The sequence below is a fragment of the Sinorhizobium chiapasense genome, from assembly GCF_036488675.1.
In the GTDB taxonomy this organism is placed as follows: domain Bacteria; phylum Pseudomonadota; class Alphaproteobacteria; order Rhizobiales; family Rhizobiaceae; genus Sinorhizobium; species Sinorhizobium chiapasense.
Genome location: NZ_CP133152.1, coordinates 571627 through 686969, shown reverse-complemented (window position 1 = coordinate 686969; position 115343 = coordinate 571627). Strand labels below are relative to the sequence as shown.

Here is a 115343-nt window from a genome sequence, read left to right as displayed (position 1 = left end):
GTTCACCTATGGTCCGCGGGCGCTGATCCGAGGCGCTCGCGTGAGAATACATGACCGTTTCGCCTTGTCGCCGCCGCAAGCCTGACATTCCATATTTGAGGATTTAGGTCCTCCGATCTCTCCGACGTCCCCGCACGCAAGTCACCTTGCCTCCTGTGCGCAAGGCTCCTCCTCGGGCATTGAAGATTCCGGACGCGCCCTTGCCTCGCACAATGGCTCCCGAAGCCGGATGGGGTGTCCGCCGGGGCAGATCAAACAGGTGATCGCACGGGGCGGTTTGCCCCGGGCGATCGCCGGATCGTCAGTGATTGTGCCGCGGCGGCGTCCTGGAGATCTGGCGGAACGCGTCCGCCTCCCTGATCGTCGCGCCGTCGGCGAGCTGGGTTACGGTCTGGCGGTAGATCATCTGCCAGGGAGTGGCGTCACGCGGTACCTTGGGAATACCCTCCGCCTTGCGGCGCTCGATCTCGGCATCGTCCACCAACATGTCGCAGAGGCCGTCGTTGAAGTCGATGCGGATGGTGTCGCCGGTGCGTACCCAGGCAAGGCCGCCACCGGCCGCGCTTTCGGGCGAGGCGTTCAGGATCGACGGGCTGTCGGCCGTGCCGGACTGGCGGCCGTCGCCGATCGTCGGAAGGCTCATGATGCCGCGCTTCAGCAGGTGATCCGGCGGCTGCATGTTGACCACTTCGGCCGAGCCAGGCCAGCCCTTGGGACCGGCGCCGCGAATCACCAGGATGCAGTTCTCGTCGATGTCGAGCGAGGGGTCGTTGATCCGCTTGTGGTAGTCCTCGGACCCGTCGAACACGATGGCGCGACCCTCGAACACGCCCTCACGCCCCGGCTCCTGCAGGTAGCGCTGGCGGAAGCTGTCGGAAACGACGCTCATCTTCATGATGGCGAAATCGAAGAGATTACCCTTGAGGACGAGGAAGCCGGCGCGCTCGCGCAGCGGCTCGGCAAAAGGCCTGATCACGTCGCGGTCGCCGGATTCGCGGCCTTCGAGGTTTTCTGCCACGGTCTTGCCGGTCACCGTCGGACAGCCGCCGTCGATCTTGCCGGCCATGAGCAGTTCCCACATGATGGCGGGCACACCGCCGGCACGGTGGAAACGTTCGCCGAGATAGGCACCTGCCGGCTGGACATTGGCGAGCAGGGGTATGTCGTAGCCATGAACCTGCCAATCGTCCGGGTTGAGCGTCACTCCCGCGTGCTTGGCCATTGCCATCAGGTGCGGCTGGGCATTGGTCGAGCCGCCGATGGCCGAGTTGACCTTGATCGCGTTCAGGAATGCCTCGCGCGTCAGGATGTCGGACGGCTTGATGTCTTCCAGTACGAGCTCAACGGCGCGGCGACCGGTCCGATAGGCCATCTGGCCGCGTTCGCGGTAGGCTGCCGGGATGGCCGCACAGCCGGTCAGCGACATGCCGAGCGCTTCGGCCATAGCGTTCATCGTCGACGCCGTGCCCATGGTGTTGCAATGGCCGACCGAGGGAGCCGAATCGAGGGCCGCTTCGAGGAACTGCTCGCGGGTGATTTCGCCGGCGGCATACTTGCGGCGCGAACGCCAGATCACCGTGCCGGAGCCGACGAGATCGCCGTCGTTCCAGCCGTCGAGCATCGGTCCGCCGGAGAAGACGATCGCCGGAATGTCGACAGTCGAGGCGGCCATCAGCGCCGACGGGGTGGTCTTGTCGCAGCCGGTGGTCAGGATCACGCCGTCGAGCGGATAGCCGTAAAGGATTTCGACCAGTCCGAGATAGGCGAGGTTGCGGTCGAGCGCCGCCGTCGGCCTCTTGCAGTTCTCGAACAGCGGATGGGTCGGGAACTCGATCGGGATGCCGCCCGCATCGCGGATGCCGTCGCGCAGGCGCTTTGCCAGCTCCAGATGGTGGCGGTTGCAGGGGTTGAGGTCGCTGCCCGACTGGGCGATTCCGATGATCGGCTTGCCGGACCGCAGCTCTTCCGGTGTGGTGCCGTAGTTCATGAAGCGCTCCAGGTAGAGCGCGGTCAGGTCCAGGTGCTCGGGGTTATCGAACCAGTCCTGCGAGCGCAGCCGCCGGGTGGCCTTCTTGTCGTCGGTCATTGATCTTCCTTCCGTTCGCTCCCATTGAGCTTCTCCAGATGCAACAGAAGCGCGCTGTGATCCTTTTCGCCACCGCCATCGGTGACGAAGTCGCGAAATTCGCTCCGAACCATGGCCGTCAACGGCAATTCCAGTCCCAGGAGATCGGCCATGGCGGCGACCGCATCCAGGTCCTTCAGTTGCAGCCGAGAGGGACCGCCGGGGACGAAGGTGCGATTCACCATGCGGGCGCCGTGCAGGTCAAGAATCCGGCTCTCGGCGAAGCCGCCGCGAATGGCGTCGCGGAACCTGCCGCGATCCGCACCGCCGGCTTCCACAAGGATCATCGCCTCGGCAACCGCTCCGATCGTGATGGCCACGATCTGCTGGTTGGCCAGCTTGCAGATCTGGCCGGCGCCGGCGGGGCCGACGTGCGTGACGCGGCCAAGCGCGGCAAAGACGTCCGTAAGGTCGGCGATAACCTCGGCCTCGCCGCCGGCCATGATGGCGAGTGTCCCGGCTTCGGCGCCGACGACGCCGCCGGAGACCGGGGCGTCGACGTGGGCGACGTCGAGCTCAGCGAGGCGGGCGGCGTGATCGCGGGCGATCGGCGCGGCGATCGACGAGGAATCGACGACGATCGCGCCGACCTTCAGGACTTCGGCGACGCCGGCTTCGAACAGGACCTGGCCGACCGCGTTTCCGTCGCTCAGCATGGTGAAGACGATGTCCGCATCACGTGCAGCGTCGGCGGCCGTCGCTGCGAGGCTTGCACCGGCGGTCGCCAGTGCTTCGGCTTTGGAGGCGTCACGGTTCCAGACGGTGACGGGAAAACCTGCCTTCAGCAGGCGGCGCGCCATCGGCGCGCCCATGAGCCCGGTGCCGAGAAAGGCAATGCGCCGGGACGCATTCGCTTTGTCCGCGGTCATCAGAGCCTGCCACCCAGTTCGTCCTCGATATGGACCTTGATAATCTCGTCGAAGGATTTTTCGGCGGTGAAGCCGAGTTCGATGGCGCGTTTGGCTTCGAAACCGGGCGCCCAGCCGGCGCACATACGCATGATCATCTCGTCGGGCTCGCGACGGATGAGCGACACGGCCTTCTCGCCGGCGACGCGGCGCAGAGCCGCGATCTGTTCGCCGACGGTGGCGCTGAGGCCCGGCATGGAAAGGTTGCGGCGCGGGCCGACCTTTTCGACGCCGATGGTCGCGCCGTGGATCAGGAAGCCGACGGCCGAGCGCGGCGAGGCATGCCAGTGGCGGATGTCCTCGGAGACCGGAAGCACGGCTTCCTGGCCGACTAGCGGCTCGCGCAGGATATTGGAGAAGAAGCCGGAGGCAGCCTTGTTCGGCTTGCCCGGACGGATGCAGATGGTCGGAAGGCGGATGCCGATGCCGTCGAAGAAGCCGCGGCGCGAATAGTCCGACAGCAGGAGTTCGCAGATGGCCTTCTGGGTGCCGTAGCTGGTCAGCGGCGTGGTGTGGAACTCGTCCGGGATCGGATAGGGCAGGGGGGCGCCGAAAACGGCGATCGACGAGGTGAAGACGACGCGCGGCTTGTAGCCGTCCTGGCCGTGGGCGATGCGGATCGCGTCGAACAGGTAACGGGTGCCGTCGAGGTTGATTCGGTAGCCCTTGTCGAAGTCGAGTTCGGCTTCGCCCGATACGATGGCGGCGAGATGGAAGATCACGTCCGGCCGGCCGGCGACCAGGCGCTCGGCTTCGCCGGCAGACGAAAGGTCGGCGGTTTCAAGGACGGTTTTCCCGGTGAAATCCGCCGGCGCTTCCGGGGTGACGACGTCGACCAGGGTCATCGCGTCGATGGCGCGACCGTCGAGGTTTCCGTCCTTTGCAAGACGTGCCGCGAGCTTGCGACCCACCATGCCGGCGGCGCCGATGATCAGAATGTGCATGTGATTACCTCCTCCATGCTTTCGTTCCCACCTTTCGACGAAGATGCGAACCGTTCAGCCGAAAAAAGACATTGTAAGGTTGTCTGATAACCTTATATGATGCGTTTGGAAACAGAATAGTTGGCATCCCGCACAGGTCGTCACGGTTTCGGCTGGGGCCCTGGAACGCCGCGGGGAGGGACACGTGAGCGTGAGCATCCAGTCATATCAGCAGAAATTCGTGGACGCCCTCGGGGCAGACCTGGTTCTCCTCGGGGAAGAGGTGGAGCGCTATTGTCGTGACTGGCACGGTGATTTGACCACCGGAGCGATCGCGGTCCTTCGTCCGCGCACCACCGATGACGTCTCGAAGGCGGTGCGCGTTTGCGCCGAACTCGGCGTTGCGATCGTGCCGCAGGGCGGCAACACCGGCCTGGTGCTGGGTGCCACGCCGGATGCGCCGGAAAGCCAGGTGGTGCTCAGCCTCGAGCGCATGAATGCCATCCGCCGGATTGACGCCGACGATTTTTCGGCCGTCGTCGAGGCGGGCGCTATCCTGTCCGAATTCAAGGACAAGGTCGAGGAAGCTGGAATGTTCTTCCCGCTCGCGCTCGGTGCGCAGGGATCCTGCCGAATCGGCGGCAATGTCTCCACCAATGCCGGCGGTATCAATGTCCTGCGCTACGGGATGACGCGCGAACTGGTGCTGGGGCTGGAAGTCGTTCTGCCCGACGGTTCGATTTTCGACGGGTTGTCGACGCTGCGCAAGGACAATCGCGGCATTGATCTGAAGCAGTTGTTCATCGGGGCCGAAGGTACGCTCGGGATCATCACGGCCGTCGCGGTGAAGCTTATGCCGATGCCGGATCAGGTGGCCACCGCCCTTCTGGGATTGAATGCGCTCGACGACGTGATTGCGCTCTACCGCCGCGCCCGTCGCGACTGCTGCGACCTTCTGTCGGCCTTCGAGTTCATGCCGCCGCTCGCCTTCACACTGGCGCGCGAGGCGATGCCGGACCTCGCCATGCCGATGTCGGGCGACTACCCGGCCTATGCGCTGCTCGAAATCTCGGGCTCGGGGCTGGTCGACGTGTCGGATCTGATGGAACGTTTCCTTGAAGGTGTCATGGGCGACGGTCTCGTGGTCGACGGGGTGGTCGCCACGTCCAAGGCGCAGTCGCGCAATCTCTGGCTTTTCCGCGAGGGCATGAACGAGGGGCAGGCCAAGCGCGGTCCGCACTTGCGCACCGACGTTTCCGTTCCGCTGTCGCGGCTGGCCGATTTCGTGCGCGATGCGCAGAAGGCCGTCTACGACGCGCTTCCGGAATGCGTCTGCGTCTCCTACGGCCATGTCGGCGACGGCAACGTGCACCTGAACGTGCTGCCGCCGGGTGACCTGCCGCGTAGTGAGATCGATGCGCGGATCTACAAGGCCAAGAAGGTCATCAACGAAGTGCTCGACGGCTATCACGGCTCGATCAGTGCCGAGCATGGCATCGGTCGCTTGAAGAAGTCCGACTTCGACACGCGTCTGTCCGAGGTTCGGCGCAAGCTGCTGACCGCGACGAAGACGGCGATCGATCCGGATCTTCGGATGAATCCCGGTTGCCAATTGAGTTTCGCGAGGGATTGAGAGACAACCCTCACGTGACGCGGAGGAGGCGGGCGTAAAGACGATGGAATTCGGACATATCAGGCGAAGCGAACATCTGCCGGCGCGCATCGCCGGTCAGATTGCGCGCGACATCACCGAAGGACGGATGCGTCCCGGCGAAAAGCTCCCGACCGAGCACTTTCTGGCCAAGGCGCTGGGCGTGAGCCGGTCCGTGGTGCGCGAGGCGATTGCGCAGCTGCGCAACGAAGGACTGGTCGAGACGCGCCAGGGTGTCGGTGCCTTCGTCACCGAGCCTCACGCCCGGCCGATTCGCATCGAACAGGATGACCTAGCCGACCGCCAAAGTTTCCGCGATCTCTTTCAGTTGCGTGTGCCGCTGGAAATCGAGGCTGCGGGCCTGGCCGCGCTGCACCATACGGCCGACGATCTTGCGCGTATCGACGAGACGCTCGCCAGCATGAGCGGCGCGGAAAAGTGGACGGCGGAAGGCATCGTCGCCGACCTTGCGTTTCACCGCGCGGTCGCTGCCGCCACCGGAAACGAATACTTCTCGGTCTTCATCGGGTTCATCGCGGAGCGCATCAGCCTGGCGATCAATGTGGCGCGCGCGGCCGCGGTTCTCGAGGAGATCGTCGAAGTGACGATCGAGGAGCACGTCGCCTTGCGCGACGCCATTGCCAGCCGGGATCCGAAGCGGGCGAGGGAGGCGATGAAGATGCACCTGTTGGGGGCGGCGAAGCGGCTCGACCTGACGCTCGATCCTATTTGAGGTCGCGTTTGATTAAACTCGAGGCCGGGATCGTCGAGGGTCCGCGGATGGTGGTGAGAACCACAATCATGTTGGCTTTTTGAACAAGCCCTCATTTGCACGCTGGACAGTGCGATGGAGTCCGACTAAAACGATACAGAAGTGTTGTCAGACATCCTGACAATAAGGCAAGGCGGCGGGAGGTCGCTGCCTGGGAGACATTCGAAAAGGGGGGATGCACTTGGTTTCCAAGCATTCACTTTCCGCGGCCGCAGTTTTGCCGGAAGACGCAGCGCAGGCCGTTCTGGTTGGGCGTGTGTGGTCGACGGCTGTCGATGGCCCTTGCCCGGTACTGGTGCGCGATGGACGCGTGCTCGACCTGACGACCATCGCCACCACCGTTTCCTTCCTGTTCGAGCAGGATGGGCTGGTCGACAGGCTGAAATCCGCGACCGCTCTTGCCGATCTCGGCTCTCTCGACGATTTCCTCTCCGGGAAGGCCGGCGAACTTCTGGCGCCGATCGACCTTCAGTCGATCAAGGCGGCCGGCGTCACCTTCGCCGACAGCATGCTCGAACGCGTGATCGAGGAGCAGGCCAAGGGCGATTCCTCCCGGGCACTCGAAATCCGCGAACGGCTGGCGCCAGTGCTCGGCGACAGCTTGCGCGGTCTCGTGGCCGGTTCGGAGCAGGCGGCGAAGGTCAAGGCGCTGTTGCAGGACATGAACCTCTGGTCGCAGTACCTCGAAGTCGGAATCGGCCCCGACGCCGAGATCTTCACCAAGTCGCAGCCCATGTCATCCGTCGGCTGTGGCGACACGGTCGGCATTCATCCGATCTCGCAGTGGAACAATCCCGAGCCGGAAGTTGTGCTCGCAGTTCGTTCTGACGGTACGATCCTCGGCGCTACACTCGGCAACGACGTAAACCTTCGTGACGTCGAAGGCCGTTCTGCCCTGCTGCTCGGCAAGGCGAAGGACAACAATGCGTCCTGCTCGATCGGCCCGTTCATTCGCCTGTTCGACGAGCGCTTCACGATCGACGACCTGCGCAAGGTTCGCGTCTCGCTGCTGGTCAAGGGCGAGGACGGTTTCGAGATGACCGGCGAAAGCCCGATGGAAGCGATCAGCCGCAGCCCGGAAAACCTCGTGTCGCAACTGCGCAACCGCAATCACCAGTATCCGGACGGCGCGGTGCTGTTCCTCGGCACCATGTTCGCACCGGTGAAGGATCGCCGTGGCGTCGGACAGGGCTTCACGCACGAAGTGGGCGACCGGGTGGAAATATCGACGCCGAGGCTCGGGCGTCTGGTGAACTGGGTTGATCGCTGCAATGCCTGCCCGGAATGGACCTTCGGGGTCGGCGCCCTCATGCGAAACCTCGCCAAGCGCGGCCTCTTGTAATTTTCGCACGGGGAGGACCGAGTGCAGAAGGCAATTGATCTATTTTACAGGGTTCTCGAGATCCTGCTGATCGTCCTTATGTCAGGAATGGCGATCATGGTTTTCGTGAACGTTGTCATGCGTTACGCGATGAATTCCGGCCTTACGGTGTCGGACGAGCTTGCGCGTTATTTCTTCGTCTGGGTAACCTTCATCGGCGCCGTCGTGACGTTCCGCGAACACGGGCACCTGGGCGTCGAAACGCTGGTCGCGGTTCTCGGCCGCAAGGGGCGTATCGTCTGCATGATCCTGAGCAACCTGGTGATCATCGGCTGTTCGGCAATCTTCTTCTGGGGCACCTGGAAGCAGTTGCCGATCAACTGGAGCATGAAGGCGCCCGTGACTGGTCTGTCGATGGGCTTCGTCTACGGCATCGGCTTCTTTACCGGCGCCGGCTGTGTGGTCATTGCGCTTGAACGTCTTGTTCGTCTCCTTACCGGTCGCGTGACCCAGGAAGAAATCGAGGCTTTCGCCGGCGAAAACCTCACGCTCGAACAGATGGCGGAGCGTAGCTGATGACCCTTTTCGTTTTTGTTGGTTCCCTGCTGGGAGCCATGGCGATCGGGGTGCCGGTTGCATTTTCGCTGATGTTCTGCGGCGTCGTGCTCATGTGGTACATGGGTATGTTCAACACCCAGATCATCGCCCAGAACATGATCGCGGGGGCTGACACCTTCACCTTGCTCGCCATTCCCTTCTTCATTCTGGCGGGCGAGTTGATGAACGCCGGCGGCCTTTCACGTCGTATCATCGATTTCGCCATCGCCTGCGTGGGCCACATTCGTGGCGGTCTCGGCATCGTGGCGATCGTCGCCGCGCTGATCATGGCCAGCATTTCCGGCTCCGCGGCCGCGGACACCGCCGCGCTCGCCGCCATCCTTATCCCGATGATGGCCAAGGCGGGCTACAATGTCCCGCGTTCGGCCGGCCTCATCGCCGCCGGCGGCATCATCGCCCCGGTCATTCCGCCGTCCATGGCCTTCATCGTCTTCGGCGTCGCCGCCAACGTTTCGATTACGCAGCTCTTCATGGCAGGCATCGTTCCCGGCCTCATGATGGGCTTTGCATTGATCGCCACCTGGCTGATGGTGGTGCGCAAGGACAAGGTCGAGGCGCTTCCGCGCGCGTCGATGAAGGAACGCGTCCGGATAACCGGGCGGGCACTCTGGGCGCTCGGGATGCCGGTCATCATTCTCGGCGGCATCAAGGCGGGTATGGTCACCCCCACGGAAGCGGCCGTCGTCGCCGCGGCTTACGCTCTCTTCGTCGGCCTGTTCATTTACCGTGAGCTGACGTGGAAAGAGCTTCCGCGCGTGATCCTGCAGGCGGCGAAGACGACGTCCGTGATCATGTTCCTGGTGTGCGCCGCGCTGGTTTCCGCGTGGTTGATCACCGCCGCGAACATTCCGGCCGAGATCACCGGCTTCATCGAACCGCTGATCGACCGTCCGATCCTGCTGATGTTCGTTATCATGATCCTGGTCCTGATCGTCGGTACCGCCCTGGATCTGACGCCGACGATCCTGATCCTGACGCCGGTACTCATGCCGATTATCAAGCAGGCGGGCATCGACCCGGTCTACTTCGGCGTCCTGTTCATCATGAACAACTGCATCGGTCTTCTGACCCCGCCGGTCGGCGTCGTTCTCAACGTCGTCAGCGGCGTCGGCCGTATCCCGCTCGGAAAGGTCACGGCGGGTGTGTGGCCGTTCCTTGTTGCGCAGGCGATCGTGCTCTTTCTCCTGGTCCTGTTCCCGGACTTGGTCATCGTCCCGGCGCGCTGGCTGCACTGACAGCCCGCACGTCCAACCTTCTCACTCAGCAATCCATTGGGAGGATAATATGAGAAAACTGCTTCTGACCACCACGGCCATCGCATTGGCTTGCACCATGTCGGCACCGGCATTCGCCGAATTCAACGACCGCAACATCCGCGTGTCTAACGGCATCAACGCCGACCACCCGGTCGGCAACGGTATCGAGGCCATGCAGAAGTGCCTGGACGAAAAGTCCGGCGGCAAACTCAAACTGACCGCCTTCTGGGGCGGCGCGCTCGGCGGCGACCTGCAGGCAACCCAGGCGCTCCGTTCGGGCGTTCAGGAGGCCGTCGTCACCTCGTCGTCTCCGCTCGTCGGCATCGAGCCGGCTCTCGGCGTCTTCGACCTGCCGTTCCTCTTCTCCAACGCCGAGGAAGCCTACAAGGTTCTCGACGGCGACTTCGGCGAGAGGATGAACAAGAAGCTCGAAGCCGTTGGCCTCGTTAACCTCGCTTACTGGGAAAACGGATTCCGTAACCTGTCCAACTCGGTGCGTCCGGTCACCAAGTGGGAAGACTTCGAGGGCATGAAGGTTCGCGTCATGCAGAACAACGTCTTCCTCGACACCTTCCAGAACCTCGGCGCCAACGCTACTCCGATGGCCTTCGGCGAAGTCTTCTCGGCTCTGGAAACCAAGACGATCGACGCCCAGGAAAACCCCTATGTGACGATCGACACCTCGAAGTTCTTCGAAGTGCAGAAATACGTCACCGAGACCAACCACGCCTACACGCCGTTCCTCTTCCTCTTCTCCAAGGCGATCTTCGACACCTACACGCCCGATGAACAGGCGGCTCTGCGCGAGTGCGCTACCGTCGGTCGTGATGTCGAGCGCCAGGTTATCGGCGACCTGAACAAGAAGTCGCTCGAGAAGATCAAGGCGGCTGGCCTGGAAGTGAACGCCCTCTCTCCGGAAGAGCAGGCTCGCATCCGCGAGAAGTCGATGGTTGTTTACCAAAAGCACATGGACGAGATCGGTGCTGACGTCGTGGACGCAGTCCTTGCCGAACTCGCCGAGATCCGCAAGTAGTCTCCCTACTGCACGTTTCCTTAAATCGTAGCCGATTTAAGGATTTGAAACATGCGGCAATTCAAAGTGCTACAGCGTCCTTTGCGCGTCTGATAAGACGCGCGGCGCTGTAGTGGCAGTCCTTAGTGACCGCGCCATAAAATAAGCCCGCAGCGGTCTCCGCTGCGGGCTTATTTTATGTTGCGCGTATCGAGAAGGCTGTCCCGCATGAAGGCCGGCGCCGAGGAGGCTTGGCGCCGGCTTTGGCGTGCCCAAGGGCCGGCGCCGTCGTCCTTTTTTCTCCCTAGGCCGTCACGTCAATCAGATCGCTGAGGCGTCGGACATGCGGCGGCTGACCGTGAATGTCCTCTCGATGTCGGGATGAAGCTCCATGCCAAGCCCCGGGCCCGGGGGGACCGTGATCATCCCGTTCTTCACCTCCGGCAGCGCGGTCACAAGGTCGCGATACCAGGTGTTGTAGAAGGCGCGCACGCTTTCCTGGACCAGCGCATTGGGTGCATTGAGCGACAGATGGGTCGAGGCGCAGAGCACCACCGGGCCGGTGCAATCATGGGGGGCGACGGGCAGGTGCCAGGCTTCGGCCATCGACGCGATCTTGCGGGCTTCCGAGAGCCCGCCGCACCAGGATATGTCGAGCATGACGATGCCGGCCGCGCCGCTTTCGAGGTAGTCGCGGAAACCCCACCGGGTAGCGAGCGTTTCGGAGGCCGAGATCGGGGCCGGGGAGACTTCGGCATAGCGCTTCAGGCTCGAAAGGCTGTCCATCTTGATCGGATCTTCATGCCAGAAGGTGTTGAAGGGAGCGAGCGCCTTGGCCATCTGCATGGCCGGCAGCAACTGCCACGTGGAGTGAAACTCGACCATGATGTCCATCCTGTCGCCAACGGCAGCGCGGATCTTTTCGAAGGGAACGAGCGCCTGCTTTAGGTCGGGAACCGAGATATACTGGCCGCGCGTCTTTTCGGCGGCCGCGTCGAACGGCCAAATCTTCATGGCGGTGATGCCGTCTTCGAGCAGCGAGAGCGCCAGTTCGTCGGCGCGGTGCAGGAAACCGTTCAGGTCGTCATAGTCCTTGCCAGTCGAAAGGCCATAGTTGGAGGTCGTCTGGCCGGTCGCCTTCTTGATGTATTCGGTGCCGGCGCACGTGTTATAGGTACGGATCTCGCGGCGCGTGAACCCGCCGAGGAGCTGGGCGATCGGCTGCCCCGTCGCCTTCCCGAAAATGTCCCAGAGCGCGATGTCGAAGGCGGAGTTGCCGCGCACTTCTGCGCCGGAGGAACGGAAACCGACATAGCCGACGAGGTCGGCCGCGAGGCGGTCGATCTCCAGCGGATCACGGCCGATGACCCGCGGCGCGATGTATTCGTGGATGTAGGCTTCGACGGTCTCCGCGCCGAAGAAGGTTTCCCCGAGGCCGGTTATGCCTTCGTCGGTGTGCACGAGCAGCCAGAGGAGATTGGCGCGCTCAGCGACGCGCACGGTTTCGAGACCTGTGATTTTCATGGGAACTCCAGTTTCGTGGTTCAGGTCAGGCCGGCACGGGCGAGAGCCTTGAGGCTCTCGTCGAAATGCCGGTCCATGATGGTCGAGGCCGCCTGAGGATCGGAGGCGGCTATCGCCTCGGCGAGGGCGAGGTGCAGGCGGTTCATGACTTCGCGTTCGTCGTCGGTAGCGCGGGCCTTCCAGCCGATCGGCCAGCTCTCGACGATCACGCCCTGAAAGGCGCCGATCATGAGGGCGAAGATGGGGTTCCTCGAGGTGCGCGCGATCGCCAGATGAAGGGCGAGGTCGTTTTCCATGACGACCGCCGGTTGATCGAGGCGGTTCTGCATGGCGCGGGCGAAGCCGAGCATCTCGTCCGCCTCCTTCTCGGTGCGCAGCAGGGCGGCGAGCGTTGCCGTACGCCCCTCGATGGTGCGGCGCGCGTCATAGATCTGGCGGATGTCGATCTGGTCGGTGAACAGGCCGTGCCGGAAGGTCATGGCGATGGAACTGTCGTCGAGTTCGGCGACGGTGGGCCGCTTGCCGGCGCCGAGGTCGATCAGTCGCATCGCGGCGAGCGAACGCAGGGCCTCGCGAACCACGGTGCGGGACACGCTGAGACTTTCCGTCAGGGCGGCTTCGGAGGGCAGGCGATCCCCCGGCTTCAGCTGGCTTCCGCGGATGAGCGCGGATATCTGCGAGACCGCGCCCGCCACGAGGTCGCCGGACGATGGAGTGGGCGGTAACGTTTCGCTCATTCTTTATCCTATGACTTTTGAAAACCTGTATTATAGGTTTTCGCAAAAAAGCCAAGGGCGAAAGAATAAGCAAGCGTAAAAGGGGCGGCGAAGCGCCACCCCTTCCTCCGAAGTCTCATCTCGATCAGACGTCGGCTTACTTGTGGCGCGCCCCTTGATGGAAGGGTCAAGCCTCAGGTTCGTGGCAAACCGCTTCGATGTTGTGCCCGTCCGGACCAATGACGAAAGCTGCATAGTAGTTCGTGTGGTAGTGCGGGCGCAGACCAGGCGCACCATTGTCTTTGCCACCCGCCTCCAGAGCCGCGCGATAGAAAGCTTCTACTTGCTGGCGATTCTCGGCCGTGAACGCCAAGTGAAGATGCGCCGGCTTCTCCTCGGTTTGGTACAGGCACAATGAGGCCTTACCCTTCGGGCTAAGCTCGACACCGTACGAAGGCGGTCCCTCCGAGACAATAGCTACGCCGAGCGGTTCGAGTGCCTTGAGGAAGAACGCTTTGCTCGCTGCATAGTCGCTGACTCCGAATTTGACGTGGTCAAACATGAGTTCTCCTGAAGTGTGTGGGCCTGCGTGCGTCGCAGGGCGCTCAGATGTGGCCTGTCGAGTTCGACGGCGATTGGACGCAATCGACGCTGCTTTCTCGGTGTCTTCGGTTAAAATCTCTTCAAGGCGAGGGATGAACCATGACCTCGGGCAGTCGATTTGCCCTGCATGAGTGTGGCAAACGGTCCCTTGCCGGAGGAGTCTATCATGGCTTTTGAGCCCGATGTCCACACGCGCATCAGGCCGCCTCGAGCCGGCTGAACCGAACCGGAATGAGTTGCCGCGCCTCGAGTTGCCCCGCCGAATCCTTGTCGATGACGGTTAGCACCTGTTCTTCAGATCCCACGGGAAGAACCAGACGGCCCATTGGCTTGAGCTGCTCGATCAAAGCCGGCGGCGCCTCCTCAGCCGCTGCCGTGACCAGGATCTTGTCGAATGGGGCGTGCTCAGGCCAGCCGCGAGACCCGTCGCCGATACGAATGCCGACATTTGAAATGCCGAGCCCCAGTAGGAGAGCCTCGGCATGGCTTGCGAATTCTTCGATGATTTCGACGCTCCAAACTTGCCCGGCGAGTTCCGCGAGAATTGCGGTTTGGTAGCCCAGGCCGGTGCCGATCTCGAGCACTGCCTCATGCGGTTGGGGGGCGAGGAGATCGGTCATGAGAGCGACCATGAAGGGCTGCGACACGGTTTTATCGAAGCCGATAGGCAATGGCATGTCCTGGTAGGCGAAGGGCGCAGCCGCGGCGGGCACGAAGAGATGCCGGGGCACCCGCAACATCGCTGCCATAACCCGCTCATCGAGCGCCGCCTTGCCTAGTTCTTCGCTCTCAAGGTCGGCATAGATTGCAATCACCTCGACCATGTGCCTGCGTAGGACCGCCAGGTGCTTTTCATTCATTGGCTTCATGAGGGCTGATCCTCCTCAGCCAGTTGGGCGCCGCCAAGCCTCTCAACATTAAAGGGCCATGGATATACGATGGCAAGATCAAAGACGAACATTTGCCCCAGCGACCCGGCGGCTTGCAGGCAAGCCTCAGAAGGGTGGACTGCTGGGCATTCGTTGCCACCGTGGTGAAGGCGACATCGCAGCAGCAAACGGACCTGGGTCTCCCGCAATTGCCGTTTGGGCCGTTTGTTTCGAGTGCCGGTCCGCCACTGCGACCGCGCGGCATCCGCAAAGCGCATAGTAGCCATTCCTTGCATTAGCCGTGCCGAGTTCCGATCTGTGAGGTGGGAAGAGGCTCCGGAGCTCTCGGACGCCAATAGTCAACCAATCAAGGCGGTAGACGTCCGCCCCGGCTGACTGGCCGCCGACCACAGAGAGATAGCCATGCGGGAATCTGCCAAGACACTGGACGCAATGACGCTCCGCGAGCGCTCGGATTTGATGACGTCGGTCGCCGATGCGCTTGAGGCGACGGCCGAGAAGGCGCAGGAAATCGGCAACGAGAGGTTTGCGGCGAACTCGATCAGTCTGGCTAGGATCATAAGCGGCTGCGCTGGCGACGTCGTGACAAACAACCTGCCTGCCGCTGAGCTTCTCTTGCGGCACGGCATCGCGCTGCTTGCGCTGTTTCCAGGTGGAACGCCGCGGTCCACGGTGCACTAGAAGCGCCGTGCGTTCAAGCGAACGCACAAAGGACGCTCTAGCACTTTGATTCTAGAGCATCTTATCCGCTTTCAGTGATTCCACTTGAAAGCGGGAGGCTCTGGGCCTCGCTCTGCTCCATCGCCAGCTCTGCCTCGAGGCTTTCCGTATCGCGGAAGATCGTCGCAACCGCCAGAACGCGTCCGCCGCGCTTGAAGCGCAGGACACAGTCCCTTGCGGCGACGTCGCCCTCGACCTCGATCGCGTCCCATCCCTCGGCGTGGCCGACATAGTTGATCGGAATGTCGTAGTGTTGGCTCCAGAAGAACGGCACATCCGTGAACTTCTTCCGGCGTCCGAGCATGTTGAGGGCAGCGGCAGCACCCTGCCGCTGCGCCACCACCCAGTGCTCCACCCGGATGTTCTCGCCGCTGTGGGGGTCGGGCCACCGTGCGATGTCGCCAGCCGCATATATCCCCGGCACGCTGGTCTCGAGATAGCCATCGACCAAAACGCCCCGATCGGTGGCGAGACCGGCTCTTTCGGCGAGATCGACGCGCGGTCGCACGCCAATGCCGGCAACGACCATGTCGGCGGCGAGCGCACTGCCGCTGCTCAGCAGGACTTCGCTCGCGCCGATGCTCGCCGCGGTATCCTCAAGGTAGAAAACGACCCCATTTTCCTCATGCAGGGCGCGGATGAAGTCGCCCATCTGGGGGCCCAGCACCCGTTCCATCGGCCGTTTCTCGGGCGCCACCACATGCACGTCGACACCGCGGGTCCGAAGAGCGGCGGCAACCTCGAGGCCGATGAAGCTGGCGCCGAGCACGACAGCGTGCCGCGCCGCGCTGGTCTGCGCGATGATCCTGCGGCTATCGGCCAGCGAGCGCAGCGTGTGGACATGCGGCTGGTCGGCGCCGGGTATGGTCAGGCGCACCGGTTCGGCGCCGGTCGCCAGCAGCAATTTGTCGAAGGCGACCCGTGCCCCGTCGGCGATCACGACCTCGCTGGCACGGACATCGATGCCGGCAACCTTGGTTCCGAGGCGCAGGTCGATGCCGTTCCTGGCATAAAAGCCTTCCTTGCGCAGCGGGATCCAGTCTTCGGGAGCCTTGCCCGCCAGATAGTCCTTCGACAGGTTGGGGCGGTCGACGGGCAGCGCCTCGTCGTCGCTGATCATGACGATGTCGCCCTGATATTGTTCACGCCGCAGTCTCTCGGCGGCGGCAAAACCGGCCGCGCCACCGCCGACGATGACGATCCTTTCCGGAGACACCTCGGCATCGCTTTCACGCGGGGCCGGCGACGGTTTCTTGCGCTTCTCGCCAACGAAAATCCTTTCGTCGCGCTGCTCGACCGGCCAGCAAGCGAGCGGCGACAGGGCAGGCGCGCGCAGGGCCTCCCCGGTGCGCAGGTCGAAGCAGGCGTGGTGCCAGGGACAGCGGACGCTGTCGTCGGCGACGAGACCGTCGACCAGCGGCCCACCATAGTGCGAACAGGCGGCAGAAACGGCGAATATCTCTTCTCCGCGGCGCACCAGTAGCACGGGCTCGCCGTCGCGATGGCCGACCAGCTTGCCGCCGTCGGGGAGATCGGCGAGCGCAATGCCGAGGGCAAGATCGGGTCCGCTAGGGTCTGAATGGTTTCCGGCCATTTTCTCCTCCCTCAAAGGGCAGCTGCCGGTATCGTCCATTGCGACGCTCGGTTAGCAGGCAGCCTCGCTTGAGTTTTCCGCTATTCCGGCTTTCAGGCAAATGATTTTGGCCTGAGGTTGAGTGGAATTCTCGTGATGAAGTCAGGTGCGCTCGTAGCTCGAATGGACGGCATCGATTTCTGGTCCGAGGGGAGCTGACACCGGAGCATGTCCTGAAAAGTTGCCGACTTTGGTGCTCAGGGCGGCCGCTCGCCAGCGAGCGATCCTCGACAAAAATCTCGATCCGCTGCAGATCGCGCTCGCTCATCGCAATCAGTCCCATCCGCAATCTCCCACGTCATCAAAACGCGGGGAGAGTGACATTCTTACTTTGCAGGATCAGGACATTCTAACTTTGCGGCTAGAGACAATTATCGCATAAGATATCTTATGGAACTTTTGGATGTCGACCGACCCTCGGCCGCCAGGCGCCTTCATCAACCCGGTCTGTCCCGAAGCAGTCGACGCACGGTCATCTCCACGGAAGGCTGCCAGGCAGGCATGGCCCGGCCGAATGTCGCTGCGAACCTGGCGCAAGACAAAGACGAATTGGCGGGACGACGCGCGGGCGCCGGGAAATCTGCCGTAGTGACGTTTCGCACGCGCGCCGACGGTCCGCCGTGAGCACCGCTCAGGGAGAGAACATGGCGGGCAAGATCGGCGCGGCTTGCGATGCCGGCCCCTGACAAGTGGTAAATGCCGGAAACGTGATCACGGTTGCGTTGGATCGTCAGACCGGCTGCGACAAGGATCGCGTCCGCCAGATCCAGCGCCGAAGATGGGTTGCCCCATTGGTCGGCGACAACTGCAATTTCCTCATGATCCTCGGCGAGCCGCAACATTGTTTTCACGAAATTCTTGCCAAAGGGGCTATAGACCCAACCGGTCCGCAGGACGACATGGAAGGGATTCGCCGCGATCACGGCTCTCTCGCCTGCCAGTTTCGAGGCGCCGTAGACGCAGAGCGGGACAGATGCATCGTCTTCAGTGTAACTGCCTTCCTTTGTACCATCGAAGGCATAGTCGGTGGAAAGGTGGATGACCGGCACACCGAGGGAGGCTGCCGCTTCGGCAACCGCCCCGGCTCCGAGAGCGTTGATTGCGAAGGCCTTTTCCACCTCGCGCTCGGCCTGGTCCACGGCGGTGTAGGCTGCAGCCGAAACGACCAAATCAGGCCGGCAGCGTTCGATCGCGGGGAGGATCGTTTCCATGCGGTCCAAATCAAGAACCGGCCTCCCGACCGTGACAACCTCTATATCCGGCCGTCCACGCGCCCGTTCTACCAGGCTCTGTACCAGTTGCCCCTTGCAACCTGTCACGACAATTCTCACGCAACGCTCCTATGGCGTCCCCCAAGACGTGCTCCGGCGTAGCGCTCGCGCCGGATCGGTTCCCACCACCAACCGTTAGCGAGATACCAATCGATCGTGTCGCTCAGACCCGCCTCGAAACCCTGCTTTGGCCTCCAGCCGAGCTCGCGCTCGATCTTGGAGGGGTCGATCGCATAGCGCCGGTCGTGGCCGGGCCGGTCGGCGACAAGCGTGATGAGGTCCCGATAACTTTTTCCGCCCTTGCGCGGCAGGCGGATGTCGAGCAGGTCGCAGATGCTCTCCACCACCGATAGATTGTTGCGCGCGGCCCGGGCGCCGATGTTGTAGCTCTCGCCCGGCCTTCCCTCCCTCATCACAAGCTCCAGCGCGCGTGCATGGTCGTCGACGTGGAGCCAGTCGCGGACGTTCGCACCCGATCCATAGAGCGGTAGCGGCTTCTCCTCGATCGCATTGATGATCGTCAGGGGGATTAGTTTCTCGGGAAAATGAAACGGTCCGTAATTGTTGGACGAGTTCGAGAGCACGACCGGCAGCCCGTAAGTCTGGTACCACGCACGAACGAAATGATCCGCTGCCGCCTTGGAGGCCGCATAAGGCGACGAAGGCGCGTAGCGCGTCTCTTCGGCGAAAACACCACCGGAGAAAGGGAGATCCCCGAACACCTCGTCGGTGGAGACATGGTGAAAGCGAAACCGATCGCGCGCTGTCGGGCCGAGCTCTGACCAATAGGCCAGGGCCGCGCAAAGTAGACGGACCGTGCCGAGCACGTTCGTTTCCGCAAATGCGCCAGGCCCGTCGATCGATCGATCGACATGGCTCTCGGCCGCGAGATGCATGACAGCGTCGACGCGCTCGAGGCGCATGATATCCAGGAGCGATTGCTCGTTGCGGATATCCGCCCGGTAGAAAGCATAGTTCGGGTGCTTTTCCACTGCGCGCAAGGACTGAAGATTGCCGGCATAGGTCAGCTTGTCGACATTGACGACGCGCTCGGCGCCATTCGCAACCAGATGTCGGCAGACCGCAGAGCCGATGAAGCCGGCGCCACCCGTGACGAGAACACGCATTGTTGCCCCCCTCACCGGTCAAAATCTGAAAGGCTGGCATTGGCCAGCAGCGGCGCGTCGCGATCCTTCGCGGACAGGCACAAACGATCAGGGGCCACGGGCCACCTTATCCCGATTTGGGGATCATCGAATCGGATCGCGCGGTCGTGTTCTGCGGAATAATGCTCGCTCACCTTGTAAAGGACCTCCGTCTCCGGTTCGAGTGTGACCAGGCCGTGGGCGAATCCCACAGGCACCAGGATCTGGTTCCATTTTTCGGCCGAGAGTTCGACCCCAACCCATTGCGCGAATGTCGACGAGCCCCTGCGGATATCGACGACCACGTCGAACGCCCTCCCCCGGACGACCCGTACGAGCTTGGCCTGGGCGCGCGGTGGAAGCTGGTAGTGCAGGCCGCGCACCGTGCCCGCCATTGCGGAATAGGAGTGGTTGTCCTGGACGAAGGTCAACGCGATGCCATGCGCCAATAAAGTCTCGGCATTGTAGGTCTCCGAAAAGAAGCCCCGCTCGTCGCTGAACTTGCGCGGCACGATTTCCAGGACGCCGTCGAGGCCCAGGGCTCTTATCTCAAGCATCCGCAAGCTCCCTGATGCGTCGCTGGAGGTAGGTCGCGTACTCGTTCTTGCCGAGCAGGGCGGCGCGCTCGAGCACCTGGTCGGCAGAGACGTAGCCGAGCTCGAAGGCGATCTCTTCCGGGCACATGATCTTCACGCCCTGGCGATGCTCGATGGTACGTACAAAGGAGGCGGCATCGTGCAGGCTGTCGTGAGTGCCGGTGTCGAGCCAGGCGTAGCCGCGGCCGAGCCGGCAGACATGAAGGTCCCCACGATCAAGATAGGCGCGGTTGACGTCGGTGATTTCCAGTTCGCCGCGAGCGGACGGTCTGATCGTGGCTGCGACGTCGAGTACGCTGTTCTCGTAGAAATAGAGGCCCGTTACGGCCCAGCTCGAGTTCGGCCGTCGCGGCTTTTCCTCGATGATCTCGGCGCGACCGTTGCGGCTGTTGAAGCTCACGACACCGTAACGCTCGGGATCGTCCACTCGATAGGCGAAGATCGTGGCTCCACTTTTGCGAGCCGCGGCCTCGCGGCAGAGTTCAGGAAGGCCCGCGCCGTAGAAGATATTGTCTCCAAGGATCAGCGCGACCGGACTGTTCCCGACAAATTCGCGGCCAATGATGAAAGCTTCCGCGAGGCCGTTCGGCTCGGACTGCTCGGCATAGGAGATCGAGAGGCCGAGTTGACTTCCGTCGCCAAGCAGCTCTTCGAAAAGCGGCCTGTCCCTCGGCATGGTGATTACCAGAATGTCGCGAATTCCCGCCAGCATGAGCGCGCCGAGCGGGTAATAGATCATCGGCTTGTCGTGGACCGGGAGCAATTGCTTCGAGACCGAGATCGTCACCGGATAGAGCCTGGTCCCTTTCCCGCCTGCAAGAATGATTCCCTTCATGCGGTGTCTCCCGGCGCAGTCAATCGCCGCTCGCGGCTGGTGGCCCTCGCCCTCATCTCGCCCGCGCCCCTTCGATTTCGGCCGGTCGGATCGCTGCAGCACCGGCGGGGCTCAACTTGCCGCAGCGCCAGAGGCTGTAGGCCGGTTCAGTGTCCCAATCGTAGTAATACGCTGCCGCCAGTCGCCCTCCCGCCATCAGTTCGCCGAGGGTTGTGCGCATGGCACGCACCGCCCCCTCTCGCGCCCGATCGTCGATGGGGCAGGAACGTGCGGTATTGGCAATGCCCCATTCCGTCACCCAGCACGGCTTGCCCTGATCGGCAGGTCGGCAGAAGTCGAGAAGGGTCTTTACATGGGCAGCCAATACTGCCGGCGTCTTGCGCCCAGGATAGAGGTGGACGCCATAGGCATCGACGAGACTGTCGACACCATGCTGGCGAAGAGCCGCGACGAACACGCGCGGATCGAGCCGTTCCATTCCGCGTTTGTCGGCCTCCTCGGCGCTCATGTCGGAAAGGCCGGCGGAAATAATGGCTGCGTTGTGGCTGTGCAAGGTGGCGCGCACTTCGTCGCGGCTGATCTCGAGGACACGGACGTATTTGTCCAGACCCCGCTCGAACGCCAGCCGGTCCTTAACATCGGCGATACCGCGCGCCGTCGGGGGTCCCTTCCTCCGGTAGACGGCAAGGTCCCCGTTGTAGCCGGCATAATTGATCTCGTTTCCGGGTTCGATCGCTTCGAGGCGAATGCCGAGCGCGTCGATGCGTTGAAGTGCCTCGCGCAAGCCCTTGCGATACCGATCGAGGTCGAGATCGGAGAGCCGATGGATGTCCCATATGCGGCCGAAGCCTGTGCGCGGGGAGACGCTCTCGGGATAGTAGCTCTTGTTCGCAAGCTGGATTTCGAGAAGGATCCCGAGCCCGAGCCGACTTGCGATCGCCAGCGCCTCGATGCTCTTGTCTACCGGTCGCGACAGAGAGAGGCGTACGTCGGTCGCTCCGCTCGCAGCGATATCCTTGAGTATCCTTTCCTGCTCGCCATGGGACTGCCATCCGAGGTTTACTCGGTTTATCCCGATGCGCGCAGCCGGAGCCTCATCGGGATAGGCGGGCCGTACGAGCGCAAGCCACCCGCTCAAGGCGACGGTCACCGCTCCTGCCCACAGCCTAGAGGCCGACATGGGCCAGAGCGGTGCGGAAGTTGGCTTCACAAGCCGAGTACCGGTCAATGACGGCCTGCGAGTCGATCTTGGAAAGGAAATTCGCGAGATAGGTCTTCCTGTCCGCCTCGCGGTTCCAGATCGCGGCCTCCATATAGGGGAAGCCGATGAACTCCAGCATCTCCCGCATGCGATCATCGACCGCGATCATGAGCGAGGGCACCCCTGCCTGCATGCCGATGATGCAGCCGTGGAACCGGCGGCCGAAGCAGAGATCGCGGGAGCTGACCCAGCTTCGCCAATGGTTCGTGTCGAAGAAGACCAGCAGCTCGTGCTTCCTCTGCCACTTCTCGGAATGCTTATATTCGGTCTGCCCGGTGATGCGTCCACTTGCCCGGTCGTAGACAGGCGCATCGTCCTCGCCGGGCAGGGAGAGGTTATAGGCAACCACTTCGTCCTGGACGACGTAGCTTGCCAAGCTGTCGGGTTTCAGGAGCGCGTGCGCATCGACGATCGTATCGGCGACGCTGCCGAGATAGCCACCGAAGGCGATTTTCTGGGCCGCGGCCAACTCCGGATTGGCAAGAGCGGTGAGTGAGCGCTTCATCTCGTTCGGGGCAAAGAAAAGCGACGGGCAGCCCGTCGGCCTTACGGACTTCATGCCTTGTTCCCTGAGGAATTCGGCGGTGAAATAACCGCGTGTCAGGAAGAAGCTCTCTTTCTTTTTAAGCACTTCCAGGAATCTGAGGGTGCCGGCCGGCAGTTTTTCCTTGAGCCCCTCTCGGCGCTGTATGCCGATACCCATCACCACCACGGGCATCTTCAGCTTTTCGAACACCTCCGCTTCGAGATCCGCGGAGTAACCGGGCCGCAGCAGATTGGCCGAGGCGAAGACACAGATGTCGAACTCCTCGTTGAAGTGCTCGTAGACATCGTCCGAGTTGCGGCTGTTGGCGAGATGCCAGAACGGCACATAGGTGACGTCATGTCCACGCAGGGCGTGGGCGGCACCTTCTCCGATCAGATAGTTGCCCGTATTGGCGATCTTGCGCACCTGGTCGATGAGGTCTTTCTTTGTCCTGACCTCATCGAAATAGGGCTTATGACGGACCTCCGACCCGGATACGCCCGCTACGGTACGCTGCAGATATGAAGGGATTCCTGTAAGCAAGACACGCATCGAAACACCTGATTTCTGAAGTACGGGACCGCGCCCGCGAAGGATTATTGCCCGATGCCGATTTCGCGTAGCGCCGAGCGGAAGGTGCGCTCGCGATCGGAATATCTGTCGGTGAGTTCGGATGCGTTGAGCCCGGCCAGGTGATCGGCAACGAACTCGGCCCGGTTTTCCGCCTTGTCCACATCAGTGGCATCCACGGCGGGTAGGCCGGTATAGCCGAGCATTTCGCGCATCCGATCGTCCACCGCCACCATCAGGCTTGGCACGCCCGCCTGCATGGCGATGATCGAGCCGTGGAAGCGCCGCCCGAAATTGAAGTCCATGGACGAAGCCCAGGCACGCCACTGGTTCGTATCGAAGAAGGTACGGATGTCGAAGGCCGTCTTCAGCCGGTCCGTGCCCGGATAGCTGAGCTCGCCGAGCATCGAACCCGAAGCGGAATCATAGACGCGCCCGTCGCCATTCGCCTCCACCTTCATGTCGAAGTGCAGGAACTCGTCCTGGATCACGTATTGGGGGCGCGAGCTCTCGGGCGCCAGAGCTTGGGCATCGACGATCGTGTCATGATTGGCGCCGAGATAGCCGGAGAAGATCGTCCGCGCCTTGCCGACGTTCACATGCGGCAGCTTCTTCAGCGACGCACGCATGTTGTGTGGCATGAAGTAGACGGACGGGCAACCCGTCGGCTGGACGTAGGAAAACCCCTGGTCCTTCAGGAAGCCTGCGGTCTCGAACCCGCGCGTGAGGAAATAGTGCTCCCGCTCCTTGAGGACGTCCAGGAGCCGCTTCGTACCCTCAGGCAGGCTGTTCTCGAGATCCCGGCGGTTCTGAAGACCTATCCCGAGCATGACGATCGGCATCTTCAGTTTGCTCAACACTTCGGCTTCCGCGTCGGCGGAGAGGCCCTTGCGCAGGAGGTTCGCGCAAGTGAACACGCAGATGTCGAAATTGGCGTTGAACTCTTCCAAACCAAGACCATTCTTGCTGCAGTTGTAAAGATGCCAGAACGGCACCTGCTTCGCATGCGGCGCGATCGCGCGGAGCGCCCCTTCGCCGATCAGGTAGTTACCGGTGTTGCTGATATTGCGAAGCTCCTGAAGAAACTCCTCTTTCGTCTCCGGCTGTTTCTGCCGCTCCGAATAGGACACCGACAGGCCGTGAGCGCCGTTGGCAAGGCGCGTGTAGTGACCAGGAATTCCCGTCACGAGGATTCTTGGACGCATGCAATAGACCCTTCTTCTTGAAACCGGCGCGAGCTGATCAGCCCGCCGCCGCAAACCCGGGATTGGACGTCTCGCGCCCGCGAATGACCGTCGCGCGCGAGAGGGATGAATTGTTCACGGAGCGGTCGCACCAACCGAGGAACTCGGAAAATGAGGATGCCCACGAGCGACGTGCAGCGGTTCTCAGGCACCCCTCCATGAGAGGCGCGAGTTTCTCGCGATTGTGAGCCACCTCGGCAATGACTTTCGCCATGTCCCGCACCACCTGTGGATCGGCGGCCGCATCGATCAGGATGCCGTCCTCCCCATCCGTTATGAGCTCGTCGACGGCGCCGACGGCGGTAGCGATCGGAACACAGCCGAGCTGCTGCGCCTCGGCGATCATCAATGGTGCCCCTTCCCAACGCGATGGCATCAGGAGGACATCCGCCCAACCCAGTGCCTTGATGAGATCCTTGCTCGCAAAGACCGGCGGGCGCACGTCAACACTAAGGTCCTTCAGCCGATCCGTCCACGATACGGTCGCGTCCGCGAGGATCTCGCCACCAATCGCCCGGGCGTCGAAAGGCACACGCGAGGCCCTGAGCTCCGCGATCGCGGCAGCCAGGCGGTCGATGCCCTTCTGCTGGTCGAGCCGGCCCATGTAGAGGACCCGGAGCCGGTCGTCCTTGCGCTCTATCCGCCTGACCGACAGGACCTCGGCCAATATTTTGGGCGGTACGGAGAAGCTCGCGCCGTTAGGCACCGCAAAGGTCTTTTCGTGCGGGACGCCGAAGCTATGCAGATAGATTTTGAGCTGTTCCGAGCAGGTCAGGAACGCGTCATAGCAATGTTCATGGGCGATTGCGGCGAACGGTTGTCCAGCAGGCCTTTTGAACCCCGTATTGTCGACGACGTGAAGATAGCATGCCGTACGGGTTCCTTCGGATCGCAGGCGCGCGATGAGCGGGTGCACCGCCATCACATGATTGTTGATTATGAGGTCGAAACCGGAAAGCTGACCTTTTAGCGCCGCCCAATCGACATCATGGCCCTCGGCTATGAAGTCCTGCCCCAGGAACGAACCGGAACCGCCCCAGGCGGGAATGCCCTGGTCCCAGAAGTGTATGTAGTCGAAGCTCGCGTCGAACTCGTCGATCACGTCCATCCTGGAGGTGCCAAGCACGAACAGGTGGGTCTCGTAGCCGTTTGCCTTCAATTCACGCGCCGCCGCATAGACGACTTTCTCGGCGCCGCCGAACGATGCGTTCGGAACGAGCAGCGCCGCCGTACGCTTGCCTCCCTCGCTATGCCCGAGCGGCAGGACGGGCGAGCCGCCGAGCTCGTGGCGAAGCGCCTTGTGGAGTTCCGCATAGGGCACGAGCCGCGCCGGGCGCCAGGTCCAGCGGCGGCCGGCCGTGCGGCGCAGCGGGCTGGTCGCGATGGCGTTGACGCAGTTGATCATCACCTGCTGGGGCGTGATCAGCGAACGGCGCGGCAAGGTTCTCGGGAAGGGAAAGCGTACCTTCAGGACCGCCGATGTGGGCCATACCTGCTGGTGGCCGATCGAGGCGAACCAGTCGAGCGCATTGTTCTGGATCACGTCCCGGACGAGCGAGGTCGGCAGGAAAATGAGATCGGCGTGCCCTACATGCGCCCCAGCCTCATGGAAGACCGGCTCGATCTTGCGTTGCGCGGCATCGTTGCCGAGTTGGACGAAGACCACATTGGCCCTCTCGCTCAAGCGCTCCAGATGCGCAAGCACGTTCGGCAGCATGCGCGAGCGCAGCAGGAGGTCGAGGGTGGCGCCGCTTCCGGCGATCAGGAACGGCGGGAAATGAACGTTATCCGGCTCCCCGACGCTCGCCCAGAAGGCCGGGATGATATCGTCGAGACGAAGCTTGTGAGGTGTCTTTGTCGGATCGGTGAAGAAGGAGATCGCGGCATCTTCCGTCCGCGCGAAGAGATAGCGCGGGCATTCCTCATGTTCGAAATCAACGAGCATCGGACGCTGGAACAGTGCCCTATGGCGTTTTCTCAGGAAGCTCACCGAGGCGGCACGGTCGCGGTTGGCTTCCTTGAAGCGGCTTTCCGCGCGCAGCCGGTATTCGAACGTTGTGTCGTGGCACGGCGTTCCGACAAATCCATGCTCGATGCAGGACAGCCAGAACTCCCAGTCTTCGAAACCGTTCTGCCTGTCGTCGTTGAAGCGGACACCAGCACGGAATACGTCGATCGAGATCATCGAGCCCGTGTCGCAGATATTGTCGGTAATGCAGTGGACAAGCCGCGAGTAGCGGTTGCCGTAGTGGGCCCGCCAGCTCACCGAGAACGTGTCGATATTGGTGTAGACCCAGCCACAGCCGCTCGAGGCGAGCTCACGGTAGAGGGTTTCGATCGTGCCCGGCAGGACGCGGTTATCGGCATCGAGGAAGTAGACGGCTCGTGCCTCCGGCAGGTTTTCGAGCACATAGTCGATCGCGCGGTTGCGCGCTCCGCCCGGCCCGGCATTCGCTCCGAATAGGACATGAACCGCCGGATGCGCCGCAGCATAGAGGAGCAACTGGTCGAAGGTCTCCTGCCGAGGATCGCCGTCGACCGACACGACCACCGCAATCCTGCATTCGGAAACCGTCGATGCGAGCACCGATTCGATCGCCTCCAGGACGAGCGCCGCGTGGCCGTAGAGCGGCATGGCGACTGCGATGAGGTCCGAAACGTCCCTACTGCCGGACATGTGACGCCCCTGCGGACTGCTTGACCAACCGGAAGCCGGACACCTTGAGCCACGAAAAATCGACCGTGTCCGTTACCGCGCGACTGAGGATCATGAGATCCATGGGCTCGCGCACCGGTTTATCCAGCTGAAAGTTGATGTTGATCGCCTGCTGGGCGGTAACTTCACGCCAACCGCTGAAGAATGCCGAAGGCTTGGCGGCCCCCTTGCGCGCCAGCTCCGCCACCTCCGATCGCGCATTCGAATTGGTCGGCGCGAGCAGAAAGCTCACGGCCGCGGGTGCGCCCTGCGGGTGGTCGATGACGGCGCTCGCGGAGAAGGAAATCGTGCCAGGCTCGACGGCGCGACCGATGGTGCCGGCCGAAATCCCGCTCGGCAGCGGATGACACACCACGGCATGCTCGTGTTCGAGGAAGCGGACGGTCTGAAACTCCGGAACGACCGGCGTAACGGACACATCGACAATCTGGCTCAGGAGCTCGACCGCCAGACGATAGTCTTCGATGAAATGCCCTTCGAGCAAGGCGGTCGGAGCGATCATGTTGGGCATGCGCGCCGGCCTGACGCCGGCCAGCCCCGTAAACACCCGGAATGCAAGGGGCCTGAGGTCGAGATCGGCGTGCGCGGCGTCGGAGCGGGCGGTATAGCGCTCGCTCGCGATCGGATAGCCGAGCGAGAGCCCTACCATTTCCGTACCCGTTGTGGAGACCCTGAGCCGCAGCGTCCTTGCCCCGCCTCCGCAGGCCCGCGGCAGCGCGAAGAAATTCCAGCCTGCGGCGACCTGTGCGTAAGGCACTGTCCATTCGGCCACGCCCTCCCCGCTCTCGACATAGCCGAGCATCACGACCAGTTCACCGCCATCCTTTGGGACAGAGTGGAGGTGCAGCGCGACGCCCGCCACGCCATGGCTGGAGACCGGCAGGAGTTGCTCGACATGCCCGGTTGCAAGCAGCTGCCCGATGCCCTCGTCCTTCGGATCGACGTAAGGATCGTGCGCGAAGATCTCGGTCACCGGTTCCCAGTTGCGAGCCTGGAATGCGTCCTCGAGCGCGCGGTAGTTCTCAAGCAGCGCTTCGCGCTCCCGCCTGAGAATGGCGAGCTCGGACGTTACCGAGGCCGCGAAGCGGGCAAGCCGCCCCACTCCGCCTTCCACCAGCGCACGAACGAGCGCCAGGCTCTCCTCCCTGCTCGTCGCATCAACTCGTTGAAGAGGTATTTCAGGAATCGTTCCCAGGGTGCGGAGCGCCGCAAGTCCTTCACTCAGCTCGGCTTCCCCCTCATTCGAGAAGGCGAGCGCAATCAGCGGGAATGCGTTTTGCAGAGGAGATTGGGATTGCGTACCCGTCTCCAGGAAATGGACCAGGTGCTCGATGTCGCTGCCTTCAACATCCGCCCGGTCCCGATTGGATGCCACAACCAACCTGTGCTTAGCCGGCGTTTGCCTCACGCCAGCAGACATCAACTCTTGCACGCAGCGACCCCAGAAGAAATTGAATTATTCGGATGATGATTCTCAAGGAGAATAACTATTCTCCTCACGAAAACTCATCGCAAAAACCATATCTTTGATTTTTGCGGTGCACAACAATGAAATTTTGGGGTTTTGATCTTTAATTATACTTCAAAACTTGAAGCAACATTTACACTTGTCGCCTTAGACGAAGAAATCGTCCGCTGCGTGGTCACGTTTCCGATCAATGTCATTTGCCGCGCAAGACAATCGTCTAGCCGGAACCTCTGTTCGACCGTTCTACGCGCGGCGGCACGCATTACCCGGAAATTGTCCGGGCGCTCCAGCACGTCGAGAATGACATCGGCAAGTGCACCGGTATCGAAGAAGGGTACGAGAAGACCGTTGCGACCCGAGCGCATGACCTCTTGCACGGGGGGTGTGTCCGATCCGATGATGAGCGCGCCGCAAGCCATTGCCTCGAGGACCGACCAAGACAGGACGAAGGGATAGGTCAGGTAGAGGTGAGCTGCTGAGACCTGGAAAAGCTGGCGAAGCGTGGAATGCGCCACGACGCCCGGGAAAATAAACCTGTCGCGTGGGACATCCAGTGACGCGAAAAGGTGATCCTTCCACGATCCTCCGCCGGGAGGTGGCGCTCCATAACTCACGCCATCGCCGCCGACAAAGACGAACAGCGCGTCCGGATGCCGCCGGACGACTGTCGCGGCCGCCTCGAGCGCCTGTGGAAAACCCCGATAAGGCTCAAGATCGCGGGCGACAAAGGTGATGACCGGGTCACCGGCTTTCAGCACGCGCCCGTCAGGAAGCCTCAGCGAAGCTGCAGGATCGGGACGAAAGCGTCGCGTGTCTATCCCCTCGTGACAGACCGTAATGCGTTGCTGTGCGTCGGGCGGATAAAGGCTTCTCTGCCAATTGGTCGGGCTGATGCCGCCCTCGATCGCCTCCAGCGACAGGAGCTGCGCGATGTTACGCAGACGCAATCGCTTGCGGGTCTCCGAATCGGGCTCGTTATCCGGCGCAAAGCCGACATCCGCCCCTTCGGCACGATAAAAGAACTCGCAATATCCAAGTGCGGGTACACGTGGCAGCACATCCTTCACGAACATCATACTGCCCCAGCCTGTGTGGCCCAGAATAACGTCGGGGATCTGGCCGAGGCGTGCCATCGCGTCGAAGGTCTCCGCGACCCGATGGCCGATCCGCACATGGTGGTCGGGCGCGCTGAGGTGCCGCGCCATTTGCGGATATGCCCGCGGACCCGGTTCCGCGCGATGCCGGACCACCCGGACCGAAGGGATCCGTTGATCCACAGTTTCGGTCACGAGGGTCACTTCGCTCCCCGCCTGCACGAGATGGTGAGCGAGGGCCGCGAACTGGCCAAAGCCGCGCCGGTGCACAAATGCTACATGCATGTTCTCAAGCCAACCGCAAAACAGGGACCACTCTTCTACAGCGCCGCGCGTCTTATGAGACGCGCAAAGGACGCTGTACCACTTTGAATTGCTGCATGTTTTTATCCTTAAATCGGCGATTTAAGGAAACATGCAGTAAGGCGCATCAAATGCCGTAACGGGCGGCATTGCCCCAGACCAATTCGAGACGGTGCAGGGTTTGGAAAGCCGTCTCGAGGTTCCGCCGGTCCTGTTCGCCATGGGTAAGGGCGCGTTCATAGGATTTCGCTGCTTCGCGCAGGCCGGCGCAGAGCTTTCTGCCTTTTTCCGAAAGCCGGATGCGGGCCGACCGCTTGTCGCGCTGCGAAGCGATTCGGTCGATGTAATCGCCATCGCCGAGCTGCTTCAGATAATAGGAGATGTTGGAGCCCATATAGTAGCCGCGGTCCAGGAGTTCCCCCACCGAGAGCTCCGCCTCTCCGATGGCCAGAAGTACCATCGCCTGCGCGGGCCCGATGTCGTCGACACCGATCTTGGAGAGTTCCGTGCGCAACAGGCCGGAAAACCGTCGGCTGGCTCGCTCCATGACCCGAGCCAGCTCAAAATAGGTGATCAGAGGACCGTCTGCGTCGCGGTCACTCTCAGGGTTGTCGGGCGTCTTCCTCATCGTGTCACTGGCGGGCAGGACTGCCACTGTGTCTGCGAAGTTTGCAAACGGATAGTGAATCTTATGATTCATCCCTCTCTCCATTGGGGAATTTACTTCAAAATTCGGAAATTTACTTCAAAACTTGAAGCAAATTTCGTGACGCCCCCGCCCCCGAATTCCTGATCTTGAGCAATCGATCTTTATTGTGCCACACTGATCACAGCAATACTGTGATTTGAGTGAATCTGACCCAGATCGCGACCTCGCATACACCTCCTAGCCGGAAAATCGCCAATGCGTAATACTGTTCCGAATCAAATGATTAGCAAGGGCCAAATCAGTGCAAATCCGGTGCAAAACGGAACAATCAACCCAAGGCTGCTAGTCTTGCGAGCTCGTCGCGTTTTCGTTGTGACACTTCTTTATGCAGCTTTGCTAAGCGCCTGTATCAACCTCCTGCAACTAACGATGCCGCTCTACATGATGCAGGTACATGACAGGGTGTTGAATAGCCAGAGCATGGACTCGCTGGTGATGCTGACGATCCTGGCACTCGGCGCGCTTGTCGTTCTCGGCGTGCTCGATTTCATCCGCGCCCTCACCTTTCAGGCCATGGGCAGTGCCGTGGTGCGCTGGCTCAACCTGCCGGTTCTCACCGCCGCGGTGCAAGCCTCTGCCGATCAAGGGCTTGCGCGCGCCACGCAGTCGCTCAGGGACCTGACCGAGCTGCGCGGTTTTCTGACCTCGTCGGCGGTCAGCGCTCCCCTGGACGCTGCCTGGTCACCCATTTTTCTGGGCGTTCTTTTTCTGCTCCACCCGATCTTCGGGATGATTGGCGCGATCTCCGTGACAGTGCTTGTCTGCTGCGGTCTCCTGAACGACCTCTTGACCCGGCAGCTCATGAAAGAGGCAAGTCAGGCTAATATTGAGGCAGTCTCGAAGATAGGTGCGACATTACGCCACGCCGAGGCCATAGAGGCCATGGGGATGCTGCCCGCACTCGCGAAAAAGTGGCGCGCCGCACAGCTGCACGCCCTCAGTGTGCTGGAAGCCAGTGGAATCAGAAGCAGGGCGATGGCCTCGATTACCCGTAGCCTGCGCTTTGCCATTCAGATGATATCGCTCGCCGCGGGCGCCCTGCTCGTGATGAAGCAGGAGATTTCCCCCGGCGCGATGATGGCGACGACCATTCTTGTCGGGCGCCTTCTCCTGCCCTTCGATTCCGTCATCGAGAACTGGCGCCAATGGGTATTGGCCATCGCCGGCTGGCGCCGGATCGAGGCTGCGCTCAACGAAAACCTCGCGATCCGCCAGACCATGCCGACGCCGCGCTCCGAAGGCGACCTCGTCGTGGACAAGCTGGTCTACGCCGCTCCCGGCATCGACGTGCCGATCATCAAGGGCATCTCCTTCTCGCTCTCACCCGGGGAGGTTTTGGGGATCGTCGGCCCCTCCGCCGCCGGCAAGTCCACTTTGGCGCGGCTGCTCGTCGGCATCCTGAAGCCCACGGCGGGTGGCGTCTTCCTGGACGGCAACAATGTTTATCTCTGGGAGCGCAGTTCATTCGGAAAGGTGGCGGGCTATCTTCCCCAGTCCGTTTCCCTCCTCGAGGGGACGATCCGCGAAAACATCGCCCGCATGGAAGAAAGCGATCCTTACAAGGTGCTGGAGGCGTCGCGGCTCGCCGACGTCCACGACATGATCGGGCGCCTGCCGCTCGGCTATGATACGCCGGTGGGCGAAGGGCAATTGACCCTTTCCGGAGGACAAAGACAGCGCATCGCGCTCGCCCGCTGCCTTTACGGCCGCCCGCGCCTCATCGTCCTCGATGAGCCCAATGCCAATCTTGATGCGATCGGCGAACGGGCCCTCATCCGCGCGGTCGAAGACGCGCGCCGCGACGGCGCCATCGTCATCCTCATCGCCCACAGGCCGGCCATCATGCAGGTCGCCGACAAATTGCTCGTGCTGGAAGGCGGCCGGATCAGCCAGTTCGGCCCGCGCACCGACGTTGTCGCCTCCATGATGCCGGGCGAAACACGACGCGAAGGTACTGCCTGATGATGAAAGAACCGACCCTTCCAGTTCGTCTGGATGCGCAGCCCCCCGTCAAGACCGACAATCCGGAACGCCGCCTGCCGGTCCGCGCAGGCGCTCCGTTTTCCGCGGCCGCGACGGAAGTCGACCTCTCGGAGGACCACCCCCGTTCGCCCATTCGGCGCCTCGTCATTGCGGGACTGACGACGATCCTGGTTGCGTTCGGCGGATTTTTCGGCTGGGCGTTCTCGACGGAGCTCAGCAGTGCCTCGGTGAGCAGCGGCACGATCGTCGTCGACTCCAAGCGCAAGACGATCAGCCATTTTGAAGGCGGCGTCCTCAGCCGTGTCCTGGTTCAGGAGGGCGATCACGTTGCCGCCGGGCAACCGGTCATCAAGCTCGAGGACACGCGTGCCCGCTCCGACCTCCAGGCACTGCAAAGCCGCCGCGTCGGCCTGATAGCAAAGCTCGCGCGTCTCCGGTCCGAGCAGGCGGGGGCAGCGGAGATCGACTTCCCCGTCGAACTCGCCGGCACAGGCGACACGGCCGCCGGGGATGCGGTCATGGCGGAAACAGCCTTCTTCGAGAAGCGCCACGAAGCCAAGAAGGGGAAAATTGAGATCCAGCGCAAGACCATCGAGGAATATTCCGAGAAGGCCAAGTCGCTCGCCGGGCAACTTCAGGCGACCGAGCGCCAGATCGAGCTCATGAACGAGCAGCGCACGGCAATCGCAACCCTGGTCGACAAGGCATTTGCCCAGCGCTCGAAGCTCATCGAGATCGACGCCAGGCTCAGCGAGCTTGCCGCAACGCGCGGCGAAGTTGCCGGTGACAAGGCCCAGGCGGAAAAAGCGATGGCCGGCGCCGAGCTCGCGCTGACCGGAATAGAAAGCGACTTCCAGTCGGAGATCGCTGGAGAGATCACCACGGCGCGGCTCGAACTCGCGGACGTCGAGGAGCGAATGATCGCAGCGCGGGACGTCCTGCGCCGCCTCGAGATCCGCTCTCCCCAGGCAGGCGTCATTGCCAACATCCAGCTGCGGACGCCCGGCAGCGCGGTCACCCCCGGCCAGCCGCTGCTCGACATCGTCCCCGAGGACGAGCCGCTGCTTGTGGAAATGCATGTCAGTACGCGCGACATCGACAGCATAACGATCGGCTCCAAGACGCAGATCCGCCTGACGGCCTATAGCCAGCGCACCCATCTGCCGCTCGACGGCAAGATCACCTATATCGCTGCCGACCAATCGGTGGATGAGAAGTCCAACGTTTCCTATTTCGTGGCGCGCGCCGAGCTCGCGCCGGAGTCCCTCGCCGCCAATCCCGATATCCGCCTCTATCCGGGCATGCCAGCCGAGGTGCTGATCGTGCACAAGCCCCGTTCGGCAATCGACTATCTCGTTTCCCCGGTCACCGACAGCTTCAACCGGGCATTCCGGGAAGATTGATGAAAAACTTCATCAACGAGGATTGCATCGCACAATTTACTTTGAATTTTGAAGCGATTTACGGATATTGCGTGAATAATAACTCCTAAAAATATATTGTGCCAATATTGGCACATACTCCGACTCTTATTCGAAATACGAAAATAATGTCGAAACCACACGGACTTATTCGTGTTCTGGATGTTGCGTTCCCGTTTTTTGCGTTGCACACTCCGCCACGCAATCTCGGCTTCCTGCCGATGATGCATGCATCAAACGACTCAGAGGAGAAGCAGATGGCCACTTTGGAAGGCGGCGCATACGACGACGCCCTGTTTGGCTCTCGCTTTGACGATTTCATTCGCGCCCACGGGGGTGATGATTTCGTCAACGGAGGCAAGGGGCACGACATCATCTTCGGTGACGGAGGTGACGACTTGCTGTTCGGCGGAGACGGGAATGACACCGTGTTCGGCGGCGAAGGCACAGACATTCTCTATGGTGAGAAGGGCAACGACACCCTGGTCGGCGGATCGGGCGACGACCTGCTCGACGGCGACAAGGGTAACGACATCCTTCTTGGCGGCGAAGGCAACGACTTCCTCGTCGGCGGCAAGGGCAGTGACCTGCTCTACGGTGGCGCCGGCAACGACATCATCAATGGCGGCGAAGGCAACGATCTCCTGGTCGGCGGCCAGGGCAGCGATGTATTCGTTTTCGATGGCGGTGGCGGCAACGACGTCATCCTCGACTTCACCCCCGGCGAGGACGTGCTGCAGATCGCCAAGGGCATCAACGGCCTGGACATCGCCGCGCCCGAGGACCTGGCTTCGCGCATCACCCAGGTTGGCGGCAATGTCGTGATCGACCTCGGTCATGGCGACACCCTGACGCTGGTGGACGCGGACGCCGAAGACATTCAGGCCCATCCCGAAAACTATTTCACAGTCCACTGAGTTTGAACGGGCGCGCCCTGCATCCTCCCGCGGGGCGCGCCTTCCCTTGCAAACCGTCCAGAGGAGTGACGTGTGACGTTCGACGACCGTACGAGGGGCGCCAGCGGCGTTTGCGACGACGCGAAGGCCTTTCGGCTCGGCTCCGAGGTAGCCGTATTGATCTTTGATGTTCCCGCCAGACTGCCGTCTGCGGGCAAGTGCACACTCGTCATGCCCGAGCAACCGGTCCCGCTTGTCAGCACCACGCTTTCGCTCGCCACCGGCAGACATCGCATCCTCTGGGCCATGCGCCCCGGCATGCAACCGGCCCCCGTGCAGATCTCGACCGAAGGCGGCAGCCTTCAAACGGTTACCCTGAGGCCCATCGGCGAACTGCCCCCCTTCGATGTCGAGGCCCTGTTTGCCGACCTTGCGCCGGAGGGTTGCATCAAGTTCCTGAGCAATCTTCTGACTGCCTGGCGAAGCGCGTTCCGACTTTCCAGGGACCCGCTTTTCGTCGGCGTGGTCGAGGACGCGCTTCACGCGCTCACCTCACGGCCGAGGCTCGCCAAGGTCGCCTGCCCCGTCGCTGAGGGGCGATACCTTGTCGAGACCGGAATCAGTCCTGATTTCGGCGAGATCAGCGCGGTCTACGGCTTGAGCGCGAACGCCGTGCTGCCAATGACCTCACAGTTTCTTGTCGGCGGCCAAGGGGAGAAAAATCTGCGGCCGTGCCATTTGATCGTCGAATGTGCGAGGCTTCCCCACTCCTTGGTATTGCAGGGCAAGAGGGGCATTGCGGTCCGGGAAGTGGCACGCGACAATCCCCGCTATCCGAGCCTCCAAGCCTGGTGGAGCGAACGGGGCCGCGCGCCCGATCTGCGAGAGTTTGTCGTGCGGTCACTGTCGGACGTGCCCGAAGGTGGTGCGGCGATGGCAGTCGACCTGCAGCTTCGCGCCCCGTTGCCTGCGCGACAGGTCGGCAAATCGCCAATGCATCCCGCCGCGGAAGTCGATCTTGCTCTGGCCCTCTCAGGCGGCCTGCTCGCCGGCGGATGGTCGCGAGACCCGACAGGCGTTCTTGCCGGAATCGACTACCTGAAAGAGGACGGCACGGTGATCCCGCTCGACGGCAATTGGCATGAGTTTCCAGCCTGGGCACGTGGAATCGACGAGAACTCGAGAACCGACGTGACCGGTTTTGTTGCCTGGCTGCCGCTGATCGAGCCGTTGGGTGCACTCCTCCAGCCGCGCTTTCAGATGCGGCTCGCGTCCGGCGCGGTGAAGCCCCTCGTACCGAAGCCGCAGCCCTTCGAGCCCACGGCGCAGCGCAATCGCATCCTGCGTGCAGTGCCGCCGCAGCACGCCATCGACCAAGCCTTCCGCACAATACTTGCGCCCGCTCTGCAGGATGTGGAACGGAGATTGGGCGGGACAATAGAAGTCGACTACACGAAGGACTACGGCCTGTCGCAGAAGACGCCGATCGTCTCGATCGTCGTGCCGCTTTACCGGGTACTAGATTTCCTGCGCTTCCAGCTCTCCGGCATGGCGACCGATCCGTGGCTCGCGCGCAACGCGGAGATCATCTACGTGCTGGATTCCCCGGAGATCCAGGCCGAGACGGAACATCTGCTTGGTGGCTTCCATCTCCTCCACGGTCTGCCGATGAAGCTCGTGGTCATGAACTGCAATGGCGGCTACGCACGGGCCTGCAACGCCGGTGCGCGCTTCGCGCGGGGCACGGTGCTCGTGATGCTCAATTCCGACGTCGTACCCACGGCAACCGGTTGGTTGCAGGCGCTCATACGGCCGCTCATGGAACAGAAGAGGCTCGGCGCCGTCGGTCCGAAGCTCATCTTCGAGGACGGTTCGCTGCAGCATGCCGGGCTGTACTTTGCGCGCGACAGGCACGGCGTGTGGCTCAACCACCACTTTCACAAGGGCATGCCGGGCGACTATGCGCCGGCGCAGGTCCCCCGCTGCGTTCCCGGCGTTACCGGTGCATGCCTGGTCACGCGGCGGGATATCTACGAACGCGTTGGCGGGTACACGGAGGACTATGTCATCGGCGATTATGAAGACAGCGATCTGTGCCTCAAGATCCGTCGGTGCGGTTACGACGTCGGCTATGAGCCCTCGGCGTGCCTTTATCATTTCGAACGCCGGTCGATCCGCCGCAGCCAGGATTACATGCGCGGCGTCGCCAGCCAATACAATTCATGGCTGCATACCGAGCGCTGGAACGACGACATCGCCGACCTGATGGCCGCCGGCAGCGGCAATGAGACAATCGCGTCGCTCCGCGGCGAAGCAGAAGCAAGGAGTGCGGCATGAGCGAGATCGCGCTGCGTCAAGAGAGCGTGCCGGCGACGGTGCTTCCCGCCAGTGAGGATCGAGTTCAGTGGTTACTGAGCAGCGTCCTGCGCAACCGCTTTCTGCCGCAACCGGCCCCCGACAGCGTTTTCGTCGGCGATGGAGACTTCAAGGCGGTGGGTGCCGAATTCCTCGGCCATTTCATACGGATGGGCGGGTTGCAGCACGAAAGCCGTGTGCTCGACATCGGTTGCGGTATCGGTCGGATGGCGGTTCCGCTCACCCAGTATCTGGACTTCGAGAAGGGACGCTACAGCGGCATCGACCCCGTCGAAGGCGGCATCGCCTGGTGCAGGCGTTTCATCACTCCCGCCTATCCGAACTTCGCGTTCCAGCGGGTCGACATCGCGCACGACCTTTACAATCCGCAAGGCAAGATCAGCGGCAAGGCATTGAAACTCCCCTATGCCGATCGTCACTTCGATTTCGTCATCATGACATCGATCGTCACTCACTTGCCGCCCGACGAGGTCCTCGTCTATCTGAGCGAAATCGGCAGGCTCCTGCGGCCGGGCGGACGCCTGTTCATGACCGCCTTCGTTGTCGACCCGGTTGCCGCAGCGAATGAGACAGGCAGGCGCGATCCGCGCCTGGCGTTTGAGCGCGATGGCGACGGGCCCTGCTGGTTCGTCCCCGACCTGCCCCGGCTTGCCGCGGTGGGTTTCGACGACGGCTTCCTGGATGGCGCCCTCGGCCGGGCGGGCCTCACAGCCGTCGTGAAGTCGCTCGGCTCCTGGCGCGGGCAGGCGGCTGATCATTATCAGGACGTTTTCGTCGCCGAGCACCGGGGGAGCGGCGCTTGAGCATGCGTATTCTCGTTGCCGCCCATAACCATCCGGCGCTCCATCCCGGGGGCACCGAGATCTTCGCGCACGACCTGTTCCGCGCCTATAGGCGGGCAGGCTGCGAAACGCTTTTTCTCGGCGCCACGAACCAGATCCACCGCCAGGCGCGGCCGGGGACGAGCTTTCAGGGGATCGGCTCTGCAGGCGATGAAGTGTTGTTGTGGTCCGGTCACTTCGACCGGTTCTTCATGAGCCAGATCGATCTCTACGGTGTCGTTCCGGACCTCGCGGAACTGTTGCGCGAGTTCCGGCCAGACGTGGTGCACATCCACCACCTGCTCCTGCTCGGCGCGGAGTTCCCGCATATCGTCCGCCGCACGCTGCCTGAGTGCCGGATCGTCATGACGCTGCACGACTACTATCCCATCTGTCATCACGACGGCCTGATGGTGCGTACGACCGGCAAGGAACTCTGCCACAAAGCAACTCCCGACCGCTGCCACGCCTGCTTCAAGGACATTGCTCTCGACCGGTTCGTGTTGCGCGAAAGTCATCTGAAAGCCCTGCTGCGCGAAGTGGACCGTTTCGTTGCACCGAGCCGCTTCCTCCGGCAGCGCTTCATCGAGTGGGGGCTTGAAGAGGATGCGATCAGCGTCATTCCGAATGGATTGCCACGTCGAGATGTAGGCGCAGAAACGCCTCGCATTAGCGGAGATCGGCCCGTGTTCGGCTACTTCGGCAATCTCAATCCATGGAAGGGCGTGCCGGTGCTACTTGAGGCGGCGAGACAACTCATTGCCGAGGGCGTACCGTTCGAGCTGCGCGTTCACGGCGGCGCCCCCTTCCAGAGCGAAAGTTTCAAGGAAGAGATTGGTCGGCTGTTCGGCGAAACGGCACCGGTGGTGCAACAGCGCGGCCCCTATCGCCGCGAAGATGTCGCCGATCTCATCGCTGCGGTCGACTGCACGATCGTTCCTTCGATCTGGTGGGAGAACGCCCCATTGGTCATCCAGGAGGCGCAGGCTCTCGGTCGGCCGGTCATCGTCAGTAATATCGGCGGCATGGCCGAAATGATCGAGGGCGGCGTCAACGGCCTCACTGTCGCACCCAACGATCCGCGCGCGCTGGCATCCGCCATTCGACGTTTCGTGGAAGACCCGGCTTTGGGACGGCGCCTTTCCGCAAACGCCCGCGAGCCTGACGACATCGATACGACTGCACGACGCTATCTCGAACTGATCGACGCGATCGGGCCGGTGCATATCGAAGCGGCATAGAGGAGAATCGATGTCTGTTGTTGCCGAAAAATCAAGTGCCGCCCCGGAACAGGACAATGCGCGGCCTATGAATGGCCGCGTGGACGCGATCGATCAGGGCCGCATCTTCGGCTGGGCATTCGATCCGGCGACGCCCAGCAAGCGGCTCACCATCCGCGTGATCCTCGATGGCAGCGTGATCGCCGAGGCCGTCGCCGACCGCAATCGTCCCGACCTCAAGCGCAACGGCATCGGCGACGGCAGCCACGCCTTCGAGATCGCGCTGCCGGAGACGGCTGCCGCGCGTACGGCCGACCTCGTCGTGACGGCCCTGGATGGGCGAGGCGCGGAGCAGAAGCTGCGTGTTCCCCGCCCCGACGAGCAGGCTGCCGAGGCTCTCATTGCCGCGCCGCTGACGAAGGTTCTCGACAAGCTCGACGTCCTGATGGCAGCGCAGCGACAATTGCAGGTGTCACAGCGCTCTCTCCTGCGCACGCAGAACGATGAGAGCGGCGAGATCGAGGCACAGGGATTGACCGCCATCGGCGACGCCGTAGCAAACCTCCGCTCCGAGGTCGCGCAGAGGCTGGACGACCTCGATGTCCACCTCATGCGCCTCGACGGCGTCGTGGCGGCAATGGAGAAGAACCTTGGCGGCTTGCAGAAGCGTTCGAACGCTGAGTTGAAACCTTTGCTGCTCTTGCTTTTCGTTCTCGTGGGGTTTGCCACCGGCGCTGCCCTCGCGCTTTTCACCGGCGCGTAAAGGGCTCGACATGGTCGCTGTAGAACAGGCACTTCCTTTGGCTTCGCAGCTTGCTACCAGGATCATGAAGGGTGGACGAGTCCTCGCCTGCCCGGTCGACGAAGGATTTCTGCTCGTCATCGGTACGGGCGAACCAATGGCCGGAACACTGTTGGCGGAGATCAACGACGACGTCGCCACCCGAGTGACGGCCTCCGTCATTGGCTGGCGCTTGGCCTTGCCTTCGAGATCGGCCACGCATGGGTTCGCTGCGTTGCTGCAAATGAAAGACACCGATCGTCCGCTCACCACGCTCCGCCTCGGGGAGGAGGAGGAGGCCGGCAAGCGATACATCTTCACCCCGCGACTAGTCCCAGTGAGCGATGCCGCTGCGATCCTGGCGGAGCTTGCCGGGGAGCAACTCCGCGACACGCTGGATTCGCTGGCCGATGCGCTGATGCAAGGAACTATCGGGCCGCGAAGGCTTGCCGCGACAATCGCTCTGTTGCAGTTCCCAAAGGGGAGCGACGGTTTCGTAGAACTCCTCGGCGAAACACAGGACGGAGTGATCTTCGTCAAAGGGTGGGGCCGCAGTATCGAACCCGGTAGCTGCCGCGTGGTGGTGAATAGCGGCAAGCCCGTCCCTTGCGACTGTGGGATTGCCACTTTTCTCCGTCAGGACGTTCCGGCGGGAGGCTCGGGCTTCGTCGGACTGCTTTCGACGAAAGAGCCGCTCCGGTGCCGTGACATCGAGGGGCTCGTCTATCGCGGGCGTGGAGGCTGGCGGTATACGCCGGTTCATGAGCACCGACAGGTCGCCAGCCCTTCGGACACACCGGGGCATATTCGCTCCGTGCTGCTTCAGACCCGCAGTTCACCGCAGGTTCTCCTGGAACTGCGCTCGGCCGCAAACAGCTTCGAGGGCCGCGAGACGGTCTCCACGCTCCCTGTCCCGGTTCGGATGGGAATAGACAGCGCCTTTCAAGCGAGCGGAGGCGCATTGCTGATCTCGGGCTGGCTGCTTGACCCCGAAGCGCACGTGCAAAGCGTGAAGCTCTGTGGCGAACGGGCAGCAGCGCGGCTGGACGATCACTGGAGTCGGCTGGAGCGCTCCGACGTGACGGACGCGTTCACCGATGAGCCGGCGTTCCGGAGCGCATTCGGCCATCGAGGCCATCCCCACGGCTTCATCGCCTTTGCGAGCAGCCCCGGTTGGGATTCGGGGCCCCCCCTCCATCTGGAGCTGACGCTGAAGGATTCCCGTCGCGCCTTCATGCCACTCACACCGGTCCGCGTTCCGCCGCGCTTGGCCGTCCTTCGCCAGTTCAGTTCCATCGATCCGGAACGCTGGGGGATCGCAGAAATCGTCGATCGCCAGATTGTTCCCTTCCTGTGCGCATCAGAGAGGACTTCTCCATGGATTGGTGCCACCGTCGACGCGGGTCCGTTCGAGCAGGCAGGAGGTCCGCCGATCATCATAGCCGCCGAGGACTCTGAAGACGGAGACATTGCGCCCATCCTCGGACTCCTGGCGCTCGATCCCGAAACCCGCCTTGCGCCTATCGCACTCGTCCTGCCAGCAGAACGCTTTCGGCGGCAGGCCAGCCGCATCAAAGAAATCGCGCAATTCTACCGGCTGTCGCTAAAGCTTATGGCGGCTGAGGAGAGCGGCGATCTCTACGACCTCCTGGAAGCGGGGGTCCGGGCACTGTCGCATGAGGCGGTGGTGCTGCTTGCCGGCTCGCTGCTGCCGGTCCGAGCCGGCTGGTACGGCAAGCTCGTCGCCGCCCGTGATGCGCAGGGAGGCGTCATATCCCCCACGCTTGCCTACGAGGACCATTCAGTCCGCTGGGCCGGAAGCTGGCCGGCCGGGCAATCCGAATATCCGGCGTCGAGCCGCTATGCCGGCTACCCTCTGAGCGCCGTAACCGGCCTCAACTTGACCCAGGTCGCGGCAGCATCTTTCGAGTGCTGCATCATGCCGCGCGAGGCCTTCCTCGCTGCGGGAGGCTTTTCCGGCGGCTATCTCGGCTCTCAGCAAAAGGGACTAGAGCTTGGCCTGAGGCTCGGCCGTTCCGGAATATCCTCGTACTGGCTGCCAGCGGTGCAGATGCTAGGCGCTGATGAGTCGTCCGGCGCAACGACGGCGGCACTCGCTCCCCTCGTGGAGCGGATCGATCGAAAAATATTTGCTTCCCGCTGGGCTCCGGCTCGCGAAGACAATTGGTTCGAGGAGGTCTCCGTATGAGCGATCGGCTCCGTGTTCTCGTTGTTTCACATGGCCATCCGGTGATGTCGCTTGGCGGGGCGGAGACGGCGTCCCATAGCCTTCACAAGGGCCTGAACACGTTGCCGGGAGTTGAATCGATCTATCTGGCCCGCGTCGGCCATCCCGTCCCGCGCCACGGTGCGTCGGCGCTCATGAGCCACCGCCTCGCGCCGGATGAAGTCCTCTTCCACGCCGACGACTACGACCACTTCTTCCTCTCCAACGGCGATACCGAAGCAATCCGTCGCGACCTCCTGCGCTTTGTCGGCGATCTCACCCCCCATGTGGTTCACTTCCATCACCTGATCGGCATGGGAGTGGAGGCCCTCTACGCCCTTCGCGAGGCATTGCCTGAATCGATCATCGTGGTGACCTTCCACGAATATCTTTCGATCTGCCACAATCACGGGCAAATGGTGAAGCGGCCTTCAGGCCAACTCTGCAGCAGGGCTTCTCCCATCGGCTGCCACGGATGCTTTCCCGAAATCCCGGTGTCCCGTTTCCTGAAGCGCGAACAGTTCCTGTGCGGGATGCTCGGCCTTGCCGACGCCTTCGTCTCCCCAAGCATGTTCCTCGCCACGCGGTATGTCGAATGGGGAATCGACGCGGAGAAACTCTCCGTAATCGACAATGGGATAGTGCCCGGCGAGGTCGCGCCCGTGCGAGACCTGCCGGCTCAGACCGCCCGGCGAAACCGCTTCGCCTATTTCGGGCAGATGACGCCCTTCAAGGGCATCGATGTGCTCATCGATGCCGTTTCACGCGTGCCGCAGGAGATTTGGGGCGAGGATTCCTGCCTGATGATCTTCGGCGGCAACCTCGAACGCCAGCCCACCGAATTCCAGGACCGGGTCAAGAAGCTCATGGACGAGGCGGGCCGCAGGGTGCGCTTCTATGGTGCCTATCAAAACGGGGACATGCCGCGGCTGATGCGCTCCGTCGACTGGGTGGTCCTGCCGTCCACCTGGTGGGAGAACTCGCCGATGGTTATCCAGGAAGCGTTGCACCACCGTCGGCCGATCATCTGCTCCGACATCGGCGGCATGGCCGAAAAAGTTCGGGACGGGAGGGACGGGCTGCACTTCCGCGCCGGCAGCGCGCAGGACCTGGCCGATCGACTCATCGAAGTCGTGCGCGAGCCACAGGCTTGGGATCGACTGCGTGCAAGCCTGCGCCCGCCGACCAGCCATGTCGACGCCGCTCGCGCCCACGCAGACCTCTATCGCCGGCTCCTCAGAAAAAAACGGAGCGCGATGAATGGCGGGCGCTACGATCCGGTCTCGCTGACCGCCTGAGACCTCTTGGGAAGAAGCGCGTCATGTTTCCCGAAGGGTGAAGCGACAACAAGTTCGCGGTGCGGCCAAATTTGTCCCGGAGTCTTCATATGATCATCTATTCCGACGAAAACCTCGAGGTGATACATCGCCCCGGATCGTCGGAGTATCTTCTCGTCACCTTCAATGAAATGGAAATGCAGGCGAACGGCAGTCGCTTCTGGGGTCAGCGGTTTTGCGAAAAGGCAGACATTGCTGCGCTCGGCTTTATCAGCAGGCGGCCGAACTGGTTCCCGGCGGCAAGCGTCGTGAAGGCGGTGAGCGCGGCGGCACCGATACTTCGCACAGCGTCGGAGCGCATCCTCTACGGCCATTCGCAGGGCGGCTATGCGGCGCTACGCTACCGACGGCGCTTCGACGCCACGGTCGTGATCGCCTTTTGTCCGCAACTCTCGATAGATCCCAAGTCTGTGCCTTTCGACGGCCGGTTCACTCGCCATTACGTGCCCGACCTCCACGCCAACATGTCGATTGCAACCGACCACACTGCCGGTCGGGCCTATATTTTTTACGACCCCTTCCATGTCGTCGATCGCCGCCACGCTGAGCGGATTGCGACGCTGCAAGCGGATACACGCCTCGTTCCCGTGCACATGACGGGTCATGGCACTGTCCGGGCATTCACCGGAACGACGCGCGCCCTTTCGCTTATCGAGGCCTGCCGTGCCGACGACACCCCCAACCTGCGCACCATCGCTCGCTCGGCCCGAGTCGATGCCCCCATGCGTCCCTATCAGATCGCAGTCACGGCGATCGCCCGCCATCCCGTCTGGGCCGATCGCGTTCATCGGCGCTTCGGCGGCGGCTTTTCGCCGGTCGAACGGGTCAACTTCCTCTATCATCGCGCCAACCGCCATATCCGCGATGGCGAACTCGCGGTTGCGCGCGACAAGCTGGCGGAGGTCGTAGCGCTGCGACCGGGTGATGCGGGCTTCGCGTGGCGGCTACAGGAGCTTGACAGCCGCATGGCTCGCGCGCTCTAGATCCGGGCTGTCAAATCACCTTGGCCGCTGCAGCTTTAGGCGGCATAAAAGAACCTCAGGTTCTGCGGACCGCGTACCCTTCCATCATCCGACGTCCTTCGAACAGCTCGCGCTCGCGGGCCAGGCCCTCGCCAACAAGATCGAAGAAGGCGCGCACGCGGGCTGCGCCTTTGATATCGTCGTGTGTGACGATCCAAAGTTCACCCGACAGGTCCGACAACGGCTCCGGCAGCGCATGTACGAGACCACGTTCGTCGTCGCCGAGATAGCAGGGCAGAAGTGCGAGACCGATGCCGGACTTGGCGGCAACGAGCTGGTTGACCAGGCTGTTCGTGCGATACACGAAGGCTTCGGGCGGCGCTGCCCGCCCAAGCCAATCGGCCGCTTCTATTCCCGCCGTCGCCTCCTCCCAGCCGATGATGGCGTGGCGGCCGAGCTCGCCCGGCCCGGCGATGGGGCCGCCATGAGCTTCGAAATAGGACGGCGCGCCATAGAGCGCCCATGCCACATCGGCAAGCTTGCGTCCCCAGAGATCGCCCTCCTTTGGCCGGATCGGCCTGAGCGCGATGTCGGCTTCGCGCCGCGACAGGCTGAGCACGCGGTTGTCGATGACCAGCTCGACGACGATGCCAGGATGAGCCTGTCGGAACACGGCGATGTGGCGCGTCAGCGCGCGATAGGCGAGCGTTTCGGATGACGTTACGCGCAAGAGGCCGGCAAGCCGGTGATCGCGGCCCGTGATGTCGCGGTCAAGCGCGAGTGCCTCATCCTCCATGCGCTCCGCAGCAGCTGCCATTCGCTCGCCGGCCGTCGTCGGCCGATAGGCCCCGCCGGGCAGCCGCTCGAAAAGCCGCACGCCGATGTTCGCCTCCAGCGCGTTGAGGCGCCGGAACGCCGTCGAATGATCGATGCCGAGCCTTTTCGCAACCGCCGTCAGGCTGCCTTCTCGCTGCAGCGCCAGCACCAGCCTGAGTGCATTCCAGTCGTCCATATTCATTTTGTAGCACTGGCGGCACTTGCGGTCACGCAAGCGCGTTACGCGAAATCACAGGTCGGCTGTCGCTGCTGCCTTCGAAACGACCCACCAACGAGCTCGAAGTCGCCCTGTCCGCCTTAACACGCGGCCGTGGATCCCGGAGGAACTGAGTCCCATCGCGCTCTTGCAATCCCGCAAGCAAGACTTGTGAAGTGCCAACGGGCCTTGCACGCCTGTTGCCACTATCCTCTCTGTCGAGCAACAACTGAATTCGAACGAAAGGAGGCTTTCATGGGCGCTCCCTCCCCTGAACTCTGCAATCTTTGGCTCGCTCGCGCCTTCAACGCGCAGGATGTCGAAGCTGCGGCAGCAATGTATCATCCGGATGCCTCGATCGTGCAGGTCGATGCGGTCCACGGCGGGACCAAGGTTGCTCGCGGGGCCGACGGCATCCGCAAGACAATGGCGGCCTATATAGGCCTCAAGCCACACATGGATGTGGTTACCCACCATACGACGGTGGCAGGCGACTTCGCCATGACCCGTTCTCAGTGGCTGATCAAGGGGGTCGACAAGCACGGCCAACCGACCGAAGTGCATCACCACGGCATGGAGGTTCACCGCCGACTACCCGATGGGACCTGGGTGTTTTTCATGGATCATCCATTCGGAGCCGATCCGAGCTGGGCGGTCGCAGCGCCCCCGCATACCGAGTAACGATGCCGGTTGGGCCGGTGCCGTAGCGGATCCATGGCGCGGCGCGGGCGACCTCGACCTCCTAGGCAGGTGAACCATGATCCAGACCAACGGGCATGAGGCCCGAGATCGCTTCGCCGATCCTGAGCGACCGCCGATGGATCCTCCGAGCGGCCTCCGTCGCATCAAGCTGCGTCCGCACGAAATGGGAGACGCTCGAACCGCCACCGACGATCTCTTCGTCCTCGCCCACCTGGGCGTCCCCCGCGTCGACGCCCGGAAATGGTCGCTCCGCATCGACGGGCTCGTGGGCGAGCCTACATCCTGAACCTGGATGATTTGAAAGCGCGCCCGAAGAAAACGATCGAAACGGTGCACCAATGCTGCGGCAGTCCGCTGGAGCCGACAGTTCCGACCCGCCGCGTCGCCAACGTCTGTTGGGGTGGTGTCGACCTCGCCGAACTCCTCAATGAGATTGGCGTAGATGCCAATGCGCGCTTCCTTTGGTCCTACGGCCTCGACGGCGGCGAATTCGCCGGAACTTCCTGCGACTGGTATCTCAAGGACCTGCCGCTCGAGCGGCTCAGCGCCGGCGGCGTCCTCATCGCCTACGAGCTGAATGGCGCGCCGCTACCGGCGGAGCATGGCTTTCCGGCGCGGCTAGTCGTGCCGGGCTACTACGGCACGAACAGCGTCAAATGGCTGTGGCGACTGCAACTCGCCGCGCGGAGGGCGGACGGGCTTTTCACGACGACCCTTTATAACGACGCGAGCGATGCACGCGACCTCGCGGCCGGCCTGCCGCCGCGACGGCCGGTCTGGGCGCTGGCACCGGAATCGATCATCGTGGCCCCGGCACCCGACGCAGCGGTCGCGCTCCACGAGCCAGTCGAAATCTGGGGATGGGCCTGGTCGTTCCGCGGCATCGCTGGCGTGCAAGTCAGCACCGATGGCGGCATCAACTACAGGCACGCGACGCTGGAGCCGAGGCGCGGCTGGGCCTGGCAGCCCTTTTCGCTGCAGTGGCGGCCGAGCCATCGGGGCGTCGCGCAACTCTGCGCCCGCGCCATCGAAGCCGGCGGCGCAGCGCAACCGGTCGAAGGGGCACGGAACGCAATCCACACGGTGCGCGTCATGGTCGAGTAACCGATGCGCGCTTTCCAGCCGACCATACAAAAATCATGCTCTCTATACGCCAACGCCACTCAACGCGGTATCGCCTCGGCGGCCATGACACATGGAACCGTTGGCGATCCTTAAACCACCGTGCTTTGGATCACATCGCTGCCGTTGAGCGGAGAGCATTCGTGAGCAAGCTCGCCTGTTGCGGGCGACGCCGGGAGCCCTGCGGCACGTGTTCGATCAACCAGGCTCGCGGTTATCGCAACATCCTCGAAAAGTTCCTGGTTGCGCAAATACTCGACGGAGAGCGTCGGGTCGAGTGCAAGCGCCTGCGAGACGAGCTGCTTGGCGCGGTCGAGGTCGGAACAGGCCATCCGCGCTGCGATCCGGTAGATAAAGGTGCGTCGCGTCTGGAATGGCAGCTTATGCGAGACCTCGAACATCTCCGCGTAACGTTCGAGCGCGTAAAGCGACGCGACGCGCTCCTCCGTTATCCAGACCGGTAGAAACGGGTCGAGTGTTTCCGCACGGTCGAGCAACTGGAGCGCTCGTTCGGGCTCGCCTGCAAAGAGATAAAACGCGGCACATCGCCCGATCGTGTAAGCGTCGTTCGGCGCCATCTCGATGGCTTTCTCATGATGAAAGCGCGAGGCAGCGAAATCGCGCCGCATCATCTTGATCGACCCCATGATCCGGTGCGCCTCCGGATCGGTCGGATCGAGTTCCAACGCGTGCGCCGTCTGCAGTTCACCGAGGTGCAGATCGAAGCTCGGCAGCGAACTCCACGAGCAGACATGCATGGCAAAGGGCCGGCCAAAGCTCGGATCCGCTTTCATCGCCTCTTCGAACCAGTGCATCGCTTCGTGAAGGTGGAAATCGGCGACCCCCGCCAGCCGGTGATGGTCGAGGCCGCGCAGGTAGTATTCGTAGGCGGACATGCTCTCCGGCCGCTTCAGCCGCGCGGTGGTGAGCTCCGACTGTTCGATCCGACCGGAAACGGTTGCCGCAACACGGGCGGTGATCTCATCCATGACGTCGAGAATTTCCTCGAAGGGGCGTTGAATGCGATCCGACCACACCAGATGCCCCTGATCCGTCTCTGCGAGCGAGATGTTGAGCCGGACATAGCCGCCGGCCTTGCGGACGGAGCCTGCCACGACATAGCGCACGCCGAGCGATCTACCGATTTCAACCGGATCGGATGTCCGCAACACCGTCGAGGCCGAGCGCGAGGTGACGAAAAGGCTTTTCAGCCGGCTGAGTTCGAGCGTCAGATCATCGGTCATTCCTTCCGCTAGAAACGTCTGGTCCTGATCCGCGATCGATGCCGTGGTGAACGGTGCGACCGCCACGGAGTTCGGTCTGACCGATGAAGGAGGCGACGCCCGCGTCGGCGCGACCTGGAAACGGTGGCGGTCCATGGCCGCGCCGACGCGGTAGATTTGGATCGGCTCCGACACGCCCTTCAGGTGCCGTTCACCGATCGATTCGAAGGCGCAGGGTGATATCCGGCGGACCTGCTCGTAGAGCGCCTCTGAGACCTCGATCTCGCCCGGGTCGGCGGAGGCTTCGATACGCGAGGCAATGTTCACGCCGGCGCCACGCAGGTCGTCGCCGACGACCGCAACGTCGGCGACGTGCAGGCCGAAGCGCATGTCATGCGTGCAGGTGCGTGGCACAGATCCGATCGCCAGACGCGCTTCCATCGCCGCCCGCAGCGCATTCACGGGACTGGAGAACTCGGCAAGGATTGCATCTCCTGCCGTGTTGAATACCCTGCCGCCGAAGTTCTTGACGATTTCGGCGATGAGCGTCATGCAATCGACGACGCGCGCGATCGTCTGCTCCTCGTCGAGCTCCATCGCCGACGTGGAGGCCACAAAGTCCCCGACCAGAATTGCAGCCAGCTTCCGATGCATGCACCACCTGGCCCGCTTAAAGGCCGAATGGTATCACACGGGTTCGCCAATAATATAATTATACGTTCGCGGCGAAGAGAAAGATGCAGCTCGTGCCGGGAGGCCGACGGCGATGTTTTGTTCGACGCCCGCCTCGGGGTAACCGACTTCTCGCATCAACGATTGGAAGCGCGTATAAATATCATAGACTTCGGTTGGACGAGCGCCTCATGGCGCGGAGGCCTTCGGGAACGTCCGTGCGCCCGGAGCGTTTCGGATATGCAGTATCCGGCGAGGCGCCGCCGAGCCGAGCATCCGGGAACAACCTGGAGTGAGGGCCATGGAACAAACAAACGCTTGCAAGTTGGCAGAGGAATATCTGCGCCTCGGCGGTCATCGCCGGGTGGTGATCGACGATAACCAGACCTCGGTCAGAAACTGGGAGCCAGAGCCTGCGGCAGCCGAGGCGTTCTGGCGGAAAAACGTCGAAATACTCGGGCCAGAGAGACAGCGCGAGGTGCAGCTCCTGCTGCCTACGATCAATCGCGCATGAGGAGCGAAGTGCGCTGATTAGCTCTGGCGACAGCGTGCGCGGCGCGAGCTGGGCATTTTTCCGCTCGCGCGCGGAACAGAAAAGTTCGTTTCTGAATTGTAGGCATGTCACCGATACGCGGAATGCGGCTGCGAAGGCGTTGACATGGATAGACCGGATTACCCAGGCAAAGTGTTGACGGAGTCTCTCGACGACGAATGGTGGACTCAGCATCGCGGTGACTCGCCGATCGTCGCTACGGCCATCCACAATGGTCACGCGGTGCGCAGCGCGGTCGAATGTCTTCTTGCTCTCTCGGGCGCGGAACGGCTGCGCGAGGAGGATCCGTTCACCGAGTTCATCATCCGCGACTTCCCGAACCGGATCGTCGTTCATCGGTCGCGATTTGAGGTCGATGTCAATCGCCCCCGCGGCGGCGCGATATACGTGCGGCCGGAGCAGGCCTGGGGTCTCAAGGTCTGGACCCGCGAGCCCCCGCACGATTTGGTCGAAGTGTCGCTGGCGATGCACGACGAATATTACGCCATGCTGGAGGGGATGCTCGCTGGAATCGAGCGGCGCCATGGGCGCTTTGTCGTCCTCGACGTCCACAGTTACAACCACCGGCGCGACGGCCCCGAAGCGGCAACGACCAAAATGGAGGCGGCGCCCGAGGTCAATATCGGCACGTTTTCGATGGATCGCGTGAAGTGGGCCCGGGTCGTGGATTCCTTTGTCGAGGCACTGCGCTCTGCCGACTGCCAGGGGCGACGGCTCGACGTCCGCGAGAACATCGCGTTTCAGGGCAGAGGCCAACAGACGCGGTTCATCCATGAGCGTTTCCCCGACACCGGCTGCGCGATTGCCGTCGAGTTCAAGAAATTCTTCATGGACGAGTGGACGGGCGAGCCCGACCTGGACGCGCTTGCGGCGCTCAGGAAGCTCTTCTCGTCGACCGTGCCGTCACTTGTCGACGCATTGGGAGTGGACCGATGAAACGTTCCGCCGCCGCCCCCAGGGATACGGCAGATACGCCCGAATGGCTCGCCGAGGCGCTGGCGAGCATCAAGGCCGACAAGGCTGTACGAAAAGACCTTCCGGATGGCGGACGGCTGCATATCGATCGCGCGCTGCCTTTTCTTTGCCTGCACATCTCCGGCGACGACGAAGGTCCGGTTGCCCGCGAGATCGCTCAGGCGAATGCCTCCTACCTCATTGCCCCAGAAGCCAATGTTGCTGTCTCGGTCGTCGAAGCCGTCGGCGGGCTGCTCAAGCGGCGTCTCGGTGCATTCATGGTCATGGAAATCGGCGAACTCGCGCGCGACGAACTGTTGACCGACGACGCGCCCTACCTTCCGCCGTTCAAGATCGAGGTCACGGCAACTCCGGAAGGGCCGGCGCGGATTGCCGCCAAGGCATTCGCCAATGCCGCCGAGGCTACCGAAGCGAAGTTCCGCACGCCGCGTGTCGAAATTCGTGAAGCCGAAGGGCTGGACCTGCCGTTTCCCTGTCTTCGCGTGCGGTTTGCGCCGATCTATCGGCAGCGTGAGTCCGGCAACATCTATCCGCAGCTTCGTGAACGCCTCATCGCGAGCATCTTCGATGCCGGCCTGCAAGCCTTCGCGGCTTTCGTCAGGGCTACCAAATGCATGAACATCTCGACGCATCGGGCGCTCGGCAGAAAGGCCTTCATCGATGCCGTGGTACGCACCGACCGGCGTATCGACGAGGTCGCTTCGACCTTCGATTTCCTGCTCGCCGTGACCCCGATCAATGCCGAATCGGCCTGGAGCGAGTTTGCCGCAAGCGAGTACCGGCAAACCCCGCGCTTTCTCTACCGACCGTTGACGTTGCAGGTCGAAAAGGCGAAGAAAAAGCTGTTCTCGATCGCCTTCGACCACCTCGAAGATCCGGTGCTTTACCATCTCTATCGCGAGAAGCAGCAGGAACTCGACCTTCAGCTTTCGCTGCTCTCGGCCCGGGAGAGCGCAAAATTCATCGAATTCGGCCGCGCCCTCTACGGTCCCGTCGAACCGGAGCTTTTGCGGGCAGCGCAGGACATCCTTGCACGGACCGGCGATGGCGCGACCGATACAGCGCCCGAATCGCGCGTTGCGGAGCGACATGCCGATTGTTACTCCGTCGAGCAGCAGGCGCGCGCGATGATTGCCGAGTACCGCCGCCGCTATGCCGGCTTTGACGCGTGTGTCGAGGTGCGCGACGATCTTCCCTCCGGCCTTCTGGTCTCGGGCAGCCGCCTCCTCATTGCACGCAGCACCGCCATGGACGCGGAGCGCGTCGAACCGATCCTGAGCCACGAGATCGGCGTCCATCTGCTGACCTATTTCAACGGTTCGGCGCAAGGCTTGCGCCTTTTCCGTTCCGGCCTCGCCGGATACGAAGGCATGCAGGAGGGGTTGGCGGTCTTTGCGGAGTTTCTGACGGGCGGCATGAGCCCCGAGCGGCTGCGCCTCATCGCCGCCCGCGTCGTTGCCTGTGCCGCAATGCTCGATGGCGCATCGCTGCCGGAAGCCTATCGACTGCTCGTTCAAGATCATGGGTTCTTGAAGGCGGATGCCTTCAACGTCGTCTTGCGCGTCTATCGCAGCGGGGGTCTCGCCAAGGATGCGATCTACCTGCGCGGCCTTGTGCAACTCCTCGCCCACTTGGCGGCTGGTGGAGCCTTGGAGCCCTTCTGGATGGGAAAGATAGCCGCTTCGCATTTCGGCGTTATGCAGGAACTAAGCGCCCGCGGCCTGCTTGGTGTGCCGGCCGTGCGCCCTATATTTCTTGACAACCCGGAAGCATCCTCGCGCCTCGCCAAGGCACGCGCGGGGATGTCACCGCTCGACATGGTCGAACGTTAGGAGCCGGACATGCGCATCGCCTTTTTCGTCAACTCCATCGAAGGCGAGGCTACCTATTACGCGACGACCTGGCTTGCACTCGCGGCGCTCGCCCGCGGTCACGATGTTTGCTACGTCACGCCCGGGGACTTCGTGCTTCGTTCCGACGACAGCCTCCTGGTCCGGGCCACGACCTTGCATGGCCCGAAACCGAAGAAGCCGGAAACCTTGCTGAACGCGCTCAAGGACGAGCGGGCAAAGATCAAGACGATCGACGTCAATGAAGTCGACGTCCTTTTTCTGCGCAACGATCCTTCCGAGGACGCCGAACGGCGTTCCTGGGCAGCCTATGCAGGCGTGAATTTCGGGCGTCTGGCGGTCGATCGCGGCGTGATCGTCGTCAACGATCCGGCCGGCTTGCGGGGGGCGCAGAACAAACTCTATTTGCAAGGCTTCCCAGAAATTGTTCGCCCTACTTCGCTGATCTCCCGGAGCATCGAGGAAATCCGGGACTTCATCGATGCGCATCCTGACGGCGTGATCCTGAAGCCATTGCAGGGATCGGGCGGCAAGAACGTTTTCAAGATCAGTTCGAGGGAAGAAGCCAACCTCAATCAGATATTCGAAGCCGCCAGCGGCGAAGGGTATCTGATCGCCCAGACCTATCTGCCGGAAGCGACTGCCGGTGACGTCCGCCTTTTTCTCATGAACGGACAGCCACTGGAGCGCGACGGTGTACATGCCGCGCTCCGCCGGGTGCCTGCCAAGGGAGATGTGCGCTCAAACATGCACGCGAGCGGCAAGCCGGAAGCGGCAACGATAACGCCGGAGATTCTCGCCCTTGCGCAGAAGCTCCGACCGAAACTGGTGGAAGACGGCATGTTCATGGTGGGCCTCGATATCGTCGGCGACAAGATACTGGAGATCAATGTCTTCACTCCCGGAGGCCTCCCCGAGATCGCCGCGCTGTACGGCGTGGATTTCAGCGAGGACATCATCATCGCGCTGGAAGACAAGCTGAGCATCCGCCAGCTCTATCCGGGAACATTGTCGAACCGCTCGCTGGCGACGCTCTGACGTCATCACTGAAGCCGCATGCCCCGCCAACGAATTTGGCGCGAATACGCCTAATGATTTCAAACGTGAGTTTACAAAAGTAATATTATATGATTTTTTCTCGACAGCTGCATGGAGAGCAGCGTTCTTTGGGAGGAAATCATGAAATTTGCGAAGGCACTCGCGAGTGCAACGATTCTTGCTGCCTGCACCTTCGGCAGTGCATCGGCCGCGGAGCTCGTCGTCGGCTTTTCCCAGATCGGATCGGAGTCCGGCTGGCGCGCTGCTGAAACGACACTGACGAAGCAGCAGGCCGAGCAGCGCGGAATCGACCTCAAATTCGCCGATGCGCAGCAGAAGCAGGAAAACCAGATCAAGGCTATCCGTTCCTTCATCGCTCAGGGCGTGAACGCGATCCTTGTTGCTCCGGTAGTCGCAACCGGTTGGGACGAAGTGCTGCAGGAGGCGAAGGATGCCGAGATTCCTGTCATCCTGCTCGACCGGACCGTCGACGCATCCGACGATCTCTATCTGACCGCCGTGACCTCCGACCTCGTTCACGAAGGCAATGTCGCCGGCAAGTGGCTTGCCGACACGGTCGCCGGCAAGCCCTGCAACGTCGTCGAGCTACAGGGCACGACCGGTTCGTCGCCGGCGATCGACCGCAAAAAGGGCTTCGAACAGGCTCTCTCCGGTCACGACAACCTGAAGATCATCCGCAGCCAGACCGGCGACTTCACCCGCACGAAGGGCAAGGAAGTGATGGAAAGCTTCCTGAAGGCTGAAGGCGGCGGCAAGAACATCTGCGCGCTCTACGCCCATAACGACGACATGGCCGTCGGCGCGATCCAGGCCATCAAGGAAGCCGGCCTGAAGCCGGGTACGGACATCCTTGTCGTCTCGATCGATGCCGTTCCGGATATCTTCCAGGCCATGGCCGCCGGCGAAGCCAACGCCACGGTCGAACTGACCCCGAACATGGCGGGTCCCGCCTTCGACGCCCTCGCCGCCTACCTGAAGGATAAAAAGGCGCCGGCAAAATGGATCCAGACGGAATCAAAGCTTTATACCCAGGCTGACGATCCGATGAAGGTCTACGAGGAGAAGAAGGGCCTCGGCTACTGATCTCGCTGCTGCATGTTTTCCGTAAATCGTAGCCCGATTCAAGGATAGAAACATGCAGCAATTCGAAGTGCTACAGCGATCCTTGTACGTCTGAGGAGACGCACGGTGCTGTAGTGGCCCGCACGGCATATCCGTTGCGGGCCGCTTCTGCCCTTCGGCAAAGAAGGCACGACCGGAGCGAGTAGTGTCGCCAAGGCGCGGCATTGTCTCGTCCCCGGTCTCGACGTTCCTGAGACGGTATCCATGCAAGCAAGCGACAACATTCTTTCGGCGGTCCGGATCGACAAGGGTTTTCCGGGAACCAAGGCCTTGGACAAGGTCGACTTCCATCTCCAGCGAGGCGAAGTTCACGCGCTCCTCGGAGAGAACGGCGCCGGCAAATCGACGCTCATCAAATGCCTCACCGGTGCCTACCGCCGGGATGGCGGCAGCATCCTGCTCGACGGGGTCGAAGTCGACCCGCGCGACACCTTCGACGCCCAGCGATTGGGCATCGGGACCGTTTATCAGGAGGTGAACCTGTTGCCGAACCTCAGCGTCGCCGAGAACCTGTTCCTCGGACGGCAACCGCGCCGCTTCGGCATGGTCGACAACCGGGCGATGAACCGCAAGGCACGCGAACTTCTGTCGGAATACGAACTCGAGCTCGACGTCACCCGTGCGCTCGCAAGCTATTCGGTCGCCATTCAGCAGGTCGTGGCCATCGCCCGCGCCGTCGACCTGTCGGGCAAGGTGTTGATCCTCGACGAACCGACTGCGAGCCTCGATGCTCATGAGGTCGCGATGCTCTTTCGCATCGTCCGGCGCCTCAAGGCACGTGGCCTCGGCATCATCTTTATCACCCACTTCCTCGAGCAGGTCTACGAAATTTCAGACCGCATCACGGTGCTCAGGAATGGGCGGCTTGTCGGAACCCGCAGCACGGCCGACCTCGACCGCCGCGATCTGATCGCGATGATGATTGGCCGGGAACTTGCGGCAGAGATAAACGCCGCCCACGCTACCGCTGCGGAAGGCGAGCCTCGCTACCGGTTCAGAAACTATGGCCGGCGAGGACGCATCGCTCCTTTCGATCTCGACGTCAGGGCGGGCGAGGTCGTTGGCATAGCCGGCTTGCTCGGTTCGGGCCGCACGGAAACGGCGGAAGTCCTCTTCGGTGCCCATCGCGCCGACAGTGGCACCGCGGAAATCGACGGCCGCCGCGTCGAACTGTCGTCGCCTCGCGCCGCCATCCGCCAGAAATTCGGCTTTTGCCCAGAGGACCGCAAGACCGCCGGCATCGTCGGCGATCTCTCTGTGCGCGAGAACATCGTCCTTGCTCTGCAGGCAAGGCGCGGCTGGACGCGGCCAATCTCGCGCGCGGAGCAGAACCGGCTGGCCGACCTTTATATCCAGGCCCTGGATATCCGTACGGCCGACAGGGAAAAGCCGATCAAGCTGCTTTCCGGCGGCAACCAGCAGAAAGCCATTCTTGCCCGCTGGCTGGCCACCGAACCCGAGTTCCTGATCCTCGACGAACCGACGCGCGGCATCGATGTCGGCGCACATGCCGAGATCGTCAGACTGATCGAATCGTTGCGTGAGAAAGGCATGTCCCTGATCGTCATTTCATCGGAGATCGAAGAACTGGTCGCCTACAGCACGCGGATCGTTGTTCTTCGCGATCGCGCCCACGTCGCCGAACTCGGCGGAGAGCGCATTACCGCCGATCAGATCGTCGAGGCGATTGCCGCGGCCAACGAGCGGAGGGTATCGTGACATCGATCGTCCGGACCTATCTCGCCCGCTTGCTGCCGCAACTGATTGCGCTTGCGGCTATTCTCATCGCGATTTCAATGACCTTTCCCGGTTTCCTCAACCTGGAAATTCAGAACGGTCGCCTCTACGGCAGCCTGATCGACATCCTCAACCGGGGCGCTCCGGTCGTGTTGCTGGCGATCGGCATGACCGTCGTCATCGCAACCAAGGGCATCGATCTTTCCGTTGGCGCCGTCATGGCGATTTGCGGGGCGGTTGCCGCATCCTTCATCACGTCCGGCCATTCCCTCTTTGAAACGCTCCTCATCACGGTTGCAGTCGGCATCCTTTGCGGCATGTGGAACGGCCTTCTCGTGGCGGTCCTCGATATTCAGCCGATCATTGCAACGCTGGTGCTGATGGTTGCCGGGAGAGGTATCGCCCAGCTCGTCACCGAGGGCGCAATCCTCACCTTCAATGACCCTGGCCTCATCTTCATCGGCAGTGGTTCCTTTGTCGGTTTACCGATGCCGGTCGTGGTGTGGCTGGTCTTCGGAGTCCTCGTGGCACTGCTCGTGCGGCAAAGCGCACTCGGCATGCTGATCGAAGCGATCGGCGTCAATCGCCAGGCAAGCACGCTGTCGGGGGTTCTAACTCCGGTACTTCTGATTGCCGCCTATATGCTTTCCGGCCTGTGCGCAGCGATTGCCGGCATCATCGCTGCTGCCGACATCAGGGGGGCTGACGCCAACAATGCCGGGCTCTGGCTGGAGCTCGACGCCATTCTGGCGGTCGTCGTCGGCGGGACGTCCCTTCTCGGCGGGCGCTTCAGCATCGCCGCGTCGGTGCTCGGAGCGATCATCATCCAGGCGATCAATACCGGCATCCTGCTTTCCGGTTTCCCGCCGGAGTTCAACCTCATCATCAAGGCGGCGATCATCGTCTTCATCCTGGTGCTCCAATCGCCGCGCTTCCGCACCGCCTTTGCCTTCCTCGCTATCCCACGGCGGGCACCTAAAACGACAGAGCAGGAGGCGAAATGAAGCAGAAATATCTGCCGCTTACGGCAACGATCTTAATCTTCGTATTAAGTTATGCGCTTTGCGCGGCCCAATATCCGAACATTCTCTCTACCCGGGTCATCGGCAATTTGTTGACCGACAATGCTTTCCTCGGCATTGCAGCCGTGGGCATGACCTTCGTCATTCTTTCGGGGGGCATCGACCTCTCGGTAGGTTCCGTCATCGCCTTCACCGGGGTCTTCCTCGCGGTGGTCCTGGAACACACAAGCATGCACCCGCTCGTGGCCTTCGCGCTGGTCCTCGCCATAACCACGCTGTTCGGCGCGCTGATGGGGATGATCATCCATTATCTCGAAATGCCGGCCTTCATCGTGACGCTTGCCGGAATGTTCCTGGCGCGCGGAATGGCCTTCGTGCTGTCGATCGATTCCATTCCGATCAAGCATCCGTTCTACGCAACATTGAAAGGGCTCTATTACAAGCTGCCAGGCGGAGGGAGGATCACTCTCATCGGCGGCCTGATGCTGCTCGTCTTTGCCGCCGGCATCCTCATCGCTCATCGGACCCGTTTCGGCACTAACGTCTATGCGCTCGGCGGCGGCACGGCGACGGCGAAGCTCATGGGTGTTCCGGTCGCGAGCACGACGGTCAAGATCTATGCCCTCTCGGGACTGCTCGCGGGGCTCTCCGGCATCGTTTTCTCGCTTTACACGTCGGCCGGCTATTCGCTTGCTGCGGTGGGCGTCGAGCTTGATGCGATCACCGCAGTCGTCATCGGCGGTACGCTGCTGACCGGCGGATCAGGCTTTGTCGCCGGAACGCTTGTCGGCATCTTCATCCAGGGCCTCATCCAGACCTACATAACCTTCGACGGATCGCTCTCCAGCTGGTGGACGAAGATCCTGATCGGCGCGCTTCTCTTTGCCTTCATCCTCCTGCAGAAGGGGATCATTCATCTGTCGCGCGATGCCCGACAACGCGCCTGAGTGAGCCGAGGACCGTGTGAATGGCGCCGGAAACCTTCGCCAAACGACCGCGGAAGCGCACGAGCCACCAGCTCGTCGTCGACGAGCTGGGCCAGGCGGTCGTCGGCGGCGAATTTGCCGTTGGCGACATACTGCCAGGCGACGTGGAGCTTGCGGCGCGCTTCAATGTCTCGCGCACGGTCCTGCGCGAAGCGATGAAGACGCTTGCGGCGAAGGGGCTTGTTTTCCCGCGTGCGCGCATCGGAACACGCGTGATGCCGCGGACGCATTGGAACCTGTTCGACGGCGATGTCCTCTCCTGGCATTTCAATGTCGGGGTGGACCAGGATTTCCTGCATCACCTGAGCGACGTGAGACTGGCCCTCGAGCCCTATGCCGCCGGCCTCGCGGCGCGACGGGCGTCCGACGCGGACATCAGCCAGATGATGCGGCTTGCCGTCGCCATGGGCGATGCCGGGCACAGCGCCCAGACGCTGGCGCAAGCCGACCTCGAATTCCATCTCCATTTGCTCGAAGCCTCGCTCAACCCCTTCATGCGAACGGTGGGGAGCCTTATCGAAGCAGCGTTGATCGGCGTTTTCAAACTCACGAGCCCAATCCGCGATGATACTGAAATCGACCGCGTCGCGATGGCGCACATCCGCATCGTCGAGGAGATCCAGCGTCGCGACGAGGACGGCGCCCGAAGCGCGATGGAAAACGTGATCCGTGTGGGTCAGGAACGGCTGATGCTTAACCTTACGGAAGGCAAGGCATCTCTTCGGAGCGGGTCATAAAACTCAAAACGTTTAGATTCACCAAAAGACAAACGGTTAGGACGGCTTCCTCCGATAAGGCGGCCGCCCTGATCTGACTATCGCCTAGAGCGCCGTGCGTTCAAGTGAACGCACAAAGGACGCTCTAGCACTTTGATTCTAGAGCATCTTATCCGCTTTCAGTGATTCCACTTGAAAGCGGGATGCTCTAGCTCGCATGACCCGCAAGATGCAGGTGCCGCGGCGGCTCGATGCCGACGCGGCCGTTTTCCGATTCAATCCGCTTGCCCGTCGCGGTGTCGAAGAGATGCAATTGCGCCGGGTCTATCGCAAGGCCGATGATCTCGCCGCTTCTTGCCCCGCCGCGCCCCGTTTCGACGATCGTCAACTCCGGCTTGGTCGACGACGTGATGAAAGTCGCCGAGCCGGTCGACTCGACGATGGCGACAGGGACGTCGAAAGCACCCTGCCCTTCGGCAACGACCTTGATGTGCTCCGGCCGAATACCCGCAGTGACGGACGAGCCCGGTGCAAGGCGGCTGCCAAGTGCGAGTTTCGCCTGCGTCTTGCCGAAGTCGAGGACGATGTGCCCACCATCCTCCGCGACGATTGCCGGTATGAAGTTCATCGCGGGCGAGCCTATGAAGCCCGCAACGAATTTGTTGGCAGGGCGGTCATAAAGATCGAGCGGTCGGCCCTGCTGTTCGATGATGCCGTCGCGCATGACGACGACATGGTCGGCCATCGTCATCGCCTCGATCTGGTCGTGCGTCACATAGACGGATGTTGCCTTGAGCCGGTCATGCAGTGCGCGGATTTCCTTGCGCATATGCACGCGAAGGGCGGCATCGAGATTGGAGAGCGGCTCGTCGAACAGGAACGCCTTCGGGTGGCGAATGATCGCGCGGCTCATCGCCACGCGTTGGCGCTGGCCGCCCGAGAGTTCGCGCGGGTAACGCTTCATCAAATGCGAGAGGCCGGTGGTTGCCGCCACTTCTTCTGCGGCCCTGCGCGCCTCGGCCCTCTTCACACCGCGGATGCGCAGGCTATAGGTCAGGTTCTCTTCGACCGTCATGTGGGGATAGAGCGCGTAGGACTGGAAGACCATCGCGACATCGCGCTTGCGGGGCGGAACATCATTCATAAGCGCGCCGGCGATCTTCATCTCGCCGGTCGAGATCTTCTCAAGACCCGCGAGCGAACGCAGCAAGGTGGACTTGCCGCAGCCGGACGGGCCGACGAGGGCGACGAAGGTCCCTTCCTCTATCGCAAGATTGATGTCCTTCAGCGCGTGAAAGGCACCGTAGAACTTGTTGACGCCGTTGAGTTCGATCTGAAGGGTCATTTGAGGGCTCCCGAAGTGAGGCCGGAAACGATGCGGCGCTGCAAGAGGATGAAGACTGCCAGAATCGGGGTCACATAGATCGTGGCGTAAGCCATGATGTTGTTCCATTCATTGGTGTTCGGCCCCATGAAGGAATTCAGGCCGACGCTGGCGGGTTGCAGTTCAATGTCCTGGATCATCGACTTCGAATAGACGAACTCGCCGAAGGCCTGCATGAAGATCAGGATCGCGCTCACCAGAATGCCGTTGCGCGCCAGCGGCAGGACGATGTTGAAGAAGGCGCCGATGCGCGAATTGCCGTCGACGAGCGCCGCCTCCTCGAGTTCCATCGGCACGCTCATGAAGGTCGCCCGGACAAGCACCACGAAGAACGGCATGCTCTTGGCCGCGATCGCCAGGATGACGGCAAAGCGCGGCGTGTCGAGAAGCCCGAACTGCGAGAAACCGACGAAGATCGGCGTGATCATCAGCGAGGCCGGCAGCACTTGCAGCATGAGGATCAGGAACAGGCCGACATCGACCCAGATATTGCGATAGCGCGCGAGCACATAGGCGCAGCCGACGCCGAGCACCGAGATCAGCGCAACCGCACCAAAGGCGATAACCAGCGAGTTCCAGAGGTAGCGCCCCATGTTCCGGCTTTGCCAGACGTCCGCGTAGATGCCCCATTGCGGCTCGCTCGGCAAGAACTTCGGCGGCGTCGCGAACATGGCCGAACCGGTCTTCAACGCGGTGATGTACATCCAGTAGAGCGGAAAGAGATAGATGGCGGCGAGCACGAGTGCGACAACCAGCATCAGGCGATTGCGGAATTGCTCGCTCATCCTCTGACCTCATGACGGGTGGAGCGCACATAGACGACCGAGGCGAACATCACGAAGACGATCATGATCACCGAAATCGTCGCGCCCTTGGCAAAATCGTATTGGCGGAAGGAGAGGTCCCAGGCCCAATACTGCGTGACGTTGGACGTGTTGTTCGGCCCTCCCGATGTTATCGCGGCGAAGAGGTCGAACTGCTGCAGCGTGAAGATCAGCCCGAGGGCGATGATGGCGCCGATCGTCGAACGCATCATCGGCAGCGTGATCGTCCAGAAGCGCTGGAGGGCATTGGCGCCGTCGAGCTCGGCCGCCTCGTAGAGATCCTTCGATATGCCCGAGAGCCCGACGGAGAGCAGGATCATGTTGAAGGACGTGCCGAGCCAGATATTGGCGATGATGACGGCCCAGAGCGAATAATTGGGATCGGAGCGCCAGAAGATATTTCCATCGATGACACCCGTTTCCCGCAGGAGGAAATTGAGAACGCCGAAGTCGCCCGAAAGGATCCAGTTCCAGATGGCGCCAACGACGAGACCCGGCATCACCCAGGAGACGAGGAAGAGCCCGCGCAGCCACGAGGCGCCGGGAAAATTGGTCCAGAAGAACAGCGCGAGGCCGAAGCCGATCGCGAATTGTCCGCCGATCGAAGCGACCACGAACAGAGCCGTATTGAAGAGAATCGGCCGGGTTTCAGGCTGGGAAAACAGGTCGATATAGTTGCGGAAACCGACGAAGGGTCGCGCGAAGCTGCCAAGGCTGAACATGTCGACCTCCTGGAAGCTCATCACTACATTGTAGACGAGCGGAAGGCCGGACATGACGAACAGGAAGCCGAGCGGCAGCACGACGAGGCCGATGTCGAAGCCCTTGCCGTCGGTGACACTGGATAGAATTCTCTTCATGGCGATCCCCTTCCCCTGAGGCGATCTCGACCGAAGCCGAAGATCGCCTCCTCCGGGAGGAAACGAGGAGCGGAATGTACGATCCGCCGGTGAATGCTCGCCGCCGCTTCAAGCGGCGGCATCTTCTCAACCGAGGACAGCCTTGATCTTCTCGGCCGCCTGATCAAGCGCCTCCTTGGAGCTCATCTGGCCGGTCAACGCCGCCTGGATGGCATCCTGGATCGCCTTCGAGATCTTCGGCCATGCCGGATGCGGGCCACGGGGCTTCGCATATTTCAGCTGCTCGACGAAGACCTTCAGGGCTGCGTCCTTCAGAGGCTCGCCGGTCTCCGGGATGGAGATATCGGAACGCGCCGGCAATTGCCCGAAGTCCTTGAACATCCGGTTGTCCTGCGAGACGAAATATTCCAGAACCTTGAAGGCTTCCGCCGGGTGCTCGGTGTTGGCAAAAACCGCCCAGTTGAAGTCGCCCATGGCCGAGGAGCGTTCGGCACCCGGCTCCGGCACCGGCAGGAGCGCGACACCCCAGTCGAACTTGGCTTCCTCGATCATACGGTCCAGTTCCCACGGACCCGAGATCGCCATCGCCGCATTGCCTGAATTGAAGGTGCCGGTCGAATCCCATTGGCTTCGCGTCAGCGTATCCGGCGACGCCAACTTCTCGTCGATGATCCTCTTCCAGACATCGAGCGCCTTGACGGCGCCGTCCGAATTGATCGCATCATAGCTACCGCCGGCCATCTGCGCCCAGGGCAAGAACTGGAACGTCCCCTCTTCGTTCGCCTTGGCCGAGAAAGTCAGGCCGTAGACATTGGCGGCCGGGTCCGTCAGTTTGCGCGCCGTCTCCACCAGTTCGTCCCAGGTCTGCGGCGGTTTGTTCGGGTCAAGGCCTTTCGCCTTGAACATATCCTTGTTGTAGTAGAGCGCGATCGTGTTGGTCGCCTTGGGAATACCATAGTATTTGCCGTCCCAGGTCACGGATGCGAGCGGCCCCGGGAAATAGTTCTCCGCCTTGACGACCGATGACTTCGCGATCATGTCGGTGAGGTCGAGAAACGCGCCGCGCGACGAAAAGAGCGCGTGCTCCGGATTGTCGACCGCGATGATGTCGGGCGCCTGTCCTGTCGAATAGGCGCGCATGGCCTCGCTGACAACGTCGTCGAACTGGATCTGGCGATATTCGACTTTAATTCCGGTATTCAGCTTGTTGAAATCGTTAATCAAGTTCGGCGCCGGCTGAATGTCTCGATCGAGCGACCAAACACTGATCGTCACATCTTCGGCGCTGGCGGCGAAAGCCGCCAACGAAGTACCGAGGGCGACGGTGCCCAGGATTGCAAATCTGCGAATATCCATAGTCTCCTCCTATGTTTATCCCGCGACCGGCATCCTCCATGCCGGCGGTCAGGCATGCGTCAGACCGGATCGACGATGAAATCGCCGCCCCGGCATGTTTTCAGGTAGTTGAGCGCGTGGACCTGGCCGGTCATTTCGAGTGCATCGCGATAGACGGGGTCGTGCCAGCCTTCGATGTCGATCGAACCGGACCAGCCCGCGAGCCTGAGTTCCGAGATGATGTCGGTCCAGTTGCTGTCGCCGAAACCGGGCGTGCGCATGAAGACGAATTTCTCCTTGCCGAAGATGCCGTGCTCGCGGATGACGTCCCAGCGGATCGTTGCGTCCTTGCCATGCACATGGAAAATCTTCGCCGCCCATTTGCGGATCTGCGGCAGAGGGTCGATCAGATAGACCATCTGGTGGCAGGGTTCCCATTCGAGGCCGAAGTGTTCGTCTGGCGTCTCGTTGAACATCAGTTCCCAGGCATCGGGATTGTGGGCGATGTTCCAGTCCCCCGTCGCCCAGTTCCCATCCATGGCGCAGTTTTCAAATGCGATCCTCACGCCCTTGTCCGCGGCGCGCTGGCCGAGTTCGCGCCAGATCTTTCTGTAGCGCGGCAGGCTGTCCGTCAGCGGACGATTGCGAATGCGCCCGGTGAATCCCGCGACGCAGGTCGCGCCGAAGTGGTGCGCGTTGTCGATGCAATCCTTCCAGCCCTGCAGCGTCTGCAGGTCGATATCGGTCTCCTCAAGCGGATTGCCGAACATGCCGAGCGTCGAGATGGTGATATCGCGGTCGCCGATCGCCTCCCTGCAGCGCTTACCAAGCTCGGCGAGGTCCTGCCCGTTGGTCGTCTGCCAGAAGAACGGCTCGATACTTTCGAAGCCCAGGTCGGCGATTTGTCCGATGCGTTTGGCGGCCTCGCCTTTCGTAGCGCTGACCATGGTGCCGATGCGGATAGATTTGGCTGGATTGCTCATCAGATACCTCAAATTGTCACGCGCTGCCGGGTGCGGGCGCTTTCGATCGCCGCAAAAACCATGGCAAGGCTGTTGATGTTGTCGTCGCTCGCCGTTTCCGGTTTCTTGCCGGAGCGGATGGCCGCGACGAAATCTGCGATCACGCTGGCGTGGCCATGCGTCTCCGCCTGATCAGCCGGTTCCGGGACCTCGATCGGGAGCAGTTCGCGCAGAAAACCGTCGCTGCCGGCGACCTTGTTGGCCTGGAAGCTCTCGGCTCCATCCCAGAGCAACGTGCCCTCGGTGCCGATGATCCGCCACTGGCTCTCCCAGCTTGTATTCGCGCCCTCGGCGCACCACGAGCCGCGATAGGTGAAGGTGACGTCGTCCGAGAGCTCGAAGATGGCGTTCGCGGCTGCACCGTGCGCGTACCAGGAGCCGCGCGGATTGCTTTCGTGGCAATAAACCGCGAGTGGCGTCTTGTCGGCGATAAAGCGCGCAGCATCGAAGGTATGGATCGCCATGTCCAACAGCAGCACGTTGTCCATCTCTTCACGGAACCCGCCGAAATGTGCGCCGATGAAGAAGTCGCAATGGAGACCGGTCAGCTTGCCGATCGCGCCGCTTTCGACGAAGCGACGGATTCGGCGCACGCCGGAGATAAAGCGGCGGTTCTGGACGACGGCATGGATCTTGCCGGCCTCACCCGCGAGGCGGATAAGCTCCCTGCCGGCGGCGAGCGAGGTCGCCATTGGTTTCTCGCTCAGGACATGGCATCCATGCCTGAAGCCGACAGCAACCACCTCTTGGCGGGCGGCGGGCACGACGATGTCGAAGAGCAGATCCGGTTTGGTTTCGCTCAACACCGCATCGAGATCGGAACCGATGATCGCGTCCACGATATCGAACTCTTTCGCAAGCGCCCGAGCCGCCTCGACGTTCACGTCGACGAGCCCGACGATGCGGATCGATGATTGAAGTTCGGGGTTTGCGGCGATCGCCCTCAGCCAACCTTTGGCCATAGCTCCGCACCCGCACAGAACTGCGCGCAAAATCACGTTTCTCCTCCCGCAAGTCTACGATATCGCCTTGTTTTGGCTACCGTAAACGTTTACGGAACTATGCGGAGTTTCCGAAACATGTCAATAGGGATTCGGAGATGGCTGGATGAATGACGGAGGATGACGGTTCGGGATGAAGGGAATTCGGCGTCTTGCGCAACATCTCGATATTTCCATCGGCACGGTCTCGCGAGCACTCAACGGCAAGCCCGACGTCAACGACGAGACGCGTAAGCGCGTGCTCGAGGCAGCCGCCGAACTGGGTTATGTCCCGAACCAGTCGGGCCGCAGCCTCCGGCAGGGCACGACCAATATCATCGGCTTCATGATCCAGACCGGCACGGAGATCACCGGCCAAGGCGACATATTCTTCATGAGCGTTTTCGACGGCGTGCAGGCGGTCTTTGCCAGGCACAAGCTCGATCTCGTCGCCCTGCTCTGCTCGTCGCAGGAAGATCCAAACGACTACCTGCGCCGCGTCGTGGCGCGCGGCTTTGCCGACGGGCTGATCCTGTCGGCAACCCAGCGCAACGATCCCCGTATCGAATTCCTGGCCGAACGCAACATCCCCTTCGTCACGCTCGGCCGAAGCCTGACGGATGCGGGCCAGCCCTGGCTCGATCTCGATTTCGAGGGCATGGCGCAGGCATCGATCGATCGGCTGGTTGCCCGGGGGCATCGGCGCATCGCCATCACGCGGCCGCACGACGACATCAACCTCGGCTACATCTTCGTCGACCGCTGCCGCCGGGCGCTGGCGGCACACGGCTTAACCCTGGAGGAGGATCTTATCTTCCGCTCAACGCCGAACGAAGCGGGCGGCTACCAGATCGCTCGTGACCTTCTCGCGCTCGATGAACCGCCGACGGCGATCGTGCTGATCAACGAGACGATCGCGATCGGCTTCTACCAGGCGCTCTCCGAAGCGGGCGTCAAGCCAGGGCGCGACATCGCCGTGATCGGGCGCTACAGCCCGCACGCGCATTTCCTCTCGCCGCCACTCACCTGCTTCCGCCTGTCACTTCGCGATCTCGGCATCGCGTTGGCGGAAACCCTGCTTTCCGCCATGCCGGCCTTCAAAGATCACTATCCGGACGCGCCTGCAAACAAGGTCTGGCCCATGGAACTTGTCGAGGGCGAGAGCGATGCGTTCCTCGTCCCGCAGCGCTGAGTAACCGCAGACACTCCTTCGGCTGGCGTGATTATCGCCCGAATTTGAAACTGCCGACGGCCGCAAACGGATCATTTCCGCAATTTCGGCGTTTGGAGACTTAGGTCAATTGTCGGCTTCGGCCCATCTCCCAGTCGGAGCCGTCCTGAAAGGAGATCGCGATGCGCGGAATTTTCCTCGTCCCTGCCCTTTTCGGCTTGTCAACGACCGCCTTTGCCCATGACGCCCCTAGCGGATGGAAGTATCCAAACTCCTGCTGTTCAAATTTGGATTGTCGGCAGGTCACCCAGACGGCAATAAGCGAACGTCCGCAAGGCTATATCATCAAGGCGACCGGCGAAGTGCTTCCCTACACCGACGGGAGGGTGCGCATCTCACCTGACGGGTTCTACCATTGGTGCTCCGCAGCGGGCGAGGAGCACAGCAAGACAATTTGTTTGTTCGTGCCGCCGCGGGCCTATTGAACACTTTTTAAACGGCCAGACCGTCGCTGTGGCACTTCGCCATGGCGAAGCCGGGGTGATCGACTATCATAGCGTCGTCGGCACCTCGGTCGACGGGTGAGTTTATCGCTGCTTACCGACAACAGGACGCGGGAGCGAGACGCGCATGGGTTGGTCTCTCAGGATTGGAACGATCGCTGGAACGGCGATACGGCTGCATGTCACTTTTGCGCTCCTGCTTGTTTGGATATGGCTGATGCATTACCGGATCGGCGGCGCGCCTGCCGCTTGGGAAGGCATCCTCTTCATCATTGCCGTCTTCGTCTGCGTCGTGCTGCACGAATTCGGGCATGTCGCCGCGGCGCGCTATTACGGAATCAACACACCGGATATCACGCTGCTACCGATCGGCGGCGTGGCCCGGCTCGAACGCATGCCCGAGGAACCTCGCGAGGAGTTTGTGATCGCCATAGCCGGTCCCCTCGTCAATGTCGTTATCGCTGGGCTCATCTTTCTTGCGCTCGGCGGCTCGGTCGGCATGGAGCAGATGGCCGAGGTCGAAGATCCCGGAAGGAGCTTTCTCGCAAGGCTTGCCGGGGTCAACGTCTTTCTTGTGCTTTTCAATATGATTCCGGCGTTTCCGATGGACGGGGGCCGCGTGCTGCGCGCAGCCCTCGCCTCGCGTCTCACTTGGGCAAGGGCGACGGAGATCGCCGCGGCAATCGGCCAAGGCCTTGCCTTCGTTTTTGGTTTCATCGGCCTGTTCTATAATCCGCTGCTGATCTTCATCGCGATCTTCGTCTATCTGGCCGCGACGGCCGAAGCACAGAACGCGCATATCCGCGCCGTCTCCGGTAGTGTCCTCATCGCCGACGTCATGGTCACCGAATTCGCAAGGCTCGACCGCTCGGCGACGATCGACGAGGCGATCGAGATGCTGCTTGCAACGACGCAACGCGAGTTCCCCGTCGTCGACGCCACCGGCCGCTTCGAGGGCCTGCTGACGCGCGACGACATGATCCGTACTCTGAAGGAAAGAGGGGCCGAAACGCCGGTCGTCAGCGCGATGCGCCACGACATCCCGCGGATCCACTATCGCAAGCGCCTCGAAGAGAGTCTGAAACTGATGCAGCAGACAAGTTCTCCCGCCGTTGCGGTGGTCGACGGTTCGGACCATCTTGTCGGTCTCATGACCCATGAGACGGTCGGCGAAATGATGATGGTGCGTGCGGCCGCATCGGGCAGCTTCCGTTTCGGCCACCTGCGCCGGGGAAAGGGCGATTACACCCACTTTTGAGCTTTTCAGCGGTTAAGGGCATGGGAACCGAACATGGGCTGAAGCGTTCGACCCTTTAGCGAAATAGGGTTCGACCATGTTTCTTGCCTTGCAGGTTCTGACGATCATCGTCGTGGCTATTGCCATGGCGCTGGCGCTCGCGCATGCGCTCGAATTGCCCGGCAAGCTCAGATTGGCCAAGGAACAGTATCTCGCTGTTCAACCGATCTACTATCCCGGCTTCACCATAGGAGGTGCGGCCGAGCCTCTCGGCCTGTTGTTCAGCGCCATTCTCCTGCTCTTGACGCCTCCCGCCACGCAGGCTTTCTGGCTGATCGCCTCTGCCTTCATCGCTCTATTGGCCATGCAGGCGACCTATTGGATCCTGACCCATCCGGTGAACAATTTCTGGCTCAAGGATGTCGAATTGAAGGGCGTGAGCGCCGGCTTCTTCTCGCTGGCCGCTTCGCGCGATCCTGGCGATTCCGGCAATCCGGATTGGACCTATCTGCGTGATCGGTGGGAGTTCTCCCATGTCGCACGGGCGGCATTCGGCTTGATCAGCCTAGTCCTCCTTGTGATGGCTGCCGCGCTCTAACCGATGCGACGGCCGAGGTGGCGGTTGCTCCTCGATATCGCGACGGGTTGCAGACGAATGTCGATCAGGTGCCGCGCCAGACTACCGAACATCGGCCGCCTTGGGCATTGCTCTCCTCCCACCGAATGCGCGGCGCATTGGCCCGACACTCACGGAATGTTGTTTGCGGGCGTCGCAATCCAGCCGCGGTTTCGCCGATACTGGCCGAAACAGAAACGGAAATCGGCCCATGCGCGCAAGGACGGTCGGCTCCCTCCCTCTCATACTTTTGCTATTTTTCACATCCGGGCGAGCCTTCGCCCTCGAGCCGCCTCGATCGGGACAGCCGGTCTTCGATCGGGCGGTCGAGCTCGCGGTCGACAATTTTCATGACGCATCGGCGCTCGACCGGTTCGTCGCGACGGTGCGCCGGGAGATCGAAGATGTGCCGCTAACCGCCAAGAGTTCTCAGGTTGAGGTCGACAGGGCAATCGATACCGTCCTCGCCAGCCTCGGTGCGTCGCATACCGCCCGCTTCAGACGCGATACGATCGACTATTTCGAGCTCATCGATATATTCCGCTTTGCCGTCCGCAACGACATGCGGCGATTGTTCCCGCCGGATGGCGAAGTGAACTATGCCGGCATCGGCATGGTCACGCAAAGCAATGACCCGCGGTTCGTCACCGATGTCTATGACGGCTCGCCTGCCGATCGCGCGGGAATTCTCGTTGGCGACGAGATCCTCTCGGTTGATGGCGCCCCCTACCGCGAAGTCGAATCCTTTCGAGACAAGGTCGGGCGAAGCGTCGAAGTTCGGTTGCGGCGTCAGCCGGGCGCGGCGCCGATCGCCGTCAAGGTTGCCGTCGAGCGACTGAGGCCGCTGCGGACTTTCGAGAGGGCGATCGAGAGCAGCGTAAAGGTGACGGAGCATGACGGACGGCGGATCGGTTATCTCCGACTGTGGACGCTCTCGACGGCCGATGGGCTCGACATCGTGGCCCGCGAGCTTGCAACCGGGCGCCTCAAGGATGCCGACGGTGTGATCGTCGACCTGCGCGGCCGGTGGGGTGGCGGGCCGGCCGATGCGGCGGAGCTCTTCGTCGGCGACACGCCGACCTTCCGCCTGATCTCGCGAGGGGGCAAAGAAACGCTCGCCAACGTGCGCTGGCGTCGGCCGGTGGTCGCGATCATCGACGAAGGCGCCAGGAGCGGGTTGGAACTCTTCGCTTTTGCCTTGAAGGCGAACGGAGTCCCGCTGGTCGGAGCGCGAACGGCCGGTGCTCTGCTCGCCGGCCGCGCCTATCTGCTGCCCGACGACAGCCTGCTGGAACTGGCAGTCTCCGACGCCGTCATAGATGAAGGGTTGCGGCTCGAAGGGCGAGGCATCGATCCCGACATTCCGGTGCCATTCAGCCTGCCCTATGCGGCAGGAAAGGATCCCCAATTCGATGCCGCGATGGAAGAGATGCGGCGCATTCTGGTGAAGGGCTGAGGCGGCAGCTTCCGGCCAAGCGGCGCTTATTCGCTTTGCCGGAAGTTGCGGATCCGGTCGAACAGGACGGCCAGCACCGTGGCGCCGCCGATGAACGTGCCCTGCCAAAAGGCATTGATGCCGAGCAGTCCAAGGCTGTTGCGGATCACTTCGATGAGCGCCGCACCGATTAGCGCTCCGGAGGCCGTGCCGACGCCGCCGGCGAGATTGGCGCCGCCGATCACCGCCGCGGCAATGACCTGGAGTTCCATTCCCGCGCCGATGTTCGTGGTGACGGCGCCGAGCCAGCCGGTCTGGATGATACCGGCGATCCCGGCCGCGAGCGCGGAGATCATGTAGACGGCAACCTTGATCCTTCTGACGGGAACGCCCGTGAGCGTGGCCGCCTGCTCGTTGCCCCCGATGGCGAAGACGTAGCGGCCGAACTTGGTCCAGCGCAGCACGAAACCGGTAAGCAGCGCCAGCGCGATCATGTAGAGCACCGGATTGGCGATGCCGAGGAACCATGCGCCGCCGCCAAGCGCCAGCAACTTGTCATGATCCGGCCCGAACTGGAAGACGACGGTATTGTTGGACGCCACCATCGCCAGGCTGCGCGCGATCGACAGCATGCCGAGCGTGATCACGAAGGGCGGAAACCCCAGGTAGGCGATCATGACCCCGTTGAAGGCGCCGATCAGGAGCGCGGTGCCGATCGAAGCGGCGATGCCGACCTCGATGCTGTAGCCGGCATGCATGACGACGGCGAGCACCATGCTGCACAGGCAAAGCACGGATCCGACGGAGAGATCGATGCCGCCGGTAATGATGACCAGGGTCATACCGAGCGCGATGATCGCAACGAAGGTCACGTTGCGGGTGATGTTGTAGAGATTCTTCGCTGTGGCGAAGGAGTCGGTGGCGAAAGACAAAAATATGCAGGCGAAGATCACCGCAATCAGCACCCAGAACGTCTGGCTCGCGAGTAACGCCGCCGGCCAGGTTTGCTGCCTGTGTTCTATCGTCGGTTCCAGCGTTGTTGCCATCGTCGACCTTCGTCTCTCTTCGCGGTCACTGCATGTTCCCTTAAATCGTAGCCGATTTAAAGATAAAAACATGCAGCAATTCAAAGTGCTACAGCGTCCTTTGCGCGTCTGATAAGACGCGCGGCGCTGTAGTCCGATCATACTTGTTCGATCGCGCCGGTAATTAGTCCGGTAACTTCTTCCGGTGAGCTTGAGGTAATCGGCTTGTCTGCGACCTTTCGGCCCCGCCGCATCACGACGACACGGTCGGCGACGTCGAAGACGTCCGGCATGCGGTGGCTGATCAGGATGACGGCAATGCCCCGGTCCCGGAGTTCCCGGATCAGGTTCAAGACTTCCGCCACCTGACGAACCGAGATCGCCGCGGTGGGCTCGTCCATGAGCACGATCTTTGCCTCGGAGAGCATCGTGCGGGCGATCGCCACTGCCTGTCGCTGACCGCCCGACATCTGTTTGACGAGATCACGCGGTCGCGTTTCCGATTTCAGCTCCCTGAAAATTTCGCCGGCACGCTTGTACATTGTCTTGTGGTCGAGAATGCGCACCGGACCGAGACCGCGCCGCAGTTCGCGTCCGAGGAATACATTTGCCGCTGCCGTCAGGTTGTTGCAGAGCGCCAGGTCCTGGTAGACGATCTCGATCCCGTATTTGCGCGCCTCCACGGGTCGGTGAAGCACCAGCTCCGCGCCGTCGAGGCGCATGGTGCCGTGGCTTGGCCGAAAGTTGCCGGCGATCATCTTGACCAATGTAGACTTGCCGGCGCCGTTGTCGCCCATCAGGCCCACGACCTGCCCCGCTTCCAGCGAAAGCGAAACGTCGCTGACCGCCTGGATCGCGCCGAAATGTTTGGAAATGTTGGCGAGTTCGAGAACCGCCACGGCCTTCTATCCTCCCGATAGCCTTAGGCTTGCGGCCGCTCCAAACCCTTCACCCCGGATGCGGAGCCGTCGCGATCCCGCTTCCCGGATTTCCTCCCCCGGAAGAGCGATTTAGCGAATTTACGCAAAACGTTACGGCACCGTCAATCGATTGTCCTGCGATTCAGTCGCTCCAGGCGGCCAAGATTCCATTTTGTATTACAAATACTCGTTGACGAGCGAAGCTCGCGGATATTAGCTTTAAAAAGGGGAGCAAGAGCATGCTGATCCTTGTTACCGGTGCAACGGGCAAGGTCGGGCGGCACTTCATTGCTGGGCTGCTTGACGATCCGCGATTTTCCAAGGCGCGCATCCGTGCGCTTTGTCATAATCGCCTGTGTCCGGAAACCGACCGGGTCGAGTTGGCACGCGGATCCATCGCCGACCGGCGCGTCGTGTCTGACGCGCTCGCCGACGTCACCCATGTGGTCCACCTCGCCACCTGCAAGGAAACGCCCGATGACGTCATCGACGTCACGGTCAAGGGGCTTTTCTGGCTGCTGGAGGAGTTCCGCGCGAGTGCAGCCGCATCCCAGTTCATCCTCATCGGCGGCGACGCCGGCATCGGCCATTTCTACTACCGCCACGACGGGCCGATCACCGAGAAGGTATCGCATCAGGCGTATCCCGGCTGCTACGCGCTGTCGAAGGTGCTCGAAGAGGTGATGCTGGAGCAGTTCGGCATCCAGTACGGCCTCAACGGCTGCTGCCTGCGCGCGCCGTGGATCATGGAGAAGGACGACTTCAAATACACGCTGTCTTTCGGCGACGACGTCTTCGGCGGCCCGGTGTGGAAGAGCCTCGTTCCGCAGGCTGACGCGGAGCGCTACGCCAAAGACGGCACGGTGCCGCTGCTGCGCGATGCCGACGGGCGGCCGCTCAAACGCAATTTCGTGCATGTCGACGATCTGGTCTCCGCCATATTGGCGGCGATCGACAATCCACGCGCGACGCGGCAGCTCTTCAATATCTCAATGGACAGGCCGGTCGACTACGGCGAAGTCGCCGCATATCTCGCCCGCACCCGCGGCCTCGCTTCCGTCGACATAGCAAGCCAGTTTCACTCGAACTGGATGGACAACAGCAAGGCGAAGTACCTGCTGAACTGGCAACCTGAGTACGACACGGAAAGGCTTATCGACTCGGCTTGGCAGTACGAGCGTGCGCGGGATGATCCGCGCATCGTCTGGTATCCGGGTTGATTTGTGTGGCGGGCACGTGGGTGCCCGTTTGTTTCAAGGGAGGAAGGAATGAGGAAGGCACTATTGCTTGCCGTTGCCGTCTTGGCACTCAGCGCCGGAACGGCCATGGCCCAGAAGAAACAGCTCGTCATCGTCGTGAAGGGCCTCGACAATCCGTTCTTCGAAGCGATCAACCAGGGTTGCCAGAAGTGGAACAGCGAAAACCCGGATTCGGAGTATGAGTGCTTCTACACCGGTCCGGCATCGACGTCGGACGAGGCTGGCGAGGCGCAGATCGTCCAGGATATGCTGGGCAAGGCGGAAACGGCCGCCATTGCCATCTCGCCGTCAAACGCAAAACTCATCGCCCAAACGCTGAAGACCGCCAACCCTTCGGTTCCGGTGATGACGCTTGACGCCGACCTGGCCGCCGAGGATTCGGCACTGCGCAAAACCTACCTTGGCACCGACAACTACCTGATGGGCGCGCGGATCGCCGATTACATCAAGAAGGCCAAGCCGAATGGCGGCAAGATCTGCACGATCGAAGGCAATCCGGGCGCGGACAATATTCTGCGCCGGGCACAGGGGATGCGCGACACTCTGACCGGCCAAAAGGGTCTCGCAGAGCTGAAGGGTGAAGGCGGCTGGACCGAAGTCGCCGGCTGCCCGGTCTTCACCAATGACGACGGCGCCAAGGGCGTCCAGGCTATGACCGATATCCTGGCGGCCAACCCGGACCTCGATGCCTTCGGCATCATGGGCGGCTGGCCGTTGTTCGGTGCACCACAACCCTATCGTGACCTGTTCAAGCCGATGGCCGACAAGATCGCCAAGAACGAGTTCGTCATCGGCGCCGCCGACACCATCGGCGACGAAGTCGCGATCGCGCGCGAGGGCCTCGTAACAGCGCTCGTCGGCCAGCGGCCGTTCGAGATGGGTTACAAGGCGCCGGCGGTAATGCTGGACCTGATCGCCGGCAAGCCGGTCGAAGACCCGGTGTTCACCGGCCTCGACGAATGCACCAAGGATACCGTCGACACCTGCATTCAGAAATAACGATTGCGGCGGAGGCCGCAGCCTTGCCGGCCTCCGCCTACAGCGCCGCGCGTCCTATCAGACGCGCAAAGGACGCTGTAGCATTTTGAATTGCTGCATGTTTTTATCCTTAAATCGGCTACGATTTGAGGAAACACGCAGTAGACGACGGCGCCACTCAGATATGCCAGTCGGCGTCCAGCGAATAGGCCTTGATGTAGTCGATCTTCATTTGGGCCCCGTCGACAAGGCCGTCGGCGGGCGTGCCCGCTATGCCCCCGACAGCGAGGTTCACGAGCATGTACATGGGATCGTGCATGTCCGAGGGCGTGTCGGCGCGTGCGATCGCGGCGTCATCGAAATACCAGACGATTTCCTCTTCCGTCCAAAGCACCCCGTATTTGTGGAACCCGCTGGTGTCGGCCACTTTGACGGCGCTTGCGATGCTGGTCTGCGAGCCGGTCTCGTTGGAATGGACGGTGGCGATGACCGTGTTCGGGTCCTGCCCGCGCATCTCCACGACATCCAGTTCCGGCGGCCAGGAGCCATCGGCCGGCAGCAGCCAGAATGCCGGCCATACGCCTTGGTCGTCCGGCATGTCGGCGCGGATCTCGAAGTAGCCGTAAGTCTGGGCAAAGGACGAATGGGTCGTGAGCAGGCCCGAGGTATAGTCGTAGCCGTTGATCTCGGCCTGAATGGCGTCAGATGCCGGCGCCGCAGTGATCGTCAGGACACCGTTTTTGATGGAAAACGGATTGGCGGAAGCCGTGGGCTGATAGGCCGGGTTGATATACCACTGAAGTTCGCCGTTACCCGCAAGTGTGCTTCCCTTTTCGGGTGCCCACCAGAATTTGGCGTCCCAGATACCGCTCGCGCCGTCATGAAGCTGAAGAGTATTGAAGTCGTCGGAAAACGTTTGTGTCAGCGCGGAACGATCGAGACTCAATCTGAACTGCTGCGCCTGCAATTGGTCGGCGGTCGTATTGGCGAAAACAAGGCTCTCGCCGTTAGCCAGGTCGAGCCGCAAGTTGGCGCCTTCCTGCCTGAGATTGGCCTGGACCTGAGAAAAGGAGGTAAACCCATAGCCCTCGAGGCGGACGATGTCGTCGAAGTTGAAGTCGGTTATAAGGTCGCTACCGTTGCCGCGCGTGAAGGCAAAGATATCGGCGCCACCTGCGCCTCGCAGCACATCGTTGCCGGCGCTGCCATCGAGCGTCTGACTGCCGGAACCGCCGGTGATGATATTGTCGGCATCATTACCAAGGGCAAATCGCCCGTTGCCGGTGACGGTCAGGTTCTCGAAATTGTCCGGCAGGGTATAGCTCATCCAGGTGCTGATTGTATCGACACCCTCGCCCGCCGCCTCATACGCTCGATTGATCCCGGAATAGAGATAATAGATGTCGTCGCCCTTGCCCCCGATCATGGTGACATTGACGGAACTGTCGCCCCAGATGGAATCGTTGCCGGCTGTCCCGTAGAGTGTGGGGCCCGACCCGGTGGCGGAAAACCATGCCGTCGAACTTCCGCTGTAGTACAGCGACTTGCCCACGGCGTTCAGCACAGTTCTGCTCATGAAAACATCTCCGATTTAGTTACTCGGTCTCCTCCGCGGATACTGCCAGTCTCCACTCCACCGGCGGGCGAACCTAACATCAGCTTTGCCGCGGATCTACCGTGTCACCTTGGGGGTTCGCAGGTTGATGGCGCGCGTACCTGTCCGGAACAAACCTGCCCGTGCCGCGTTTCCCGGTGTCAGCGAGCGCTTGCGGAGGGACCTATGTGCAGCGCGGAGGCACTGCCGAAAAATTTGGCAAGCAAGATCGGTGCTTTGGCTTCGACGGATTTTCGGGCGGTGCTGGACGCATTGCCGATGGCGGTCTACGCCACGGACCGAGCCGGGATCATTACCTACTTCAATCAGGCAGCCGCGGATCTCGCCGGCACGGAACCCAGGCTCGGCAAGGATCGTTGGTGCGTCAGTTGGGAGCTGCGACGCGCAGACGGGTCAACTCTGCCCCATGACGAGTGTCCGATGGCCCAGACGCTCAAGCAAGAGCGGGCGATCAGGGGGCACGAGATTGTGGCTGTGCGGCCGGATGGAACGATGGTGCCGATCCTTCCTTACCCAACACCGATCTTTGACAGGTCGGGGACGATGACGGGGGCAATCAATCTCCTCGTCGATATCAGCGAACGAAAAGGCTCTGAGACTATCCTGCGCGAGGAGACAGAGCGCGAAGCCGAAAGCCGTCGACAGGCTGAACTGGATTCCCGGTATCTCGCAGCGATTGTCGAGTCCTCCGACGACGCCATCGTCAGTAAAGATCTGAACGGCATTATCACGAGCTGGAACAAGGGAGCAGAACATCTATTTGGCTACACCGCCAACGAAGTCGTCGGGAAGCCAATCACGATATTGATGCCGCCCGGCCATGAAAACGAGGAGCCCACGATCCTTGATCGCATCCGCAATGGTGTGCGCATCGATCACTACGAGACGAAACGTCAGCGCAAGAACGGAAGCCTTGTCGATATTTCGCTCACCGTTTCGCCCGTATGCGACGCAACGGGCCGCATAATTGGCGCCTCGAAAATCGCCCGCAACATCACGGAACGCAAGCAAGCCGAAGAAACGTTGCAAACGCGCCTGCGTGAACAGGCTTCGCTCTACCTCCTCACCGAAAAACTTCATCGCGCCAAGGGCATAGAAGAGGTCTACGACGCGGCGCTGGATGCCATCAGAGCGGCCCTCAATTGCAGCCGCGCGTCGATCTTGTTGTTCGACCAGTCCGATACGATGCGCTTCGTCGCCTGGAGCGGGTTGTCAGAACATTACCGTCATGCCGTCGATGGCCATTCTCCATGGAGTCCGGACGTGCGGGATCCGGATCCGATCTTTGTTGAAGACGTGACTGGAGCCGACCTTTCCGACGACCTCAGAGCGACAATTGCATCGGAAGGTATTGCCGCACTTGGGTTCATTCCCTTGATTGCCGGAGGAAAGCTGATCGGCAAGTTCATGGCCTATTACGACAAGCCTCATGTGTTTGGCGAGACGGAGATCAGCCTCGGGCTGACGATCGCGCGCCAGCTCGGTTTCAGCATCCAACGCATCCGGGCCGAACGGGCAAGGCATCTCGCGGAGGAGCAACTGCGACGCAACGAGGCCAACGAGCGGGCACGCGCAGCCGAACTGCAGGCCATTATGGAGGCGGTGCCGACCCCCATATGGATAACACGAACGCCTGACTGCCGTGTCATTGACGGTAACCGAAGCGCATACGAGCTGCTCGACCTGCCGCCAGGTTCGAACCTTTCGTTTTCGGCGCCCGCTGATGAGCAGCCCTCCGGGTTCCAGATTTTCTCGGCGGGCAGGATGCTGTCGGCCGATGAAATGCCCGTGCAGCGCGCGGCACGCGGAGAAGAGGTCGAGAACTTCGAAGAGGAGATCCGGTTCGATGACGGTAAATCGTGCCATCTGCTCGGCAACGCCACCGCGATGCGAAACGCACTCGGAGAAGTGACCGGCGCCGTCGCCGCCTTCATCGACATCACGGAGCGCAAGCAGACCGAAGAAGCCCTTCGAGAAAGCGAGGGCCGGCTGAAAATGGCTCTCGATGCAGGGCGGATGGGCGCCTGGGAGTGGAACCTGCAGAGCGGCAGGGTGATCTGGTCACCCGGGCTTGAGGTGCTTCATCATCTCGAACCGGGAACATTCGAGGGGACATTTGCAGATTTCAAGCGTGATATTCATCCCGCCGATCTTCCGGCCGTCGAACAGGCGATCGAGAGAGCCCTCGCGACCCGCGAGGACTATCATGTCGCCTATCGCATGCGCCTGCTCGACGGAACGATACGCTGGATGGAAGCCTTTGGCAGGTTTTCGCCCCCAGAAAGCGCGGCGGGTGAGCGTTTGGCCGGCATCTGTATGGACATCACCGAGCGAAAGGAGGCCGAGGCGCAGAGGGACTTGCTTGTCGCTGAACTCAGCCACCGCGTGAAGAATACGCTGGCCACCGTCAACTCGATCGCACGGCAGTCCTTTTCGACGAACCCGGACGCGCGCGATGCACAGCGATCGTTCGATGCCCGCATTCGGGCGTTGGCACAGGCACACACACGTCTTGCTGAAGCGAGATGGTCGGGTGTCTCTCTGCGGTCGATATTCTCCGATGAACTGGCTCCCTATCGAAATGAGGACGTGGACAACATCTCTCTCGACGGTCCACCAACGACTCTGCCACCAAAACATGCCTTGACGCTCGGTATGGCCGCGCATGAACTTGCCACCAACGCCGCCAAGCACGGCGCGTTGTCCGTTAAGGCCGGTCGCGTAAGTGTCGATTGGACAGTCGACCCGACTGAGAACCGGCTTTGCATCCGCTGGAGCGAGACGGGAGGTCCTCCCGTCTCGCCGCCAAGCCGCAACGGTTTCGGCCGCTTGCTTCTCGAACGGGTCCTCGCTTCCGATCTCGGCGGCGATGTCCGCCTGGAGTTTGCGTCGCAAGGGCTGAACTGCACGATCGACGTGCCCTATCTCAGGGGAACCGAATGACAGGGTCCGAGGGATGCCGGGTCTTCGTCGTCGAGGACGAATTCCTGGTGGCATTGCAGATCGAAGACGACCTTGTCTCGGCGGGCTACGTCGTCGTAGGCCCTTTTACGACGTTGCAGGGTTCGATCATCGCGTCGCGCGAACAGAAGTTCGAAGTCGCCACGCTGGACCTGAATCTGCGCGGGGAGTTTGTCTATCCACTCGTCGATGAACTGCTGGAGCGCGGGGTGCCCGTCTTGCTGCTGACGGGCTACACGGTGTCGGACTTACCGGAGCGGTTTCGTGCATTGCCTCGCCTGGCAAAACCCTTCGACGGCCCCGAACTGATCAGGCAGGTCGAAGGCCTTCTGGCCGCAAGGTGACGGCGGCTGCAGGCGCCGGGAAGCACAGTCTCCGGTCGTCGCGTTGCCGATCCTACACACCCACTCCTGACCGCTTGCCGCCCCACTTTCGGAGGACGGCTGAGCTTGATGACCCGTCATCGATGCGTCGAGCTCTTTCCTACTCTGCGGGTTGGGGCAGCGTCCCCTCCGCGGCCTCCATTCTGCCTCCGGCCAATATCCGCTGACCCAAGGCGATGATCGCCACGGATGCCACTCCGGCGAATGCGGATACGAGGAAGCCGTTTTGCGCGCCGAAATTATCGACTACCCAGCCCGCGACGAAAGCCCCGAGCGCCATGCCAATTCCAATGCCGGTCATCACCCACGTAACGCCCTCGGTCAGCATCGTTTCCGGAACCCGGCGCTCGATCAAGCCAAAAGCCGTGATGAAGGTCGGCGAGATGGCGATGCCGCTCACGAAGACGGCGAGGGCCAGGAGCGGTACCGTATCGGCGACAAGCAGCGGCAGGGCCGTCACGGCAAGGACGCTGACCGCGATCAGCAGCTGCCTCTGCAGCGGCATGCTTGGATTCAGGGCACCGATGACCAGCCCGACGACGAACGACCCGATGGCGTAGACGCCGATGACAAGGCTTGCAGCATTTGGCTGCCCGAGCTCCTTCGTGATCGCAACGGCACTGACTTCCGCCGTAGCGAACATCGAGCCCACGAATACCAGGGCGAGCGTTATGATCTGCACCGGTCGCAGCCGAATTGCCGATCCTTGGGAAACGCCGCGCTCCAGATGACGTAGCTGCGGTTCAGTCGACCGCTGCAGCACGAAGGCAGTTGTTCCGACCGCAAGGAAAATGGTGCTGACCAGCATACCGGCTTCCGGAAACAGCGCGACCGCCAACCCGACCGAGAGCGACGCGCCGGCGATGTAAACCAGTTCGTCTGCTGCCGACTCAAAGGCGAAGGCCGTGTTCAACTCGGGACGGTCGCGGAATAGCTCTGTCCAGCGCGCCCGCAGCATCGCGGGAATGCTTGGCATCGCCGCCGCGAAAAAGGCCGACACGAACAGCGCCCACGCTGGCCAATCCTGGTTCGCTCCCACCATGAGAGCAATAAAAGCCAGGACCGAGACCACGGTGGTCGGCGCTATGACCGCCGACTGGCCGAGCCGATCGACCATTCGCGAGATCTGGGGAGAGACGAGCGCATTCGTAAGGGCGAAAGCTGCTGAAACCGCGCCCGCGGTCCAATACTCCCCGCGTGTCTGCGACAGCATGGCGACAATGCCGATCGGTGCCATGGCAATAGGCAAGCGAGCGAAAAAGCCCGCGGCGGAGAAACCTTTCACGCCCGGCACGCTGAATATTTCTCTGTAAGGATTAGACATAAGGTGTTCCTTCGTCATTGGGACGCCCATTCACATACGTGGCGTATGTGGACGGTAGTTGCGTACGTCGCGTATGTCAAATAAAATACGCGTCGTATGTGAAGAAGGAGATTCCATGAGCAAGCCGCGCCCGGTCATGATCGCCGAGACACGCGCGAAGTTGCTTGCCGCTGCCCGGCACGCCTTCGGGACGGTAGGCTATGCCCAATCCTCAATGGATGATTTCACGGCAGGCGCGGGATTGACGCGTGGCGCGCTCTACCACCACTTCGGAGACAAAAAGGGGTTGCTGCAGGCCGTGATTCAAGAGCTGGATGCCGAGATGACGGCGCGGTTGCACAGCGTCTCGTCACGAGCACCAACGCGTTGGGAGGGGTTCGTCGATGAGTGCGTGGCCTATATTCAGATGGCACTCGAGCCCGAAATCCAACGAATCATGTTTCGCGACGGCCCCGCCATCCTCGGCGACATATCTCAGTGGCCAAGCACCAACGGCTGTATCGCGGCCCTCAGTCGGAGCCTGAGCCAACTCAAGGCGGATGGAGCGATTATCGACGTCGATGAAGAAGCGACTGCGCGCCTGATCAACGGTGCCAGCAGCCATGCTGCCTTGTGGATCGCCAACTCGGAGGACCCGCAGGAAACATCGAGAAGAGCGGTGGAGGCCTTCCGAGCATTGCTCGAGCGACTGAAGAGGCCTGACACAGACACGCTCAAAGCTCGCGCGACGATTTCAACAACAGGATTTTGAACGAGCACCTTCGCCTGGCAGGCAGACGCACCCTCGCTTTTCCAGCGCACTCACCACCTATTGAGCCAAGCGCCCCTGGAACCAGCTTACTAGGATCGCCGCGAGTTCCTCTGGCGCTTCCATCGGGATCATATGCCCGGCCTGGACCAATTCCATGACTGCGCCAGGGATGCCATCGCGCAGTTCTTCGGCCTCCTCGATGCTGCGGAGGCGGTCCTGTGTTCCCGCTACGATCAGCGTAGCGCAGCGGATCTCGCCGAGACGTTCAAGATCGCCATCGCGGTGAAACATTGTCTGCTGCTGGAAGACCCTGCCACCGAGGCGAACGCTCATCGCATGGATCCGATCGATCAATTCAATATCGCTCTCTCGATCCGGGTGAACAGAGGTGCGGAGGGAAGCATGGCTAAGCCCCCGGAACGTGGCGGGATCGAAGGCGGAGACTGCCGCTCTGCGCCGAGCTTGAATTCCCCCATCTCCCCGCGCGGAGGTAGCGATCAGCACAAGCGACGACACCTGCTGTGGTGCAAGCCGTGCCATTTCACGCGCAACGTAGCCTCCCATGGAGAAGCCGACGAGGATGAACTGCTCTGGCGTGTCGACCAGTGCCTGTCTAGCCATTTCCTCGATCGACTGCGCCCGCGTCGGATCGACATGGACGATTTGGCCGCTCGTCGGCAGCCGACGGAGCATGTCCGACCATAACTCGCGGTCGGTCATGAAACCCGGGACAAGGACGATGTTGCTGTGAAAGATCGGAATGACCTAAATAATTGGCGCTCGGAGACCGCGAGACCTTCCGACCGGCCCGCGCGGCGGGACCGGTCGGCTTGTCCGTCAGATTTCCACGGTCAAGAAGTCCGAAAGCGGCAGTTGCAGCGCGGATGCGATACGCTTCAGCTTTGCTGGATTTTGATCCAAGCCACTTTCAATTTCACTAATTTCGACGTTGGCGAGGCCGCAAGTAACAGCAAGGTCTTCGATGCTGTAGCCGACAGCCTCGCGGGCGGCCCGGACACGGGCAGCCACGTCGTTGCTGACGATGGCAGCGGCTTGATTGTTGTCAAAACTTTCGAGTGAAATGGACATAAATGTCTCCTTCTCTTGGCATTGAATTTTTAGAAATTCGATGTTGAGGGGGGTGACACGCGCCTTGGCGACGGCGGTAACGTTTTATGTCATCACTGTAACATAGACAAGCCACCATACCGCGAAACGCGCTGCAACGGGCTCGCCTTGCACAATCAAATCCGAATGCAATCCCGCTGCGGACCTCATTGTGGGCGCTCACGGAGATTCCAACACCGCGGGGGCGAGATCCTGCTCCTATCCTTAAAACCAGTTTCCAGCGCGCGCCGTTGGCCATAGACTGAGACTCATGAGGGTTTTCAGTTTCACTGCGTTTCAGCACCTCCAGATCTTCAGTGGCATATTTGCTTTGCACAGGCTGCTGCTCGACACGGAAACGCGACATCGCGACAGCAGCAATGAGGCCGGGTATCTCGGTTCTCCACTGAACAGACAGTTGCCGTCGTTCCCTGTAACCGGCTCCGCCGGTTGGACACGGCACCCGGCGGAATTGTTTCCGTCGCCGAGCCAAGTGCGGCCGCAAGATCCCCCAATCCGATGGTGGTGCCCCGCTTTGGACGATAGCCCCACCTGAGGCACCCGAACGACTTTGGTGGATTGCCCCTTCTGAAGGGAAGGAACTGAAGATGACGAATCAAGCCGGAGCAAACGCAGCACCTAGGCCCGCGGGCGCGGAGGGCACGCCTCTCCGAGACCAGTTCGACATGATGCGCCATGCCTTCATGGCTTCCCCGGTGCTGAAGACAATCCTGTGGCTCACGGCCGGCAGCTTCGCGATCATCATCGCGACAGCGATCGGACAGATCATCCTCAACCGCTGGAACCGACCTTTTTTTGACGCGATCGAGCGGCGCGATCTCGACGCCTTTTTCTATCAACTCCTGTTGTTTGTTTTCATCGCCGGTGGCCTGCTGGTGCTCAATGTCACGCAGCAATGGCTCAACCAGATGGTGCGATTGAAGCTGCGCGAGGGGCTGACGCTCGACCTGATCAACGAATGGATGCGGCCGCTGCGCGCCTTCCGGCTTGCCAACTCCGGCGCCATGGGAATCAATCCGGACCAGAGAATGCAGGAAGACGCCGGCCATCTTGCCGATCTCACCACCGACCTCGGTTTCGGCCTTCTGCAGTCGTCCATCCTGCTCGCGTCTTTCGTGAGCGTACTCTGGGCGCTGTCGGCAGGCTTTGTTTTCCATATCGGCGGCCACTCGCTCGAGATTCCGGGCTACATGGTCTGGGCCGCGATCCTTTACGCCGGCTCGGCATCTTGGCTGAGTTGGCTTGTCGGGCGGCCGCTGATCGCCTTGAACGGTGACCGCTACGCACGCGAAGCGGAACTGCGTTTCTCGCTGATGCACGTCAGCGAACACATCGACGCTATATCGCTTGCCGGGGGTGAAACCGGCGAGCGGCGGCGTCTGGAACTCGATCTCGCAACCGTGCTGGGCGCCATGCGCAACATCTACCGTGCCCAGATCAATCTTGGCTGGGTCCAGGACGGCTATGGCTGGGTCACGGTCGTCGCGCCGATCCTGGTCGCCGCGCCTGTCTATTTCGCCGGCGAGATCAGCTTCGGCGGCCTGATGATGGCCGTCGGCGCCTTCAACCAGGTTCACACATCGCTCAAATGGTTCGTCGCCAATATCAGTGCCATCGCGGACTGGCGGGCGACGCTTCTGCGCGTTGCCGCCTTCCGGCGTGCCATGATCATGACGGACGTCCTGCACGACGCGGAAAAACGGATCGAATTCGTCGAGAACGATACAAACAAGCTGACCTTCGACAACCTCGAGGTCGCGTCGTCGAGCGGACGCACCAGGCTTTCCGAACCGCATATCGAGATCGGCGCGGGTCAGCGCGTAGTCATCAGCGGCGACCCTCGCGCGGGAAAGACGTTGCTTTTCCGGGCGCTCGCACGGCTTTGGCCGTGGGGAAGCGGGCGCGTCGGAATGCCGGCTGGCGAGATGGTCGCGTTCATCCCACGCTCCCCGTATTTTCCGCGGGGCAAGCTGCGCGACGCGCTTTCCTATCCGCGCGCTGGCGCCTTCCCAGATGCGAGTCTCGTCGCAGCCCTTTCGAAAGTCGGGCTTGATCAGCTGACCACGCTGCTCGATCGTGAAGCGCGTTGGGAGCGCGAACTCAGCGACGACGAACAACGTTCTCTCGCCTTCGCACGGCTTGTTCTTCATCGACCGCGCTGGGTGATCATCGATGAGGCGCTCGAGACGATGGACGGCGAGGCGATGAAGCGGGCCCTATCCATCTTCGAGGACGACCTCCGCGATACCGCCGTCGTCAAGATCGGCCGCACGCCGCGGAATGGACCACTGTTCCCCCGCGTCATCCATCTCGTGAAGGACGCCGAAGGCCCCGTCCTCAAACCCATTCACCTGGGCGGTGGTATGCACGAGAAGGAACTTGTGGCCAGCGCACCTTGACCGGGTGCGGCATCGGCCGGCTGATAAGAGGAGCGCGCGATTTTCCGCCCACATCAGCATGCTCTAGGAGCAATTCCAGGAAAAGTGTGTAACGGTTTTCCGTCCGGAATTGCGTAATTTCAAAGAGTTAGATCATTTCACTGTTTCAAAGAAACAATGAAATGCTCTAGACACCGCGCTTGTTGCCCCAGAGCAGGACATGCAGCTGCGGCAGAACGCGCGCCTCGAACCAGCGGTCTTCGGTAACCTTGGCGACGAGCCAGAGCATACGCTCCATTATGCCGTCGATGTCGATCGTCGCGTCGTCGTCATCGGCGGCCGGCGGTGTGTGATTGCCGGGTTGCAGATAGACGGGCAGTTGCGGATAACGCGCGGCCGCCGCCCTGGCATAGGCGTAATCCGCCTCGTCGAAGACGACGATCTTCAGCACCGTTTGCGGCCTGCCCTTAGACATCCGCAGACATGCGTCGAATGCCTGCCAGTCGGTTGCCATCGCGCTCGACGGCGGCTTTGGGCTCAGCACCAACACGTCGAGATCGGCAAACCAGTGCCTGGCAACCGACCCCTGCGTTTCGAGGGCAAAACGATAGCCTTGGCGATGGCCGCGGTCGATGAGTTCGCCGAGCGGCTGGATAGCCGGATTGCCGCCGGAGAGCGAAACCATAAGCGGCCTCCCGCCGGAGAGCCGCGTGACCTCCTGCCAGACATCTTCCGTGGACATCGCCTGCCATTCGTCGCGATAGCGGCTGTCGACCGCATACATACTGTCACACCAGGAGCAGCGATAATCGCATCCACCGGTTCTGACAAAGACGGTCGGCAGGCCGATCAGCACGCCCTCACCTTGTATCGTCGGTCCGAAAATCTCGCTGACGCGGATCTCGGCAGATCTGTCGGAGGTCATGGCCGGTATTCCGCCCAGGTCTTCGCCGTTTCGCTGACGCGCACCGCGGTCGTCTCCGGAAGCCGCGCCTTGCACCAGTCGTAGAAGTGCTGTGCCAGACATTCCGCCGTCACCCGGTCGTGGCCGAGAACGTCGTTGAGATGCCGGTGATCGAAGGTCTCGTCGATGTAGCGCTTCAACGGCGCGAGCTCATGATAGTCGCGGACAAAACCGTGTTCGTTCAATGTTTTGGCCGAAAGCTCGACCTCGACGACGTAGTTGTGCCCGTGCAGCCGGGCGCACTGATGCTCGGGCGGCAGGCTGGTCAGCTGATGCGAAGCGGAGAAGTGGAATTCCTTGGTGATGCGGAACATTATTTCACCTCCTTGGCGGAGAAGGCGCCTGTAGCCGAAGCCCAGAAATCCGGATCGTCGTATTCCGTCGGATCCTCGACGCCCGCCAGATGAAAGGCTTCGCGTCTTTCGACGCAGGTGCCGCAACGACCACAATGGCGCGCGCCACCCTTGTAGCACGACCAGGTCTCGGCGAAAGGCGTCCGGTTCCTCGCTCCGTCCGCAACGATCTCGGCCTTGGAGACGTTGACGTACGGCGCATAGAGCGTGACGTCGGCATAGCCTTCCAGAGCATGGCTCTGCATCGTCTGGAACGTGTCGATGAACCCCGGCCGACAGTCGGGATAGATGAAGTGGTCGCCGCCATGTACGGCGGTCGCCACGGCATCGGCCTTGCGGGCCGCGGCAACGCCGAAGGCGATCGCGAGCATGATGGCGTTGCGGTTCGGCACGACCGTTACCTTCATGCTTTCCTCAGCGTAATGCCCGTCCGGCACGTCGACATCGTCGGTCAACGCCGAACCGCTAAGGTGACGGCCGATCTCGCGGATGTCGATGATCTCATGGGAAACGCCGAGACGTTCGGCGCAGGCGGCGGCGAAGTCCAGTTCCTTGCGATGCCGTTGGCCGTAGTCGAACGACAGCAGGCCGACAAGTTCGTGTTCCGCTGCGACTTTGTGCGCAAGCGAAACGGAATCCAATCCGCCGGAGCAGATTACGATGGTTTTCATGACAGGTGTCCTTGTTTTGACCGGGTAGGCTGCGACCGGAGTTTTACCTGCGCGCCTTGTAGGCCAAAGAGGACGACTTGTGAATACCCGCGGCGCCCAAATGCGAAGGACTGTCAACCAGCCCCGTCGACGGCGGCGGCACCGTCACCGCTACTGCATGTTTCCTTAAATCGTAGCCGATTTGAGGATAAAAACATGCAGCAATTCAAAGTGCGACAGCGCCCTTTGCGCGTCTGATAGGACGCGCGGCGCTGTAGTCGAGACCTTTCGCCCATGCGATTTCCGACGGATACCGCCCTTGATCGCCGCAACGCTCGCTCACGCTCAGAAGCTGTTGCGCTCGTGATAGGTGCGCAGGAAGGACTGAATACGCGCATCTTCCGGATGATGCAGGATGCGGTCGGGGCTGTCCACGCCGACCAGTTCACCTTTCTCCATGAAGACGACCTGATCGGCGACATGGGCGGCGAAACCCATTTCATGCGTCACCACCACCATGGTCATCCCCTCGCCGGCGAGCGTTTTCATGACGTTCAGCACCTCGCCGACGAGTTCCGGGTCCAGCGCAGAGGTCGGCTCGTCGAATAGCATAAGCTTGGGTTCCATGGCGATCGCGCGGGCAATCGCAACGCGCTGCTGCTGGCCGCCGGAAAGCCGCGAGGGATGGTTTGCCATCTTATCCGCCAGCCCGACTTTGGCCAGCGCCTCGGCGGCGCGGCGTTCCGCCTCGGATTTCGACATGCCGCGCACGCGGATCAACCCCTCGGCGACATTCTCCCTGGCAGTCATGTGCGGCCAGAGGTTGAACTGCTGGAACACCATGCCGATCGAGCGCCGCATCTCGCGCAGCTTGCGGCCCGACATCTTCTTGCCCGGCGCGTCATAGCCGATCAGCTGACCATCGATGCGCACTTCGCCGGAATCATATTCCTCAAGGAAATTTATGCAGCGCAGGAGGGTCGACTTTCCCGAACCTGAAGGTCCGATCAGACAGGTGACCTTGCCGGGCAGGATCGACAGGTCGACATCCTTCAATGCATGAAAGTTGCCGTAGTATTTGTTGACCTTGCGGATTTCGACGGATGACGCAGCAAGCATCTTACGTCCTTTCGATCAGATGTTTCGTGATGCGCGCTTCCAATCTGTGGCCGACACGCGAGATCGCCTCGACCAGCCCCCAGAAGAACAGCGCCAATACCACGTTTGCTTCCAGGTAGCGGAAGGTCTCGGTGGACATTCGCTGCACCTGATAAAGCAGCTCGGGAACGGTTATGATCGACAGGATCACCGTTTCCTTGGCGAGGATGATTGAGAAGTTCACGAGCGCCGGCAACGCGGAGACCAGGCCCAGGGGCAGCAGGATACGGCGCACGATATTGAGTTCGGACATGCCGATCGCACGGGCCGCCTCGATCTGACCAAGTGGTACGGCGCGGAAACCCGAGCGGAATATCTCGGCGAAATAGGGACTGCCATAGATCGTCAGTCCCAGGAGGCCCGCGGGCAGCGCATCAAGGCGCAGGCCGACGAGCGGGCCGCCGTAGTAGAGCACGAACAACTGGACCAGGAAGGGCGTGCCGCGGATCACTTCGATGTAGGCTTGGACGATCCACGTGACCCAGCGCGGCCCATAGCGCTGAATGAGCGCGATGACGAGGCCAAGCGCCATGCCGAAGACCGTGCCAAGGGCCCAGCAGAGGACGGTATTGCCGAAGCCCTTCAGCAGCGAGGGGCCGTATTGCTGCAGGATGCTCCATTCCATCAGACGGCCGTCCTGTGTTCGAGGTAACGTCCCAGCGCCGCCAGGCACAAGTTTATCAGCAGATAGATGCAGGCCGCCGCTATATAGACCTCAAGCGGACGGAAGGTCGTAGCGGCCTGCGCCTGGCTGGCGCGAGTGATTTCGAGAATGCCGACGACCGAAACCAGCGAAGACGCCTTCACAAGCAAGATAAGTTCGTTGATCAGCGCCGGCAGCGAAAGCGTCACGGCCTGTGGAAGGATCACCCGGGTCCACACGTCGCGAGGGTTCATGCCGATGGCGACCGCGGCCTCGGTCTGTCCCTTCGGCAGCGCCGCGATCGCGCCGCGCCAGATTTCCGAGATATAAGCGCTGGCGCAGATGCCCACGGTCACCACGGCGGCGACCATCGGGGGAACGTCCAGGCCGATGACCGGCAAGGTGTAGTAGAACACCAGCAGCTGCACCAGCAGCGGCACGCCGCGCAGGAAACTGACCCAGATGGCTGCAAAGCGGCGCAGTGGCGGGTAAGGCGACAGGCGCGCGGCACAGATCAGTGTACCGATCACCAGACCCAGCCCGATACCCAGAACGGAGATCAGCAGCGTGTATCGCGCCGCCCAGAACAGCGGCCCAAAGCTTTCAAGGAAAACTGCGAAGGAAAACATGCGCCCTCACCTTGGTATAAGGGAACGGGCGGAGGTGGCCTCCGCCCGCAAGCAACTTAGTTTGCCGGGACTTCGCGGGGCAATTCGGCATAGGTGCCGAGCCACTTTTCCTGAATGGCCTTGACGCGGCCGTCAGCAGTCATCTTCAACAGCGCGTCGTTGATGGCCTTGGCAAAGCCGTCGCTGTCGGCATCCTTGCGCAGCACCCAGGCAAAATACTTCGGCTCACCGAACTGGGCCGGCGTGAAGAGGGCAAAGGTCTCGGCGCGGTTCTTCACCAGATAGGTGAGGTTCGGCAGCGAGCCAGCAACCGCATCCAGACGGCCGGCGGCGAGGTCGGCATAGGCTTCGTCCGTGGTGCCGTATTCCTTGATCGTCACATCGCCCAGCTTCTGGCCATAGGCCTCAAGCTGCTTGAATTGCGCGGTACCCTGCTGGACGCCGACGGTCTTGCCCTTGATGTCCTCGGGTTTGGTAAGCTCGCTGTTGTTCGCGGCCTTGACCAGAGAGACGGTCGCATCAGCAATCGGCAAGGTGAACGTGTAGCGCTCAAGCCGCTCCGGCGTGATGGTCACCGGTGCGATCACGATATCGAACTTCTTGACCTCAAGACCCGGCAGTTCGGCGGTCCAGGGAATATCCTGATACACCGGCTCGACACCGATCTCCTTGGCGACCGCATCGAACAGGTCCTTGGTCATGCCCTCATAGGTGCCGTTGTTCAGCATGTCGAAGGGGGCGTAGTGCATGTCGGTCGCCGTGACGATCTTGCCCGCAGCCTTGATGTCCGCAAGCTGGTCGGCCTCGGCGGCGCTGGCGAGGCCAAGCGCGGCCAGCCCGAAAAGCGCGCCTTTGATGGTCATATGAATGCTCATTGCAGTTGCTCCTTGTTGCGTATTGCCCACTGGATTGTCTACGGTTCGGCCCTACAGCGCCGCGTCTTATAAGAGCGCAAAGGACGCTGTAGCACTTTGAATTACTGCATGTTTTTATCCCCAAATCGGCTAGGATTTAAGGAAACACGCAGTAGGTTCACTTCAGCATCTGGCCGGAAATGATGATGCGTTGAATTTCACTTGACCCTTCGTAGATTCGCATAATCCGCAAATCGCGGTTTATCCGTTCGATCGGAAAATCACGAGTATATCCATAGCCGCCGTGCAGTTGCAGCGCGCAATCCGCGATGCGGCCCGCAGCCTCGGATGCATGCAGCTTGGCCATGGAAGCCGCCAGCGAGAAGCGTCCCCCGCCCGCGTGCGCCAGGTCCCGTTGTCGCGCCGCGTCCTGCGCGACCAGCAAGGCCGAACGATAGGCCAATCCCATATCCGCGATCATCCAGCGTATGCCCTGCCGGTCACTCAGCGGCTGGCCGCCGATAATGCGGTCCTTTGCATAGGCAATGGCGGCGTTCAACGCCGTCTCGGCCATTCCGAGGCATTGAGCGGCCACTTCGATACGCCCACTGTCCAGCACCTGCATGGCCGTGCGGAAGCCGTTGCCCTCCTCGTCGAACAGCGCGTCCGCGGGGAGATGGCAATCAATGCTCAGCGTAAAGACATGACCGCCCTTCAGCCCCATGGTCTTTTCCGCCGGACCAGCTTCAAGGCCCGGCGTACCCTTGGGCAGTATGAAGGCCGAGATGCCGCGATGTCCCTTCTCCGGGTCGGTCACCGCATAGAGCACGATGAAATCCGCCACACCGCCATTCGAGATGAAGCATTTCGTACCCTTAACATGCCAACCGGTGTCGGTGCGGCGTGCGCGGGTCTTCATGTCGGCCGGGTCGGATCCCGCGGCGGGTTCGGTCAAGCCGAACGCTCCCAATGCCTCACCCGTCGCGGCCCTGGTCAGCCATTCCAGTTTTTGCGTCTCCGTTCCGCCGATGAGGATCGAGTCTGTCGCCAGATAGTGTGCCGTCAGCGCCGACGCCGTGGAGCCGCAAGCCCCGGCGACGATCGCCACCGCCCTGAGCAGCGCCGGGGCAGAGATGCCGCTGCCGCCATATGCCTCGGGCAGATTGGCGCCCAGCATCCCGGCTTCAGCCAATGTCGCCAGTTGGTCATGAACGAAGGTCGAGGTTTCGTCGGTTTCGGCCGCCCTTGGGGCGATGCGCTCCGCGCAAATGCGAGTGAGCACGTCGCAGAACAGCCGCTCTTCCTCGGCCAGCATGTGCCATTCGTCAGTCATCCGCGTTTCTCCAATCCGAATTCCTGCAGGATCGCGTCGCGATCGCCTCCGAGGCGCGGGGCCGAGGCGATCGCCACCGGTTTTTCGCCGTCGAAGCGGACAGGCTGACCGACTGTGGCCGCCTCGCCCAGCACCGGATGCTGCAGCAGGCTGACCAACCCGCGCATGGCTGCGTGCTCGTTCGAGATCGCCTGCGCGATATCCCAGATCGGTGCGGCCGGGAGGCTTGCGGCGGAAAGGGCCGCGACGGCCTCCTCGGTGGTCACGGCGCGGGACCAGCTTTCGATCAGCGCCTTCAACGCCGGTTCATGCTCGGTGCGGCTCGTATCTGTGGCGAAGCGTGGATCGTCGGCAGCCTCCGGCGCGCCGATGAGATGGGCGAGCGCGGCAAATTGTCGGGCGTTCAGAACGGCGATCACCACCTGCCCATCCCTGGTGGCAAAGCAACCGAACGGCGTCGAGAGCGGATGGCGGTTGCCGACACGTCGCGGCAGTTGTCCGGCATAGAGATGCAGCGCGTGGCTGGTGGTCAGCATGGAAAACAGCGCGTCATACATGGCGACATCGAGCGTGGCACCCTGCCCTGTCGTATTGCGCTGCACCAGCGCGGCCATGATTGACCAGCTGGCAAACAGCCCGGCCAACAGATCGGCGATGCTTTCGCCGGTCTTCAGCGGCGCACCACCCTCCTCGCCGGTGCCGGCCATGAGCCCGGACATGGCTTGCACGACCAGGTCATAGGCCGGCAGATCCTTAAATGGACCCTCCTGGCCGAAGCCCGAGATCGAGCAATAGATGAGGCGCCGATTGGCTGCCCGCAGCGCCTCCGCGCCAAGCCCCAACCGCGCGGCCACGCCTGGGCGAAAATTCTCGACCACAACATCGACACGAGCCGCAATCGCCTCAGCCAGCGCCAGGTCGTCCGCGCTCTTGAGGTCCAGAGCTATGCTGCGCTTACCGCGGTTGTTCAGCGTGAAGAGCGCGCTTTCGCCCTGACTGAACGGGCCGATATGGCGATAGTCATCGCCTGCGGGTGGTTCCACCTTGATGACCTCGGCCCCGAGATCGGCGAGCAGCGCCGTACAGTAAGGCCCAGCCAACACACGGGACAGGTCCAGCACCTTGATCCCCGCCAGCGGCCGGCTCATACCCGCGCCTCCGACGCCGGGCGCACTGCCCCGTCACGAGTCATGGCATTGCTGAGAACGTGCATCTGCTCCTCCTCCCGATTGGCGCCGACACATGGATAATGTCTAAACATAATACAGCCTATATGTCTATACTTATTTTGAAGATACGTGTAACCTTGGGTCCATTGGCGCCGCTAGCTATCTAAGGTGCGGAGGAGATGTGAGCGACAAACAGACTGGCCGGACCATGCCCAAGGCACAAAGCATCGCCGACGAGGTACGTCGCCGCATCGTCGAACTGAAATGGCGCCAGGGTGAGCGTATACCCGACGAGGCAGACCTGGCCGTCGAGTTCGACGCCGCCCGGGCGACCGTCAACAAGGCGCTGCAAGTGCTCGCGGATGAGGGCTTGCTGGATCGCAAGCGACGGGCCGGCACGCGCGTGGCGATCAATCCGGTGCGCAAGGCGACCTTCTCAATTCCGATCGTGCGCGAGCAGGTCGAGGAAGCAGGAATGGCCTACAGCCATCGCGTCGTCGCGCAGCGGTTTAGCCCGATCCCAGCGCAGATCGCAGGGCGCCTCGGCCTTCCGGAAGGTGAGCGCCTGGTTCATCTCAGGGCCGTGCACTACGCGGACGGAAAGCCCTATCAACTCGAGGACCGCTGGCTAAATCCCCGCGCCGCGCCAGGGCTGCAGCAAGCCGGCTTCCGGGAACTCAATGCCAACGAATGGCTGGTGCGCAACGCCCCCTACCTTCGGGCGGATTTTTCCTTTTCAGCCGAAAACGCCGACCGACGCGACGCGCGTCTGCTGCGGACAAGGCAAGGTCAGGCACTGCTGATCCTGCATCGCACAACCTGGAACGATCTCGGCCCCATCACCACGGTCCGGGTGGCGTTCCAGCCCGGGCACCGTTTCGGCGCCGGCGAGGGCCGCGATTACGGGGCTAACACCTGATGCAAATCTTACGGAAGCGAATGCGCAATTCGCTTCCGCTAAGTTCGTATCCGCTCCGTACAGCCGAAATCCGATCAAAGCGACGCCACGGGTCATGCGCCTTACCAGGCGCGCGGCCCGTGTACCTTGAGCTTCTGCGTGAACGCGGCCGTTTCAACCATCGTTGAGGACAAGGCCCTTGGTCAGCTCCAGCGCCTGCCGCTCGAAGAGCCCGCGGTAAATGCCGCCCTTCAGACGAATGAGCGTGCCATGATCGCCCTCTTCCGCGATGCGACCGCGGCTGAAGACCAGCAACCGGTCGAGCGCGCGCACCGTCGACAGCCGATGCGCGATCACCAGCGTCGTGCGTCCCATCATCAGCCGCTCCATCGCCTGCTGGATCAGCACCTCGGATTCGGAGTCGAGGCTCGATGTCGCCTCGTCGAGGATCAGGATCGGCGCGTCGGCCAGGAATGCCCGGGCGATCGCGACGCGCTGACGCTCGCCACCGGACAGCTTGACGCCGCGCTCGCCGACCAGCGTCCCGTAGCCTTTCGGCAGCGCCGCAATAAAATCATGCGCACTTGCGAGCCTTGCCGCCTCCTCGACCTCGCGCTGGGTCGCTCCCGGTCGCCCATAGGCGATGTTTTCGGCAAGCGAACGGTGGAACAGGATCGGCTCCTGCTGCACGATGGCGATCTGCTGGCGGAGCGACGCCTGCGTCACGCCGGCGATATCCTGCCCGTCGATCCTGATTTCGCCTGCCTTCAGGTCGTGGAGGCGCTGGATCAGTTTGACGAAGGTGGTCTTGCCTGAACCGGAATGGCCGACAAGGCCGACCCGCTCGCCGGCCCGGATGGTCACCGAAAAGCGGTCATAGAGCGGTACCCGGTGCGCGCCGTAGTGGAAGGTCACATCGGCGAACTCGATCTTGCCATCGGTGATGCGGATCGCCTTCGCACCGGCACGGTCTTCGATGCCAAGCGGCTGGGCGTGGATGTCGACAAGCTCCTCCATGTCGTTGATCGACCGCTGCAGGTTGCGGATGTGCATACCCACTTCGCGCAGATATCCTTGCAGGATGAAGAAGGATGTCAGCACGAAGGTGATGTCGCCGGCGCTCGCCTGTCCCCTCGCCCACAGCACCAAGGCAAAACCGATCACCGCCGCGCGTAGCACGAGCAGCATGGCGCCCTGTGCGGTGCCGTTGAGCGTTCCGCGAGTCCAGGTGCGTCGCGTCCGGTTCTGCCACTTGGCAAGCACCCTGGCGAGGCGTTGATCTTCGCGACGCTCGGCGCCGAAACCCTTGACGACGATGTTGCAGCTGATCGCGTCAGCAAGGGCACCCCCGAGCCTTGTATCCCAACCGTTGGCGAGGCTTGCCATCGGCGCCACATAGCCGAGCGAGAGGGCGACGGTGACCGCAATGAAGGCGATCGAGCCGAGCCCGATGATCAGGCCCATCATCGGCCAGTACCAGGCCATCAATGCCGTCGACCCCGCCAGCATGATCACCGACGGAAACAGCGCCACCAGCAGCGTGTCGTTCAAGAGATCCAGCGCCCACATCCCGCGCGTCACCTTGCGCACGGTCGAGCCGGCGAAGCTGTTGGCATGCCAGTCGCTGGAAAACCGCTGGATGTGGTGGAATGCGGCCGACGCGATGTCGGACATCATCTTCAGCGTCAGAGTGACGATGCCCATGAACGTCATGTGCCTGAGCACGATGGCGCCGAGCGACAGCGCCATCAGCATGAGGAACGCCGAGACCGCCGCGTTCCAGGCAATCTCGTCGGTCGCTGCGCCCGAGACGACAGCGTCGACGAGCCTGCCGGAATAGAGCGGCGTCAACACATCGGCAAGCGTGGACAGAAGCACGGCGCCGAGGATCGCCAGGAGCCGCGCCGGCTGTCTCTTCCAATGAGCCCAGCAAAAGCGGAAGACACTACGGAACGCGCGGTCGCGCGCCACGAAACGAGTAAAAGCCATATGATTTGCCCGGTGACGGGTGCACCGGCCTCAAAATCCAGTAACGAAAGGAATGCCGCCAGGAAAAGCGAACTGGTGCGGCATCAATGAATCGGCGCGATCTCCAAGGCGGAGAGCGCCGGACGAAGCCAATCCCCTACGCCGCAATCAGAAGCGCAAGCGCCCCGTGTCATACGGAGAATATTGGATCGCCCGATAGGGAGAAGGAAAAAACTGTCATCTTAGCCTCCCTGATTCTGATTGCCGAAGGACCCCTTATAGTTGAACACGGCCGAAGCGCCAAGCGCGTATATTGCATTTTCGGTGTCGCTGCTGGCCAAGTGCAGCCCGTTTGCAACAGTTGCCCGCCACCATCGGCGCAGAATAGCCGCGTAGCCTAAAAATGCCGCCCGCTTTGCAGAACTTTTACAATGTGCTGGGAATTTCGCCGCTATTCGTTGCAAACCGTAAAGCGGTTCCTATTGAAACTAGATGCGAATCTCGAGGTTGACTGTGCAGAACAACAACATTCTTGTCGTCGGCGGCGCCGGCTATATCGGCTCCCATACGTGTCTCCAACTGGCCGCCAAGGGCTACCAGCCCATCGTCTACGACAACCTCTCGAACGGTCACGAAGAATTCGTCAAATGGGGTGTTCTCGAAAAAGGTGACATTCGAGACCGCAAGCGTCTCGACGACGTTCTCGCACGATACCGGCCACGCGCGATCCTGCATTTTGCGGCCATGATCGAAGTCGGCGAGTCGGTGAAGGATCCGGCCGCATTCTACGACAACAACGTCATCGGCACGCTCACCTTGCTGTCGGCGGCGCTTGCTGCCGGGATCGACGCCTTCGTATTCTCGTCCACCTGTGCCACCTACGGCCTGCCCGATAGCGTGCCGATGGACGAAACGCACAAACAGGCGCCGATCAACCCCTATGGGCGCACGAAATGGGTCTGCGAGCAGGCGCTGAAGGACTATGATCTGTACAAGGGCCTGCGTTCCGTGATCCTGCGCTACTTCAACGCCGCCGGCGCCGACTTCGAAGGAAGGATCGGTGAATGGCACGAGCCGGAAACCCACGCGATACCGCTCGCGATCGACGCGGCCCTTGGCCGCCGGGAAGGCTTCAATGTGTTTGGCACCGACTACGATACCCGTGACGGCACCTGCGTGCGCGACTACATCCATGTCCTCGACCTTGCGGATGCCCATGTGCGGGCGGTCGACTACCTGCTGGAAGGCGGCAAGAGCGTCGAACTCAATCTTGGTACGGGCACCGGTACGACGGTCAAGGAGCTTCTGAGCGCGATCGAAAAGGTTGCGGAGCGGCCGCTCAATATCCGCTATGCAGAGCGGCGCGAAGGCGACTCGACCACCCTGGTCGCCAACAACGACAAGGCGCGCGCGGTGCTCGGCTGGGAGCCGCAATACGACCTCGCGGCGATCACCGAGTCCGCCTGGAACTGGCATTCACGCAGAAATCAAGGCGTCTGATCTGCTACGAGTATCCTTAAATCGGCTCCGATTTAAGGATACCAACCTTCAGCAATATCGAAGCGCTACAGCGCCATGCGTTAGAAAAAGCGGGCGCTGTAGACGTGTGTCCCTCCAAAAGCATGTCTCGCCTTAAACAGGCGGGCATACACTCCAGGGTAACCGCGCCGACGCTGGCAAGCGCTTCAATGCCGGCCTACCCGGCCACGCTTTCGGCCGCCGGTTGCATGCGCTTTCGATAAAGCAACGGACGCTCCAGCATGGCATAGCCGGCAATACCGATCACGGTTCCGGAAAGCACCGAAACAGCCAACGCTATCCAGGCATCGATCCCGACCATCGAAGCAGCCTTGGCGACCACGGAAATCGCGAAGGTGTGCCAGATGTAGATCGAGTAGGAAGCATTGCCGAGAAGGTTCGGCAACTGCAGCGAACGGATATGTCCGTGCGCCTCGATCGAGAGGGCGCCGACGACCAGCATCACCGCAAGCGGACCGATTGTGAATTCATCGAATGGCAGGTGAAGGATACCGATAAGCAGGAAGCCGCCGAACGAGCAAGCGATCAGCGCCACGCCGGCCACGAGCGGCGGCACCCTCCCCTTCAGCCACAACTCGGCGATGACCATACCTGCCACGAATTCAAGGATGATGGGCCGAGTGTAAGTCAGCATCAAGGGATTGTCGAAGCTGGTCACGAGTCCGGCCACGACCAGGAAGAAGAAGAGACCGGCGATCGAAGGCAGGCGCCATTTTCGGGGCAGCAACAGCGAGATCGCGAACACAGCGTAAAAAAGCATCTCGAAATTGAGCGTCCAGCCTTGCACCAGAACGGGCCATATCTCACCGTTGCTCGGAGAGCGCATTGGCATGAAGAACAGCGAAGCGAGCACATGCTCGACGGATAGAACCATGTTCGGGAAGAGCCCCGCGATCCCTCCGGCGACCATGACCATGGCCGCCAGCCAATAGATGGGCACGATGCGGCGGATGCGATCGACCATGAATCGCGCCGGCGTGACGGGCCGGCGATCGCTGATCACCCACATGATGAAGCCGCTGATGACGAAGAAGACGTCAACGCCGGCGGCGCCGATCGCGAAATGATGGCCAGTCTTTTCTGCGGCATGGAATATCACCACCGCCAGCGCGGCCGCAGCGCGCAGGTATTGGATCCCGTGGATCGTTTTCATCAGGCGCCCCCACGACGCAGTATTATGCGCTGAAACGAACTCTGTAGGCTGTAGAACGCCGTTCCTCCGGCCACAGCCAGTTCATGGTCGGTCGCGTGCGCCTGATCGTCAGCTTGCCCGCCGAAAAATACAGCAAGAACGACCCGACATGATACGGGTTGAGAATGTCGACCTCGACGAACGATCGGATGAGAAGCAGAATTGCTATACCAAAGAGCACCATCGAATCCGGATCGCGATCCTCGGAAAGCAACCGCTTCAGGTGGCCGAAGACCGTTGTGACCAGTACCATGGTCAGCAACAGGAGGCCGATCAGCCCCGTTTCCACGATGGCCTCGATATAGGTGTTATGGAAATGGAAGCCGGAGCGCGCGGTGATGTAAAATTCTTCCCAAAGCCGCTCAGCCTCGGAAAACCCCTGGATCCAATAGGCCTGGTAGCCGACCCCGACGATCGGGGAAACACTTGCCGCCTCGATGCCCTGCTGCCACAGATAGGTGCGGCCCGTAAGGGTCGAATTCTTGCCGAATGCGCCGAGCACCACATCGATCCCACCGCTGTAGGTGATCGCAACGGCGGCGACCACGCCGAACACTGCCGCGGCGAGAAAGAGGCCCTTGCGGTTCGAAGGCCGCAGGGCGGATATCACCCGCATGCCGAGCGAGAGGCCAATGATTGCAGCGGTCGTCAGGACCGAAGTCGCCGACTGCGAAGCCAGCAGCGAGTAGGCAGCGATCAACCCGGAGACGCCCGCCGCAGCCATCCAGACGCCGCGCTCGCCAAGGGTGAAAACGGCAACGAAGGCGAAATAGATGCCCAGCGAAGCGTAGAAGCCCAATTGGTTCTTCGATGAAAAGGCGCCCACAAAACTGAACGTACCGTCCAGCGGATCGTAGTGATAAACGCCGAAAAGCAGCGAATAGAGAAGGACAATGGCGACGCCGGCGATCCCTCCGCGCGTCAGGGTCGGGATGTCGATCGTCCGCATGGCGATCAGCGCACAGACGACGTGGCTGAGATATTGCACCCCGGTGCGCATCGTCATCCCCGGCGCCGCCGACCAGAAGAAGGAGACGCAGGCGAAGACAGTGAAGGCGAGGATCCAGATATACTTGCCGTAACTGCCTAGAACCTTGCGGTAGTCGACGAGAACCAGAGGCAGCCACAAAGCGTAGTAGAACAGGATCGAAACCTGTCCGAAGCGCGGCGAATAGGCGAAGACGAACAACGACAGCGCCACGGCGAAAGTGCCGTAAAGCTGATTCGTTCCGGGGCTGACGAGGCTCGCCTTCGAAATCCGCATGCTGGAACTCACCGCATCGCCAGTGCTGCGCTTACCTTGATGACGTCTCCGGGCAGCACCTCGGTGTTCTCGTTCGCCGCGATCTCCGTCGGCTTGCCATCCTTTTCACGGATGATCGAGTAGGTGATGTTCGCCTCGGATTTTTGGTCTTCCAGTCGAGCCGCTTCTGCCGATTGCAGCAGAGCCTCGGCCATGAGGTCGCGATTGGTGCCGACCTTCAGCGAAAGCGTGTCGAGCTCGGCCTCTGTGTTTTGCAGTTCCTGAGCGAGCTGTTCGTCCCAATCGTTGCGGAGATTGGTCTCGTCCTGCGTCGCTTTGTTGTAATCCTGCTTTGCCTTGAGCGAATTGGTGTCGATGTCGAGCAGCTGAGACTGCACGTCCGCAACCCTTTGTTCGAGCGCGAGTTTGCGCTGGCTCAACGCCAGTCCCTTTTCGGCGAGGCTGTCGACCTTCTCGCGATCTTCAATGACGAGTTCAAGCTGGCGGGCCTGCGTTTCTGATTTTTTCCCGAGCGACTCGATCTCGCTTTGAAGAAGAGATTTAAGATCGGCAAGGGCGTCCAGTTGTCGCTCCTGTCGCTTGTCGCGCGACTCCATCAAAGCCGTCTCATCGGCGAGCAGGTTGTCGATGCCCTCGACGTTCTTGAGTTCGCTGGGCAATTCGATCTTGTTGCGCTTGCCGATTTCAGCCTGGAGCCGGGCGCGGCGAATGAGCAGCCTGTTGCGCTCCGCGACCTGCACGGCGGATTCGCCGCTCGCCGTGATGTAGTCCCGGACGAAACGCCCGCCGCTTTCGGCCCGGCGCAGTCCGCCACCGAGGCTGACGGCCTTGAGTACCGTCATCTTCGGGACATAGGGATATTCCCCAGGGGTCTCCACTTCGCCGGTAAGATAGACGGGACGGTATTGCGCCATTTCGACGGACGCCGACGGCCGGTCGCGCAGGCCAAAAAGCTTCTGCATCTGGATGCCGATCTCGGTGGCGACTTCCGTTGTCGTCTTGCCCGAGGCAGGCAGGTCACCGACAAAAGGCAGCGAGAGATTACCCGACGCGCCGACCGTGTACTCGCCACTGACCGCCGACCAGTCGCGCACGGAGCCCTCGGCCGTCTGCCACTCGGCAACGCGCACGCGAAGCTTGTCCATCACGCCAAGCCGATATTCGTCGGCTTGTGCGGCGGTCGCCCCCGACGCGGCAATGACCGCGATGAGCGCGACACGGGCGAAACAGGAAAGCTTTTTGGAGACGTCAAACGTCCCCGAAGTTTTGATAGGTTGCATTTTCGTGATGTCCTGATGCCTGACACTGTCTTGACCCTGAGGGTCAGCGTCAGGGTTTCAATAGCTGCCGCGGGAGAAGCAGACGGCAGGAATCGTCTTGACGACAATGGCAAGGTCGGCAAGGAGCGACCAGTTCTGGACGTATTGCGTGTCGAAGGCCACTCTGGCGGCGTAGGATACGTCGTTACGGCCACTGATCTGCCAAAGGCCGGTCAGACCAGGCCGGGAGCGCAGGTAGTAGACGGCAGCCGAATCATAAAGCTCGAGCTCGTCCTCTACGACCGGGCGCGGACCGACCACGCTCATTTCGCCGCGAATGATGTTGAGGAGCTGCGGCAGCTCGTCGAGGCTGAGCTTGCGCAACACGGCTCCCACCGCGGTTACCCGGGGGTCATCCTGCAGCTTGCGGGTCGTGCGCCACTCTTCGTAGGCGTCAGAATTCTCCTTGAAATAGTCTTGCAGCACGCGATCGCCATTCTCCATCATCGTCCGGAATTTCAGGCACTTGAAGGCCTGACCGTTGTGGCCGATACGGCGGTGTCCATAGAAAACACTCCCGCCATCAGAGAGCTTCACGAGCGCCATGATGAGCAGGAAGAGCGGGCTGAAGAACACGAGAGCCAAGGACGCGGCGGCAATGTCAAAACTTCGTTTCGATATGCCTCCTATCGGCCGGAATACCCCGGTCTCATTTGCGATAAAAAACGGCGAACTGGCCGAGCGAGTCGCGGACTTCATAGAGGTGACTCCATTTACGTTTTGCGATTGTCGGTCCCGCAGGACGCGGGTCATCTAGCGCGAGTGTATGGTGAGAATTTGTTTTTTGAAGGCGAAATCAAGGCCGCTTCGGTGCGCTCCGTCACCAAAGCGTTTTGACCAGCTGGGCGCGCACACTATTACTAAAATTTAATTATAACGATTCGAAAATTATAACTAAGATAGTTTGTTACACGGTTGCCACGTTCAAACATCCGCGGGATTTAATGCTTTCGGATCGCGAAGTATTACAGGAAACGTATCCTTGTTTCACTCCGCCGGCCGAGGGGGGCGCCGGCACGAAATTGACAAGGGGTAATTCCGGCTCAGCTTTTTGCATTGCATCATCATTTTGCAGTGCACATTTTCCTGGGCCTTTCTGCAATAAACTTGTAACAAAAGTTGATCGGAAAAAGGCGTTTCGCTTAAGCCGAAAGATGCAGCAATCAGAATGAGTTCGCATTTACCCCTCTCAATTTAGGGGGCCGGCAAACGAGCCATTAGAAATCCGGCTTCCCCGAGCATTTGTTGTATTTTTTGTCACAACTCCATCTTTAATTGAATTCCTGCGCATGATCACTCCGAAGTGATTTGTCCCCGCTCGCCGGTCAAGCCGACGGAAAGGTTCCCGCGCTAAAGACAGTAACGACAAAGTTGCGGCTTGCATGTTGAAGAGAAAAGCGACCACTAATATAGTGGGGAAGCGGGAGGAGAGGGCTAAGAGTCCAATGACGGCACCAGTCGAAAATCCGAAGGGCGGAAACGCGATGTTCGCGCCGCGCGTCCTTGCCAGCATGATCGGCGCGTTGGTGGCTTTTGCCATCGCAACCTATATCCTCAACGGCTCCCTGGTTTCGACCGCGATACAGACTCTGATCTGCGCCGTACTGCTGCAAGTCGGATATTTCATCGCCGTCCTGTTCCTGGTCTGGAAGGAAGCCAGTGGCCGGCGCAAATTGTCGCCCGGCAAGGTGTTGATCGAATCTGCGTCCGACGAAAAACAATCCGGCAAGGTCACCATTCGCCGTTTGAACCGGCCGGGCCACTCCAACCCCTAAATACTTGTCCCTGCGCAGGCTGTCTTTAGTAAAGGCAGGCATTCGACCGCGGCCCTACAGCGCCGCGCGTCTTATCAGACGCGCAAAGGTCGCTGCAGCACTTTGAAGCGCTGCATGTTTTTGCCCTTAAATCGGGCTACGATTTAAGGAAACATGCAGCAGCGGCGGCGTTCTTCTCCCGCATTGCAAAAAAATTTGCGTTTGACGCGTTTGCGACATGATCGCCGGACATGTTTCGAAAGACCGGTGGAAACTTGATCACACCGACGCATCTCGATCACCTGCTGGAGCCCAGTATGACCGTAGCCGCGCCGACGAATGTCTGCATTATCATTGCCGCAAAGAACGCCGCCGACACGATCACCAGAGCGATCGCCTCCGCCCTTGCCGAACCCGAGGCTGCGGAAGTCATCGTCATTGACGATGGTTCGACCGATGACACTGCCCGCACAGCACGCGCCGCAGATGACGGAAGCGGCCGATTGAACGTGATCCGCTTCGAAGAAAACCGCGGTCCCGCCGCCGCACGCAATCATGCAATCGCGATCTCGCAGTCCCCACTTCTTGGCGTACTCGATGCCGATGACTTCTTTTTTCCGGGTCGACTTCGCCAGCTGCTTTCAGAGGATGGCTGGGACTTCATTGCAGACAACATCGCGTTCATCGACGCAAGCCAGGCGGAAACCGCCCACGGCCGGATCGGCCGTTTCACCGCAAGTCCCCGCCTGCTCGATCTCGTCGGTTTCGTCGAAGGCAATATCTCCCGGCGCGGCGTTCGCCGCGGGGAGATCGGCTTCCTCAAGCCGCTGATGCGGCGCTCGTTCCTCGAAGGCCATCGTCTCCGCTACAAGGAAGACCTGCGCCTCGGCGAAGACTACGACCTCTATGCCAGAGCGCTTGCGAAGGGCGCACGCTACAAGATCATCCACAGCTGCGGCTATGCCGCCGTTGTCCGAGGCAATTCGTTGAGCGGCAGCCACCGCACGGCCGACCTGAGGCGGCTTTACGAGGCGGACCAGGCGATCCTTACCGAAGGCCCGTTGAGCGCCGATGCCGCCAGCGCCATCCGGCGCCATGAGCGCCACATCCGGGACCGCTATGAACTGCGGCATTTTCTCGATCTCAAGAACCAGACCGGCTACATGAGCGCGATAGGCTATGGGCTGACAAATCCCGGTGCGCTTCCGGCGATCGTCGGCGGGATCCTTGCCGACAAGACTGAACGTTTTCACCCCCGTCAATCGTCCGCACCGCTAGCGCTCGGGGGCTCGGGTGTCATCCGCTATCTGCTCGAGGCGCCGGTGGCCGGGCCGGGGGAATAGCCGAAGTTCCGTGCGGATACGCTGATCGGCTATTCCTTGGTGGTGTTCCGCGCCGATGGCACGTCTTTCCTGTTGTGATGGCACTGGCATTGAGCTTTGTTTTCTGAGCGCCTTGTCCGACCGCTTCCGCTTCACATCCTGGGCTCGCGCCTGAAGACTCAATCGGCCCTAAGCGTTTAACCCGGCCATTCACCCCAAGTTTTGCAGGATGCGAACGGGGGGCTGCCTGAGTTACGCTGACAGCGACTGAGGCTGGATGGGAACGGCGCATGATCGACATAGGGATCGCGGCAACGGCTTTCGGCGACAGGCTTTCTTCCTCCCAGCCCCGAACAATATCGAGTTGCAACGTCGCCTGGTCTCCAGTAACGAAGGGGAAATTTAAGCTTTTCCTGGTTCTGCTGATGACGGCGAACACCGCGCAAGGGGCCGAGCCGATTGTTGGTGACGCGTTGGTTGTAGACGGCGATACCATTGAAATCGCTGGCGAGCGGATCCAGTTCAGTGGCGTCGACGCACCGGAAGGCTGGCAAGTCTGCTTGGATGAGAAGGGCCTGGATTACCGATGCGGCAAGGAAGCGGCTTCCGCTTTGGATGCGTTTCTGACGGCTTCCCGCCCCACGCGCTGCGAACTCGTCAAGCGCGATCGCTACGGTCGTTTCGTCGGTACGTGCTTTCGCGCCGACGGCAAAGACGTGAACCGCTGGCTGGTGGAGACCGGTAATGCAATCGACCGGGAAGAGCACAGTAAGGGTGTCTATGCTGACGCGCAGGCGACCGCCCGTTCGTCCGGCGCCGGCATTTGGCGCAGCCAGTTCGACCAGTCATGTCCGGCAGCGCCCGGCCGCGTGAACCGAAAACCGACGTGTTGAAGGCAGCAAGCGAAATCGATGATTGTTGAAATCTGGATCCTATGCAGCATCGTGACCGCGGTCGTGGCCGCGCTCAGGGGTGGTCACAGTCTTCGCTGGTTGCTGATTGGTTGTGTACTCGGCCCGATAGGCATCATCGCTGCGCTTTTGATGCCCTCGCTGAAATCAGAAGACAAGGCGGTCGCCGAGAAGCGCAAAGACGCGGAGGAGATCGCGAGACCACTGCTGGAGAGCGAGACGCGAACCGTTTCCGCAAAGCACGACAACGACTGACGCGACAGACGCCGCGCGAGTGGGGTTGGCAACAAAGGCCCGCCGACTGACGGCGGGCGCTCGGTCGCTGCTCAACGATTGAAATCCAGCCGTGCCCTAGGGATCACAATCAACAAGGCGCCGGTCAAGCCGGCTTGGACGCGACGCCAAATATCCGAGCGTGTTCAACGGCTTTGCCGTTTGCCGATTCTATGCTCGATCGAACGCCGAAAAGCTGCCCAAACCTTGCCGCAATTCGTCGCGTCTTCGCTCCGACGCCCGATTGGCCGCCGAAAAACACAATCGATTAAAAAAATCATATTTCTGTAACTCAACCTCTGCTTGCCCCAGAATTTTGCGGGGCACAATTTCTGCAACATCCGACGAAACCGAGGTTTTTCGAAGAAGCACGCATGAGGCGGTCGCTGCCGGTTTTTCACAGGTTCGCCGCTTAGGTGCAGTGCAGCATGATTCGTTTCATTTTTCTGCTGCACCGCCATATTTTGTCTTCGCCGATGCCCTAGATTATCTCCTACGGGCTCAAGACTGCTCTGTTGAAACGGCTGCCGCCGAGGCGCTGCCAGATAGGGAGTGACTGACATCGTGGGTATGGACGCGAATGTTTCGTCGCGGATCGATCTGACGCGCATCGTGCTGGTTTCCGGCATCGTGTTCGTGCACATCCTGTTTGATCCGCAAACGAGCCCGTTCCTGAGTGCTTATGGCTTTCTCGACTGGCTTCGCGTGCTGTTCTGGACGCTCTGGAACCGCAGCGGGCTGACGTACGACCCCCTCTTCTACTTCGCGATGCCGATCCTGGTGATCGCAATCCTAGTCGCTTCCCACGATCTCATGAGGCGATTGGCACCCGACCTGCTCAGCGCCCTCACGGGCAGCCGGGCAGGTACAGGGCGAATGGCGCTTCCGGCACAAGCTGGCGGACATGCGAGCTATTCGCCGCAACAAAGGTAATGACAATGATATCCGACTGTTATGCGCGCCTGCGCCACCTTACACTTGTCACGCTTCCGCTCGCGAGCCTCGCTGGAACGGCAGTGGCCCAGCCGGGCGCCAGTGGCGCGTCCTTCATGGACGATTTCGACGGTTTGAACACCCGCTTCTGGTTTGTCTCGGACGGATGGAACAATGGCGCCCACCAGAACTGCACCTGGTCCAAGAAGCAGGTGAAGATAAACAACGGCATTCTGGAGCTTGCCTTCGAGCATCGAAAGGAGGGCGAACGCAATTTCGCCTGCGGTGAAATTCAGACCCGCAAGCGCTTCGGCTACGGCACGTACGAGGCCCGGATCAAGACGGCGGACGGGTCTGGGCTGAACTCTGCCTTCTTCACCTACATCGGTCCGGCCGACAAGAAGCCGCACGACGAGATCGATTTCGAAGTGCTCGGCAAGAATCCGGCGAAAGTCCAGGTCAATCAATATGTCTCGGCCAAGGGCGGTAACGAGCATCTTGCCGATGTTCCCGGGGGCGCCAACCAGGGCTTCAACGACTACGCCTTTGTCTGGGAGAAGGACCGGATCCGCTACTACGTCAACGGCGAACTGGTCCATGAGGTCACGGATCCGACGAAGATCCCGTCGAACGCGCAGAAGATTTTCTTCAGCCTTTGGGGAACGGACACCCTCAGCGACTGGATGGGCACATTTTCCTACAAGGAGCCGACGACCCTTCAGGTCGATCGCGTCGCCTTCACGGCTCCTGGCGGCGAGTGCCAGTTCGCCGAGTCAGTCGCCTGCCGCATGGATTGAGCGGATTCCGAGCATTTGACCAACAATTGAGCATATGTAGCATTTTGTTGCGATGCACAAAAAACTGAACTAAGCTCGGCTGGGGCTGAGCACGGAAACGGATGTTTTCATGCTGCAGATACTTTATTTGGCACAGGACCTTGCCGATCCTGCGGTACGCCGCCGGATTCTGACGCTCGTCGCAGGCGGGGCGAATGTGATAATTGCCGGCTTCCGCCGGGACGCCAATTCGCTCGCCGCCATGCATGGCATCGAGCCGATCGAACTGGGGGTTACGGCCGACGGTCGCTTCGCTCAGCGTATCGGCGCGGTAGCCGCCGCCTGCCTTTCGCTGAAGAGCAAGCTGACGCATGTTGGCAAACCCGACCTGATCATCGCGCGCAATCTCGAGATGCTGGCCATTGCCAAACGGGCCGTGACGCTTTTCGGCGGCCAGGTTCCGATTGTCTACGAGTGCCTCGACATACACCGGCTGCTCCTGCGCAAGGACGTCGTCGGGCGGGCGCTGCGTGCCACCGAGGCTCGCCTCGGACGCGACGCGCGCTGGCTGATCACCAGTTCGCCAGCCTTCATCGAACACTATTTTCGGCCGCTCTCGGGGCTCGACGCACCGGCGCTGCTTCTCGAAAACAAGGTCCTGGAGATCGATGGCCCTGCGGATCGGATCGCCGATTCCGCGCAATGCCCGGTGCCCGGTCCTCCATGGAAGATCGGCTGGTTCGGGGCCCTGCGCTGCGCCAAGTCCCTCGCGCTGCTGGCCGAGTTCTCCCGAAAGATGGAGGGCCGCTTCGAAATCGTCTTGCGGGGCAGGCCCGCCTACTCCGAATTCGAAGATTTTGACGCGTTCGTCCGCAACGAGCCCTTCATGCGCTTCGATGGTGCCTACCGCAATCCGGAAGACCTCGCCGACATTTATGGTGGTGTCCACTTCACATGGGCGATCGATTTCTTCGAGGAGGGCCAGAATTCCGCATGGCTGCTGCCGAACCGCCTCTATGAGGGATGCCGATACGGACGGGTGCCGATCGCCATGAAGGGCACGGAGACGGCACGTTTCCTCTCGGTGCGTGGCATCGGACTGGTGCTGGAAGAGGCCAACGCAGAGAGCCTGGCCACTCTGACCGGATCGATGACTCCAGATCGATACATCGAAGCGGCTAACGGCGTCGCCCAGTGCAACCCCGGAACCTGGGTTTTCGACCGCACGGACTGCGAGGCGCTGGTCCGCCGCCTCGCGGCACTCGCTGTCGAAACACCGCAAATCATGCCGACTCCGGCCATACCGGAGCCCCGCCACAACGAGGGTGGATTGCGATGAATACGAACCGTTTGAGCTCCAGCCTGATCGTCATTCCTTGCCTCAATGAGGTCGAGCACATCGAGGCGCTGGTCGCAAAGCTGCGCCTGTCGCTGGAGCCGCTGAACGCAAAGATTGCGATCGTCGACGGCGGCAGCATCGACGGCACGCGCAAGATCGCGAGCCGCCTTGCTGCCGAGGACGAACGTGTCCTGTTCCTCGACAACCCGAAACGCATACAGAGCGCCGCGATCAACCGGGCCGTTTCGGAACTTGGGTCCTCCTTCGACTACCTGATCCGGGTCGACGCGCATGGGAGCTACCCGGACGACTATTGCCAGCGTCTCGTCGAAGAGGCCGTGGCGACCAACGCCGACTCGGTGGTTGTGGCGATGCAGACGGTCGGCTTCAGCGCCTTTCAGAAGGCCACTGCCTTCGCTCAGAACTCGACGCTTGGCAACGGCGGCTCCAAGCATCGGGCCGGCGCGGCCGGTCACTGGGCCCAGCACGGGCACCACGCGCTCATGCGCATCGCCGCTTTCCAGGCGGTCGGAGGTTACGACGAGACCTTCAGCCACAATGAAGATGCCGAACTGGATTATCGCTTGGCGAAAGCAGGGTACCGCATCTGGATGACCGACAAGACAAACATGGTCTACTACCCACGCGCAAAGGTCGGTCCGCTCTTCCGGCAATATTTCGGTTATGGCCGCGGCCGAGCAAAGAACTTCCTCAAGCATCGCGCCATGCCCGGCTTGCGGCAGATGCTGCCGCTGGCGGTCGCACCCGTGGCGGTCGGGGCACTGCTTGCGGTCGTCAACTGGGTCGCCGTCATTCCCTTCGGCGTCTGGGCTCTCGCGTGCCTTGGCTATGGCGCGTGGATGGCGCTCGGCCAGCGAAATCCCTATGGGCCGCTGGCCGCCATCTCGGCAATGGTCATGCACCTCGCCTGGTCGGCCGGCTTCTGGCGCGAGCTTCTCGACTTGCGACGGTTTCGGGTGATCCCATGACGGCTGCAACCAACGAAACATCCCGGAGACCGATGCGGATCGATATCGCCGTGTGCACCTTTCGGCGGCCCGCGCTCGTCGAGACGCTTCGTTCGCTCGCCGAGATCACAGTGCCCGCGAACGCGGTGATCCGTATCATCGTTGCCGACAACGACATCGAACCCAGCGCAAGGCCTCATGTCGAGGCTCTCCGTCCGGAGATACCCTTCGACGTTACCTATGTCCATTGCCCGGCGTCGAACATCTCGCTCGCGCGCAACGCGTGCCTCGACAACAGCGCAGGCGATTTTCTCGCCTTCATCGACGACGATGAGACCGCTTCGAAGGAGTGGTTGGCAGCCCTCCTGGAAGCGGCGCGAACGACCGGTGCCGACGCGGTCCTGGGACCCGTCCGTGCGGCCTATGAGACGTCGGCGCCCGCCTGGATGCGTCGCGGCGATTTCCATTCGACGCGACCGGTATGGGTCGGCGGTGAAATTCGCACCGGTTATACCTGCAACGTTCTGCTGAAGCTCGGAGCTCCGGCGGTGACCGGCCGTCGCTTCAGGCTCGCGCTGGGCAAGAGCGGCGGCGAGGATACGGACTTCTTCGCCGCGATGCATGAGGCAGGAGGAACCATCGCTTTCGCCTCTGAGGCCTGGATTCATGAACCGGTGCCGGAAAACCGGGCCTCTCTCTCGTGGCTTTCGAAGCGACGCTTTCGCTCCGGCCAAACGCACGGCCGGCTGCTGGCGGAGAAATCAACCCGTTCGCGGCAGCCGTGGAATCTGGTCGTGGCGTCGGCCAAATCGGCCTACTGCGCGTTGGCGGCCGTACTCTGCCTGCCCTCGCCCGTACATCGCCATCGTTTTGCGCTCCGCGCAATCATGCATGCCGGCGTCGTGAGCGGGCTCCTGGGTCACGAGGAACTTCAACAATACGGAGCAACGGAGGTGACGTCGCCATGAGCGGGTTCGTTCCGGACGTCACCTTTGTCGTCGCTGCCTACAATGCCGCGGACACCATCGTCCGCGCCGTCGAGAGCGCGCTTCGTCAGGAAGGCGTTACCGTCGAGGTGGTTGTCGTCGACGATCGGTCGTCGGACGGCACGGTCGAGATCCTTTCGACATTGGCCGATCTGAGGGTGCGCCTGATTGCTCTCGAGCAGAATCGCGGCCCGGGCGGGGCCCGCAATGCCGGGTTGGCGGCGGCGCGCGGCAAGTGGATTGCGGTTCTCGATTCGGACGACACCGTAAGGCCGGATCGGCTGGTGCGCATGATTGAACGCGCCGAGAAGACCGGAGCGCAGGTCGTCGTCGACAATCTCGACGTCGTCTCGCTCGACGGGCAGAGCATCAGAATGTTCCCGGAGGCCGAACTCGCTCGGCAGCCGCTTCTCACACTCCCCGCCTTCATCGAGTCGAACGTGATCTTCCGCTCGCAGCACAACTTCGGCTACATGAAGCCCGTGTTCGAGCGGCGCTTCCTCGAAAGACATGACCTTCGTTTCGATGAAGCGCTCCGGATCGGCGAGGACTATATTCTGCTTGCCTCCGCCCTTGCCTCCGGCGGCCGCTGCGCCATCGAGCCTTCGGCCGGCTACGTCTACCATATCCGCGAGGGTTCCATCTCGCGCGTGCTCAAGCTCGACCATATCGACGCCATGATGTCCGCGGACGAAGCGTTCCTGCGCCGCTTTCCCCTTGATATCCTGTCCGAAAGAATGCAGCGCAAGCGTACCCGCGGCTTCCACCAGGCGCGCTCGTTTCTCGTCCTCGTCGAGCAGTTGAAAAACAGATCGTTGGCCGGCGCGCTGAAGACCGCGCTCGCCGACCCCCTTGCGCTTCGGCATCTGCACATGCCGATCGCCGTACGACTGCGCCGCCTTGCGGCGCGCTCGGCAAACACCGCCCCCATGACGGCGGCGGCCGAACAATCCCCGCTGGGCGACAGCCCTTACACAAGCAAAGGACGATAGAATGGACCGTATCAGGACCGTCAGGAAAGCCGTAATTCCCGTTGCCGGAAATGGAACCCGTTTCCTTCCCGCAACGAAGGCCGTGCCGAAGGAAATGTTGACGATCGTCGATCGGCCCGTGGTTCAATACGCCGTGGACGAGGCGCGTCAGGCCGGCATCGAACACATCGTTTTCGTGACCAGCCGCAACAAGCAGGCGATCGAAGACCACTTCGACGACACGCCTGAACTCATCTCGTCACTGTCGCGCTCGGGCAAGAAGGCGCAGATTTCCGAGCTCGAAAGCATGCTGCCGAAAGCCGGCTCCGTAAGCTTCACGCGCCAGCAGGCTCCGCTCGGCCTTGGCCACGCGGTGTGGTGCGCACGCGATCTTATCGGCGACGAGCCCTTCGCCCTGCTGCTTCCCGACATGGTTTCATTCGGTGCGCGCGGCTGCATGGCCGGCCTGGTGGATCTCTATCAGGAGGTCGGAGGCAATGTCGTCGCCGTCGAGCAATGCGCTCCCGAAGACGCCTCCAAATATGGCATCGTCGGCAAGGGCGGAACGGTGCGGCACGGTTTTGCGGTAACGCAGATGGTGGAAAAACCCGCCGCAGGCGAGGCTCCGTCGAACTACTATCTCAACGGCCGCTACATCCTCCAGCCGGAGATCTTTTCCATCCTCGCACACCAGCAACGCGGAGCGGGCAACGAAATCCAGCTGACCGACGGGATGCTGAAACTTTCGGCAAACCAGCCCTTCCACGCCCATCCCTACGAGGGCAGAACCTTCGACTGCGGTTCGAAGCAAGGCTTCATCGAGGCGAACGTCGCCTTCGCGCTTAACCGGGCGGATATTGGCGACATGGTCTTCGAATCCGTTCGCGAGATCGTCTTGTCTCACGAAAGCCGCATCCGAGCGGCATAAGCAAATGTTTCCCGGCGGCTCCAAGAGCCGCCGGCGCACGGACCGGAGAAAAAAATGAACAGAGCGGCCCCCATGAAACAGAGAAGTGTCCCCTTGAGCATCGTGCCCCGCGAGGAAGAATCCGACGGCTTTATCGATCTTGATCGGCTCCTGGCGATTGCCGCCCGCCGGGCCAAGCTGGTTGCGGCCTTTGTTGTCCTCTTCATCATGCTGGGTGTTGCCTACCTGCTGTTTGCGACACCGACATACACGTCCATGACGCAAATTCTGCTCGACGAAAATTTGTCCAAATTTGCCGAGGAAGAGCCGACACCGGTAAACAGCCAGATGCTCGACACGCAGATCGCGAGTGCCGTGGAGATCTTGAAGTCCGGCGAGCTTGCATTGCGGGTCGTCGACAAGCTCAATCTTTCCGAGAACGCTACGATCATGAATCCGCCGCGTTCGCCGGTTGCGTACGTCAAGGATTGGGTGAGGACAGCGACCGGCCTCTTTTCGTCCGGTCCCACGGTTTCGGAGGAGGTAGCACGCAAAAACCGGCGACTGGCGGCGGCAGCGTTGATCCAGCAGGCCTTGACGGTCGAGCGCGTATCGCGAAGCTCCGTGGTGGCCCTCTCCTACAAGTCGAACGACCGCCTGCTTGCCGCAACCGTCGTGCGTGGCTATGCGGAGGCGTACCTCACCGATCAGTTAAACGCCAATTTCGAAGCGACGGAACGTGCTTCCGTGTGGCTGCAGGAACGCCTCACGGATTTGCGGCAGCGCTCTCTGGCAGCAGCACTCGAGGTTGAGCAGTTCAGAAGCGAAAACGGTCTGACTGCCGCGCGCGGCGAGCTGATGTCCGAACAGCAATTGTCGGATCTCAACAGCCAGCTCATAGTCGCCCAGGCCGACACGGCCAGCGCCTCGGCGCGCTACAACCAGTTCAAGTCGATTGTCGACCAGGGGCCGGAGACAGCCGTCAACAACGCGACCATTTCTCCCAAAGAGGGAGACAACATGGTTATCCGCGATCTCAGGGCGCGTTATCTCGCTGTCGTGAAGCGCGAGCAGGAGGTCGCCCAAAACTTTGGCGAGGACCACCCTCAGGCGGTATCACTGAGGGCCGAGCAGGCCGACATGGGACGGCAGATCTACCAGGAACTGCAGCAACTGACGGCAAGCTACAAGAACGAATACGAAGTCGCCCGCTCGCGCGAGCAGTCGCTGCGTGAAAGCATCGAAGGAGTCGTGGGGAAAAACACGAACGCCAACAAGTCGCTCGTTCAGTTGAGGGACCTGGAGCAGAAGGCGGCGGCGCTGAAAACGCTTTATGAGTCCTATCTCGGCCGTTACGAACAGGCCGCGCAGCAACGCTCGTTCCCGATCGCCAAGGCTCGGGTCATCTCCGAAGCCGGCGTTCCCACCGCCCCGTCGAGCCCGAAAAAGACCCTGACGCTTGCACTTTCCGCCGTGCTCGGCTTGATGGCCGGCGGCGCCTTCGCCGCCTTCCAGGAGTTCCGCGAGAGAACCTTCCGGCTTGAAGACGATGTGCGCACGATCCTCGGTCACAAGTCGCTCGGTTATGTGCCGCTGATCGGGACACGGACGAAGAAGAGTGCGGAACTCGTGCGCACACGCTTTGCCTCCGACAGGCAACCGGAAATACTCGGCGAGGAGACGGTCGCCTTCCAGCGCCTGTCGCGCATCGTGCTCGAAGCGCCACAATCCTCTTTTGCCGAGACCTTCCGGAATGCCAAGCTTGCCTGCGATCACATGCTGCACGGCAACGACAGCCGCGTGATCGGGATCGTGTCAGCGGTTCCGGACGAGGGAAAATCCGTCGTCGCAGCAAACTTCGCGGCGCAGTTGGCCGCGAGCGGAAAACGGACGCTCTTGATCGACGGCGATATCCGCAAACCCGGCCTCACCCAGATGATCACGCCCGCCCCCCGCACGGGGCTCGTCGAGACGCTGATCGGTGAAGCCACCTGGCCCGCCGGCATCAAGGTCGACCAACGCACCAAACTTGCGATCTTCCCTGTCGGCGGCGGGGCATCCAACCATCAACCCCATCAGAGCCACGAACTGCTCGCCTCGGCTGCCATGGCAAACCTGATCGAGAATGCACGCAGTTCGTTCGACTACGTGGTCGTCGACCTCGCTCCGCTGGCGCCTGTGGTGGATGCGAAGGCCTTTGCTCCGCTTGCTGATGGTTTCATTTTCGTTGTCGAATGGGGAAAAACGCCGTCCCGACTGGTGCGCGACGTGCTGCATTCCGAGCCGCAAATCAATTCCAAGGTGCTCGGGGTCATCCTCAACAAGACCGACATGGATGAGCTTTCGAAGTACAGCGACTTCGGCGGCGTCGAGAAATATCGACACCGTTACGGCAAATACTATGTCGAGCATTCGATCAGCGGCGACCGACCCGCAGCTTGAGCCAATGGCTGGCGCCCGCATCTGCCATACAGCGCCGCGCGTCTAATCAGACGCACGGCGCTGTAGCACGTTGAACTGCAAGAAAATGATCCAACTCTTTGAAATTCCGCCATTCTGGGCGAAACGCCCTTACGACGGCTTTCGATCGGCACTGACGATCCAGGCCAGCACCATCAGTGCGACCACGCCCGCCAGAACGGCAAGCGCCAGGACATAAAACAGGAAAAACTCCAAGAGGCTCGGAACAAGCCGCAGCGCGCGACCCAAAACAGTCGGCGACCGACGCCAATCCGGCAGTTCGTCTCGGTTGAAAGCTTCCAGACGACGAGCAAGGAACTGCATATATCGCTGCCTTCGTGGAACCGACCACAGCGCCGCGCGTCGTATCAGACGCGCAAATTCCGCTGTAGCACCTTGTATTGTTGCATGTTTTGATCCTTAAATCGGCTGCGATTTAGGAAACATGCAGCAGTCCGTTAACCATGGACGAAAACATGTTGCGTCGCAACAGTGGCAACACCGAGGCGGCGGCT

Annotated in this window: 104 protein-coding genes (1 of these 104 running past the window's edge); 56 read left to right on the top strand and 48 right to left on the bottom strand. The window is 61.6% G+C overall.

Annotated features, from left to right (window positions below):
- Window positions 1–85, top strand: the end of a protein-coding gene (locus RB548_RS27880; RefSeq protein WP_331376990.1) for a hypothetical protein. 86 nt of this gene lie to the left of the window's left edge; only the last 85 of its 171 coding nucleotides appear in the window; its start codon lies off the left edge, out of view; its stop codon occupies window positions 83–85.
- Window positions 86–301: 216 nt separating this feature from the next.
- On the opposite strand, the gene RB548_RS27875 is transcribed toward RB548_RS27880, so the two are convergent.
- Genes RB548_RS27875 through denD form a run of 3 tightly spaced genes read right to left on the bottom strand, consistent with a single transcriptional unit; the run spans window position 302 to window position 3977 of the window.
- A complete protein-coding gene (locus tag RB548_RS27875) occupies window positions 302–2086 on the bottom strand; it encodes an IlvD/Edd family dehydratase (RefSeq protein ID WP_331376989.1) in 1785 nt (594 codons plus the stop codon).
- Entirely contained in the window at window positions 2083–2994 is a 912-nt protein-coding gene (locus RB548_RS27870) for an NAD(P)-dependent oxidoreductase (RefSeq protein WP_331376988.1), read from the bottom strand. The genes RB548_RS27875 and RB548_RS27870 overlap by 4 nt, the downstream gene beginning before the upstream one ends.
- Window positions 2994–3977, bottom strand: a complete 984-nt coding sequence (gene denD, locus RB548_RS27865; protein ID WP_331376987.1) for a D-erythronate dehydrogenase — start codon at window positions 3975–3977, stop codon at window positions 2994–2996. Before denD ends, RB548_RS27870 begins: the two co-directional genes overlap by 1 nt.
- A 220-nt stretch (window positions 3978–4197) precedes the next feature.
- Here denD and RB548_RS27860 point away from each other — a divergent pair, with 220 nt between their 5' ends.
- The 6 genes from RB548_RS27860 (at window position 4198) to RB548_RS27835 (ending at window position 10607) form a co-directional block, all read left to right on the top strand.
- Entirely contained in the window at window positions 4198–5589 is a 1392-nt protein-coding gene (locus tag RB548_RS27860) for an FAD-binding oxidoreductase (RefSeq protein WP_408642498.1), read from the top strand.
- A gap of 43 nt (window positions 5590–5632) precedes the next feature.
- Window positions 5633–6340 (top strand): FadR/GntR family transcriptional regulator, encoded by a 708-nt coding sequence (locus tag RB548_RS27855; protein WP_331376985.1) that lies wholly within the window; start codon window positions 5633–5635, stop codon window positions 6338–6340.
- Window positions 6341–6554: 214 nt separating this feature from the next.
- Window positions 6555–7721 (top strand): fumarylacetoacetate hydrolase family protein, encoded by a 1167-nt coding sequence (locus RB548_RS27850; RefSeq protein ID WP_331376984.1) that lies wholly within the window; start codon window positions 6555–6557, stop codon window positions 7719–7721.
- A 21-nt stretch (window positions 7722–7742) separates the two neighbouring features.
- On the top strand, window positions 7743–8276 hold the full coding sequence (locus RB548_RS27845; RefSeq protein ID WP_331376983.1) for a TRAP transporter small permease: 534 nt from the start codon (window positions 7743–7745) through the stop codon (window positions 8274–8276).
- On the top strand, window positions 8276–9553 hold the full coding sequence (locus RB548_RS27840) for a TRAP transporter large permease (protein ID WP_331376982.1): 1278 nt from the start codon (window positions 8276–8278) through the stop codon (window positions 9551–9553). The genes RB548_RS27845 and RB548_RS27840 overlap by 1 nt, the downstream gene beginning before the upstream one ends.
- Before the next feature lie 49 nt (window positions 9554–9602).
- A complete protein-coding gene (locus tag RB548_RS27835) occupies window positions 9603–10607 on the top strand; it encodes a TRAP transporter substrate-binding protein (protein WP_331376981.1) in 1005 nt (334 codons plus the stop codon).
- A 300-nt stretch (window positions 10608–10907) separates the two neighbouring features.
- Here the strand turns inward: RB548_RS27835 and RB548_RS27830 are convergent, their stop codons facing one another.
- The 4 genes from RB548_RS27830 to RB548_RS27815 all read right to left on the bottom strand — a co-directional run bounded on the left by RB548_RS27830 (window position 10908) and on the right by RB548_RS27815 (window position 14298).
- Window positions 10908–12110 (bottom strand): mandelate racemase/muconate lactonizing enzyme family protein, encoded by a 1203-nt coding sequence (locus RB548_RS27830; RefSeq protein WP_331376980.1) that lies wholly within the window; start codon window positions 12108–12110, stop codon window positions 10908–10910.
- 20 nt (window positions 12111–12130) lie between these two features.
- Window positions 12131–12847, bottom strand: a complete 717-nt coding sequence (locus RB548_RS27825; RefSeq protein WP_331376979.1) for a FadR/GntR family transcriptional regulator — start codon at window positions 12845–12847, stop codon at window positions 12131–12133.
- Window positions 12848–13013: 166 nt separating this feature from the next.
- Window positions 13014–13388 (bottom strand): VOC family protein, encoded by a 375-nt coding sequence (locus RB548_RS27820; RefSeq protein WP_331376978.1) that lies wholly within the window; start codon window positions 13386–13388, stop codon window positions 13014–13016.
- 238 nt (window positions 13389–13626) lie between these two features.
- Entirely contained in the window at window positions 13627–14298 is a 672-nt protein-coding gene (locus tag RB548_RS27815; RefSeq protein ID WP_331376977.1) for a protein-L-isoaspartate(D-aspartate) O-methyltransferase, read from the bottom strand.
- A 423-nt stretch (window positions 14299–14721) separates the two neighbouring features.
- Between RB548_RS27815 and RB548_RS27810 the strand changes: the two genes are divergently transcribed.
- Window positions 14722–15000 carry a hypothetical protein gene (locus tag RB548_RS27810; RefSeq protein WP_331376976.1) on the top strand — a complete coding sequence of 93 codons (279 nt, stop codon included), beginning with the start codon at window positions 14722–14724 and terminating at the stop codon, window positions 14998–15000.
- A gap of 61 nt (window positions 15001–15061) precedes the next feature.
- Here the strand turns inward: RB548_RS27810 and RB548_RS27805 are convergent, their stop codons facing one another.
- From RB548_RS27805 to RB548_RS27750, 12 genes are all read right to left on the bottom strand, one after another.
- Window positions 15062–16633, bottom strand: coding sequence for an FAD-dependent oxidoreductase (locus RB548_RS27805; RefSeq protein WP_331376975.1), 1572 nt, complete (start codon window positions 16631–16633; stop codon window positions 15062–15064).
- Between the two features lie 476 nt (window positions 16634–17109).
- Entirely contained in the window at window positions 17110–18003 is an 894-nt protein-coding gene (rfbD, locus tag RB548_RS27800) for a dTDP-4-dehydrorhamnose reductase (protein WP_331376974.1), read from the bottom strand.
- The gene (gene rfbB, locus RB548_RS27795) at window positions 18000–19070 is read right to left on the bottom strand and encodes a dTDP-glucose 4,6-dehydratase (RefSeq protein WP_331376973.1); all 1071 of its coding nucleotides are present in this window, start codon (window positions 19068–19070) and stop codon (window positions 18000–18002) included. The genes rfbD and rfbB overlap by 4 nt, the downstream gene beginning before the upstream one ends.
- Window positions 19071–19081: 11 nt before the next feature.
- Window positions 19082–19645: a dTDP-4-dehydrorhamnose 3,5-epimerase gene (gene rfbC, locus RB548_RS27790; protein ID WP_331376972.1), complete on the bottom strand. Its 564-nt coding sequence runs from the start codon at window positions 19643–19645 to the stop codon at window positions 19082–19084.
- Window positions 19638–20519: a glucose-1-phosphate thymidylyltransferase RfbA gene (rfbA, locus tag RB548_RS27785; protein ID WP_331376971.1), complete on the bottom strand. Its 882-nt coding sequence runs from the start codon at window positions 20517–20519 to the stop codon at window positions 19638–19640. The genes rfbC and rfbA overlap by 8 nt, the downstream gene beginning before the upstream one ends.
- A 52-nt stretch (window positions 20520–20571) precedes the next feature.
- Window positions 20572–21699 (bottom strand): glycoside hydrolase, encoded by a 1128-nt coding sequence (locus RB548_RS27780; RefSeq protein ID WP_408642486.1) that lies wholly within the window; start codon window positions 21697–21699, stop codon window positions 20572–20574.
- Window positions 21686–22858 carry a polysaccharide pyruvyl transferase family protein gene (locus RB548_RS27775; RefSeq protein ID WP_331376969.1) on the bottom strand — a complete coding sequence of 391 codons (1173 nt, stop codon included), beginning with the start codon at window positions 22856–22858 and terminating at the stop codon, window positions 21686–21688. The genes RB548_RS27780 and RB548_RS27775 overlap by 14 nt, the downstream gene beginning before the upstream one ends.
- A 44-nt stretch (window positions 22859–22902) precedes the next feature.
- Window positions 22903–24081: a polysaccharide pyruvyl transferase family protein gene (locus tag RB548_RS27770; RefSeq protein ID WP_331376968.1), complete on the bottom strand. Its 1179-nt coding sequence runs from the start codon at window positions 24079–24081 to the stop codon at window positions 22903–22905.
- Window positions 24082–24118: 37 nt separating this feature from the next.
- Window positions 24119–26797 carry a glycosyltransferase gene (locus tag RB548_RS27765; protein ID WP_331376967.1) on the bottom strand — a complete coding sequence of 893 codons (2679 nt, stop codon included), beginning with the start codon at window positions 26795–26797 and terminating at the stop codon, window positions 24119–24121.
- The gene (locus RB548_RS27760) at window positions 26784–28256 is read right to left on the bottom strand and encodes a DUF6212 domain-containing protein (RefSeq protein ID WP_331376966.1); all 1473 of its coding nucleotides are present in this window, start codon (window positions 28254–28256) and stop codon (window positions 26784–26786) included. The genes RB548_RS27765 and RB548_RS27760 overlap by 14 nt, the downstream gene beginning before the upstream one ends.
- A gap of 155 nt (window positions 28257–28411) precedes the next feature.
- Window positions 28412–29683: a glycosyltransferase family 4 protein gene (locus RB548_RS27755; RefSeq protein ID WP_331376965.1), complete on the bottom strand. Its 1272-nt coding sequence runs from the start codon at window positions 29681–29683 to the stop codon at window positions 28412–28414.
- Window positions 29684–29828: 145 nt separating this feature from the next.
- Window positions 29829–30401 (bottom strand): MarR family transcriptional regulator, encoded by a 573-nt coding sequence (locus tag RB548_RS27750; RefSeq protein ID WP_331376964.1) that lies wholly within the window; start codon window positions 30399–30401, stop codon window positions 29829–29831.
- Window positions 30402–30605: 204 nt separating this feature from the next.
- Between RB548_RS27750 and RB548_RS27745 the strand changes: the two genes are divergently transcribed.
- The 10 genes from RB548_RS27745 (at window position 30606) to RB548_RS27700 (ending at window position 44455) form a co-directional block, all read left to right on the top strand.
- A complete protein-coding gene (locus RB548_RS27745; protein ID WP_331376963.1) occupies window positions 30606–32372 on the top strand; it encodes a type I secretion system permease/ATPase in 1767 nt (588 codons plus the stop codon).
- Window positions 32372–33796 (top strand): HlyD family type I secretion periplasmic adaptor subunit, encoded by a 1425-nt coding sequence (locus RB548_RS27740; protein ID WP_331376962.1) that lies wholly within the window; start codon window positions 32372–32374, stop codon window positions 33794–33796. Before RB548_RS27745 ends, RB548_RS27740 begins: the two co-directional genes overlap by 1 nt.
- Before the next feature lie 275 nt (window positions 33797–34071).
- Window positions 34072–34731 carry a calcium-binding protein gene (locus RB548_RS27735; RefSeq protein ID WP_331376961.1) on the top strand — a complete coding sequence of 220 codons (660 nt, stop codon included), beginning with the start codon at window positions 34072–34074 and terminating at the stop codon, window positions 34729–34731.
- 72 nt (window positions 34732–34803) lie between these two features.
- Entirely contained in the window at window positions 34804–37047 is a 2244-nt protein-coding gene (locus RB548_RS27730; protein ID WP_331376960.1) for a glycosyltransferase family 2 protein, read from the top strand.
- On the top strand, window positions 37044–37889 hold the full coding sequence (locus tag RB548_RS27725) for a class I SAM-dependent methyltransferase (RefSeq protein WP_331376959.1): 846 nt from the start codon (window positions 37044–37046) through the stop codon (window positions 37887–37889). Before RB548_RS27730 ends, RB548_RS27725 begins: the two co-directional genes overlap by 4 nt.
- Window positions 37886–39148 carry a glycosyltransferase family 4 protein gene (locus RB548_RS27720; protein WP_331376958.1) on the top strand — a complete coding sequence of 421 codons (1263 nt, stop codon included), beginning with the start codon at window positions 37886–37888 and terminating at the stop codon, window positions 39146–39148. Before RB548_RS27725 ends, RB548_RS27720 begins: the two co-directional genes overlap by 4 nt.
- 10 nt (window positions 39149–39158) lie before the next feature.
- Window positions 39159–39890: a hypothetical protein gene (locus tag RB548_RS27715; protein ID WP_331376957.1), complete on the top strand. Its 732-nt coding sequence runs from the start codon at window positions 39159–39161 to the stop codon at window positions 39888–39890.
- Between the two features lie 10 nt (window positions 39891–39900).
- Complete coding sequence (locus RB548_RS27710; RefSeq protein ID WP_331376956.1) at window positions 39901–42117, top strand: hypothetical protein; 2217 nt, start codon at window positions 39901–39903, stop codon at window positions 42115–42117.
- Window positions 42114–43433: a glycosyltransferase family 4 protein gene (locus RB548_RS27705; RefSeq protein WP_331376955.1), complete on the top strand. Its 1320-nt coding sequence runs from the start codon at window positions 42114–42116 to the stop codon at window positions 43431–43433. The genes RB548_RS27710 and RB548_RS27705 overlap by 4 nt, the downstream gene beginning before the upstream one ends.
- A gap of 89 nt (window positions 43434–43522) precedes the next feature.
- On the top strand, window positions 43523–44455 hold the full coding sequence (locus RB548_RS27700; RefSeq protein ID WP_331376954.1) for an alpha/beta fold hydrolase domain-containing protein: 933 nt from the start codon (window positions 43523–43525) through the stop codon (window positions 44453–44455).
- A 55-nt stretch (window positions 44456–44510) separates the two neighbouring features.
- On the opposite strand, the gene RB548_RS27695 is transcribed toward RB548_RS27700, so the two are convergent.
- Window positions 44511–45446 carry a LysR family transcriptional regulator gene (locus tag RB548_RS27695; protein WP_331376953.1) on the bottom strand — a complete coding sequence of 312 codons (936 nt, stop codon included), beginning with the start codon at window positions 45444–45446 and terminating at the stop codon, window positions 44511–44513.
- A gap of 276 nt (window positions 45447–45722) precedes the next feature.
- Between RB548_RS27695 and RB548_RS27690 the strand changes: the two genes are divergently transcribed.
- From RB548_RS27690 to RB548_RS27680, 3 genes are all read left to right on the top strand, one after another.
- A complete protein-coding gene (locus RB548_RS27690; RefSeq protein ID WP_331376952.1) occupies window positions 45723–46148 on the top strand; it encodes a YybH family protein in 426 nt (141 codons plus the stop codon).
- Window positions 46149–46224: 76 nt separating this feature from the next.
- Window positions 46225–46455: a hypothetical protein gene (locus tag RB548_RS27685; RefSeq protein ID WP_331376951.1), complete on the top strand. Its 231-nt coding sequence runs from the start codon at window positions 46225–46227 to the stop codon at window positions 46453–46455.
- Between the two features lie 11 nt (window positions 46456–46466).
- Entirely contained in the window at window positions 46467–47273 is an 807-nt protein-coding gene (locus tag RB548_RS27680; RefSeq protein ID WP_331376950.1) for a molybdopterin-dependent oxidoreductase, read from the top strand.
- A gap of 110 nt (window positions 47274–47383) precedes the next feature.
- Here the strand turns inward: RB548_RS27680 and RB548_RS27675 are convergent, their stop codons facing one another.
- Window positions 47384–49168: an adenylate/guanylate cyclase domain-containing protein gene (locus RB548_RS27675; RefSeq protein ID WP_331376949.1), complete on the bottom strand. Its 1785-nt coding sequence runs from the start codon at window positions 49166–49168 to the stop codon at window positions 47384–47386.
- A 319-nt stretch (window positions 49169–49487) separates the two neighbouring features.
- Here RB548_RS27675 and RB548_RS27670 point away from each other — a divergent pair, with 319 nt between their 5' ends.
- From RB548_RS27670 to RB548_RS27630, 9 genes are all read left to right on the top strand, one after another.
- A complete protein-coding gene (locus RB548_RS27670) occupies window positions 49488–49700 on the top strand; it encodes a hypothetical protein (RefSeq protein WP_331376948.1) in 213 nt (70 codons plus the stop codon).
- 144 nt (window positions 49701–49844) lie between these two features.
- Complete coding sequence (locus RB548_RS27665; protein WP_408642485.1) at window positions 49845–50675, top strand: N-formylglutamate amidohydrolase; 831 nt, start codon at window positions 49845–49847, stop codon at window positions 50673–50675.
- Window positions 50672–52546, top strand: coding sequence for a flavohemoglobin expression-modulating QEGLA motif protein (locus tag RB548_RS27660; RefSeq protein WP_331376946.1), 1875 nt, complete (start codon window positions 50672–50674; stop codon window positions 52544–52546). The genes RB548_RS27665 and RB548_RS27660 overlap by 4 nt, the downstream gene beginning before the upstream one ends.
- Window positions 52547–52555: 9 nt before the next feature.
- Entirely contained in the window at window positions 52556–53602 is a 1047-nt protein-coding gene (locus RB548_RS27655; RefSeq protein WP_331376945.1) for a glutathione synthase, read from the top strand.
- Window positions 53603–53743: 141 nt separating this feature from the next.
- Complete coding sequence (gene ytfQ, locus RB548_RS27650) at window positions 53744–54706, top strand: galactofuranose ABC transporter, galactofuranose-binding protein YtfQ (RefSeq protein ID WP_331376944.1); 963 nt, start codon at window positions 53744–53746, stop codon at window positions 54704–54706.
- 243 nt (window positions 54707–54949) lie between these two features.
- Window positions 54950–56464 carry a galactofuranose ABC transporter, ATP-binding protein YtfR gene (gene ytfR / locus RB548_RS27645; RefSeq protein ID WP_331376943.1) on the top strand — a complete coding sequence of 505 codons (1515 nt, stop codon included), beginning with the start codon at window positions 54950–54952 and terminating at the stop codon, window positions 56462–56464.
- Complete coding sequence (locus RB548_RS27640) at window positions 56461–57486, top strand: ABC transporter permease (protein ID WP_331376942.1); 1026 nt, start codon at window positions 56461–56463, stop codon at window positions 57484–57486. The genes ytfR and RB548_RS27640 overlap by 4 nt, the downstream gene beginning before the upstream one ends.
- On the top strand, window positions 57483–58451 hold the full coding sequence (gene yjfF / locus RB548_RS27635; protein ID WP_331376941.1) for a galactofuranose ABC transporter, permease protein YjfF: 969 nt from the start codon (window positions 57483–57485) through the stop codon (window positions 58449–58451). Before RB548_RS27640 ends, yjfF begins: the two co-directional genes overlap by 4 nt.
- A 20-nt stretch (window positions 58452–58471) precedes the next feature.
- Window positions 58472–59227, top strand: a complete 756-nt coding sequence (locus RB548_RS27630) for a FadR/GntR family transcriptional regulator (RefSeq protein WP_331376940.1) — start codon at window positions 58472–58474, stop codon at window positions 59225–59227.
- Window positions 59228–59414: 187 nt separating this feature from the next.
- Here RB548_RS27630 and RB548_RS27625 read toward each other — a convergent pair whose 3' ends face one another.
- The 6 genes from RB548_RS27625 to RB548_RS27600 all read right to left on the bottom strand — a co-directional run bounded on the left by RB548_RS27625 (window position 59415) and on the right by RB548_RS27600 (window position 65593).
- A complete protein-coding gene (locus RB548_RS27625) occupies window positions 59415–60551 on the bottom strand; it encodes an ABC transporter ATP-binding protein (RefSeq protein WP_331376939.1) in 1137 nt (378 codons plus the stop codon).
- Complete coding sequence (locus RB548_RS27620; protein ID WP_331376938.1) at window positions 60548–61375, bottom strand: carbohydrate ABC transporter permease; 828 nt, start codon at window positions 61373–61375, stop codon at window positions 60548–60550. Before RB548_RS27620 ends, RB548_RS27625 begins: the two co-directional genes overlap by 4 nt.
- Window positions 61372–62274: a carbohydrate ABC transporter permease gene (locus RB548_RS27615; protein ID WP_331376937.1), complete on the bottom strand. Its 903-nt coding sequence runs from the start codon at window positions 62272–62274 to the stop codon at window positions 61372–61374. Before RB548_RS27615 ends, RB548_RS27620 begins: the two co-directional genes overlap by 4 nt.
- A gap of 126 nt (window positions 62275–62400) precedes the next feature.
- Entirely contained in the window at window positions 62401–63630 is a 1230-nt protein-coding gene (locus RB548_RS27610) for an ABC transporter substrate-binding protein (protein ID WP_331376936.1), read from the bottom strand.
- A 59-nt stretch (window positions 63631–63689) separates the two neighbouring features.
- Complete coding sequence (locus tag RB548_RS27605) at window positions 63690–64592, bottom strand: sugar phosphate isomerase/epimerase family protein (RefSeq protein WP_331376935.1); 903 nt, start codon at window positions 64590–64592, stop codon at window positions 63690–63692.
- A gap of 8 nt (window positions 64593–64600) precedes the next feature.
- Window positions 64601–65593 (bottom strand): Gfo/Idh/MocA family protein, encoded by a 993-nt coding sequence (locus RB548_RS27600; protein ID WP_408642484.1) that lies wholly within the window; start codon window positions 65591–65593, stop codon window positions 64601–64603.
- A 172-nt stretch (window positions 65594–65765) separates the two neighbouring features.
- Here RB548_RS27600 and RB548_RS27595 point away from each other — a divergent pair, with 172 nt between their 5' ends.
- From RB548_RS27595 to RB548_RS27575, 5 genes are all read left to right on the top strand, one after another.
- Window positions 65766–66803: a substrate-binding domain-containing protein gene (locus RB548_RS27595; RefSeq protein ID WP_331376933.1), complete on the top strand. Its 1038-nt coding sequence runs from the start codon at window positions 65766–65768 to the stop codon at window positions 66801–66803.
- 161 nt (window positions 66804–66964) lie between these two features.
- On the top strand, window positions 66965–67267 hold the full coding sequence (locus RB548_RS27590) for a cupin domain-containing protein (RefSeq protein WP_331376932.1): 303 nt from the start codon (window positions 66965–66967) through the stop codon (window positions 67265–67267).
- Window positions 67268–67412: 145 nt separating this feature from the next.
- Complete coding sequence (locus tag RB548_RS27585) at window positions 67413–68543, top strand: site-2 protease family protein (protein ID WP_331376931.1); 1131 nt, start codon at window positions 67413–67415, stop codon at window positions 68541–68543.
- Window positions 68544–68619: 76 nt separating this feature from the next.
- Entirely contained in the window at window positions 68620–69120 is a 501-nt protein-coding gene (locus tag RB548_RS27580; RefSeq protein WP_331376930.1) for a DUF1772 domain-containing protein, read from the top strand.
- A gap of 229 nt (window positions 69121–69349) precedes the next feature.
- Window positions 69350–70594 (top strand): S41 family peptidase, encoded by a 1245-nt coding sequence (locus tag RB548_RS27575; RefSeq protein WP_331376929.1) that lies wholly within the window; start codon window positions 69350–69352, stop codon window positions 70592–70594.
- Window positions 70595–70620: 26 nt separating this feature from the next.
- On the opposite strand, the gene RB548_RS27570 is transcribed toward RB548_RS27575, so the two are convergent.
- Together RB548_RS27570 and RB548_RS27565 are read right to left on the bottom strand one after the other, a co-directional pair.
- Entirely contained in the window at window positions 70621–71619 is a 999-nt protein-coding gene (locus RB548_RS27570; protein ID WP_331376928.1) for an ABC transporter permease, read from the bottom strand.
- A 137-nt stretch (window positions 71620–71756) separates the two neighbouring features.
- Entirely contained in the window at window positions 71757–72497 is a 741-nt protein-coding gene (locus RB548_RS27565) for an ATP-binding cassette domain-containing protein (protein ID WP_331376927.1), read from the bottom strand.
- A gap of 260 nt (window positions 72498–72757) precedes the next feature.
- Here RB548_RS27565 and RB548_RS27560 point away from each other — a divergent pair, with 260 nt between their 5' ends.
- Together RB548_RS27560 and RB548_RS27555 are read left to right on the top strand one after the other, a co-directional pair.
- The gene (locus tag RB548_RS27560) at window positions 72758–73738 is read left to right on the top strand and encodes an NAD-dependent epimerase/dehydratase family protein (RefSeq protein WP_331376926.1); all 981 of its coding nucleotides are present in this window, start codon (window positions 72758–72760) and stop codon (window positions 73736–73738) included.
- A 48-nt stretch (window positions 73739–73786) separates the two neighbouring features.
- Window positions 73787–74776: a substrate-binding domain-containing protein gene (locus RB548_RS27555; protein ID WP_331376925.1), complete on the top strand. Its 990-nt coding sequence runs from the start codon at window positions 73787–73789 to the stop codon at window positions 74774–74776.
- Window positions 74777–74933: 157 nt separating this feature from the next.
- Here RB548_RS27555 and eglC read toward each other — a convergent pair whose 3' ends face one another.
- Window positions 74934–76331 (bottom strand): endo-1,3-1,4-beta-glycanase EglC, encoded by a 1398-nt coding sequence (eglC, locus tag RB548_RS27550; protein ID WP_331376924.1) that lies wholly within the window; start codon window positions 76329–76331, stop codon window positions 74934–74936.
- A 204-nt stretch (window positions 76332–76535) separates the two neighbouring features.
- Between eglC and RB548_RS27545 the strand changes: the two genes are divergently transcribed.
- Both RB548_RS27545 and RB548_RS27540 read left to right on the top strand, forming a co-directional pair.
- The gene (locus tag RB548_RS27545; RefSeq protein ID WP_331376923.1) at window positions 76536–79313 is read left to right on the top strand and encodes a PAS domain S-box protein; all 2778 of its coding nucleotides are present in this window, start codon (window positions 76536–76538) and stop codon (window positions 79311–79313) included.
- The gene (locus RB548_RS27540) at window positions 79310–79675 is read left to right on the top strand and encodes a response regulator (RefSeq protein WP_331376922.1); all 366 of its coding nucleotides are present in this window, start codon (window positions 79310–79312) and stop codon (window positions 79673–79675) included. Before RB548_RS27545 ends, RB548_RS27540 begins: the two co-directional genes overlap by 4 nt.
- 139 nt (window positions 79676–79814) lie before the next feature.
- Here RB548_RS27540 and RB548_RS27535 read toward each other — a convergent pair whose 3' ends face one another.
- On the bottom strand, window positions 79815–81038 hold the full coding sequence (locus tag RB548_RS27535) for an MFS transporter (protein ID WP_331376921.1): 1224 nt from the start codon (window positions 81036–81038) through the stop codon (window positions 79815–79817).
- Window positions 81039–81153: 115 nt separating this feature from the next.
- Between RB548_RS27535 and RB548_RS27530 the strand changes: the two genes are divergently transcribed.
- On the top strand, window positions 81154–81789 hold the full coding sequence (locus RB548_RS27530) for a TetR/AcrR family transcriptional regulator (protein ID WP_331376920.1): 636 nt from the start codon (window positions 81154–81156) through the stop codon (window positions 81787–81789).
- Between the two features lie 57 nt (window positions 81790–81846).
- On the opposite strand, the gene RB548_RS27525 is transcribed toward RB548_RS27530, so the two are convergent.
- Complete coding sequence (locus tag RB548_RS27525; protein WP_408642483.1) at window positions 81847–82482, bottom strand: alpha/beta fold hydrolase; 636 nt, start codon at window positions 82480–82482, stop codon at window positions 81847–81849.
- A 144-nt stretch (window positions 82483–82626) separates the two neighbouring features.
- Entirely contained in the window at window positions 82627–82878 is a 252-nt protein-coding gene (locus RB548_RS27520) for a helix-turn-helix domain-containing protein (RefSeq protein WP_331376919.1), read from the bottom strand.
- A gap of 626 nt (window positions 82879–83504) precedes the next feature.
- Here RB548_RS27520 and RB548_RS27515 point away from each other — a divergent pair.
- Window positions 83505–85316 (top strand): ABC transporter ATP-binding protein/permease, encoded by a 1812-nt coding sequence (locus RB548_RS27515; protein WP_331376918.1) that lies wholly within the window; start codon window positions 83505–83507, stop codon window positions 85314–85316.
- Window positions 85317–85482: 166 nt separating this feature from the next.
- Here the strand turns inward: RB548_RS27515 and queE are convergent, their stop codons facing one another.
- The 9 genes from queE to RB548_RS27470 all read right to left on the bottom strand — a co-directional run bounded on the left by queE (window position 85483) and on the right by RB548_RS27470 (window position 93027).
- The gene (gene queE, locus RB548_RS27510) at window positions 85483–86220 is read right to left on the bottom strand and encodes a 7-carboxy-7-deazaguanine synthase QueE (protein WP_331376917.1); all 738 of its coding nucleotides are present in this window, start codon (window positions 86218–86220) and stop codon (window positions 85483–85485) included.
- Window positions 86217–86573, bottom strand: a complete 357-nt coding sequence (gene queD, locus RB548_RS27505) for a 6-carboxytetrahydropterin synthase QueD (protein WP_331376916.1) — start codon at window positions 86571–86573, stop codon at window positions 86217–86219. The genes queE and queD overlap by 4 nt, the downstream gene beginning before the upstream one ends.
- The gene (gene queC / locus RB548_RS27500; RefSeq protein WP_331376915.1) at window positions 86573–87283 is read right to left on the bottom strand and encodes a 7-cyano-7-deazaguanine synthase QueC; all 711 of its coding nucleotides are present in this window, start codon (window positions 87281–87283) and stop codon (window positions 86573–86575) included. Before queC ends, queD begins: the two co-directional genes overlap by 1 nt.
- 324 nt (window positions 87284–87607) lie before the next feature.
- Window positions 87608–88381 (bottom strand): amino acid ABC transporter ATP-binding protein, encoded by a 774-nt coding sequence (locus RB548_RS27495; RefSeq protein ID WP_331376914.1) that lies wholly within the window; start codon window positions 88379–88381, stop codon window positions 87608–87610.
- A 1-nt stretch (window position 88382) separates the two neighbouring features.
- Window positions 88383–89045 carry an amino acid ABC transporter permease gene (locus RB548_RS27490; protein WP_331376913.1) on the bottom strand — a complete coding sequence of 221 codons (663 nt, stop codon included), beginning with the start codon at window positions 89043–89045 and terminating at the stop codon, window positions 88383–88385.
- Window positions 89045–89692: an amino acid ABC transporter permease gene (locus tag RB548_RS27485; RefSeq protein ID WP_331376912.1), complete on the bottom strand. Its 648-nt coding sequence runs from the start codon at window positions 89690–89692 to the stop codon at window positions 89045–89047. The genes RB548_RS27490 and RB548_RS27485 overlap by 1 nt, the downstream gene beginning before the upstream one ends.
- A gap of 56 nt (window positions 89693–89748) precedes the next feature.
- Window positions 89749–90567, bottom strand: coding sequence for a transporter substrate-binding domain-containing protein (locus RB548_RS27480; RefSeq protein ID WP_331376911.1), 819 nt, complete (start codon window positions 90565–90567; stop codon window positions 89749–89751).
- A gap of 157 nt (window positions 90568–90724) precedes the next feature.
- A complete protein-coding gene (locus RB548_RS27475) occupies window positions 90725–91879 on the bottom strand; it encodes an acyl-CoA dehydrogenase family protein (RefSeq protein ID WP_331376910.1) in 1155 nt (384 codons plus the stop codon).
- Entirely contained in the window at window positions 91876–93027 is a 1152-nt protein-coding gene (locus RB548_RS27470) for a CaiB/BaiF CoA transferase family protein (protein ID WP_331376909.1), read from the bottom strand. The genes RB548_RS27475 and RB548_RS27470 overlap by 4 nt, the downstream gene beginning before the upstream one ends.
- Before the next feature lie 202 nt (window positions 93028–93229).
- Here RB548_RS27470 and RB548_RS27465 point away from each other — a divergent pair, with 202 nt between their 5' ends.
- On the top strand, window positions 93230–93967 hold the full coding sequence (locus RB548_RS27465) for a GntR family transcriptional regulator (protein WP_331376908.1): 738 nt from the start codon (window positions 93230–93232) through the stop codon (window positions 93965–93967).
- Window positions 93968–94120: 153 nt separating this feature from the next.
- Here RB548_RS27465 and RB548_RS27460 read toward each other — a convergent pair whose 3' ends face one another.
- Complete coding sequence (locus RB548_RS27460) at window positions 94121–95935, bottom strand: ABC transporter ATP-binding protein (protein WP_331376907.1); 1815 nt, start codon at window positions 95933–95935, stop codon at window positions 94121–94123.
- A gap of 471 nt (window positions 95936–96406) precedes the next feature.
- On the opposite strand from RB548_RS27460, the gene galE reads away from it, so the two are divergent.
- A complete protein-coding gene (gene galE / locus RB548_RS27455) occupies window positions 96407–97414 on the top strand; it encodes a UDP-glucose 4-epimerase GalE (RefSeq protein ID WP_331376906.1) in 1008 nt (335 codons plus the stop codon).
- 196 nt (window positions 97415–97610) lie between these two features.
- Here the strand turns inward: galE and RB548_RS27450 are convergent, their stop codons facing one another.
- The 4 genes from RB548_RS27450 to RB548_RS27435 are packed head-to-tail and all read right to left on the bottom strand — an operon-like array spanning window position 97611 to window position 101927.
- On the bottom strand, window positions 97611–98606 hold the full coding sequence (locus RB548_RS27450) for an acyltransferase family protein (RefSeq protein WP_331376905.1): 996 nt from the start codon (window positions 98604–98606) through the stop codon (window positions 97611–97613).
- Between the two features lie 22 nt (window positions 98607–98628).
- Window positions 98629–99909 carry an O-antigen ligase family protein gene (locus RB548_RS27445; RefSeq protein WP_331376904.1) on the bottom strand — a complete coding sequence of 427 codons (1281 nt, stop codon included), beginning with the start codon at window positions 99907–99909 and terminating at the stop codon, window positions 98629–98631.
- Between the two features lie 8 nt (window positions 99910–99917).
- Window positions 99918–101189, bottom strand: a complete 1272-nt coding sequence (locus tag RB548_RS27440) for a polysaccharide biosynthesis/export family protein (protein WP_331376903.1) — start codon at window positions 101187–101189, stop codon at window positions 99918–99920.
- A gap of 57 nt (window positions 101190–101246) precedes the next feature.
- On the bottom strand, window positions 101247–101927 hold the full coding sequence (locus RB548_RS27435) for a sugar transferase (protein WP_331376902.1): 681 nt from the start codon (window positions 101925–101927) through the stop codon (window positions 101247–101249).
- A gap of 785 nt (window positions 101928–102712) precedes the next feature.
- Between RB548_RS27435 and exoX the strand changes: the two genes are divergently transcribed.
- The 13 genes from exoX (at window position 102713) to RB548_RS27370 (ending at window position 114810) form a co-directional block, all read left to right on the top strand.
- A complete protein-coding gene (gene exoX / locus RB548_RS27430) occupies window positions 102713–103003 on the top strand; it encodes an exopolysaccharide production repressor ExoX (RefSeq protein ID WP_331377116.1) in 291 nt (96 codons plus the stop codon).
- A 296-nt stretch (window positions 103004–103299) separates the two neighbouring features.
- Window positions 103300–104325, top strand: coding sequence for a glycosyltransferase family 2 protein (locus RB548_RS27425; RefSeq protein ID WP_331376901.1), 1026 nt, complete (start codon window positions 103300–103302; stop codon window positions 104323–104325).
- A gap of 404 nt (window positions 104326–104729) precedes the next feature.
- Window positions 104730–105197 carry a thermonuclease family protein gene (locus tag RB548_RS27420; RefSeq protein WP_331377114.1) on the top strand — a complete coding sequence of 156 codons (468 nt, stop codon included), beginning with the start codon at window positions 104730–104732 and terminating at the stop codon, window positions 105195–105197.
- An 18-nt stretch (window positions 105198–105215) separates the two neighbouring features.
- Complete coding sequence (locus RB548_RS27415; RefSeq protein ID WP_331376900.1) at window positions 105216–105470, top strand: hypothetical protein; 255 nt, start codon at window positions 105216–105218, stop codon at window positions 105468–105470.
- 262 nt (window positions 105471–105732) lie between these two features.
- Window positions 105733–106044 carry a hypothetical protein gene (locus RB548_RS27410; protein WP_331376899.1) on the top strand — a complete coding sequence of 104 codons (312 nt, stop codon included), beginning with the start codon at window positions 105733–105735 and terminating at the stop codon, window positions 106042–106044.
- Window positions 106041–106421, top strand: coding sequence for a hypothetical protein (locus RB548_RS27405; RefSeq protein ID WP_331376898.1), 381 nt, complete (start codon window positions 106041–106043; stop codon window positions 106419–106421). Before RB548_RS27410 ends, RB548_RS27405 begins: the two co-directional genes overlap by 4 nt.
- A gap of 5 nt (window positions 106422–106426) precedes the next feature.
- The gene (exoK, locus tag RB548_RS27400) at window positions 106427–107218 is read left to right on the top strand and encodes an endo-1,3-1,4-beta-glycanase ExoK (RefSeq protein WP_331376897.1); all 792 of its coding nucleotides are present in this window, start codon (window positions 106427–106429) and stop codon (window positions 107216–107218) included.
- A gap of 109 nt (window positions 107219–107327) precedes the next feature.
- Window positions 107328–108536, top strand: coding sequence for a glycosyltransferase family protein (locus RB548_RS27395; protein ID WP_331376896.1), 1209 nt, complete (start codon window positions 107328–107330; stop codon window positions 108534–108536).
- Complete coding sequence (locus tag RB548_RS27390) at window positions 108533–109525, top strand: glycosyltransferase family 2 protein (RefSeq protein WP_331376895.1); 993 nt, start codon at window positions 108533–108535, stop codon at window positions 109523–109525. Before RB548_RS27395 ends, RB548_RS27390 begins: the two co-directional genes overlap by 4 nt.
- A complete protein-coding gene (locus RB548_RS27385) occupies window positions 109522–110472 on the top strand; it encodes a glycosyltransferase (protein ID WP_331376894.1) in 951 nt (316 codons plus the stop codon). The genes RB548_RS27390 and RB548_RS27385 overlap by 4 nt, the downstream gene beginning before the upstream one ends.
- Window positions 110469–111482, top strand: a complete 1014-nt coding sequence (locus RB548_RS27380) for a glycosyltransferase family 2 protein (protein WP_331376893.1) — start codon at window positions 110469–110471, stop codon at window positions 111480–111482. Before RB548_RS27385 ends, RB548_RS27380 begins: the two co-directional genes overlap by 4 nt.
- A 1-nt stretch (window position 111483) precedes the next feature.
- Window positions 111484–112389: a UTP--glucose-1-phosphate uridylyltransferase gene (locus RB548_RS27375; protein ID WP_331376892.1), complete on the top strand. Its 906-nt coding sequence runs from the start codon at window positions 111484–111486 to the stop codon at window positions 112387–112389.
- 54 nt (window positions 112390–112443) lie between these two features.
- Window positions 112444–114810, top strand: a complete 2367-nt coding sequence (locus tag RB548_RS27370) for a polysaccharide biosynthesis tyrosine autokinase (protein ID WP_331376891.1) — start codon at window positions 112444–112446, stop codon at window positions 114808–114810.
- 129 nt (window positions 114811–114939) lie between these two features.
- Here RB548_RS27370 and RB548_RS27365 read toward each other — a convergent pair whose 3' ends face one another.
- The gene (locus RB548_RS27365; protein WP_331376890.1) at window positions 114940–115152 is read right to left on the bottom strand and encodes a hypothetical protein; all 213 of its coding nucleotides are present in this window, start codon (window positions 115150–115152) and stop codon (window positions 114940–114942) included.
- Window positions 115153–115343 lie beyond the last annotated feature (191 nt).

Excerpts from the sequence above, each read along its gene's own strand:
- RB548_RS27875 (WP_331376989.1), bottom strand. The coding sequence starts at position 2,086 with ATGACCGACGACAAGAAGGCCACCCGGCGGCTGCGCTCGCAGGACTGG.
- RB548_RS27870 (WP_331376988.1), bottom strand. The coding sequence starts at position 2,994 with ATGACCGCGGACAAAGCGAATGCGTCCCGGCGCATTGCCTTTCTCGGC.
- denD (WP_331376987.1), bottom strand. The coding sequence starts at position 3,977 with ATGCACATTCTGATCATCGGCGCCGCCGGCATGGTGGGTCGCAAGCTC.
- RB548_RS27855 (WP_331376985.1), top strand. The coding sequence starts at position 5,633 with ATGGAATTCGGACATATCAGGCGAAGCGAACATCTGCCGGCGCGCATC.
- RB548_RS27850 (WP_331376984.1), top strand. The coding sequence starts at position 6,555 with ATGCACTTGGTTTCCAAGCATTCACTTTCCGCGGCCGCAGTTTTGCCG.
- RB548_RS27840 (WP_331376982.1), top strand. The coding sequence starts at position 8,276 with ATGACCCTTTTCGTTTTTGTTGGTTCCCTGCTGGGAGCCATGGCGATC.
- RB548_RS27835 (WP_331376981.1), top strand. The coding sequence starts at position 9,603 with ATGAGAAAACTGCTTCTGACCACCACGGCCATCGCATTGGCTTGCACC.
- RB548_RS27830 (WP_331376980.1), bottom strand. The coding sequence starts at position 12,110 with ATGAAAATCACAGGTCTCGAAACCGTGCGCGTCGCTGAGCGCGCCAAT.
- RB548_RS27825 (WP_331376979.1), bottom strand. The coding sequence starts at position 12,847 with ATGAGCGAAACGTTACCGCCCACTCCATCGTCCGGCGACCTCGTGGCG.
- RB548_RS27820 (WP_331376978.1), bottom strand. The coding sequence starts at position 13,388 with ATGTTTGACCACGTCAAATTCGGAGTCAGCGACTATGCAGCGAGCAAA.
- RB548_RS27815 (WP_331376977.1), bottom strand. The coding sequence starts at position 14,298 with ATGAAGCCAATGAATGAAAAGCACCTGGCGGTCCTACGCAGGCACATG.
- RB548_RS27810 (WP_331376976.1), top strand. The coding sequence starts at position 14,722 with ATGCGGGAATCTGCCAAGACACTGGACGCAATGACGCTCCGCGAGCGC.
- RB548_RS27805 (WP_331376975.1), bottom strand. The coding sequence starts at position 16,633 with ATGGCCGGAAACCATTCAGACCCTAGCGGACCCGATCTTGCCCTCGGC.
- rfbB (WP_331376973.1), bottom strand. The coding sequence starts at position 19,070 with ATGCGTGTTCTCGTCACGGGTGGCGCCGGCTTCATCGGCTCTGCGGTC.
- rfbC (WP_331376972.1), bottom strand. The coding sequence starts at position 19,645 with ATGCTTGAGATAAGAGCCCTGGGCCTCGACGGCGTCCTGGAAATCGTG.
- rfbA (WP_331376971.1), bottom strand. The coding sequence starts at position 20,519 with ATGAAGGGAATCATTCTTGCAGGCGGGAAAGGGACCAGGCTCTATCCG.
- RB548_RS27780 (WP_408642486.1), bottom strand. The coding sequence starts at position 21,699 with ATGTCGGCCTCTAGGCTGTGGGCAGGAGCGGTGACCGTCGCCTTGAGC.
- RB548_RS27775 (WP_331376969.1), bottom strand. The coding sequence starts at position 22,858 with ATGCGTGTCTTGCTTACAGGAATCCCTTCATATCTGCAGCGTACCGTA.
- RB548_RS27770 (WP_331376968.1), bottom strand. The coding sequence starts at position 24,081 with ATGCGTCCAAGAATCCTCGTGACGGGAATTCCTGGTCACTACACGCGC.
- RB548_RS27765 (WP_331376967.1), bottom strand. The coding sequence starts at position 26,797 with ATGTCCGGCAGTAGGGACGTTTCGGACCTCATCGCAGTCGCCATGCCG.
- RB548_RS27760 (WP_331376966.1), bottom strand. The coding sequence starts at position 28,256 with ATGTCTGCTGGCGTGAGGCAAACGCCGGCTAAGCACAGGTTGGTTGTG.
- RB548_RS27755 (WP_331376965.1), bottom strand. The coding sequence starts at position 29,683 with ATGCATGTAGCATTTGTGCACCGGCGCGGCTTTGGCCAGTTCGCGGCC.
- RB548_RS27750 (WP_331376964.1), bottom strand. The coding sequence starts at position 30,401 with ATGAATCATAAGATTCACTATCCGTTTGCAAACTTCGCAGACACAGTG.
- RB548_RS27745 (WP_331376963.1), top strand. The coding sequence starts at position 30,606 with ATGCGTAATACTGTTCCGAATCAAATGATTAGCAAGGGCCAAATCAGT.
- RB548_RS27740 (WP_331376962.1), top strand. The coding sequence starts at position 32,372 with ATGATGAAAGAACCGACCCTTCCAGTTCGTCTGGATGCGCAGCCCCCC.
- RB548_RS27735 (WP_331376961.1), top strand. The coding sequence starts at position 34,072 with ATGGCCACTTTGGAAGGCGGCGCATACGACGACGCCCTGTTTGGCTCT.
- RB548_RS27725 (WP_331376959.1), top strand. The coding sequence starts at position 37,044 with ATGAGCGAGATCGCGCTGCGTCAAGAGAGCGTGCCGGCGACGGTGCTT.
- RB548_RS27715 (WP_331376957.1), top strand. The coding sequence starts at position 39,159 with ATGTCTGTTGTTGCCGAAAAATCAAGTGCCGCCCCGGAACAGGACAAT.
- RB548_RS27710 (WP_331376956.1), top strand. The coding sequence starts at position 39,901 with ATGGTCGCTGTAGAACAGGCACTTCCTTTGGCTTCGCAGCTTGCTACC.
- RB548_RS27705 (WP_331376955.1), top strand. The coding sequence starts at position 42,114 with ATGAGCGATCGGCTCCGTGTTCTCGTTGTTTCACATGGCCATCCGGTG.
- RB548_RS27700 (WP_331376954.1), top strand. The coding sequence starts at position 43,523 with ATGATCATCTATTCCGACGAAAACCTCGAGGTGATACATCGCCCCGGA.
- RB548_RS27695 (WP_331376953.1), bottom strand. The coding sequence starts at position 45,446 with ATGGACGACTGGAATGCACTCAGGCTGGTGCTGGCGCTGCAGCGAGAA.
- RB548_RS27690 (WP_331376952.1), top strand. The coding sequence starts at position 45,723 with ATGGGCGCTCCCTCCCCTGAACTCTGCAATCTTTGGCTCGCTCGCGCC.
- RB548_RS27685 (WP_331376951.1), top strand. The coding sequence starts at position 46,225 with ATGATCCAGACCAACGGGCATGAGGCCCGAGATCGCTTCGCCGATCCT.
- RB548_RS27675 (WP_331376949.1), bottom strand. The coding sequence starts at position 49,168 with ATGCATCGGAAGCTGGCTGCAATTCTGGTCGGGGACTTTGTGGCCTCC.
- RB548_RS27670 (WP_331376948.1), top strand. The coding sequence starts at position 49,488 with ATGGAACAAACAAACGCTTGCAAGTTGGCAGAGGAATATCTGCGCCTC.
- RB548_RS27665 (WP_408642485.1), top strand. The coding sequence starts at position 49,845 with ATGGATAGACCGGATTACCCAGGCAAAGTGTTGACGGAGTCTCTCGAC.
- RB548_RS27660 (WP_331376946.1), top strand. The coding sequence starts at position 50,672 with ATGAAACGTTCCGCCGCCGCCCCCAGGGATACGGCAGATACGCCCGAA.
- RB548_RS27655 (WP_331376945.1), top strand. The coding sequence starts at position 52,556 with ATGCGCATCGCCTTTTTCGTCAACTCCATCGAAGGCGAGGCTACCTAT.
- ytfQ (WP_331376944.1), top strand. The coding sequence starts at position 53,744 with ATGAAATTTGCGAAGGCACTCGCGAGTGCAACGATTCTTGCTGCCTGC.
- ytfR (WP_331376943.1), top strand. The coding sequence starts at position 54,950 with ATGCAAGCAAGCGACAACATTCTTTCGGCGGTCCGGATCGACAAGGGT.
- yjfF (WP_331376941.1), top strand. The coding sequence starts at position 57,483 with ATGAAGCAGAAATATCTGCCGCTTACGGCAACGATCTTAATCTTCGTA.
- RB548_RS27630 (WP_331376940.1), top strand. The coding sequence starts at position 58,472 with ATGGCGCCGGAAACCTTCGCCAAACGACCGCGGAAGCGCACGAGCCAC.
- RB548_RS27625 (WP_331376939.1), bottom strand. The coding sequence starts at position 60,551 with ATGACCCTTCAGATCGAACTCAACGGCGTCAACAAGTTCTACGGTGCC.
- RB548_RS27620 (WP_331376938.1), bottom strand. The coding sequence starts at position 61,375 with ATGAGCGAGCAATTCCGCAATCGCCTGATGCTGGTTGTCGCACTCGTG.
- RB548_RS27615 (WP_331376937.1), bottom strand. The coding sequence starts at position 62,274 with ATGAAGAGAATTCTATCCAGTGTCACCGACGGCAAGGGCTTCGACATC.
- RB548_RS27610 (WP_331376936.1), bottom strand. The coding sequence starts at position 63,630 with ATGGATATTCGCAGATTTGCAATCCTGGGCACCGTCGCCCTCGGTACT.
- RB548_RS27605 (WP_331376935.1), bottom strand. The coding sequence starts at position 64,592 with ATGAGCAATCCAGCCAAATCTATCCGCATCGGCACCATGGTCAGCGCT.
- RB548_RS27600 (WP_408642484.1), bottom strand. The coding sequence starts at position 65,593 with ATGGCCAAAGGTTGGCTGAGGGCGATCGCCGCAAACCCCGAACTTCAA.
- RB548_RS27595 (WP_331376933.1), top strand. The coding sequence starts at position 65,766 with ATGAAGGGAATTCGGCGTCTTGCGCAACATCTCGATATTTCCATCGGC.
- RB548_RS27590 (WP_331376932.1), top strand. The coding sequence starts at position 66,965 with ATGCGCGGAATTTTCCTCGTCCCTGCCCTTTTCGGCTTGTCAACGACC.
- RB548_RS27585 (WP_331376931.1), top strand. The coding sequence starts at position 67,413 with ATGGGTTGGTCTCTCAGGATTGGAACGATCGCTGGAACGGCGATACGG.
- RB548_RS27580 (WP_331376930.1), top strand. The coding sequence starts at position 68,620 with ATGTTTCTTGCCTTGCAGGTTCTGACGATCATCGTCGTGGCTATTGCC.
- RB548_RS27575 (WP_331376929.1), top strand. The coding sequence starts at position 69,350 with ATGCGCGCAAGGACGGTCGGCTCCCTCCCTCTCATACTTTTGCTATTT.
- RB548_RS27570 (WP_331376928.1), bottom strand. The coding sequence starts at position 71,619 with ATGGCAACAACGCTGGAACCGACGATAGAACACAGGCAGCAAACCTGG.
- RB548_RS27560 (WP_331376926.1), top strand. The coding sequence starts at position 72,758 with ATGCTGATCCTTGTTACCGGTGCAACGGGCAAGGTCGGGCGGCACTTC.
- RB548_RS27555 (WP_331376925.1), top strand. The coding sequence starts at position 73,787 with ATGAGGAAGGCACTATTGCTTGCCGTTGCCGTCTTGGCACTCAGCGCC.
- eglC (WP_331376924.1), bottom strand. The coding sequence starts at position 76,331 with ATGAGCAGAACTGTGCTGAACGCCGTGGGCAAGTCGCTGTACTACAGC.
- RB548_RS27545 (WP_331376923.1), top strand. The coding sequence starts at position 76,536 with ATGTGCAGCGCGGAGGCACTGCCGAAAAATTTGGCAAGCAAGATCGGT.
- RB548_RS27540 (WP_331376922.1), top strand. The coding sequence starts at position 79,310 with ATGACAGGGTCCGAGGGATGCCGGGTCTTCGTCGTCGAGGACGAATTC.
- RB548_RS27535 (WP_331376921.1), bottom strand. The coding sequence starts at position 81,038 with ATGTCTAATCCTTACAGAGAAATATTCAGCGTGCCGGGCGTGAAAGGT.
- RB548_RS27530 (WP_331376920.1), top strand. The coding sequence starts at position 81,154 with ATGAGCAAGCCGCGCCCGGTCATGATCGCCGAGACACGCGCGAAGTTG.
- RB548_RS27525 (WP_408642483.1), bottom strand. The coding sequence starts at position 82,482 with ATGCTCCGTCGGCTGCCGACGAGCGGCCAAATCGTCCATGTCGATCCG.
- RB548_RS27520 (WP_331376919.1), bottom strand. The coding sequence starts at position 82,878 with ATGTCCATTTCACTCGAAAGTTTTGACAACAATCAAGCCGCTGCCATC.
- RB548_RS27515 (WP_331376918.1), top strand. The coding sequence starts at position 83,505 with ATGACGAATCAAGCCGGAGCAAACGCAGCACCTAGGCCCGCGGGCGCG.
- queE (WP_331376917.1), bottom strand. The coding sequence starts at position 86,220 with ATGACCTCCGACAGATCTGCCGAGATCCGCGTCAGCGAGATTTTCGGA.
- queD (WP_331376916.1), bottom strand. The coding sequence starts at position 86,573 with ATGTTCCGCATCACCAAGGAATTCCACTTCTCCGCTTCGCATCAGCTG.
- queC (WP_331376915.1), bottom strand. The coding sequence starts at position 87,283 with ATGAAAACCATCGTAATCTGCTCCGGCGGATTGGATTCCGTTTCGCTT.
- RB548_RS27495 (WP_331376914.1), bottom strand. The coding sequence starts at position 88,381 with ATGCTTGCTGCGTCATCCGTCGAAATCCGCAAGGTCAACAAATACTAC.
- RB548_RS27490 (WP_331376913.1), bottom strand. The coding sequence starts at position 89,045 with ATGGAATGGAGCATCCTGCAGCAATACGGCCCCTCGCTGCTGAAGGGC.
- RB548_RS27485 (WP_331376912.1), bottom strand. The coding sequence starts at position 89,692 with ATGTTTTCCTTCGCAGTTTTCCTTGAAAGCTTTGGGCCGCTGTTCTGG.
- RB548_RS27480 (WP_331376911.1), bottom strand. The coding sequence starts at position 90,567 with ATGAGCATTCATATGACCATCAAAGGCGCGCTTTTCGGGCTGGCCGCG.
- RB548_RS27475 (WP_331376910.1), bottom strand. The coding sequence starts at position 91,879 with ATGACTGACGAATGGCACATGCTGGCCGAGGAAGAGCGGCTGTTCTGC.
- RB548_RS27470 (WP_331376909.1), bottom strand. The coding sequence starts at position 93,027 with ATGAGCCGGCCGCTGGCGGGGATCAAGGTGCTGGACCTGTCCCGTGTG.
- RB548_RS27460 (WP_331376907.1), bottom strand. The coding sequence starts at position 95,935 with ATGGCTTTTACTCGTTTCGTGGCGCGCGACCGCGCGTTCCGTAGTGTC.
- galE (WP_331376906.1), top strand. The coding sequence starts at position 96,407 with ATGCGAATCTCGAGGTTGACTGTGCAGAACAACAACATTCTTGTCGTC.
- RB548_RS27450 (WP_331376905.1), bottom strand. The coding sequence starts at position 98,606 with ATGAAAACGATCCACGGGATCCAATACCTGCGCGCTGCGGCCGCGCTG.
- RB548_RS27445 (WP_331376904.1), bottom strand. The coding sequence starts at position 99,909 with ATGCGGATTTCGAAGGCGAGCCTCGTCAGCCCCGGAACGAATCAGCTT.
- RB548_RS27440 (WP_331376903.1), bottom strand. The coding sequence starts at position 101,189 with ATGCAACCTATCAAAACTTCGGGGACGTTTGACGTCTCCAAAAAGCTT.
- RB548_RS27435 (WP_331376902.1), bottom strand. The coding sequence starts at position 101,927 with ATGAAGTCCGCGACTCGCTCGGCCAGTTCGCCGTTTTTTATCGCAAAT.
- exoX (WP_331377116.1), top strand. The coding sequence starts at position 102,713 with ATGTTCGCGCCGCGCGTCCTTGCCAGCATGATCGGCGCGTTGGTGGCT.
- RB548_RS27425 (WP_331376901.1), top strand. The coding sequence starts at position 103,300 with ATGACCGTAGCCGCGCCGACGAATGTCTGCATTATCATTGCCGCAAAG.
- RB548_RS27420 (WP_331377114.1), top strand. The coding sequence starts at position 104,730 with ATGACGGCGAACACCGCGCAAGGGGCCGAGCCGATTGTTGGTGACGCG.
- RB548_RS27415 (WP_331376900.1), top strand. The coding sequence starts at position 105,216 with ATGATTGTTGAAATCTGGATCCTATGCAGCATCGTGACCGCGGTCGTG.
- exoK (WP_331376897.1), top strand. The coding sequence starts at position 106,427 with ATGATATCCGACTGTTATGCGCGCCTGCGCCACCTTACACTTGTCACG.
- RB548_RS27395 (WP_331376896.1), top strand. The coding sequence starts at position 107,328 with ATGCTGCAGATACTTTATTTGGCACAGGACCTTGCCGATCCTGCGGTA.
- RB548_RS27390 (WP_331376895.1), top strand. The coding sequence starts at position 108,533 with ATGAATACGAACCGTTTGAGCTCCAGCCTGATCGTCATTCCTTGCCTC.
- RB548_RS27385 (WP_331376894.1), top strand. The coding sequence starts at position 109,522 with ATGACGGCTGCAACCAACGAAACATCCCGGAGACCGATGCGGATCGAT.
- RB548_RS27380 (WP_331376893.1), top strand. The coding sequence starts at position 110,469 with ATGAGCGGGTTCGTTCCGGACGTCACCTTTGTCGTCGCTGCCTACAAT.
- RB548_RS27375 (WP_331376892.1), top strand. The coding sequence starts at position 111,484 with ATGGACCGTATCAGGACCGTCAGGAAAGCCGTAATTCCCGTTGCCGGA.
- RB548_RS27370 (WP_331376891.1), top strand. The coding sequence starts at position 112,444 with ATGAACAGAGCGGCCCCCATGAAACAGAGAAGTGTCCCCTTGAGCATC.
- RB548_RS27365 (WP_331376890.1), bottom strand. The coding sequence starts at position 115,152 with ATGCAGTTCCTTGCTCGTCGTCTGGAAGCTTTCAACCGAGACGAACTG.